The organism is Qipengyuania sp. ABI-127-1 (assembly GCA_022953095.1).
GTDB lineage: Bacteria > Pseudomonadota > Alphaproteobacteria > Sphingomonadales > Sphingomonadaceae > Qipengyuania.
Window position 1 is genome coordinate 1464351 of the sequence record JALJCR010000001.1, and the last position, 112980, is coordinate 1577330.

Here is a 112980-nt window from a genome sequence, read left to right on the forward strand (position 1 = left end):
CGCAGGGCGTCGAAGCCCAGACGCTCGCCAATGTCTACCAGTCGATCGAGCACGACCACGAGATCGTCCCCGTCATCAACAAGATCGACCTCCCCGCCGCCGAGCCCGAGCGCGTCGCGGAAGAAATCGAGGAAATCGTCGGCATCGAGGCCACCGGTCCGTGGGAGGAAGGCGGCGCCGTCCTCACATCCGCAAAATCCGGCATCGGCATCGAGGAAACCCTGGAAGCCCTCGTCAAGCGCATCCCGCCCCCCAAGGGCGACCGCGACGCGCCATTGAAGGCCATGCTCGTCGACTCATGGTACGACCCCTATCTCGGCGTCGTCATCCTCGTGCGCGTGATGGACGGGGTCATCAAGAAGGGCCTCAACGTCAAGTTCATGCAAGGGGGCACGCAGCACCTGATCGACCGCGTCGGCTGCTTCACCCCCAAGCGCACCGACCTGCCCGAACTCGGCCCGGGCGAAATCGGCTTCATCACCGCGCAGATCAAGGAAGTCGAACAGGCCCGCGTCGGCGACACCATCACCACGGTGAAGGGTGGGGCGGAGAAGGCGCTGGCGGGCTACAAGGAAGTCCAGCCCGTGGTTTTCTGCGGCCTCTTCCCGGTCGACGCGGCGGACTTCGAGAAGCTGCGCGAAAGCATCGGCAAGCTGCGCCTCAACGATGCGAGCTTCAGCTACGAGATGGAAAGCTCCGCCGCGCTGGGCTTCGGCTTCCGCGCCGGCTTCCTCGGCCTGCTGCACCTGGAGATCATCCAGGAACGCCTCTCCCGCGAATACGACCTCGACCTCATCACCACGGCCCCGTCCGTGGTCTACCGCGTCCACCTCGGCCATTCGAAGAATGAAGAGGCCAAGACGATCGAGATCCACAACCCCGCCGACTGGCCCGACGTCAACCGCATCGAGACGATCGAGGAGCCGTGGATCAAGGCGGTGATCTACACGCCCGACGAATATCTCGGCGCCATCCTCAAGCTGTGCCAGGACCGCCGCGGCATCCAGACCGACCTCACCTATGTCGGCGGCCGCGCGCAGGTGAGCTACGAGCTGCCGCTGAACGAGGTTGTGTTCGACTTCTACGACCGGTTGAAGAGCATCAGCCGCGGCTATGCCAGCTTCGATTACGAGCAGATCGGCCTGCGCGAAGGCGACCTCGTGAAGATGAACATCCTCGTCAACAACGAGCCGGTCGACGCGCTATCGCTGATCGTCCACCGCTCCGTGGCCGAAGAGCGCGGCCGCGGCATGTGCGAGCGCCTGAAAGACCTCATCCCGCGCCACCTGTTCAAGATCCCGATCCAGGCCGCGATCGGCGGCAAGATCATCGCCCGCGAAACCATCGCCGCCCTGCGCAAAGACGTGACCGCCAAATGCTACGGCGGCGACATTACGCGGAAGAAGAAGCTGCTGGAGAAGCAGAAGAAGGGCAAGGCCAGAATGAGGGAATACGGCAACGTCTCGATCCCGCAGGAAGCCTTCATCGCCGCGCTGCGGATGGGTGAAGAGTGACCTCATTCTGGGATGCGGGAGCGCCCGTAGGGCGGCCTGTCCCCGCAAAGGCGGGGAGGAACGTGAGCATTCCGCAGGAGCCGTTTATTGCGGCGCTGCGGATGGGGGAGGAGTAGGCGACGTTCTTACCGACCCAAATAATTGGGGCGGTAAACGAAGGTAAATTTGCCCCTAATACGTCTGTGGATTGCGACTCAGAGGCACTTGCCTGTGGGTCGCTTTGGATTCAATTATGGATGGCTGACTAGAATTGGGAGGTCGGGGTGGAGCCCGACCTCCCCTTCAACCACCAAAACCTGAGCGGTCGCGGTGGAGGCCGTTTCCGCTGTGGAAACATCGTGACTATGTTCTCGGTGCACATGGCCCGTCAAGCGACCGCTCTATTGAGCGAGAGGAGCTACGAACATGGCTATCTACAGCCTTATCCACAGCGGCGTCTCGTCGAGACAAATGAGATACCGCTATGGCATTGGAAAACATTCACTTACGTAAGCTTCTGAAGATACTTTTTCTGGAGCAGAAAATGCGGCAATCTGCTCTGCGAGCAGATATTCGCGAAGATATCCGCCGTGAGACTGGAGAAGTCGGAGGTGGTGGCGATTTCTACAGCCCCTTTTGGGCGGATGCCAAAGCGCATGTTTTCGGAGGTGCTGATCTTCGATATCTCACTGCTGCGCGGGTCAATGCGAATGCTCGAAGGGCCAACCTCTATCCGCAGCTTCGCGATGGTTTCCTTCGATGGTGGGAAGAAAAACGGCGTTGGACTAACATGCCTTTTAAGCCTGGTCGCAAACTAAAAGCCCGTATCAAATTTCCGAATTTGGACGCTACCGTTAAAGTTGATAATATTCTAACAGTCGTGGACGCGAATGATGATGAGCACATTGTCTATTCGTATTTTGCTCCTGAGCCGGCATTAAACCACGAATCTGCACGCCTTGGTCTTTGGTTGCTTTCACGAGCCTTTCCTACAGTTCCGGTGAACGAGCTACGCATTTTAGATATTATTCGAGGAAACGTCTTCTCATTAGATCGCAATCCTTTAGGCGGAGATGAGGAGTTTGAGTTTATAGCTAGATATGCTCGTTTGATTGAAGAGCGCGATAAGCTTCGGAAGGAATATGACTAGAATGGAAGGGGATCGCCACTTGGAAGATTTTTGGTCTTGTAGGCGTTCAGGGTGGACAAAACACCCTGAAGATGCACGCACGCCGGGTGATGTGGACTACGCGCGAGTGATCCATTCGGGTTCGTTCCGTCGCCTCCAAGGTAAAACTCAAATCCTGAATCTAGGTGATAGTGATTTTTACCGCACGAGACTGACTCATTCGCTAGAAGTTGCCCAAATTGCTGGCGGTTTGGGCGCTCAAATCCGCAAGAATTTTCCAAACGATGAGGCCACGCAATTTGTACCAGACCGCAGCATGCTGCAGGCCATTGCATCCACCCACGATCTTGGACATCCCCCCTTTGGCCATGGCGGAGAGGTGGCCCTAAATTATTGCATGCGGGAAAATGGAGGTTTCGAGGGGAATGGACAAACTCTACGGATTCTAGCCAAATTGGAAAAATTTTCGGATTCTGATGGCGCCGACCTTTCCCGAGAAGCGCTGCTAGGCGTTTTGAAGTATCCTGTTGCTTACAGTGCAGCCGTAAATCCCAAGATTATCCCAGACATGCTGCCTGACACTAGTGGCACCCCACTGCTTGATCGCGAGGTCTCAAAGCCTCCAAAGTGCTATTTGGACAGCGAGGCTGACGTCGTTGATTGGTTGCTAGAACCTCTGTCTGAGACCGACAGGAAACAATTCCAACAGTTCGATTTGAAGCAGGGCAAACATGCCAAGGCTCGGCACAAGTCGTTTGCTTGCAGCATAATGGACTTAGCCGATGATATTAGTTTCGGCATCCATGACATGGAGGATGCCTTAGCCCTTAGTCTCGTTAGTCAGTCTGGTTTCCGTCGGCACGTTTCGCCGGAAAAGTGCGAGGGACTGCTCGATTATTTAAACAGCAATTATGCTGGGCAGTATGGCAACGATGTCTACGGCGGTTGGGTTAAGCGAATCTTCGGGGATGGTTCTGAGCGGAAGCATCAAATCAATCGGATATTGAACTTTGTGATTACGAGCGTTGAGATTGATGAATTGACAGAATTTGCTGAACCGCGCTTACGATACCGTGCCAAACTACCGGAACCAGTTGCTCGCTTTGTCGAGGCGGTGAAAGAATTTATCCGAGAGGAAGTCATTTTTAACCCGAGCGTTCAGCATCTAGAATTCAAAGGTCAGATGATGGTTATCGCTGTTTTTGAAGTACTTAAATCTGATCCCAAGAGCTTTCTGCCTAAGGACATATACGCGAAATTTATTGAGAGCGGCGATCCGCTTAGGGATATTTGCGACTATGTAGCTGGAATGACTGATACGTATTTACTCCGTACTTACGAACGGCTGTTCGCACCCAGAGTTGGTTCCGTATTTGACAAGCTTTGATCAAAAATGACCTTCGGCGTTTTCATGCACAAGGATGGGTCGATCTACGACGACATCCCCGAGGTGCATTACCAGTTTCCGAAGAGCTATCTCAGCCGCGCACAACAAATGGTCGGCGATTGGATCGTCTATCGCGAGCCGGTCAAGATTCCCAACTCAAAGAGGTTGCCTGCTGGCAAATTGAACGACAACTGCCTTACTGAAGCACCTCTCCAACCAAGCTCGGCCGCTTTGCGATCATGGCCAGCAACACCTGCGCCGGGCCGCTCGGCTGGCGCCGTCCATGTTCCCAATTAAGCAAGGTCCCCTTTGCCACACCGATGCTACGGGCGAATTCTGCCTGTGACAGGCCAGTTTTCGCGCGGATGGCCACGACATCGACCTGCGGCACCTGGACCTGATGGACTCGTGCGCCGGTGTCCTTGCTTTCGGCGAAGGCGAGGGCTTCGGTTAGGCCCTGCTTGATGCTTTCATAAGCGCTCATGGTTTGTCTCCGTATCGCGCAATCAGCGCCTTGCTCAATGTGACCAGCTCGGCTTTTTCCGCCGGGGTCAGATTGTCTTTCTCGTTCTTCGCGAACACTGTCAGCAGGAACAGCGGCATGTGCCGTCCACCGAAAACATGCAGCGTTCGATAGCCTCCACTTTTTCCGCCGCCATCTCGCGCGATCCGCGCCTTCCGCAATCCTCCACCTAGCGAAACGCCGACTTCCGGGTTGGCAGCCAGGTAGTTCACTATGCCAATCCGTTCATCCTCGGACATGATGGCCTTGGCGCGGCGCAGAAACTCAGGCAATTCGACGACGGTCTGAAGCTGCGACATTGCGAGATATATATAATCCATTGACGTATGTGTCAATGAATCATGACGTCAGCGCCGTGACGGGCCGTCACGCGCCGTGTCGCGATGCGCTTGCTGCGCACCGGCTTCTAGCTTGTCGTTTGCTTCGCAAGCTCTGGCGCTAGGCGCCTTCGCTCAATCCCACCCATCATCCCTGATCGACCGCAAGCGCGGGGTGCCCGGTGGGGCGGGCTCCTCGTTCTCCGCCTCTTCCTCGGGCGGCGGTAGCATTGCTCCGTTGAAGACCATGCCTGCGGCGTCGGCTTCCTCCTGCGTGTCGTAGAGGGGGAAGGGGGCGCCTTTGGCGGTATCGGTTTGCGCATCGTCCGACACCGGGATGCGCGCGCCGCGGCTGGTGAGGGCGGGGTTGTAGAGTTCGTGGCGGGGATCGTGCCAGGGGCTGTAATCCTCCTCGCGGTCACGGGCCACCGCCGCGTCATAGGCCTCGCGCGCGGCGAGGACTTCGGGGCTGGCGAGCTTGTCCGATTTCTCCCGCATCTTGTCGATCTTGGCGTTGATCGAGGCGATGGTGATGCTTTCCTGCCCGAGCTGCTTGGCGCCCCATTCCTTCTCCCATTCCTTGCGCCACTGCTTTTTCAGCCGCGCGAGCTCCATTTTGTCGAGCGCGTTCATGCCCTTGGGGCGGCCTTCGGCGAAGCGCTCGGGCGCGCGGTTTCGCAGCATAAACATCAGCAGGCGATCATTGTGGACGGTGCGCGTGCCGACGAGCTTCCCGTAGGAGTAGACCGGCACCTCCACCCCGTTCAGCGCGCGGTCCATCGCGGTGTCCTCGATCCGTCGCATGCCGAGATCGACCGCGGCCTCCCACGCGGCGGCGAATTCCTCAGCGCCCGGCTGGCGGCGCAGATGGTAGGCGCCATGGGTGGAGCGGCGCACCCTGCGGCAGGCGGCGGCGACGCTGCCGGTATCGGCCAGCGCCTCGATAAAGGCACGCTGGACATGCTGCTTCCACCCATTGCTGCGGTCGACCTGCCGGGGGACCGGGGTGAAGCTGGGGAGGGTGGAAGGGGGTGAGGTGCGCGAGTCCGTGTCTTGCGCACCCGCCTCCGCAGGCGCGATATCCTCGCTCTCACGCCCTTCGGGCGGGTGGCCTTCGGCCATCTTCGCTGTCGCTTCGATTCCGCTGCGGGCGCGCGGTCGCGCTTGCCTCCCTGCGGTCGGATGCTTTCTCTTTTCGTCCATCCCCTAGCGTGGAGCAAAAAAGGCGCGAGTAGGAAAGTTTGGCGGTTGGCTTGGTCCTACGGCCCGCAGGGTCGCAAGGGCGACCGCCCGCCCGTAGCGGGTGCAGCTTGCTGCACGTCTAGCGAGGACGCAGCCACGGAGGTGGCTGCGAAAAGCAAACTAATCCCGCGTCTGCCCGTCGCCGTGGACGAGATATTTGAAGCTGCACAATTGTTCGAGGCCGACGGGCCCGCGGGCGTGCATCTTGCCCGTGGCGATGCCGATTTCGGCGCCCATGCCGAATTCCCCGCCATCGGCGAACTGGGTGCTGGCATTGTGCATCACGATGGCGCTGTCGATCGCGGTCATGAACCGGCGCGCGGCATCGTCGTCCTCGGTGAGGATGGCATCGGTGTGGTGGCTGGAATGTTCCTCGACCCAGGCGATGGCTTCCTCGAGCCCGCCGACCACTTTCACGCTGGCAATGGGGTCGAGATATTCGGTGTGCCAGTCCTCTTCGCTCGCGGGCTTGAGCCGGGCGTCGATCGCGACGGCATCGGTATCGCCGCGCAGTTCGCAATCGCCCGCCATGGCGTCGGCGAATTTGGGGATGAAGGCGTGGGCCACGGCGCGGTCGACCACCACGCTTTCGGTCGCCCCGCACACGCCGGTGCGGCGCAGCTTGGCATTGCGGATCACCTTGACCGCCTTGTCGAGATCGGCGGCCGCGTGAACATAGCTGTGACAATTGCCGTCGAGGTGGAGGAGCGTGGGGACACTTGCCTGGTCGCGCACCAGTTCGACGAGGCCGCGCCCGCCGCGCGGGATGACCAGATCGACGAATTCATCGGCCTTGAGCAAGGCGGCGACGGCATCGCGGTCGGTGGTCTGGACGGTCTGCACGGCATCTTCGGGCAACCCTGCGGCATCGAGCCCGGCGCGCATGCATTCGACGATCACGCGGGTCGAATGGCGGCTTTCGCTGCCACCGCGCAGGATCACCGCATTGCCGCTTTTCAGGCACAGTGCGCTGGCATCGGCGCCGACATTGGGGCGCGATTCGTAGATCATGCCGATCACGCCGATGGGCACGGCAACGCGCTCGATAGTCAGACCGTTGGGCCGCTCGAAACTGGCAAGCTGGCGGCCGACGGGATCGGGCAGCTCGGCGATTTCTTCCAGCGCACCCGCCATGCCCTCGATCCGGTCCTCGGTCAGGCGCAGGCGGTCGATGAAGCTTTCGGGCTTCTTCCCCTCGACACTCTCCACGTCCTGTTCATTAGCTTCGAGCAGTTCGCCGATTCGGCTGCGCAGCGCCTTGGCGGCTTCGCGCAGCGCGGTGTTCTTCGCTTCGGTACCGGCGGACAGCAGCCCGCGCGCGGCCTTGCGAGCGCGCTGGCCGAGATCGTGAATGTGAATTTGCGGGTCGAGTGTCTGGTCGGTCATATTCTCTCTCGTTCTGTTCGTTCGGGGGCGGGAGGGGCGGAGTGTCAGCGCAGCTCGACCGCCCGGTCATAGGCTGCCTGCAACGTATCATGCAGGCGGGTAGACAGGCCACCATCGCCATTGAGCGCATTCAGCCCGGCGGCGGTCGTGCCGCCCTTGCTGGTGACCGAATTGCGCAGTTCCTCAAGGCTCGGCGCGCCCGGTTCGCTGGCCATGGCAATCGCGCCGCCGATTGTGCCGAGCACCATTGCGCGGGCCTCCTCCTCGTCGAATCCCTGCGCCATGGCGGCCTCGGTATAGGCACGGGCGATCTCGAAGACATAGCCCGGACCCGATCCGGCCACTGCGGTCACCCGGTCGAGCTTGTCTTCGCTGTCGACGGTCACGGTCGTTCCGGCGCGCCCCATGAAGTCCTGCGCATGGGCGATATGTCCGTCACCGGCGTGGGGGCCGGCGCAGATGCCGCTGACGCCCCGCCCGATGGCGGCGGGCAGATTGGGCATGGTGCGGATGACCGGCGCATCGCCCATCAGGTGCGACAGACGGGCAGCCGAATAGCCCGCCGCGATCGACAGGACATACCCCCCCGGCGCGAGCATGCCGGCATAATCGGCAAGGATATCGTCGATCAGTTGCGGTTTCACCGCCGCGACGATGAGATCGAATTTCCGATCGGCGATTTCGGCGCGGTCGGCAATCAGCGCCACGTCCTCGGGGACATCGCTCCCGGCAGGATCGACGACCGTGATCGCCTCGGGACCTTGTGCCCATTGCGACAATAACGCGGAGCCCATTTTTCCGCAGCCGACAATGCAAATAGTTTTGATAATAACTAAATTCCGTTTCCGAGCGTGTGAGCTCTTATTGGTTCTTGTCCGTATTTTAATAGAATTAAGCGATCGTTATAATACTAGCGCTTGACTATATCCATTACATGACACTTCTGTATGTATCGATATTCTTGAATTTCTGGTTGTGCAGTGCACAAGGGGTATCTACATTGCCTTCAACAAATTTCAAGGTCGGGTAACATTTGCATAGCATGACTCAAAAGCGAACTATCGTTGTCAAAATCGGTTCGGCGCTACTCGCCAACCAGGAACTCCTCACTCCGCGTTACGGTTTCCTTCAGCGACTGCTGGAAGATATCGCCCAGCTACGCGCGGAGGGCACGAGTGTAATTCTTTGCTCCTCCGGCTCCGTGGCTTTAGGCCTGCGCATCATCGGCGAAACGCCCCAGAGCGCCGGGGTTTCCGACAAGCAAGCTGCCGCGGCCTGCGGCATGCCGCTTCTCCTCAACGCCTATAAACAGGTGGGGCACGAATTCGGCTTCGAGATCGCTCAGGTGTTGCTGACGCTAGGCGATTTCGAGGACCATCGCCGCTTCCTCAATACGCGCAATACGGTCCACCGCCTGCTCGAATCCAATGTCGTCCCGATCGTCAACGAGAACGATACGATCACCACCGAAGAGATTCGCGTCGGCGACAACGATCGGCTTGCGGCGAAAGTCGCCCAGATGGTCGGCGCGGACGATTTCGTCATCCTCACCGGCGTCGACGGACTCTATGATCGTAATCCCGACGATCCCGAGGCCCGGTTTGTCCCCGAAGTCGAGGATGTCGGCCTGTATATGGATGCCACCAAGGGCAAGAGCACACTTGGCACTGGCGGAATGGAAACCAAGCTGCTGGCCGCCAATATGGCGCAGGAAGCCGGTGTCACCACCTGGATCGCGCAGGGCGAGGCCGATCGCCCGGTATCGAATGTGCTCAACGGCATGCGGCGCTCCACCAAGATCCTGCCACACCCCAATCCGTTGTCGGGGTGGGATAGCTGGATCGCCAACCGCCTGCAGATGGCCGGTAGCATCGTGATTGCCGATGCCACCGCGTCCGCGCTTGGCGGTGACCGGCCGATCCGCCGGAGCGATGTGATCTCGATGACCGGCGATTTCACCCGCGGCGACGTGCTGCATATCTACGACAGCAAGGGTATCGAGCGTGCCCGCGGGCTGAGCGACTTCACGTCCGAGGAACTGCGCGTGCTGATCGGCAATCCCGACACGCAGGCCGAACAATTGCTCGGATACCGCACCAAGGGCGAGGTCATCCGCAGCGCGAACCTCGTAATGCTCGATAACCGCCATTTGCTGTGGGATGCGCCGGACGAGATCGCCAGCACCGAAGAGCCGCGTTCGGCGGCGGGGTGAGGGCGCGCCTGCGGGGCCGGGGACAGCGGCGCGAACTTCACTTGGCGTTCATCGGGACGCTGGCTATAGGCTGCTTCCCATGAAGACCCAGACCCGCTCATCCACCAAGCTTTTCCTCGGCGCCGCGCTTGCGGGCGCGACGCTCCTCACCGCCGGATGCGCGGGCCGCGACAACGGCCCCCGCGATACCGCCTATGTCGCGCGCGACGTGGAAACGCTTTACGGGGAGGCCAAGCGTAGGCTCGACATGGGCCAGGCCCAGCTCGCCGCCGCGCTGTTCGACGAAGTCGAACGCCAGCACCCTTATTCGCCCTGGGCTCGCCGCGCCCAGTTGATGGGTGCCTTCAGCTATTATGTGGCGCAGGATTACAACAAGACGATTCAAGCGGCGCAGCGCTTCCTGCAAATCCACCCGGGTAACAAGGACGCGCCCTACGCCTTCTATCTGATCGCGCTCAGCTATTACGAGCAGATCAGCGACGTACAGCGCGACCAGAAGATTACCGATCAGGCGCTAATCGCGCTCAACGAGATCAACCGCCGTTTTCCCAGCAGCGATTACGCGGCCGACGCCCGGCTCAAGATCGACCTCGTGCGCGATCACCTGGCCGGCAAGGAAATGGAAATCGGCCGCCATTACCAGCGCTCGGGCAAATGGATCGCGGCACAGATCCGCTTTCAGAACGTGGTCGATACTTACGAGACCACCAGCCACGCGCCCGAAGCGCTCTATCGCCTGACCGAGAGCAGCCTTGCTTTGGGTGTTCCCGAAGAGGCGGTGAAATACGCGGCCGTGCTGGGGGCGAACTACCCCGGCAATGAATGGTATGAAAAGGCTTATGAGCTGGTGCAGGACCACGCCGTGGGCGTCGTTCCCGACTGAGCGCGCGTTTCAGGCCGTGCGTGCCCGCGGTTCGGGGGCTGTTTTGTACTCCGTCAGATCGCCATCGTTTGAAGACATTGCCCGGTTGCGGCCTTCGTTCTTGGCCCGATAAAGGGCGCGATCCGCCTGTCCGTAGAGCACGGTCCAGTCCGCCAGTTCCGAGGCCGACCCTTCGGCCACTCCGATACTGGCGGTAATGGTCTCCCCGTGCGGCATGTAGGCTCCGCGAATTTCGACGAGCAATTGCAGTGCGATAGCCGAATCCAGTGCTTCGGCGGGGGCCAAAAGCGCAAATTCCTCGCCGCCAAGCCGCGCGGCGCAGATCTCGCCGCGGGCATGCAAGCGCAGCAATTGAGCGAAGGCGCGCAATACGTCGTCGCCGACATCGTGACCGAACCGATCGTTGATCTCCTTGAACCGGTCGATATCGATGACCATGAGGCGCAAGGTTCGCTTGCCGTCCGCCAGCTCAAGGAAGCGTTCGATCAAGGCCCTACGGTTGGCCAACCCGGTCAGGAAATCCATGCGTGCCTGCTTCGCCGACTGATGGCGTTCCTCGACCAGGCTCAAAAGCAGCCCCTGATGACGCTTCATCATCGTGATCTGGAAAGCACCGGCGATAATCATCGAAATCGCGAGAACGAGATCCATAGTTTTGCCAGTCGTGGTGAGTGCGATCGCGGCGGGCACCAGCGTAATGAGCAGTACGGTAGGACCAAGACCGCGCGCAGCCATCAGACAATACCCGACGGTCAATGCACCAAGCGACATGATCGCGGGATAATACACGCGTGTTTCCGCCGGGGCTGTCGCCCAGCTTCCCAGACACCAGATGCCGCCAAGCACCGAGGCCGTGAGGCTGAGCTTCCACACGAGGCTGATGACCCGTCGTGCCTCTTCACTACCCTTATCGCGGTTGGGCGGTGTGCGCAGCGCCACCAGGCCCGTGACGCAAAGCACGAAGATCAGCGCGGGAAGACCATAGGCGATGAACGGGCCTGCTCCGGGGCTTGCTCCGTAAACGCACATTGGCAGGCTGAAAATGAATCCGGCGAGCAGGAGACGCGCCTGGCCGTGCATATGCTGTGCGGTGAGCAGGGTGAAATCCTCCCGCAGATGCGTGGGAATTCTCGGCCCGAGGAGGCCAGTGCAAGAGCGATGCAGGTCCACCGGGGCACTATCCGGGCAATATGCTAATTCAGCGTTTACGCACCTGCACAAATCGACATGCAAATCGACCCACAGCCAAGCTTGTCGATTCCTGGTGATGACATGCTGACTCGGCTTTGCGCTTTGGCTAGGAAGCGGAAGCATGCTGACCCGGCTATCCATTCGTAACATCGTGCTGATCGAGGCGCTCGACCTGACTTTCGGGCGCGGTCTGGGCGTGCTGACCGGCGAAACCGGCGCGGGCAAGTCGATCCTGCTCGACGCGCTCGGTCTGGTGCTGGGCAACCGCGCCGATAGCGGGCTGGTGCGTGGCGACGAGGACAAGGCCAGTGTGACCGCAGCGTTCGAGTTCGCCCAATTGCCCGCCGATCTGGCCGATCTGCTCGACGATGCCGATATCGCAATCGAGGAGGGCGAGCCGCTGATCGTGCGGCGGCAATTGAAGGCCGATGGCAAGAGCAAGGCTTTCGTCAACGACCAGTCGGTCAGCGTCGGCCTGCTGCGTGAAATGGCGGGCTATCTCGTCGAACTGCATGGCCAGCACGACGATCGCGGGCTGGTCAATCCGCGCGGCCACCGCGCGCTGCTCGATCGGTTCGCCGGGGCCGACACGGCCCGGCTGGCGACGGCATGGGCTACCTGGCGCAAGGCCGAGGATGCGCTGGCCGAAGCGCGCGAGGCGGTGGAGACGGCCAAGGCCGATCAGGACCTGCTGCTCGCGCATCTGTCCGAACTGACCGCGCTCGAACCCAAGGCCGGCGAAGAAGCGCGGCTCGCCGAAACCAGGGCGGATATGCAGAAGGGCGAAAAGCTCTCCGGCGATCTCGAAGAGCTGCGCCATTTGTGGGAAGGTTCGGAATCGCCGCTCGCGGCTTTGCGGGTTGCGGCGCGGCGGCTTGACCGGATCGCGCCCGAACACCCGCTGCTCGCCGAAGCGCTCGCCAGCCTCGACCGGGCGGTGATCGAGGCGGGCGAGGCGGAAGACCGGCTTGCATCGGCGGCTGAGGCGCTGGTCCATGATCCGGCCGCGCTGGAAGCAGCCGAAACGCGGCTGTTCGAATTGCGCGCGCTGGCCCGCAAGCACCGCTGCGAAGTCGACGAATTGCCGCGCAAGATGCGCGAAATGCGCACGGCGCTCGAAAGCATCGAGGGGGGTGAGGCGCAGCTCGATGCGCTCGAGGCGGCGGCGAAGGATGCCGGCAAACGCTATCGCGCCGAGGCCGAGGCGCTGCATGGCGCGCGCGTGGCGGCGGCGCTGCGGCTCGACGAGGCGGTCGCGCGCGAACTTGCCCCGCTCAAGCTCGATGCCGCGCGATTCCGCACGGCGGTCACCCGGCTGCCCGAAGACAAATGGGGCGCGCAGGGGATGGACGGCGTCGAATTCCTCATCGCGACCAATCCGGGCGCCGCTTTCGCGCCGCTCGCCAAGATTGCGAGCGGGGGCGAATTGTCGCGCTTCATCCTCGCGCTGAAGGTCGCGCTGGCCGAACAGGGCGGGGCGGCGACGGTAATCTTCGACGAGATCGATCGCGGGGTCGGCGGCGCGGTGGCCAGCGCGATCGGCGAGCGGCTCGCACGGCTGTCGGCCGACGGGCAATTGCTCGCCGTCACCCACAGCCCCCAGGTCGCCGCGCGCGGGCGCACGCATTACATGATCGCCAAGTCGAGCGACGGGACGGTGACCAAGACCAGCGTCGCGCTGCTCGACGAGGCAGGACGTCAGGAAGAGATCGCACGGATGCTGAGCGGCGCCGAGGTCACGCCCGAAGCGCGCGCGCAGGCCGACCGGCTGCTGGAGGGGGTGTGATGGGCGCTCCCAAAGCCCCCTCTTCTTCAGAGGAGGGGGTTGGGGGTGGTGGCGTCTCGCCAGAAACGCTGCGGCGAAGGGCCGCCCGCATGCGGCAGGAAATGCCCGAGCCCGAGCGGCGCCTGTGGAAGGAGTTGCGCGGCAGCCGCCTGTCCGGTTTCAAATTTAGGCGGCAAGTGGTTATCGGACGCCGGATCGTGGATTTCTTCTGTCCAGCGAAAGGTCTGGTGATCGAAATCGACGGCGATACACATGATCCCGTGACCGATGCTGACCGTGATGCGGCGATGCTTCGGGACCATGGGTTCGTAACCGTGCGAGTCACCAATGATCAGATCATGCGCAACTCGGATGGGGTGCTGGAGAAGTTGATAAGCGTGCTCGACGAAACTGCGGATCGCTGGCCGAAGGGCGGCGAACACCACCCCCAAACCCCCGCCTCTGAAGAAGAGGGGGCTTTTTGATGGCGCTCGACGTCACCGAGGCCGATGCCGCCAACGAACTGATGCGGCTCGCGAAGCAAATCGCGAAGCACGACCGGCTCTATCATGCCGAGGACGCGCCCGAGATTTCGGACCCGGAATACGATGCGCTGGTGCGGCGCAATGCGGAGCTGGAGGCGGCGTTTCCGCATCTGGTGCGCGCGGATTCGCCCAGCCGGAAGGTCGGGCACACCGCATCCGCCTCGCCGCTTTCCAAGGTGACGCATGAGGTTCGCATGATGAGCCTCGACAATGCCTTCAACGGGGAGGAGGTCGAGGAATGGGTCGCGCGCGTGCGGCGGTTCCTTTCGCTTGCCGAGGAGGAGCCCGTCGCCTTCACCGCCGAAGACAAGATCGATGGCCTGTCCTGCAGCTTGCGCTACGAGAAGGGCGTGCTGGTAAGCGCCGCGACGCGCGGCGACGGGCAGGTGGGCGAGGATGTGACCGCCAATGTCGCGCATATCGCGGATATCCCGCAAACCCTCCTTTCGTCTCGAGCGAAGTCGAGACACGCAAGCGAGAGCGTCTCGACTTCGCTCGACGCGAACGGGGAATGGGATGGACCCGAAGTGTTCGAGATCCGCGGCGAGGTCTATATGGCCCGCGCCGATTTCGAGGCGCTCAACACGCGCCTGATGGACGAGGCGCGCGCCGCAGCGGAGGAGAAGGGCGAGGAATTCGATCCCGCAAAGGTCCGCCAGTTCGCCAATCCGCGCAACGCCGCTGCCGGCTCGCTGCGGCAGAAGGATGCCAGCGTCACCGCGCAGCGACCGCTCAAATTCTGGGCGCATGGATGGGGCGCGATTCACGGCGATCTGCCGGGAGAAACGCAAACCGAGGTCGTGCGCCAGATCGAGGGCTGGGGCGTTCCCGTCTCGCCGCTGTTCGCCCGTTTCGACAGTGCCAGCGAAATCCTCGCGCATTACGAGACGATCGCTGCGCAGCGCGCGACGCTGCCCTATGAAATCGATGGCGTCGTCTACAAGGTCGACCGGCTCGACTATCAGCAGCGCCTCGGCTTCGTCGCCAAGGCACCGCGCTGGGCGCTGGCGCATAAATTCCCGGCCGAGCGGGCGGAGACCACGCTGGAGAGCATCGATATCCAGGTCGGGCGCACGGGCAAGCTGACCCCCGTCGGCCGCCTCGCCCCGGTGCTGGTGGGCGGGGTGACGGTGACCAATGTCACGCTGCACAATCGCGACGAGATCGCGCGCCTCGGCGTGCGTCCGGGCGACCGCGTTGTCGTTCAGCGCGCGGGCGACGTTATTCCACAGCTTGTGGATAATCTGACCCGCGACGAGCCGAGACCCGAGGCGAAGATGCCGGACTTTTCCCGCTGCCCCGAATGCGGCAGCGAGGCCGTGGCGGAGGAAGGCGAGGTCGATGTGCGGTGCACAGGCGGTCTCATATGTCCCGCACAACGCACGGAAAGACTGAAGCATTTCGTCTCTCGCGGCGCGCTCGACATCGACGGACTGGGCGAGAAGACGATCGACCAGTTCTTTGCCCTCGGCTGGCTCGAAAGCCCCGCAGACATCTTCCGCCTCAAACAGCGCCGCGAGGACATTCTCGCGCTCGACGGGTGGAAGGAGCGGTCTGTGGACAACCTGTTGGCTTCTGTGGAAGCCCGGCGGCAACCCGATGCCGCGCGGCTGCTGTTCGGCCTTGGCATCCGCCATGTCGGCGCGGTGACGGCGCGCGATCTGATGAAGGGGCTGGGCGATATTCGCGTTCTGCCGCGCAAGGCCTTGGAATTCGCCGAATATCGCCGCGAAAACCCGCGCGGCGAGGACGAGAAGGAAAGCCCGTTCAACACCCGCATGGTCGAGGCGGTCAGGCGGATATTCGAAGTCCGCACGGACGGTATCGGAACCGCGGTCGGTCATGCGCTGGCGGATTTCTTCCACGAAGAGCACAATCGCGGCGTGTGGGACGAGTTGATCGGAGGCAAGCCCGGCGCGGGCGTTGTCGATCCCCCGCGCTACGAGGTGGAAACGAAGGAAAGCCCGGTCAGTGGCAAGACCGTGGTGTTCACCGGCAAGCTCGAGACGATGAGCCGCGACGAGGCCAAGGCGCAGGCCGAGCGCCTCGGCGCCAAGGCCAGCGGATCGGTCAGCGCGAAGACCGACCTGCTCGTCGCCGGACCGGGCGCGGGCAGTAAGCTGAAAAAGGCCGAGGAACTGGGCATCGAGGTGGTCGACGAGGCAGGCTGGGCGAAAATCGTCGCCGAGGCCGGATGAGCTGGCTCGAACAGACGCACCCCATCGCCACGCGGATCGCGGGCCTGTTGCGCGCGCGGGGCGAGACGATCGCGGTGGCCGACGGGGCCAGCGGCGGGCTGATCGCGGCATCGCTGCTGACCGTGCCGGGCGCGCTCGATTTCTTTGTCGGGGGCGGGGTGGTCTATTCGTTCAGGGCGCGCGACGTGCTGTTCGCCCAGCCGCGCGACGCCTGGCGCGGAATGCGCGGCGCGAGCGAGGAGTATGCCCTGCTGCAGGCGCGGTCCATTCGCGACAGTTTCGGCGCCGCATGGGGCCTGGCGGAAAGCGGATCGGTAGGCGGTTCGACCCATCCGAGCGGCGCACCGGCGGGCCAAAGCTGCGCCGCGCTGGTCGGGCCGGATGGCGAATGGACGCGTCTCACGCAGACCGGCAGCGACGCGCGCATCCCCAATATGGAGGCGTTTGCGCGCGCCGCGCTGGAATTTGCGGAAGAAACGCTGGCCGGTGCCAGGCCCTGAATTGCCCGATCCTAGTCGTTCGGCATGATGTGGATTTCGCGCACGCTGGCAGTGTCGGGCTGCTCCAGCGCGAAGACCACTGCATTGGCGACATCTTCGGGCTGAATCTTCTCGGGCTTGGGCTCGTCGAAAAAGGGTGTGTCGACCATGCCCGGTGTGATGACCGTACAGCGGCCGCCCCATTCGCGCATCTCTTCGGCCAGATTGCCGGCAAAGCCCTGCACGAACCATTTGGTCGCGCCATAGACCGATCCCTTGAGGTGATCGCGACCGGCTTTCGAGCCGGTGACGACGAAATGCCCCTTGGTCTTGCGGAGGTGAGGCAGCGTGGCGTGCGCGGTGGTCAGCACGGCGAGCACGTTGAGATGGATCATGTCGTGCCACTCCTCCGGGTCGCCCTTCTCGATGCCCGGACTGGATACGCCCGTACCCGCATTGGCATAAACCGCATCGAGCCCGCCAAAATGGCTCACCGCCTGTTCGACCGCCTTGTTTAGCTGTTCGCGATCGGTGATGTCGCACGGCAGGGCCAGCGCGGTGTCGCCGATCTCTTCGGCCAGGCGTTCGAGTGCGTCCTGCGAGCGCGCGAGCAAGGCGACATTCCATCCGGCATGGGCGGCCGCGCGGGCCGTGGCCGCGCCAATACCGGTGGACGCGCCGGTTATGAGTAGCGTCTTGGTCATAAGGTCTCCGGAAGAATTACTTTCCATCACAGTGTTCCGGCGCGGTAATCGTTCCGGCCCCCCTTGCCATGTCGTTCCTGTCCTCGCCAATGCGTGCAGGGCGGGTTATGGAGGGAAGACAGGGGCTTGGCAGGGGGGTGCCATGATTGGGAGCAATCTCAGCAGGAGCGAGCGACGCGCCGATGCGCGTGCGGTAGGGACGGAAGGGAAGCGCTGGATCCGTTCGTGGATAAACGTCTTCCGCTGCGAAACGGAAGCGCGTGTACCGGCGGACGAAGCGCGGCTTTCCGAATTGATCGGCGAGGGTGAATATACCTGCGTCGGCAAATCGCATTCCTATAACGGGGTGCAGGTCGTGCCCGGCGTCACTGCGATGATGATGCGCGAGGGCGGGCTGAAAACGCTGACCTACGATCCCGCGACCGAAACCGTGCGCGTGGGCGCTTCGGTATCCGTGCGCGATCTCAAGCTCTTTCTGCGCGACGAGCATGGCCGCGGTTTGCACAATTCGGGCAATTTCATGGAGCAGTCGGTCATCGGCGCCCTGGCAACCGGCACGCATGGCTTCGGCCCGCGTGCGGTGATGGCCGACAGCATCGTCGAGCTGAGCTTTCTCGACGGTGCGGGGCAGCGGGTGACGCTGAAACGCGGCGATCCCGATTTCGCCTATGTCGCGCTGTCTTTCGGCACGATCGCGCCTATCGTCGAACTGGTGCTCGAGACCAAGCCGCTTGAACCCTATGTGTCGGTCAGCTCGATGAGCCGTCTGTCGAAACTGGACGAGCTGAAGAAGGGCTCGATCGCGGCGAACTGGGCCGTATTACCTTACACCAATCCCGACGATCCGGTGATCATGCTCCACGCGCTGGCCGAATGCGACAAGGGGCAGGAACCGCTCGCCCACCCCGAGGCCAAGGGCGGCAGCGGCTGGTTCGCCAAGTGGTTCCTCAAACGCTATTACAAGTTCGACCGCTTCCTGCCAAAACTGCGCCGTCCGATGCAGCGGTTCATCGACTGGCTCGATCTCAAGCAGAGCGAGCGCGTGGTCACCGATCCGGACGATCTCGATTATCTCTACGATCCCAAGCCGGGGCTGAAGGAAAACCGCGCGCCGAGCATTACGCGCGGGCTCTTCTCGACCACGTACACAGGGTACAATCTCGCCTTTTTCGTACCGCTCGAAAAAGCGCCTGCCGTGGTGAAATTCATCATTCACGAGGCCGATGCGCTGCGCGATCTGGGCTTCTATCTCAAAGGTATCATCTCGGTACGCGAATTGCCGGGCGAGGCGGGGCCGCATTTCGCCGCCAATGCGCGCCAGCCGATGGCGGCGATCGACCTGTTCGCCGACCCGCGCGATTATGCTTGGCTCGAGCGGCTCCAGCGGCTGGTCATGCAATACGAACCCGATACGCGCCCGCATTTCGGCAAGAGCGCGCTGGGGCCGCATTTCCGCGATAGCCTCGGCCAGGTGCATCTCGATCGGCTGATGGCCATCCATCGCACCCACTACCCGCAGGGCAGGCTGATGTTTTCGGAGCGCGTGCGCACGATGCTCGATGTCGGCCGTCCGCTACCGGGCGAAGCGGCGGCGGATTCGGGGCTGGTCGGCTGAGATTTCGGCGGAACATGCACGGATTCCTGCGTTGAGACAGTGTGTCCGTCCCGCTCCGTTTCCTGCTGATAGTCATTCCGGTCATGCTGCTGGCCGTGCTGGTCGTGTGGCTGGCTCAGGCACAGACGGGTGTGGAAGATCCCGTCGTCGAGCAGGTCCAGGCCGAAATCGAACCGATCGCGCTTTCACCGGACCTAAAAGAGCTTGACCGCGAGATCAGCCGGATCGGCGGCACCTTCGCAGGCCATGTGGGTATCGCCGTGCACGATATCGAAGCGGGCGAAACGCTGCATTTCAACGGGCTGGAGCACTTCCCGCAACAAAGCGTCAGCAAGCTGTGGGTGGCGATGACCGCTCTGGACGAAGTCGATGCAGGCCGTATCGATTTGGCAGAAATGGTCGAAATCCGCAGTCGCGATCTCACGGTTTTCTATCAGCCGATCCGCAAGATCGTGCGGCGGAAGGGCCGCTTCTCTTCGGATTACGCCGATCTGATTGCCCGCGCGATCATCGAAAGCGACAATACTGCGAATGACCGTGTTTTAAGGCGCGTCGGCGGGCCGGAGGCGGTGCAGGATTTCCTCGACGGTCATGGCCTGTCGAGCATTCGTTTCGGCACCGACGAGCGGACCAAGCAGAGCGTGATCGCCGGGCTGGAATGGCGCCAGTCCTATTCGCAGGGACCGGCCTTTTTCGATGCGCGCGATGAGGTGCCTGAGGCACGCCGGCGCGAGGCCTTCGAAGCCTATCTTGCAGATCCGCTGGACGGCGCGCCGCCGGTGGCGATCGTCGAGGCGCTGGCCCGCCTCTATCGGGGTGATTTGCTTTCGCGGGAGTCGACCCGATTGCTGCTGGACACGCTGGAGCGGACCAAGAGCGGTCCGAGGCGATTGAAGGCGGGCGCACCTGAGGGCTGGATCGTGCGTCACAAGACGGGCACCGGACAATTCTTCGATGGCGAGCAGTCGGGCTATAACGATGTCGGCATCGTCACCTCTCCCGAGGGACGCAGCTACGCCATCGCCGTCATGATCGCTCGAACCCGCGAGCCGACCCCGGTGCGGATGGAGATGATGCAGGACGTCGTTCGGGCCGTGGTGCGCTACCACGCGGCGCAATATGGGCCTCAGCTTTCCAGAGATTTGCCTAGCGCGGCGGGCGGCGCTGCACCGGGCGCAATTCCGTAATCGACGTGGGACCAGATCCTCTCGTGGAAGAAATAGAGGATCAGCTTGGTCACCACTTCCAACCCGCCGATCGATGCAGCCGTGGCGATGTTCCCGGTGAAGAGCCATGCGAGCAGCATGGTGTCGAGCGAGGCAAGAACGCGCCAGGTTGCCGTCTTGCTGGTGCTGCGGGAATAGCTCTCGCGCCGCTTGTCGCTAGTGAGAAAGGTGCCCCAGCGGTTCCACTCCCAGAACCGTTCGTGGAGATAATAAAGCACCATTTTGGTGAGGACTTCCGCTGTCGCAATCAGCCCCGCAGTGCCGAGGGCTTCCTTCTTGCTGTGTTCGAGGCCGAAGACGGGGCCGAGATAGGCGATGAGCAGGTAGGACAGCAGCAGCGTGTCGAGCGAGCCGACCACACGCCAGGAAATTGCCTTGGCGAGCGAGCGGCGCCGCGTGACCAGCGGGTGGGCCGATGCCAGGTGAGCGCGGTTCTCGGGCTTGGGCCGCGAAAGCCCGTCAGCATCGTGCATGGCGGGCCTTTATTCAGAGTTCCGAGGATTTGTCGAGCGCCGCTTCGGGACCCAGCGCATGACCCCGCCGGCCAGCGGTGTCCACAGCCCGGTACGGATACCGGCCGCGGCGAGTGTGTCGCTGGTCCACTGGTTGCACGTGTTGCCAAGGTGATAGGTGCCGGGGGCATCGTAGAACACGTCGTTGTCGAAATAGCCGGGATGGATGACGCGGCCTTCGAGCGGTGGCATGATCCGTTCGATTGCCGTCACCAGCCGGGCGTATTCGCCAGGTGCGATCCGCAGCACGCGCAGCGTCGGACTTGGCGCAGGGCGGACATAATGCGCGACATGCAGCAGACCGTCGCCATTGGCGAGCGCGCCGATCGCCGTCGACAACGTGATATCCCCCCAGGTCGGCGTGTTTAGGAATACTTCGCGCTCGCCCCAGCTCACCGAGACATGCGTATAGGGGCGATAGGGCATCGACAGATCGCGTGCCGGGAACTCCGTCCGCCAGTCCTTTTGCGGGGAGGTCAGCGGCATGACGATGGCCGTGTGGACGCCATTGGTTTCCACCATGATGTCGATGCCGACGGCGGGCTCGGTCCAGCCTGCATTGCGCGGGATGGCGCTGCCGATCCATGCGGCGAGCAAGAACAGCGTCAGCAGCGTTGCGGGAACGGCCAGTGCCCAGGCAATCCACTTCGCCGCGCGTCTCACCGTATGCGGCTCTTGCGCAGCCACAGGATCGACCAGTCGCCATTGACCAGCTTGCGCGACAGACGGAAGCCGAGTGCGCGGTAGGCGCGGCGCACGCGGATCTCCTGCGTTTCGAGCAGGCCGGCAAGCAGCAGGTTGCCGCCCGGTGTGATCGATCCAGCGAAGGAAGGCGCAAGCTCAACCAGCGGCCCGGCAAGGATATTGGCGATGAACAGATCGTATGGGCCGCGCAGCGCGAGAAGCGGATCGTCCATCCCGTCGGCAATCACCATCGTCAGTTCGCCCGGTCGGTCGCCCTCGGCAATGGCATTGGTCGCCATATTGTCGCGCACCACGTCCGCGCAGACGGGATCGATATCCGATGCGGTGGCCGTGGCGCTCGGCCAGAGGTGCATGGCGGCAAAGGCCAGCAATCCGGTGCCCGTGCCGATATCGACGTGATTGCGCGCGACCACGCCCTCGCGCTTCATCAGATCGAGCATGGCGAGGCAGCCCGCCGTCGTCTCGTGCTGGCCGGTGCCGAAGGCCTGGCTGGCGGGTATGACGAAATCGACCATCGCCGGATCGGCTTCATGTTCTGGCGTGCGGACGTGAAAGCGGCCCGCGCGGATCGGATCGACGCCTCTCTGGCTTTCGGTCACCCAGTCGGTGTCGGGCAGTTTTTCGACCGAAAGGGCGGGAGGCGTGCCTTCGAACAGCGCGGCCACGCGCTCGAGATCGGCCGGTTTGGGCTTGCGGTCGAGATAGACTTCGAAAGTCCATTCGTCGGGCAGATGGTCGGCGACTTCCATGCCGGTGACCACCCATTCGGCGGGCCAGTCAAGCGCATCCTCATGCGCGACCAGCGCCGCCCTGGCGACCGATTTGGATACCTCGGCATGGATTTTCCAGGCGTCATCCACCGGCGCGTTCCTTGGCGAGGCGCTGGTCGAGACGGGCTTCGACGGCATCGGCATAGTGCGTGCAGCTCATCCCGCCGACCAGCGATCCGCGGGCCGCGCGCTCGACCATTTCGCTGGCGGAGGGATGCGGTGTGAGCAGCAGATCGCAGTCCACTTCGCGCAAGGTTTGCAGCCCGGCGCGATAGGCGGCGACATAGTCGGGATGGTCGGCGAAGCGGTAGTTATCGCTGCTGACCGGCGAGAGCGAGTCGGCATAGACGATATCGAGGCAGTCCCCTGCTGCATCGCAGGATTGCCATGTCCAGCTCAGCGCGCCGGGCGAATGTCCGGGGGTGGCGAGGGCGGTCAGCGTGGCCGTTTCGCTGCGGACCGTGTTGCCATCGTCGACCATTACGTCGACACCGACCGGTTCCATGGCATCATGCATGCCGAATTGCGGATCCTGCGGGTCGGATTCGCCCGTTCTCAGGACCTCGACCGCTCTGCGCGAGGCGACGACATGCGCGCCGCTGGCTTGTTTGATCAGCGCATGGCCGCCGGTGTGATCGAAATGCTCGTGGCTGTGCAACAGGCTGGCAATCTCGTTGGGGCGGAAGCCGAGCTTGCCGATATTGTCGAGCACGACTTTGGCACCTGCCTCGGTCCCGCTGTCTATCAGCACGTGGCCCTGCTCGCCTGCGATAAGGATCGCCGAAATACCGCAGGTGCCGACGTAATAGGTCGATCCATGGATACGATAGGGCGGGGCGGGCTTGTCCCACTCGTCCCATTGGGTGCAGCCGGCCGCCCATTGCTGCGGCGAGACGCGTTCGGGCTGGGGCAGTGGATCGGGGCGCTGGATCGGCGGGGCGCAGGCGGTAAGCAGCGCGGTCAGAGCCAGCGCGCAGTTCATTCTAGCGGACATAGCTGGCTCCATTGGCATCGAGCGTCGCGCCGGTCATGCTCGGCGGGGCATCGAGCGCGCAGAAGGTGATGATCCTGGCGATTTCCTCCGGCTGGGCAACGCGGCCGAGCGGGATGTCGGCCAGCAGGCCGGAACCGCCGCGGCTTTCGAGATAGTCGCCCGCCATCGACGTGTCGGTAAAGCCTGGGGTGATCGCGAAGCTCAATATGCCCTCGCTGGCATATTGGCGCGCGATGGTCTTGTGCATCGCCAGCATTCCGCCCTTGCTTGCGGCATAGTGCCAATGCGCGGGCGAATCGCCGCGATGGCCCGCCCGGCTGGCAACATGGACGATGCGCCCCGGTACGCCGCGCTCTTGCCAGTGCTTCACGGCGAAACGGCTGAGCTGCGCTGCGGCGGTCAGATTGATCCGCATCGTATCTTCCCAGGCATCGAGCCATTCGATGTCCGAGCGATCGATCGGATTGGGATCGAACAGGCCGGCATTGTTGATCAGCACGTCGATCGCACCGCCGAGACGGGCAAGGGCGGCTTCCCACAATTCATACGGGGCGCCCGGTTCGCAGAAATCGGCCGGAACCGTGTCGACCGAATTGCTATGCGTCGCTTGGCCAATGACCTCGGCGCCGCGCGCTTCGAGCGCTGTCTTGGCTGCCGCGCCGATCCCGCGGGAACTGCCGGTAAGGAGGATGTTCGTCATAAGGTGCGGTTACCGCCTCTCTACTCCCGCGTCACCCCCGCGCAGGCGAGGGTCCATACGACCGTTGCCAGTGGCAGGAGGGGCATCTGGATTCCCGCCTTCGCGGGAATGACGGGAAGGTTGGAAAGAGGAGGCTCTACGCCTTGCACCATGCGCCAGCTTCGCTAAGGGAAGGCCTCCAAATTATCCAACCGGACGAAACGCATGGCCAACCGCCCGATCGCACCGCACCTTCAGATATGGAAATGGGGACCGCATATGGCGGTTTCGATCCTCCACCGCATCACCGGCGATGGGCTCGCTCTTGTCGGCCTTGGCGTGCTGCTGTGGTGGCTGGGTGCGATGGCTGCGGGGCCGGCGGCCTATGCGACTTTCGAAGCGATAATGGGATCGCCGCTGGGCATGGTGGTGCTGGTTGGCCTGTCGTGGGCCTTCTTCACCCACATGATGAGCGGCCTTCGCCACTTCGTCCTCGACATCGGCGCCGGTTACGAACTCGACACGAACAAGACCTGGTCGATCCTCGCACCGGTCATCGGCATCCTTCTTACGGCGGGCTTCTGGGCCCTCGTCCTTCTCAAGTGAGCATCACCCATGGGTAACGGAACCTCCATCGGACGCGTGCGCGGGCTTGGCTCGGCGCATGAGGGCGCGCATCACTGGCTGGTGCAGCGCTTCACCGCCATCGGCAATCTGGTGCTGATGCTTTTCCTCGCGGTGAGCCTCGCGCTGCTGCCGGACTATTCCTACGCCACCGTGACCGGCTGGGCCTCGCAGACGCTGCCCGCCACCGCGCTGGCGCTGCTGATCGTTTCGGTCTTCTGGCACGCGCGGCTCGGCCTGCAGGTGTTGATTGAGGACTATGTCCATGACGCCGGAACCAAGTTCGGCACTCTCGCCCTTCTCAACCTTGCAACCATTGGCGGCGGCGCCTTCGGCCTCGTTTCGATCGCCCGCATCGCCCTCGGAGGAGCCGCCTGATGGCCCGTACCGACACTTTCAGCATCAACGGCCGCGAATATCCGATCACCGATCACACCTATGACGTGGTCGTCGTCGGCGCGGGCGGCTCGGGCCTGCGCGCCACCATGGGCGCCGCCGAAAGCGGTCTCAAGACCGCCAACATCACCAAGGTCTTCCCAACCCGTTCGCACACCGTCGCGGCGCAGGGCGGCATCGCCGCCAGCCTCGGCAATAATACGCCCGACCACTGGACGTGGCATATGTACGATACGGTCAAGGGTTCCGACTGGCTCGGCGACCAGGACGCGATCGAATATATGGTCCGCGAAGCCCCGCAGGCGGTGTACGAGCTGGAGCACGCCGGCGTGCCCTTCAGCCGCAACGACGACGGCACGATCTACCAGCGCCCCTTCGGCGGCCACATGCAGAATATGGGCGAAGGCCCGCCGGTGCAGCGCACCTGCGCCGCCGCCGACCGCACCGGCCACGCCATGCTCCACGCGCTCTACCAGCAGAGCCTGAAGTATGACGCGGACTTCTTCATCGAGTATTTCGCGCTCGACCTGATCATGAAGGACGGTCAATGCGTCGGCGTGATCGCCATGTGCCTCGACGATGGCACCATCCACCGCTTCCGGTCGAAGGCGGTCGTTCTGGCGACCGGCGGCTATGGTCGCTGCTACTTCACCGCGACATCGGCACACACCTGCACGGGCGACGGCGGCGGCATGGTGCTGCGTGCAGGCCTTCCGATGCAGGATATGGAATTCGTCCAGTTCCACCCGACCGGCATTTACGGCGCAGGCGTGCTCATCACCGAGGGTGCGCGCGGCGAGGGCGGTTACCTCACCAATTCCGAAGGCGAGCGTTTCATGGAGCGCTACGCGCCCAGCGCGAAGGATCTCGCCTCGCGCGACGTCGTGTCGCGTTCGATGGCGCTCGAAATGCGCGAAGGCCGCGGTGTGGGGCCGGAGAAGGACCACATCTACCTCCACCTCGACCACATCGACCCGAACGTACTCGCCCAGCGCCTTCCGGGCATCACCGAAAGCGGCAAGATCTTCGCCGGCGTCGACCTGACCCGCGAACCGCTGCCCGTCACCCCGACCGTCCACTACAACATGGGCGGCATTCCCTGTAACTATCACGGCGAAGTGATGGCGGGCGACACAAACGATCCCGAAAAGATCGTCCCCGGCCTGTTCGCGGTGGGCGAGGCGGCCTGCGTTTCGGTGCACGGTGCGAACCGTCTTGGCTCGAACTCGCTGATCGACCTCGTGGTGTTCGGCCGCGCGACCGGCCATCGCCTGAAAGAATTGATCAAGCCGGGTACGTCGCATGACGAGCTTCCGGCCGACAGCGCCGAATTGTCGCTCACCCGTCTCGACCACTTCCGCCATGCCGACGGCGGCACGCCCACTGCGGCGCTGCGCGCGGACATGCAGAAGACAATGACCCGCCACGCAGCCGTGTTCCGCGACAGCAAGCTGATGGCCGAGGGCGTCGAGAACCTGAAGCAGATCAACAAGCGTATGGAGGACATCAAGGTCCACGACCGCTCGCTGATCTGGAACAGCGACCTCATCGAGACGCTCGAGCTCGACAACCTCATGGCGCAGGCCAATGTCACCATGGCATCGGCCGAGAACCGCAAGGAAAGCCGCGGCGCCCACGCGCACGAGGATTTCCCCGACCGCAACGATGGCGAATGGATGAAGCACACCATCGCCTGGTTCGAAGGCTGGGGCGGAAACGGCGGCGGCGTGAAGATCGACTACCGCCCGGTCCACGAATACACGCTGACCGACGATGTGAAGTACATCGAGCCGAAGAAGCGGGTTTATTGATCGGGACAGGGCGCCCGCCGATTTGCGGCGGGCGGTCGTCCCGTTCCGGACAGATGCTGCGCTAGAGGCTTTTCTCTACATCCATGCGGTTGTGTAGGATGCGGACGACGTCGACCATTCGGCCTTCGACCATGTAGAAAATCAGATGCTCACCGCTCGGAGCCTTTCGAAAGGTATCCGACTGCCCCGCATATTCGGGGTAGCTTTCCGGATAGTCGCAAATGCGCGCAATGCGGGTTTCAATGCCCCGAACATAGTCGTCGGCTTGATCGACTCCCCAACTATCCGCCGTGGCAAGCCAGATGGTGGCCAGATCGACCTTCGCGGCATCGCGTAAGCGGAACGGCATCAGTCGGCCTTGTAGTTGGCACGCATCTCGCGGAGGAAATCGTCGAAATCGAATGGCCGGGCAGGCCCGCTGTCGAGCCCTTCCTTCAGCGCTCGGTCGAGCGCCTCGCGCTTGGTATCCTGCGCGATGTACTGCCGCATCGCTTCGCGAACCACTTCGCTGGTCGTTGCGAATTCGCCGCTTTCGACCTTTCTGCGAGCGAAATCGGTATAGGGCTTTCCGAGCGCAATAGAGGTATTCTTGGCGGCCATTCGCCGACGATACCAAAATTTGGTATTTGCGGCAAACGCATTGACTTGCGGGGATCGAGACCGTCAACTCGCGCGATGCGTTTCATTCTCCCCATGCTGGCAATCACAGCCTCCTTCGCTTCCCCCGCTGCCGCCCAGCTCACCACGCCCGAGCAGGCCATTGTCGAGACCGTCGAGAGCGGATTCGAGCGCGATGTGGCGCTGCTGGAACAGATTACTCTCATCAACTCTGGCACGCATAACCATGCGGGCGTGAAGGCGGTGGCCGATGTGTTGGTGCCCGAGTTCGAGGCTCTGGGCATGACCACCGAGTGGATCGACCAGTCGACCAACGGGCGCGCGGGGCATCTCTTTGCGACGCATGAGGGCGTTCCCGGTACCACCAGGATGCTGTTGATCGGCCATCTCGACACGGTGTTCGAACCCGATTCGCCCTTCACGGGCTTCGTCCGCGAGGGCGATACGGCGACAGGGCCGGGCGTGGTCGACGACAAGGGCGGGGTGGTGGTGATCCTCTCGGCTCTGCGCGCGATGAAGGTGGCGGGCACGCTCGAAGGCGCCAATATCGTGGTCGCGTTGACGGGTGACGAAGAGGATGCGGGCGAGCCTCTGGAGGCCGCGCGCGCGGATCTGATCGAGGCGGGCAAATGGGCCGATGTCGCGCTGGGGTTCGAGGGGCTGTCGGTCCTCGATGGCAAGGATGCGGGCGTGATCGCGCGGCGCTCTTCGGGGAGCTGGACGCTGACCACCAGCGCGAGGAGCGGGCACAGCTCGGGCATTTTCTCGCCGCATGCGGGCTACGGCGCGATTTACGAAATGGTCCGCATTCTCGACACCTTCCGCCGCGAGCTGCCGGAAGAGAATCTCACCTACAATGTCGGTTTCATGGCGGGCGGCACGCCTGCCGAAATTGGCGAAGATGGTCTTTCGGCGACCACCAGCGGAAAGACCAACATCATCCCGTCCAGCGCCATCGCCCGCGGGGACCTGCGCGCGCTGACGCCCGAACAGAACGAGCGCACGGCCGAGAAAATGCGCGCCATCGTCGCCGATCACCTGCCGGGCACCGAAGCCGAGATCGAGATCGAGTTCCGCTATCCGCCGATGGCCCCGACCGAGGGCAATCGCGCGCTCTTGGATCGGCTCAATGCCGTCAATGCCGATCTCGGGCACGAGGCAATGGCGCCTTATCCGCCTTCGCGCCGCGGGGCTGCCGACATCAGCTTCGTCGCGCCCTACACGCGCGGGCTCGCAGGGATGGGGCCTGCGGGCAGCGGTAGCCATGCCGAAGGGGAAACGGTCGATTTGCGCTCCATCCCGCGCCAGGCGCAGCGCACCGCCATCCTGTTGAGCCGCCTGGCGAAAGAGGCAGCGGCCGAATAGCTCCCGCCATGCGGTTTCTGTCGATCATCGCCTGCGCGGCATTGCTTGCGTCCTGCGCGACCACCGCCGGAACGCCGCCCGAAAGGCTGGGCACGCCGCCATTCTATCAGAAGCATGTCGATGCAATGGGCATTCCGATCCTCGCGTCCTCGCGCGTGCCCGACGAGGCGCTGTTCGCCGCGCGCGATATGATGCGCGGCATGCTTGCGCACCGGCCCGATCTGGCCGAATGGCTGGCCGCCAACGACTACCGTGTCGCCCTGATCGCGCGTGACGAGGCGCTGCTCGACCTTCCCGAGAACGCGCACTGGACCAAGCCCGCGCGAGACGACCCGCGCCTCACGCGCTGCGAGATCAAGCATTACGAGGCGCGCATCGGGTCGAAGAGCACCCGCGAATATTGGGACGAGCGGGCGCGCGGTATCGGGGGCGAGCGGATGGTCGGATCGGAAGAGGATGTGCTCGGCCTGCCGATCAGCCGCTATTTCGGCGAGACGATCTTCGTTCACGAATTCGCGCATAACGTGCTGTTCGCGATCGAGGGAGTAGACCCTGCGCTCTATCGCAAAGTCGAGGCGGCCTACGCCAATGCGCTGGCGAACGGCCTGTGGTTCGAGGAATATACGACCACCACGATACAGGAATACTGGGCCGAAGGGACGCAGTTCTGGTTCAATTCCAACCGTCTGCAGGCCTTCGACGGGCGGCAGATCCTGGGCCACACCGATCTGGCGTCCTACGATCCCCAGCTTTTCGCGGTGCTGGCCGAGGCTTACGGCGAGCGGCATGTGCTGAAGAGCGATCCCTTCCACATGCACCCCGCACGCACGCCGCCCGGACCGCCGCCGGAGAACACGGCCGAAATCTGCTGAGCGCGGTCAGGCCGGTTGCAGCGTCAGCCGGTCGAGCAGCCGGGTCCGGTCTGCGGCAATATCCGCCAGGGTGAAGCCGTCGAGATGGGTGAGGAACGCCTCGAGCGCGCCAGCCAGTGCCGGTTTCAATCCGCAGGCGCCGTCGATCATGCACTCCGCCTTGCCGCCCATGCAGGCGACGAAGCCGTCGAAATGCTCAAGCGAGCGCACGACGGCACCGACATTGATCTCCGCAGCCGGGCGGGCAAGCCTCAGTCCGCCACCACGGCCACGCTGCGTATCCACGAAGCCCGCTGCCGCCAGATCCTGCGCCACTTTGGCGAGATGGTTGCGGGAAATCGCATAGCGTTCGGCAATCCAGTCGATCGAGATGATCCGGTCGGTCGCCGCCAGGGCCATGAGCACGCGCAGGGCGTAATCGGTGCGAAGGTTCAACTGCATAAAAGCGGCATATTATATATTGCTTTTACCCGCAAGCGCTATAAAAGGTATATAACATACCTATTAACGAGTCGGAGCCCTCAATGTCGCAAGTCCAGGAACGAACCCGCGAGGAAGTGCGGGCCGCGCGAGCCGCAAAGCGCGCCGAGGCCGAAGCGCTCGGCGTGGATGAGGCATTCGTCTCGCGCATGGTCGAGCACTTCTATGCCGCGATCCGCGAGGACGATCTGCTCGGGCCGATCTTCGCCGAACGGATCGACGACTGGCCCGAACACCTCGTACGGATGAAAGCCTTCTGGCGCTCGATCCTGTTCAACAGCGGCGAATTCTCGGGCAACCCCATGCGCAAGCACATGGCCATTCCGGGCCTGGAAGAGCGCCACTTCGCGCACTGGCTGGAGCTGTTCTACGCCACCCTGCGCGCGCTGGAGGAGGACCCGGGCGGGACTTCGCTCGTCGCAATGCGTGCCCGCTCGATTGCCGATAGCCTGCTGACCGGGATCGCCGTCCGCCGCGACGGCGTGGTCGGCTCGCGCGCTGGAAAGGACCTTCCTCATGTATGACGATCACACATTTCTCGACTCCGAACGTTCCGATGCCGTCGTGGAACTCGAAGCGCTGGAATCTTCGCTCGCGCCGATCGCCGCCCCGCCTGTGGCACCCGCAAACCACGGCTTTCAGCTTCCGCGTCGGCTCTGGCTGGCGATGTTTGCGTGCTATGCGATCTTCTTCGGCCTCATTGCCCTTGCCACCGGGGGCAGCGGTGCCGCGCGGTTCGCAATCGTGGTGTCGGCGCTTTACACGCTCATTTACTTCGGCGTCGCGCGCATCGGTGCCCGGCAGGCGGGGCCGGAAGTGCCGTCTCCGCTCGAATGCGGGCGGGCGCTGATGACATGGACCGGCCCGATGGAGCCGCGCGCGGTTTATGCGCAGATCCTGATCGTACCGGCGGTGATCGCCTTGTTCGCAGTCGGTATCGCGATACTCGGTGCTTTCTCGGCATGAGCCAGGCGCGGCTGAAAACCTATCGCCAGATCGGCCCCTTCGACGAATCCAACCTGCCCGCCGGATTGCTCGCGGAACATCGCCTGAAGCCGGGGACATGGGGGCGGCTGGAAATGATCGCCGGGGCGGTCATGCTGGTATGGGACGATGAGGCAGGCGGGCGCGAACGGCTTTCCGCCGGCGCTATCGCTCGAATACCGCCGCAACGCCCGCATCATCTCGAGCCGGAAGGACCGTTCACGCTCGCTATCGCATTCCAGCGACCCGCCTAATCCCGGCTCAGTCCGGAGCCGCATCCACGCGCCGCATATCGACGATCTCGACCGGGTCCGCGAGCAACTGGCCTTTCATCCAGCCTTCGCCCTTGTCGGGATCGATCGGCGCGGCGTGGATCGCATGGACGACATCCATGCCATCGACCACATAGCCGAACACCGCGAAACCCAATTGCAAGTTGGGATCGGGGGAAGCCGGATTGGCATCGAGCCCGGTCTGGTCCTTGATCATGATCGAGAAATCGCCCGTCGCCGTGCCGGGATCGTACCGCGCCATCGACAGGGCCCCGTCGGTATGGCTGAGGCCGGTCCGGCTGGTCGGTTCATGCGCGATCGGATCGAGCACGCGGTCGGGGTGCATCTGTGTGCCGCCCTGCAACAGGCCGTTCGGCGGCTCGCCCCAGTCGAGATGCATGGCGCGGTAGAACTTCGTCCCGTCGAAGCGGTCCTCGTCGACATAGCGCAGGAAATTACCCGCCGTGATCGGAGCGCGTTCGGTCTCGATCGAAACGGTGATGTCGCCCATAGTGGTTTCAATCACGACCAGTTGCGTATCGTAGGTCGGCTGCGCGGCAGGGAGCTCCTCCTGCGCCAGCAGGGGCGAAGCGAGCATGGCGAGCGGGGCCAGTGTGGCAATGATCCGTGTCATTCATCCAGACTGATATGTCGTTGGTCGAGAAGCAAGCGTCTTTCCCGCCCATTCATCCACGCTTCAGATTTACAGGCGTAGTCGTTTCGGCTACAGACGTAATCGAAGAATTACGCGTGTCAGATCAGGAGTAGGGAATGGCCAAGCGCAAGAACGCCCTGGGCGAGCGGATCAGCGAAGCCGAGCACGCCGTCATGGAAGTGCTGTGGGACAAGAACCCCATTTCCGCTGCCGAGGTCTGCGACCAAGTCTGCGCGCAGCGTGACTGGTCGATCCCGACAGTGAAAACGCTGCTCAGCCGCCTGGTCCAGAAGGAAGTGGTCGGCACCGAGCCCGACGGTCGCAAATTTCTCTACCGCCCGCTGATCGCGCGGTCCGACTATGTCGGGGGTGAAAGCCGCCGCCTGGTCGATCGCCTGTTCGGCGGCCGCGCCGCGCCGCTATTCGCGCAGCTTGCCGAAAGCGAGGCGCTGACCGAGGACGATCTCGCCGAAATCGAAGCGCTCTTGAGGGAGATGCGCAAATGACCGAGCTTATTCGCGAATATTGGGACTGGTTCCTGTTCGATACGCTGGCGTGGACCGGCGCCCTGCTCGGCCTCGCGCTGTTGCTGCGCCGTCCGGTTGCGAAACATCTCGGTGCCGGGGCGGCCTATGCGCTGTGGTTCCTGCCGATGGCCCGCCTGCTCTTTCCGCCGGTCACGCTGCCCGCCTGGATGAAACCGGCATTTCTGGAGAGCGCGCCTGCCGCCGAGCCCGTCGTGACCGACCTCGCGCTCAGCCCGGTCGCCGAAAGCGGCTTTTCCTATGCCGAATTCGTCGCGCCGACGACGCCTGCGACGATCGCATCGCCAGTCGATTTCGTCGTGCCGCTGGTGATCCTGTGGCTTGTCGGCGCCGCGATCTTTATGGGGCGGCGCTTCTGGCTCTATGGCGAACTGCGCCGCGAATTGCTTGAGGATGCGCGCCCCGTGGGCGAGGTCGGCAATATCCGCCTGGTCGAGACGACTGCGATATCGGGTCCGATGGCCTTTGGCGTCATCGACAAGGTCGTGGCCTTGCCCGATGGCTTCATGGCCAGCCGCGAACGCCAGGTGCGCGATCTCGCCATCGCGCATGAGCTCGAACACCACTACGGCCACGACATTCTCGTCAACGTGTTGATCCAGCCGCTCTTCGCGGTGCACTGGTTCAATCCGCTGGGCTGGATGGGCTGGACCGCGATGCGCCGCGACCAGGAAGCGTTTTGCGATGCCCGGGTAGTCGCCAGCCGCAGCCGCGACGAGCGCGCCGCCTATGCCGCGATCATCGCCGATTTCGCCCGCCGCCCGCAGATCGCACCGCGACCCGCGCTGGCGGCGCCGATGGCCTGCCCGGTGCTGGGCGACAAGTCGATCATCCACCGTCTGCGCAGCTTGCCGATGACCGACCATTCCCGCCGCCGCCGGGTTGCCGCGCGCGGTGCAGTGGCCGCCGCCGTCCTCGCGCTGCCGATGACCGCCAGCATCTGTTATGTCGGTGCGAGCCCCGCGCTGGCGACCGCCGTTCCCGAGCTGACCGAAGTGGTTTCGCCGGTCGGTGACCCCGTGATTGCGAAACGTGCCGAACTGGCCTCTTTCGATGCCGATGGTTTCGCGAAGGATGTGCTGGCGAAGGTCGAAAAGCAGCTTGAGAAGGCCGAACGCGAGCTGGCGCTTGCCGAACGCGATATTCGGCGCGCCGAACGCCAGGTGGAGCGCAGCGGCAAGGCGCGCATCGTCTGGAACGGGCGCGACTGGGATGCGATGACCGAGGAGGAACGGCGGGAATTCAAGCGCGAGATGAAAGAGCTTCGCGAGCAACTTGCCGATGGCGGCGAATACCGGCGCGAGATGGAAAGGGTGCGCCGCGAACTCGTCGAGAACAACGAATGGCAGGTCGAAATGCGCAGTGCGATGGCCGAAGCGCGGGCCGAGGCTCTGGCCGAAGCGGCAGAAGCGCGTGCGGAAGCCCTGGCCGAAGCGGCGGAAGCCGTGGCAGAAGCAAAGTCTTCCATGCGGGCGGTCGAGGCCGACACGATGCGCGTGGTCTGCGGCGACAAGGATGTGCGTCAGGAGTTCAAATCGCGCAGCGGCGATGTGACCGTGATCTGTGACAGCAAGCTCCACCCCTCCGCCGTTGCGGGCCTGCGCGAGGCACGCGCGGATGTCGCCCGCGACGCGGCATTGCCCAGAAAGGTCAAGGCTGAAATCCTGCGTTCGATGGACAGCGAAATCGCCCGGCTCGAGCGCTGAGCCCCTGCAGCGCGCACAGGAAGGGCGCGGCCGACGGGACCGCGCCCTTTCTTGTTTTCGTGGTCAGCCTCAGCCGATTGCGGTGATCCGGTCGCAGGCCCGGTCGTCGCCTTGCAGCCCGAGCCTCAGCGCGTCGCTGCGCTGCTTGCTTGTCCCGTGGGTGAAGTTCTCGCTCGAAACGCGGCCACCGGTCAGTCGGTCGTCGCCGATCGCGGCGGCAGCTTCCATCCCTTCCTCGATATCGCCCGGCTCGATGAGATTGCGGTTCTTGCCCGCCCAGACCCCGGCATAGCAATCGGCCTGCAATTCCATCAGCACCTGCAACTGGTTGCGGCGGGCAGGGTTCTGCTGCTGCGCGCTGCGGATTTGTTCCGAAATCCCGGTGATGGTCTGGATGTGGTGGCCGTATTCATGCGCGAGGACATAATAGCGCGCGAAATCGCCCCCTGCGCCAAGCTGCCGTTCCAGCGTGTCGTAGAAACTGGTGTCGATATAGATCGTCTGGTCGGCCGGGCAGTAGAACGGCCCCATCGGGGAATTGCCCGTGCCGCACCCGGTACGCACCCCGCCGCCGCCGTACAGATCGAGCGTGGGCTGCTGGAACCGGTCGCCCAGGCCCTGCTGCTGGAAGGTCATCGCCCAGGTCTGGTTGAGCGACTGCAACCCGTTGCAGGCCTCGCGCGCATATTCGCTGCTGGTGCAGATTTCCTGTTCGTCGGTATTGGCCGGGCCGGATGCCACCTGGCCCTGCTGCACACCTTCTACCATGCCGGCGGTCTGCATTGGGTCCAGCCCGAAGACGAAATAGCCGATCGCGGCGATAACGATTGTGCCGCAGCCCAGGCCTCCCGCCTTGCCGCCGGGCATACCGCCGCCGCTCGATCGCACATTGATGTTTCCGGTATTGAACGGATTGAGTCGCACACGCATCCCCCATGGTTCTGGCCGCTTTACAGCGCACGTCATGTGCGCGATGGCCGCTATCGAATACAGACCTAACGCTTGGAGCCCCGAATGTTTCTCGAAGGAAAACGCGCACTCGTCACCGGATCGACCAGCGGCATCGGCCTCGCCATCGCGCGGGCACTGGCGGGCGAGGGGGCCGAGGTCGTCCTCAACGGCTTTGGCGACGAGGGCGAAATCGCGAAATTGTGCGAAGAGCTGGGCGCAAGCCACAGTGGCGCGGATCTGACCGATGCGGCACAGATCGAGACGATGATGGAAGAGGCCGGAGCCATCGACATCCTCGTGAACAATGCCGGGGTCCAGCATGTCAGCCCGGTGGAGGATTTCCCCGTCGACAAGTGGAACCTCATCATCGCGCTGAACCTCACCGCCGCCTTCCACACCACCCGCCTCGCGGTGTCGGCGATGAAGAAGAAGGGCTGGGGCCGGATCATCAACACCGCCAGCGCGCATTCCAAGGTCGCGAGCCCGTTCAAGAGCGCCTACAACGCATCCAAACACGGCATTGCGGGCTTTACCAAGACGATCGCGCTTGAACTCGCCGAGCACGGCGTGACCGCAAACTGCATCAGCCCCGGCTATGTCTGGACCCCGCTGATCGAGGGCCAGATCCCCGACACGATGAAGGCCCGCGGCCTGACCCGCGAAGAGGTCATCAACGACGTCCTGCTGGTGAAGCAGGCGACCAAGAAATTCGTCCAGCCCGAAGAAGTCGGCGCGCTCGCCGCCTTCCTGTGCCGCGACGAAGCGCAGAATGTGAACGGCGCGAACTGGAGCGTCGACGGCGGGTGGACGGCGGAATAGCTGTTGGTGACGCTAGTCCAGCCTGCCTTTCTCGCCGTTGCCACGCTGTGCCTGCTGATGAGCCTTGCTGCGTGTGTCGCGGTCCTGTGCGAACCGGGGCTGCGCTTTAAACCGGTCTGGGTGCCATTCTGTTTTGTCGGCATGGGCGGGGGCGCACTGGTGTGGGAGGCTCCGGACCAGATCTACTGGTTCTTCGGCATCGCATGGCCGACCGTGTCATTCTCTATGGTAGAGGGCGGCTGGCGACCCGAATTGATCCGCTTTCTCTTCCCGATTGGCGCAGCGGCTGCTGTCCTCCGCCTGTATTGGCACCGGCGACACGGCGCGCCCGCTGCCGATGATCCGCGAGCCACTAGCTAATCCCCCGAACCGTCGTTACATGGGCCGCCACATTTCTCCCCCCGGCAGGCGATTCTCTCAGTGGCACATCTCGACATTCCCCTCGGTCTTACTTTCGACGACGTTCTCCTCGTTCCGGCCGAGAGCGATATCCTGCCGGCGATGGCCAATACTGCCACCCAGCTGACGCGTGAGATCGCGCTCAACATCCCGGTGATTTCCAGCGCGATGGACACGGTGACCGAAGCCGATATGGCCATCGCCATGGCGCAGCTGGGCGGGATTGGCGTGCTCCACCGCAATTTCGAGGTTGAGGATCAGGCCGCCGCCGTGCGTGCGGTGAAGCGCTATGAAAGCGGCATGGTCGTGAACCCGATCACCATCCACCCCGACGCCATGCTGGGCGAAGCGCAGGAGATGATGGCGAAGAACCGCATCAGCGGTATCCCGGTGACCGATCGCGGCGGCAAGCTGGTCGGCATCCTGACCAACCGCGATGTCCGTTTCGCCGAGAACCCGCGTCAGCCGGTCAGCGAGCTGATGACCACCGAAAACCTTGCCACCGTGCCGCTCGGCACGAGCCAGGAAGAGGCGCGCAAGCTCCTGCACCAGCGCCGCATCGAGAAGCTGCTGGTGGTCGACGAAAGCGGGCGCTGCGTCGGCCTCATCACGGTCAAGGATATCGAGAAGGCCGTCGCCTATCCCGAGGCGACCAAGGACGAACAGGGCCGCCTTCGCGTGGCCGCTGCCAGCACCGTGGGCGACAAGGGTTTCGAACGCACCGAGGCGCTGATCGATGCGGGCGTCGACGTGGTGGTCATCGATACCGCGCACGGCCACAACAAGGATGTCGCGCGCTCGGTCGAGCGAGTGAAGAAGCTGTCCAACAGCGTGCAGGTCATCGCGGGCAATATCGCCACGGGCGAGGCGGCCAAGGTGCTGGCAGGCGCGGGTGCCGATGCGGTGAAGGTAGGCATCGGGCCGGGTTCGATCTGCACCACGCGTGTTGTCGCCGGTGTCGGCGTGCCGCAGCTCACTGCGATCATGGACTGCGTAGAGGAAGCGGAGAAGCTGGGCGTTCCGGCGATTGCCGATGGCGGCCTGCGCACCAGCGGCGATGCGGCCAAGGCGCTGGCCGCCGGGGCATCCTCGATCATGGTCGGATCGATGCTCGCGGGCACGGAAGAAGCGCCGGGCGAAACCTTCATCTATCAGGGCCGCAGCTACAAGGCCTATCGCGGCATGGGCAGCGTCGGCGCGATGGCACGCGGCAGCGCCGACCGCTATTTCCAGGCCGACGTCAGCCAGCAGAAGCTGGTTCCCGAAGGGATCGAGGGCCAGGTGCCCTATAAAGGCCCTGCAGCCGCCGTGGTTCACCAGCTTGTCGGCGGGATCAAGGCGGCGATGGGGTATACCGGTAGCGCCTCGATCGAAGATCTGCGCAAGCGCGCAAATTTCGTGCGCATCACCAATGCGGGTCTTGCCGAAAGCCATGTCCATGACGTGGCGATCACGCGCGAGGCGCCGAACTATCCGACGCGCTAGCCGCGCTTCCCCACCGTTCGTGTCGAGCGAAGTCGAGACACGGATGCGCAGCGGTTCTCGACTTCGCTCGAACCGAACGGACCACCATGACCCCCGCAGCCCGAGTCCAGACCTCGATTGAACTGCTCGATGCCATCATCCAGGCAACGCGTTCGAAAGGCGCGCCTGCCGACCGCATCCTTGCCGAATGGTTCAGGAACAACCGTTTCGCCGGATCGAAAGACCGCCGCGCCATCCGCGAACTGGTTTACAGCGCGATCCGCGCCTGCGGGCCGGTGCCGACCACAGGGCGCGCGGCAATGCTGCGTCTCGCCGAGCTGGACGAGAGCATTGCGCCGCTATTCGATGGGTCCAACTACGGCCCCGCTGCCATCGGCCAGAGCGAGCAGGCGGCACGGGGCGGTGTCGCTCCAGAGTGGCTCGAAAACCGCCTCGCCGCGTCCGACATTTCCGGCGAGGAGGCCGCGGCGCTGCTCGACCGCGCGCCGCTCGACCTGCGCGTCAACACGCTGAAGGCCGACCGTGCCACTCTCGACCTGTCGGTCGACGCCGAGCCTACCGCAGTGCCCAATGGCCTGCGGATTGCGACCGGCACATCGATCGAGCAATGGCCTGAGTATCGCGAGGGTAAGGTCGAGGTGCAGGATACCGGCTCGCAAGCGGCCTGCCTCGCGGTCGGTGCCCGCCCCGGCGAAACGGTGATCGACCTCTGCGCAGGCGGTGGCGGCAAGACGCTCGCGCTGGCCGCGGCGATGGACAATCTGGGCACGCTGGTCGCGTCGGACACCGACCGCAGCCGCCTTTCGCGCCTTGCCCCGCGCGCCGAACGGGCGGGGGCGAACAATATCGAGCCCGTGCTCCTCAACCCGCAACAGGAACTCGAAGCGCTCGAAGCGCATATCGGCAAGGCGGATGCGGTTCTGATCGATGCGCCATGTTCGGGTACGGGCACGTGGCGCCGTAATCCCGAAGCCCGCTGGCGGCTGGACGAAAAGGAACTGCGGCGCCTCACCGCCATCCAGTCGCATTTGCTCGACGTCGCGGCCAAGCTGGTGAAGCCCGGCGGACGGATCGTCTATGTCACCTGCTCGCTGCTGGACGAAGAAGGGGCGGGGCAATTCGAGGCCTTCCTTACGCGCAACCCGGGCCTTAAACCCCGGGAAATCGCTCTCCCGCTCGGGCGTGAACGCAGGGTCGGAACCCGCCTCACACCGTTTCATGACGGCACGGACGGATTTTTCATCGCCTGTGCAGGGTGAACATGGTAGCCGTGCCGATTATGGCTGATACGCCAAGCCCTGAACGGACTAATCTGCTGGAGACGATCATGCGTTTCGTACCCGCCGCCGCCGCCCTTTCGCTGGCCCTTGCCGTGACGTCGAGCGTGGGCTGGGCTGGCGACCGTGAACCGGCCCCGCGTGCGGGCGTATTGATTGCCGAAGGCCGGGCTGCGCTAGAGCAGGGCGATACGCAGGGCGCGATCGACGCCTTCGAGGCCGCCTTGGCGGTCGATCCGGGATACGCGCCGATCTTTCTCCGCCTCGCCGAAGCCGCGCGGGCGGACGAGCTTCAGGGCAAGGCGATCCGCTATTACCGCGAAGCGCTGACGCGCGACCCGCGTAATCTCGCCGCGATCGCGGGCGAGGGTGAAGCCCTGGTCGAAAAAGGCGCGGTCGAAAAGGCGAAGGGCAATCTCGCCAAGCTCCAATCGCTGTGCGGGGCGACCTGCCCGGAAACGCAAACCCTGTCGGCCCGCATCGCCGCCGGTCCGCCCGCGCGCATTCAGACCGCCGAAGCGGTGATGCCCGATGCCGCGGTGACGCAATCGAACTGAACCGTGCCCCCGCCAAGGCGGGGGTGCGCGTTCATACCAACTCGCGGAATGCCTCGACCACGGCGCGATAGACGCGTTTCTTGAACGGTACGATCAGTTCGGGAAGCTGGTCGGGCTCGGCCCATTTCCAGTCGCAGAATTCGGGCGGATCATGCGCCTCGAGGTCGATGTCCCCATCCGCGCCCGAAAAGCGCGCGAGATACCAGACCTGTTCCTGCCCGCGATACCTGCCGCCCCACAGCTTGCCGATCAGCTCCTCGGGCAGGTCGTAGCGCACCGGCTCGTCCATTGCCTTGAGGATCGTGACATGTTCGGGCCGGGCACCGGTTTCTTCGGCGAGTTCGCGCAAGGCCGCATCGCGCAGGTCTTCGCCCTCGTCGACGCCGCCCTGCGGCATCTGCCACCAATCGCCTTCCCTGTTGTCGATCCGGCGGCCGACGAAGACCTTGCCATCGCCATTCACCAGCATAACGCCCACGCAGGGACGGTAACCGAGCGTTTCGCTCACCTGTATCGCTCCACCATCAGCTTCGTTGCATCGAGGAAAGCCTCGAGATCGTTCTGACCGCTCGGTATCGCTTTTCTCAGCGTGGTAAAGCCATGAATGATGCCGGGAAACTCGAGATAGACCACTTCCGTGCCGAGTTGCACCAGATGCGCGGCATATTCCCGGCCCGAATCGCGCAACGGATCGAGCCCGGCGGTACAAACGACCGTCGGGGGGGTGTTCGAGCAGTCGCCGACCATCGGCGTATGGCGCGGGTCGCTCGAATCGCCGCCATACTGATCGGTGAACCATGCCATCGCGGCGCCGGTCAGCAGAAATCCCTCGGCGAACATCGCCAGGCTTGAATGCTGGGTGACGTCGGAAGCGACCGGATAGATCGGCGCCTGCACGATCACCGGCACTTCCGCCGGATCGTTCATGAGCTGGTTGGTGGTGACGATGGTGAGATTGCCGCCCGCGCTGTCGCCGGTGATGACGAGCCCGGTGATCTCGCGCCCCAGTTCCGCAGGCGACGAGGCGACCCAGCGCGCGGCGGCCTCGCAATCGTCGGGCGCGGCGGGAAAGGGATGTTCCGGCGCGAGGCGATAATCGACCGAAACCACCGGCAGGTCGAGATGGTGCGAAATTTCGGTGCACAGCGCGTTGTAGACTTCGAGATCGCCGATCACGAACCCGCCGCCATGGAGAAACAGCACGCAGGGGCTGGGGCCGCGTTCGGCCTTCACATCGTAGAAGCGGATCGGGATCGGGCCTGCCGGACCGGGACAGGTGAGATCCTTCTGCACGGCCATGGCGCGCGGCTCGGCTTCGGCGACCGCGCCGACCATTCGCATCTGCTGACGGCCTTCCTCTGCGCCGACTTCTTCCACTCCCTTGCCGCCCATGGCTTCGAGCATGTCGAGGAATCCGCGCACATCGTCGCGGACGTAATGTTCGGTATCGGCCATCGTGTCTCTCTCCAAATTCGTTGCTATTCGCTACTTAACCTGTTTGCAGTGCTTTTCCATGCGGCTTTTTTGGCCTAGCAGAGAAACTTCATTGCGAGAGGATGGGGCGCGGCTTAGGTGGCGTTTCCCATTGGAAACGGCGCCGAGAGAGACGGCGCAGACAAGGAATTCACGGATGGCAACAGCCGCCACCGCGCCGGAAAACGGCCTCCCCGCAACTCCCGAAAGCGTCGTCGTGCGCTTTGCCGGCGATTCCGGCGACGGGATGCAGCTCACCGGGGGGCAGTTCACCCTGTCGACCGCGCTGGCTGGCAACGATCTGGCGACCTTCCCCGATTTCCCTGCCGAAATTCGCGCGCCGCAGGGCACATTGTTCGGGGTATCGGCTTTCCAGATCAATTTCGGCAGTCGCGAGATCAACACTGCGGGCGACGCGCCAGACGTATTAGTGGCGATGAACCCGGCGGCGCTCAAGGTGAACCTTGCCGCATTGAAGCCCGGCGGCCTGATCATCGCCGACACGGGGGCCTTCACCAAGCGCAACCTCGACAAGGCAAAATACGATGCCAACCCGCTCGAGGATGACAGCCTCGCCCAGTTCGACGTGCTCGCGTTCGACATCAGCGAAAAGACGATCGAGGCGGTAAAGCCCTTCGGTCTCGGCAACAAGGATGCGCTGCGCTCGAAGAACATGTGGACGCTGGGCCTGGCGCTGTGGATGTTCGACCGTCCGCGTGAGCCGATCCACGACTGGCTCAAGGCCAAGTTCAAGTCCAAGCCCGATATCGCCGACGCCAATATCGCTGCGCTCGATGCGGGCCATGCCTATGGTGAAACCGCCGAACTGGCCGGGCCGCTCAAGCAGCTCCATGTCGATCCGGTGCCAAGCGCGCCGGGCCTTTATCGCACCGTCACCGGAGCCGAGGCGGTCAGCCTCGGCCTTGTCGCGGGCGCGCAACTGGCCGAATTGCCGATGTTCTTCGGCGGCTATCCGATTACGCCCGCCTCCGCGATCCTCCACCACCTCGCGCGATTGAAGGAATTCGGCGTCACCACCTTCCAGGCGGAAGACGAGATTGCCGCGGTCTGCGCCGCCATCGGGGCAAGCTATGCGGGCCAGTTGGGGGTCACGTCCTCATCCGGCCCTGGCATTGCGCTAAAGACCGAAGCCATCGGCCTCGGCATCATGACCGAGCTGCCGCTGGTGATCGTCAATTCGCAGCGCGGCGGCCCGTCGACCGGCCTGCCCACCAAGACCGAACAGAGCGATCTCTACCAGGCGGTTTATGGTCGCAATGGCGATGCGCCCATGCCGGTGATCGCGGCGAGCAGCCCGTCCGATGCCTTCGAAGTGGCGATTGAGGCATGCCGCATCGCGGTCGAATACATGACCCCGGTCATGCTGCTGACCGACGGCTATATCGCCAACGCGGCCGAACCTTGGAAGGTACCCGATCCTTCGACCTTCACCCCGTTCCCGGCGAAGTTCCTCGACAAGCCCAACGCCGTTGATGACGAAGGTGGCGAGACCTTCCTGCCCTACAAGCGCGACGAGAAGGGCGCGCGTCCCTGGGTGAAACCCGGCACGCCCGGCCTGATGCACCGCATCGGCGGGATCGAGAAGCACGAGCTGACCGGCAATATCGACTATTCGCCCGACAACCACCAGCGCATGACCGACCTGCGCAAGGGCAAGGTCGAGGGCATCGCGGTGCCCGATCAGGAGGTCTGCCTCGGAGAGACCTCGGGCAAGCTTGCGGTCGTGGGCTGGGGCTCGACTTTCGGCCCGATCCACCGCGCGGTCGACAATTGCCGCCGCGCCGGGCTGGACGTGAGCCACATCCACGTGCGCCACATCTGGCCGCTACCGGCCAACCTCGGTGAACTGCTCAGGGGCTTCGATCACGTGCTGGTGCCCGAAATGAACACCGGCCAGTTCAAGACCGTGCTGCGCGACCAGTTCCTCGTCGATGCCGAGCCGCTCACCAAGACCAGCGGCCAGCCCTTCCAGATCGCGGAACTGGAAGCGGCGATCGGCAAGTATTTCGATGGCATCGAAGGCAATGAGGGCGGGCAGGTCGCGGTCAATGATGACCAGCTGCCGAGCCCGCAGGGAGGCGCAGAATGAACGCTCCGGTAAAGATCGAAACCACGCTCAAGGACTGGGAAACCGACCAGGAGGTCCGCTGGTGCCCGGGTTGCGGGGACTATGCGATCCTCAAGGCGGTGCAGCGCACGCTGCCGCAGCTTGGCGCCGATCCGAAGAATACCGTCTTCATCTCCGGCATCGGCTGTTCGAGCCGCTTTCCCTATTACGTCGAAAGCTACGGCTTCCACACCATCCATGGCCGCGCGCCTGCCTTCGCGACCGGCGCGAAGCTGGCCAATCCCGATCTCGATATCTGGCTGGTGACCGGCGACGGGGATGGATTGTCGATTGGCGGCAACCACTTGATGCATGTTCTTCGACGGAATGTGAACATGCAGATCATGCTGTTCAACAACGAGATCTACGGCCTTACCAAGGGTCAGGCGTCGCCGACCAGCCGCGAGGGGACCAAGTCGCCTTCGACCCCGATCGGCAGCTACGATCATCCCGCACGCCCCGCCGCCTTTGCGCTGGGCGCGGGCGCGCGTTTCGTCGGCCGCGGTTTCGACGTGTCGAAGCATCTGCCCGACGTGCTCAAGGCCGCCCATGCCCATAAGGGCGCGGCCTTCATCGAAATCTTTCAGAACTGCATCGTCTACAACAAGGACGTGTTCCACGATTTCGCCGCGCCCAAGGGTGCGGAGGACCAGCAGCTCTGGCTGGAGAACGGCAAGCCGATGCTGTTCGCCAAGGACACGAAGGGCATCACGCTCAACCGCGAGAAGCTGTGCCTCGAAGTGGTCGATGTGGTCGATGGCGATTGGGAAAGCGCGGGCGTGATCGTCCACGACGTCACCAACCGCTCGATCGCCCATATGCTGGTCGAAATGCCTTTCGGCCCGTTCCCGATGGCGCTGGGCGTGCTCTACGACGATCCGCGCCCGACTTTCGAGGATGCGGTAATCGCCGAGCGCGCCAAGGCGAGCGAGGGCAAAGACGCCAACCTCGCCAAGCTGCTCGGCAAGGGGCAGACCTGGACGGTCAGCGGCACGGCGCAGGACCCGGTCTGATATCGGGGTTCACGCGAAGGCGCAAAGGCGCGAAGGGGACAGCGTGAAGATCGAAGAACTGGCAAGTATCGCTGTCGATTGCGGGTTCAAGTTGCACAAGGATCTTGGTCCGGGATTGTTGGAATCGGTTTACGAAGTCCTGCTGGCTGAAAGCTTGCGCGAGCGTGGGCTTTCGGTTGCGCGCCAAGTTCCACTTCCGATCAAATACAAGGGCGTTGTCGTCGACAACGCATTCAGGATCGATCTGCTTGTCGAGGACAGGCTGGTGATTGAGCTGAAATCAACCGAGCGCGACAGCGCTCTATATCCCAAGCAATTGCTCACCTACCTGCGCCTTTCGAACCGGTCCTTGGGCCTGCTGATGAACTTCGGCCAAGAGACGTTCAAGCAGGGCGTTCAACGCGTCGTGAACAATCACTATGCTTCTTAGCGCCTTAGCGCCTTTGCGTGAGAGAATTTGATGGATAACCTGACCCATTCTCTTGTGGGCGCATTGCTGGGGCAGGCGGGGCTGAAGAAGAAGACTGGGCTCGCCATGCCCGCGCTGATCATCGGGGCGAATCTGCCCGATGTGGATGCGGCGTGCTTCTTTTGGCTTGATGGCACGGAGCATCTCGGCTTCCGGCGCGGGATTACCCACGGGCCGCCCGCGCTGGTGCTTTTGCCGCTGATCCTTGCCGGATTGCTCTATGGCTACGATCGCTGGCAGGCGCGCCGCGGGAAACGGCCCCAGGACCGGCTGCCGGTCAATTTCAAATGGCTCTATTTGCTAAGCTTCATCGGCTGCCTGACACACCCGGCGCTCGACTGGCTCAACGTCTACGGCATCCGCTTGCTCGAGCCGTTCAGCAGCCGGTGGTTCTATGGCGATACGCTGTTCATCATCGATGTGTGGCTGTGGGCGCTGCTGGGCTTCGCAACCTGGTTCTCGCTGCGGCGCGAGAAGCGGGGCGGGGAGTGGCAGCGACCGGCGCGCGCGGCGATGGCGGTGGCGCTGGTGTATATCGGGCTGAATGGGGTGATTTCGGCTAGCCACGGATGGCATTCCGCAAGCCCACTACCTGGTGCAACGACTGCCATTAGTAGTCCACTTCCTGTGGCTTCGGTTTGGCGTGAAGAAATCACAGGGTCGAAGAACGACTGGTACTACCTGCATGACTCCGCAGACGTGTGGGTGCCATTTCTGGAGGCAGAAAAACGCTGTGCTTGGCCCTCCGCAAGTGAGTTGCACAATGTTGGCTCGCAGGCCGAAGCCTTCCTCTTCTGGTCTCGCGCGCCTTTTGCCGAGCGCGCGCCTGACGGATCGGTGATCCTCCGCGACGCCCGTTTCTACGATCCGCGTGCGCGCGACCGGTTCAGCGTCGCGCTGCCGGAGGTGGCGTGCGAGGAACTTCCGACGCCTTAAACCGTCATTGCGAGCGAAGCGAAGCAATCCAGAGCGATACGCATGCACCATGGATTGCCGCGGCGACTTCGTCGCCTCGCAATGACTGTATAGGGACGGAATTCGAGACTTGAGGGTATGACTTCACCCCAAATCGTCTGGCTGCGGCGCGATCTGCGTATGGCAGACCAGCCAGCCCTTCATGCGGCCGCCCAGGCCGGTCCGGTCGTTCCGGTATTCGTGCTCGATCAGGAGCGGGCAGGTGACCATGCCTATGGCGGCGCATCGCTGGTATGGCTGCACTATTCACTGGAAAGCCTTGGCAAGAGCCTTGGTGCGCGCCGCTCCAAGATCGTCCTTCGCAAGGGCGATGCCCCGCAAATTCTCGCCGCGATTGCCGAAGAGGTGGGTGCCACCTGCATCCATGCGATGCGGCATTACGAGCCGTGGTGGAAGGAGGCGGAGGACGAGCTTCGCGACGCGTTGGGCGAGGACCGCAAGCTGTGCCTCTACGATGGCAACTACCTGCTCCCTCCGGGCAGCGTGACCACCGGATCGGGCGATCCCTACAAGATCTACACCCCGTTTTCGAAGGCGATGCTCGAGGTCATGCCGCCGCGCGACCCGCTGCCCGAGCCTGAGACAATCCATTCGCCCGAAAGCTGGCCGGAAAGCGACGACCTGGAAGATTGGGAGTTGCTGCCGACCAAGCCCGACTGGGCCGGGGGCATTCGCGCATTCTGGGACTTCGGCGAGGCCGCCGCGCACGAGCGGCTCGACTGGTGGACCGATCGCGTCGCCCAGTACGATGAGGGGCGGAACCTTCCCTCGGACGACATCACCTCGCGCCTCTCGCCGCACCTGCACTGGGGCGAAATCAGCCCCGCGCAGGTCTGGCACAAGCTCAAGGACAAGCGTTCCGACGGCTGGAAGACCTTCGCCAAGGAGGTCATCTGGCGCGATTATGCGCAGAACGTGATCGACCAGTTCCCCGACTATCCTCGGGAAAGCTATCGCGATTACGACGAGCGGACACTGTGGCGGAACCCCAATGCGGGACACCTCATCCGCGAAGACCTAGAATGCTGGCAAAAGGGCATGACCGGCTACCCCATCGTCGATGCCGGGATGCGCCAGCTATGGCAGACCGGCTGGATACACAACCGCGTGCGGATGATCTGCGCGAGCTTCCTCGTAAAGCACTTGCTGATCGACTGGCGCTGCGGCGAGCAATGGTACTGGGACTGCCTCGTCGATGCCGATTACGGTAATAACGGCGTCAACTGGCAATGGATCAGCGGTACCGGCGTCGACAGCAATATGTTCAGCCGGATCATGGCGCCGCTAACGCAGAGCGCGAAGTTCGACGCGGCGGGATATATCCGCGAATATGTGTCCGAGCTCGCCGATCTGGACGACAGCGAGATCCACGATCCGCCCGACGAGAAGCGTGGCGACTATCCGGCCAAGATGATCGACCACAAGGAAGCGCGCGAACGGGCGCTGGAGGCTTACAGGGCCAGCAAACCCTAGCGGACTTGTCGCCTCTATCCCGGCGGGCCATAGGCAGGGGGATGGAGATGCGGACAGGGCAGCGCGGGCAGGACCTTCTCGCCGGGGCGAAGAGCTTCGCGCGCAAGCCCGGCATGTTCGCGCGGCTGATCGCACCCGGTTTCGACAAGATCCTCGACCGGATCGACGCGGCGCTGGCTACGGGCGCAATCCATGCCATTTTGCCCGATGGCGGTCGAAGAACGCTTGGCGGCCGTTCGCCGGGCTTCGAATGCACGGTGGAATTGCGAAGCTGGAGCGCGCTGCTCCGCCTCGCCACCAATGGATCGATCGGCTGGTATCAGGCCTGGGAGGCGGGCGAATGGGCCAGCCCCGACCCAGTCCCGCTCTTTGCCCTGTTCATGGCCAATGGCCGCGAGTTGGGAAATACCGGCCGTGCGCGCGGCCCCTTCCGCCTGGCGGCACGTTTTGCGCACTGGCTCAATCGCAACACCCATGCGGGCGCGCAAAAGAACATCGCCGCGCATTACGATCTCGGCAATGATTTCTACGCGGCGTGGCTCGATTCCACGATGACCTATTCGTCGGCCCTCGACGTCGCCGATGACGGCCTCGAAGCGGCGCAGCGGCGCAAATGGGATGCTCTGGCCGCGAGGCTCGGCAAGCCCGCCAATGTTCTGGAAATCGGCTGCGGCTGGGGCGGATTGGCCGCCATGCTGTCCTCGCGCGGGATAGCTGCCACGGCAATCAGCCTCTCCGACGCCCAGCTTGCCTGGGCGCGCGAACGCCATCCGGGGGTCGATTTCCGTAAGCAGGATTATCGCGACACGGCGGGCCAATACGATGCCATTGCCAGCGTCGAGATGGTCGAGGCGTTGGGGCGCGAATACTGGCCGACTTTCATGGACTGTATCGCGCGCAACCTCAAACCCGGTGGGCGCGCGGCGATTCAGTATATTTCCATGCGCGACGATCTGTTCGAAGCCTATGCCAAAAGCGCCGATTTCATCCAGGCCTATATCTTTCCGGGTGGGCTGCTGATCCGCACTAGCGAATTCCGCCGCCTGGCCGGGGAACGTGGGCTCGCCTGGCAGGACCAGTACGATTTCGGCCCCGACTATGCCGAAACGCTGAAATGCTGGCGCGCGAATTTCGACGCGGCGGAACGCGAAGGCCGCCTGCCGCAGGGTTTCGACGCGCGCTTCGGCGATCTGTGGCGCTATTATCTGATGTATTGCGAAGGCGGGTTCCGCGGCGGCGGGATCAACGTGCACCAGGTCACGCTGGTGAAACAGGGAGAGAGTGAATGAGGGGCCTTTGGATTTCGACTGCGGCACTGGTGCTGACGGGATGTGTTAGCGCTTACGATAGCGCACCTGTTGGCGAGGTTGCGGTCGCGCCGCCAGCGGTCACCCAATCGATGCCCGAGCAGATGGCGAGCATGGAGCCGGGCGATTCGATCCTGTTCTGGAGCGATGAACGCCGCTCGGCCGCGTTCCGCGACATGGAGGGGCTGTTTCCAGGCCTCGAAGTGGCACCCGCGACCAAGGCACGCGATTTGCCGCGCGGGGGCGAAAGCCTCCCCGCAGCCCTGCAGGCCGAAATCCGCGCCTATATGGCGCAAACGCAGGCCGCCGGCGTGATGGCGCTCAAGAATGGCGAGGTGGTGTTCGAGGATTACGGCCTCGGCTTCGGCCCGGGCGATCGCTGGACCAGCTTCTCGGTTGCCAAGAGCTTTACCTCGACGCTGCTCGGCGCGGCGATTGCAGACGGCGCGATTGCCAGCGTCGATACGCCCGTGACCGAGATCATCCCCGCGCTTGCCGGGACGGCCTATGACGGCGTCACCGTCGGCCAGATCGCCAGCATGACCTCGGGCGTTGCCTGGAACGAGGACTATACCGATCCCGATAGTGACGTGGCCAAAATGCTCGCCATCGCGCCGGTGGCCGGCGAATCGCAGGCGGTGACCTATGCGCGCACGCTGAAGCGCGAGGCGCCTGCGGGCCAGAAATGGGTCTACAAGACGCTCGAAACAAATCTCCTCGGCCTGATCGTCGAACAGGCGACCGGCCAGTCGTTGGCGGCCTATGCGGCGCAGAAGATCGTCGAACCCGCCGGCTTCGAAGGCGGGATGTTCTGGATGCAGGACCTCACCGGCGGCAATATCGGCGGCTGCTGCCTGTCGCTGCGTCTCGCCGACTATGCCCGCATGGGCCAGTTCGCGCTGGAAGGTGGCAAGGACGTGGTGCCTGCAGGCTGGTTCGCCACCGCCGGATCGCCGCTGGTCGATTTCGGCGCGCAGGCCCCTGGCTTCGGCTATGGCTATCAATGGTGGACCTATCCCGGCGACACCTATGGCGCGCAGGGCATTTTCGGGCAGGCGATCACCATCGTTCCGGAAGAAGAGCTGGTCGTCGCCATTGTCAGCAACTGGCCGACAGCCACGAGCAGCGACCATCGCGCCGGTTTCCGCGACCTGGTCGGCAAGATCGCCGAGGCACTCGACGACTGAGCGGGCGGGGCTGCGCCCCCGTCAGAAGGCGCGATAGGCATCCTCTCCGCTATAGCGGGCGAGGATGCTGTCATGCACGATCGGGTTGAGCAGCTCGCTGAAAGCGCAGCCGACGATGCAGTTTTCCCACCAGATCACCTGGGCCTGAAGCGATTCGAGACCTGCCAGGGTAAGCCAGCAGAGCTGGCCTTCGTGCATGCGGTTGAGCGCGGCTGCTGAAAAGCCCGAGATCGAGAGGTCGTGAACCACGGTCTGGAACGCCCGCCCGCCGCTTGGTCGCAATTGTCCGGGAATGGTCAGCCTGGTGCGCGGGGCGCAGCGATCCTCCTGCGCGGCTAGCGTATAGGGATCCTTCGACTGGTGGACCATGGCGGGCGCCCTTTCCGGGTTCGGTGCGACTCACATCGCCCGGAGGCAGCCGGGGCGATTCGCCATGTCTCACCCAATCGGAGTTGAGAAGTCCTGACCGCGCTTGGTTAACCTACCCCTCGACGCGTTCGCGATGGAAGCCCTCGAAACCGTCAACCAGCAGTTCCACCAACCGATCGGCAACAACCGACGGTTCCTTCACCGTCTGCGGGTCTTCGCCGGGATAGGCCTTGGCGCGCATGGCGGTGCGGGTGGCCCCCGGATCGATCAGCGCGACGCGGACCTTGGAGATCTTTTCGACTTCCTGCGCATAGCTTGCCAGGAGGTTGTCGAAGGCGGCCTTGGTGGCGCCATAGGCGGACCAATAGGCGCGCGGCGTCGCCCCCACGCTGCTGGTCAGGCCGATCACGCGGCCCGCATCGGCACGTTTGAGCAGCGGGTCGAAATTGGCCAGCAAGGCCTGCGTAGCGAGGAAATTGACCGTCAGGGCCTGGCTGAGCTGCTTGCCGTCGATTTGGGTTACCGGCGTGAGCGCGGGCAGATAGGCACCCGAAATGACGAGGAAATCGAGCTTGTCCCAGCGCCCGGCGATGGCCGAGGCGAGGCGGGCGATGCCATCGCTCTCGTTGAGATCGACCGGCGCAATCGTCGAGGCTCCGCCAGCTTCGTGAATTGTATCCTCGACCGATTCGAGCGCGCGGACATCGCGCCCGGTCAGTACGACATGGGCACCGGCGGCCGCCAGTGCCCGCGCGGTAGCCGCACCGATCCCCTTGCTCGCCCCGGTGACAAGGGCGAGGCGATTTTCGAGTGGTTTCGTCATCAGGCGACCTGTTCGGATGGAAATGCGAGTTTGTGCTGCTTGTCTTCGCGCCGCGCCATGTCGGTCAGCGAGGTCGGATAGTCGCCGGTGAAGCACGCGTCGCAGAATTGCGGGCAGGCCGAATTGCGGGGCTTCTCGCCCACGGCGCGATAGAGACCGTCGATCGAAACGAAGGCGAGGCTGTCGGCCCTGATGAATTCGCGCATCGGTTCGACATCCATGCGCGCGGCGAGCAGTTTGGAGCGTTCGGGCGTGTCGACGCCGTAAAAGCAGCTATGCGCGGTCGGCGGACTGGCGACGCGGAAGTGAACTTCGGTCGCGCCCGCATCGCGCATCATTTCGACGATCTGTAACGAGGTTGTGCCGCGCACGATGCTGTCGTCGATCAGGACGATGCGCTTGCCCTCTACCAGGGCGCGGTTGGCATTGTGCTTGCGCTTGACGCCCGCGTGGCGAATGCCGTCGCTGGGCTGAATGAAAGTGCGCCCGACATAGTGCGAGCGGATAATGCCAAGCTCGAACGGAATGCCCGATTCCTGCGCATAGCCGATGGCCGCCGGAACGCCGCTATCGGGCACGGGGACCACGAGATCGGCTTCGACCGGTTTCTCGCGCGCGAGTTCGGCGCCGATCGCCTTGCGTGCTTCGTAGATGCTGCGCCCGTCGAACACCGAATCCGGGCGGCTGAAATAGACATGCTCGAAAATGCAGGGACGCGGGGCGTGATCGCCGAAGGGATGGAGCGAATCGATATTCCCCTCGAAATCGACCTTGATCACTTCGCCCGGCTCGACCTGGCGGACGAATTGCGCGCCGACCACGTCGAAGGCGACGGTTTCGGACGCGAACACGGTAGCATCGCCGATCCGGCCCATCTGCAACGGGCGGATGCCCAGCGGATCGCGGCAGGCGATCATGCCTTCGGGCGTCATCACGATCAGCGCATAGGCCCCTTCGAGCAGGCGCAGCGCATCGATCAACCGGTCCATGATTGTGGGATAGCGGCTGGTCGCGACGAGATGGATGATAACTTCGGTATCGCTGGTCGACTGGAAGATCGAACCGCGCCGGACGAGATCGTCGCGCAACACCCTCGCATTCGAGATATTGCCATTATGCGCCACCGCGAACCCGCCACTGGCTAGGTCGGCGTAAAGCGGCTGGACGTTGCGCAGGCCTGCGCCTCCGGTGGTCGAATAGCGCACATGGCCCGCCGCCATCATGCCGGGCAGTTCGGCAATCGCTTCCTGACTGGAAAAATTTTCCGCCACATGGCCAAGCCCGCGGCGGGTAAAGAATTCGGCGCCGTCGAAACTGGTGATGCCGGCGGCTTCCTGGCCGCGATGCTGGAGAGCGTGGAGGCCGAGAGCTGTCGCGGCTGCCGCATCGGTCGCATTGATTGCGCCGAACACGCCGCATTCCTCGCGCAGCTTGTCGCCATCCTCGTCGAGAAACGGGTGGGTGAGGTTCATCGAAAGGCCTGTCTGCCGCGACTGATCGGGATGGGGGTCCCAATGGCGATGTTACGGCCCGATTACAAGGCCGGTGCGATGGATGGCCCAAGGAAAGACACGATTTCATTGCGCAGCAAGGCGCGGCTGCCTAAACGCCCTTACAACGCACCGCCAGATACAAGGGCTGTCTTGATCCTCTCTCCTTTCGAATGGACCATCGCCAAGCGCTATTTGCTTCCGGGCAAGGGCGAGGCTTTCATTGCGTTGGTCGCCAGCATCTCGATCGGCGTTGTCATGCTCTCCGTCGCCATGCTGGTCGTGGTGATGAGCGTGATGAACGGCTTTCGCGCCGAATTGCTCGACAAGATCGTCGGGTTGAACGGCCATGCCATCGTGCAGGCTTACGGGGGTCGGCTCGACGATTGGGAGAACGTTCTCGCGAGGGTCGAGGAAACGCCGGGTGTGGTCAGCGCGTCGCCCTTGATCGAACAGCCCCTGCTGACGAGTTTCAATGGGCGGGTCGAGGCGATCCTCGTGCGCGGCCATACACCGCAGGATTTGCGGGAATTGTCGACCAAGGCGATCAGCGGGAATTTCGATGCGTTGCAGCCAGGTGCGAGCAAGGTGGCGATCGGGGTGCGTCTGGCGGAAAATATCGGCGCGCGGGTGGGCGATACGATCACCATCATCAATCCTCAGGGCCGCTCCACTCCCTTCGGCACCGTCCCGCGCCAGGTGGGCTACGAAGTCGCCGCCATTTTCGAGGTCGGGGTTTACGACTACGACGGCGCCTTCGTGGTCATGCCGATGCAGGATGCGCAGACCCTGCTGCTGATCGGCGATACGGTCGGCATGATCGAGGTGACGGTAGAGGATGCCGACCGCGTCGGCGAAATCCTCGAGCCGGTCCAGAGGGCGGTTCAGGGCAGGGCGGTCGTGTCAGACTGGAAGACGATCAATTCGACCCTGTTCGAGGCGCTTCAGGTCGAACGCGTGGCGATGGCTTTCGCCTTGAGTTTCATGGTTCTGGTGGCCGCATTCAACATTCTTTCGAGCCTGGTCATGCTGGTTCGCGCCAAGACGCGCGACATTGCCATCATGCGCACCATGGGTGCGACTAGAAAAAGCCTGATGAAGATCTTCGTGACCACCGGTTTTACGGTCGGGGCGATCGGAACGGTGGCAGGTCTTCTGCTTGGTTTCATTATCCTGACCTTCCGGCAGCAGATCGTGACCGGCATCGGCTTTCTCACGGGGGTTGAACTGTGGGACCCTCAGGTCCGTTTCCTGACCATGCTGCCGTCCAAGACCGATCCGGTCGAGGTCGGGATGATCGTGCTGCTGGCGCTGGCCCTCAGTTTCCTCGCCACGCTCTATCCCGCCTGGAAGGCGGCAAGCACGGACCCGGTACAGGTGCTGCGCTATGAATAAGCCGGTCGTCGAACTGAAGCGGTTGACCCGCAGCTTCGAACAGGGAGGCGTGCGTATCGACGTGCTGCGCGGGGTTGATCTTGCGATCCAGCCGGGCGAGATCGTCGCGCTGCTGGGGCCTTCGGGATCGGGCAAATCGACCTTGTTGCAGGCGGTCGGCCTGCTCGAAGGCGGGTTCGGGGGCGAGATCGTCATCGCGGGCCATTCCGCGGAAAAATCGGATTCGCGCGCCCGCACCGTGCTGCGCCGCGAACATCTCGGCTTCGTTTACCAGTTCCACCACTTGCTGCCCGATTTCGATGCACGCGAGAATGTCGTGCTGCCGCAGCTGGTCGCGGGTAGACCGCGAGCCGAGGCCGAGGCACGTGCCGAGCAATTGCTGGTCGCGCTGGGGCTCGAACACCGGCTCGACCACCGGCCCAGCCAGCTTTCGGGCGGCGAACAGCAGCGCGTTGCCGTGGCGCGCGGGCTCGCCAACAAGCCCGATCTCGTCCTGGCCGACGAGCCCACCGGCAATCTCGACGAGGCGACATCGGACAAGGTGCTCGCGCAATTCCTCGATCTCGTCCGGGGCGAGGGCAGTGCCGCGCTGATCGCAACCCATAACGAGCGGCTGGCGCAGAAAATGGACCGTATCGTCCGCCTTCACGAAGGCGTGCTCGAATAGAGGACCCGCAAGCGCCGTCGCTCGTTCGTTTGCCAAAGGAGAAAACTGCATGACCGACCATCCGAGTACTTTCAAAGGCGACCCGAGCCATAGCGAAGGCATTGAGTGGGACGATCGCGCCAGCCTCCATCGCACCGGCGATGGCGACGGCGTGCTGGATGGCGCCAAGGGCCTGCGGAGCGGCACCTTCGCCGACCTGATCCGCCACGTGATGCTGATGCCTGCCGAAGAACGTGGGGATTACTACATCGAGAAAGCGGGGGACCGCGAATACCATGTCGACGAGATCGTGAGCCTTTCGAAGCGCGACGATTTCCCGCGCTCGTAGGAACGGGTTGGTCCTCGGTCGATAGCCGCTCGCCGGACGGCACAGCCCGGCATAACTTGGCACTATCAGGGGAGAATTGACCATGCTGACCGCCGCGCTCGCGCTTGCCTTCGCACAGGCCGCCGCACCTGCCGTCACGCCACCAGCGCAACCGCAATGCGAAGGTGTGAACCACGAGGCTTTCGATTTCTGGGTTGGCGAATGGGAGGTTTTTCCCAATGGCGGTGACGAGCGGGTGGCGGACAGCCTGATCGAGAAAGTCAGCGTCGGCTGCGCGATTCGCGAAACCTGGATGCCTGTGCAGGGGCGCGGTGGAACCAGCCTGAGCGCTTATGATCCGGCCACCGGCGGATGGCACCAATTATGGGTAGGCGGCGTGCCCGGGCGCGTCTTCTTCGACGGCGGCGCAGTCGACGGCGCCATGGTACTAACCGGCTATTGGGGCAGGAATGCACAGGGCAATCCTATGCTCGTGCGGATGACCTATACGCTTGAAGAGGATGGCAGCGTGCGACAATACGGGCAGGCAAGCGCGGATCACGGGCGGACGTGGTCGGATGCCTTTGACTATATCTATCGCCGCAAGGAATAGCCCCGTGACCAGTATCGCCGATTTTACCGTCGCCACCAACACGGGCGACCAGCTCGACCTGAAAGAGAAACTCGGCAAGGTGCTGTTGGTGGTGAACACCGCCAGTAAGTGCGGCTTCACCCCGCAATATGACGGGTTGGAGGAGCTGTTTCAGGATTACAAGGACAAGGGCTTCGAAGTCCTCGCCTTTCCCTGCAACCAGTTCGGCAATCAGGAACCGGGAGACGCGGACGAGATTGCCGAATTCTGCAAGGTCAATTTCGGCCTCACCTTCCCGCTGATGGCCAAGGTCGACGTCAATGGCGACGACGCCAGCCCGCTGTTCGACTGGATGAAAGCCGAAAAGCCCGGACTGATGGGGTCGCGCGCGATCAAGTGGAACTTCACCAAATTCCTGATCGACCGCGAAGGCAATGTCGTGAAGCGTTACGGCCCGGCCGATGCGCCCAAGACGATCGCCAAGGATATCGAAAAGCTTCTCTGAGGTCTCGATAGTCATTGGGAGAAACCGCAGGCGGAGCCGACGTCGGCCTCCGGCCACCCGGCAATCCAGATAGGGAAGACCTGGATTGCTTCGCTACGCTCGCAATGACTGTGTGCGCTGAAATTCCTGTGGATGCAGCCCTTGGCCGACGGAGGCGCAATCCGCATATTGCAGCCATGTCCTTCAAGCCCTTCGTCCCGTTTCGTATCCTGTCGGCATATACGATGCTGGAGGGCGCGATCGATCCCAAGGCGATGGCCAAGCTGGCGAAAGAGCGCGGCTTTCCCGCCATGGCGATCGCCGACCGCAACGGGCTCTATGGTGCCGTGATGTTCGCCAATGCCTGCAAGGCCGAAGGCATCCAACCGATCATCGGCACGCTGCTGGGCGTCGCGCGCGATGCCGAGGGCAAGCAGGTCGACTACCTGCCGCTCTATGCGCAGGACGAAGCGGGATACGACAATCTCTGCCATCTCGTCTCGAAGGCGCATCTCGACCGCCCGCTGGAATTCGATCCGCATGTACGGATGGAGGATCTCGAGGGGCATACGGACGGGCTGATTGCCTTTACCGGGGCGAGCGAGGGCGGAGTGACGCGCCTGCTCGCCGAGGGGCAGCAGAGCCATGCCGAGGCCCTGCTTGACCGCTTGCAGGGCCTTTTCCCGGATCGGCTCTATATCGAACTCGCCCGGCGCGGGAACGAGGTGGAGGAACGCGCCGAGGCTGCCTTGGTCGAGCTTGCCTATGCGCGCGACTTGCCGCTCGTCGCGACCAACCCCGCCAATTTTGCCGAGCCGCATATGCACAAGGCGCATGACGCCATGCTCTGTATCGCCGGTTCGACCCATGTCGATGCGGAGGAGCGCGCGCGGTCCAACCCCGAAAGTTTTGTGAAGACCTATCACATGATGGACGAGGCCTTCGCCGACCTGCCCGAAGCGGTGCAGAACACGCTCGTCGTGGCGCAGCGCTGCGCCTACGCGCCGCCCTATCGCAAGCCGATCCTGCCCAGCCTCGCCGGCGACCTCGAGGGCGAGGCGCGCATGCTGGAAGAAGACGCGCGCAAGGGCCTCGAAGCGAGGCTCGAACCCTATGGCGAAATGAGCGAGGACGACCGCAAGGTCTATTTCGACCGGCTGAAATTCGAAGTCGACATCATCAACCAGATGGGTTTTCCCGGCTACTTCCTGATCGTTGCCGACTTCATCAAATGGGCTAAGGACCATGATATTCCGGTGGGGCCGGGCCGTGGGTCGGGTGCGGGCAGCCTCGTCGCCTGGGCGCTGACGATTACCGATCTCGACCCGATCCAGCTGGGCCTGCTGTTCGAACGCTTTCTCAACCCGGAACGCGTCTCGATGCCCGACTTCGATATCGACTTCTGCGAAACGCGGCGGGGCGAGGTGATCCGTTACGTCCAGCAGAAATACGGGCACGACCACGTCGCGCAGATCATCACCTTCGGCAAGCTGAAAGCGCGCGCCGTGCTGCGCGATACGGGCCGCATCCTGCAGATGAGCTACGGCCATGTCGATCGGCTGTGCAAGATGGTGCCCAACCACCCGACCGACCCGTGGACGCTGCCGCGCGCCCTGAACGGCGCGGCCGATTTCAAGCGCGAATACGACAATGACAACGAGGTGAAACGTCTCGTCGATCTGGCGATGCAGCTCGAGGGCTTCCCGCGCAACAGCTCGACGCACGCCGCCGGCGTGGTGATTGGCGACCGTCCGCTGGCCAAGCTGGTCCCACTTTACCGCGATCCGCGTTCGGACATGCCGGTCACGCAATACGACATGAAGAATGTCGAGAGCTCCGGCCTCGTCAAATTCGACTTTCTCGGGTTGAAGACGCTGTCGGTGCTCAAGAAGGCGGTCGACCTGCTCAAGCGGCGTGAGATCGATATCGACCTGTCGCAGCTCCCACTCGACGATCCCAAGGTCTACGAGCTGATGAAGGCGGGTAACACGGTCGGCGTGTTCCAGCTTGAATCGGAAGGCATGCGGCGCACGCTGACCGCGGTGAAGCCGACCAATTTCGGTGACATCATCGCGCTCGTCTCGCTCTATCGTCCCGGCCCGATGGACAACATCCCGCTGTTCGGCAAGCGCAAGGCTGGCGAGGTGGCGATCGAGTATCCGCATGCCAAGCTCGAAGGCATCCTCGCGGAGACCTACGGCATCTTCGTCTACCAGGAACAGGTCATGCAGGCGGCGCAGATCCTCGCCGGATATTCGCTCGGCGATGCGGACCTGCTGCGCCGTGCGATGGGCAAGAAGGTCCAGGCGGAAATGGACGCGCAGCGCATCCGCTTCGTCGAGGGCTGCAAGGAAGTCTCCGGGATCGAGAAGGCCGAGGCCAACGCGTTGTTCGACTTGATCGACAAGTTCGCCGGCTACGGCTTCAACAAGTCGCACGCTGCCGCCTATGCGCTGCTCGCCTACCAGACCGCGTGGCTCAAGGCGCATTACCCGGAAGAATTCTACGCCGCATCGATGTGCTTCGACATGCACCAGTCGGAAAAGCTGGCGATTTTCGTCGACGATGCCCGGCGCGGCGGGATCACAGTGCTGCCGCCTTCGCTCAACCACTCGGAGGCAGAATATACGGTCGAGCAAACCGACGACGGATATGCCGTGCGCTACGCGCTGGCAGGCATTCGCAATGTCGGCGAGCGCGCGATGGAAGCGATCGTGGAAGAGCGCGAGGCGGCGGGCAAGTTCGAGAGCCTGAAGGATTTGTTCGAGCGCCTCCCCAAGGGCTCGATGAATTCACGCCAGCTCGAAGCGCTGATCAGCGCGGGCGCCTTGGACGAATTCGAACCCAATCGCGCCAAGCTGATGGCCAATACCGACATGCTGCTGGCGGTCGCCGATGCGGCCGAGCGCGAACGGTCGAGCGGGCAGGCGGGCCTGTTCGGCGGCGAGGATGCTGCGGTCGACGACACGTTGCGGCTGAAGGATGCCGAAGACTGGTCGCTCAGCGAGGCGCGCAGCCGCGAGAAGGAGAATATGGGCTTTTCGTTCAAGGAACATGCGACGGCCGCCTATCGCGAAATCGCCAGTGCGCAGGGCGCTCGCTCGCACGCTTCGCTGATCGCGGGCGGTGTGCCGGGAGGCGGGCGCATGGGCGCGGTGATGGCGGTGCAGGTCGAAGGCGCGAACAAGGGCACTACGAAGCGCGGCAAACCTTTCATCCGTGCCGATTTTTCCGACAGTTCGGGCCAGTTCAGCGCTGCCTGCTTCGAGGAAGGGCTGGTCGATAAATTCCTCGAATGGGCCGAGAACGGGACCTGCGTGAAACTCGATGTCGAACTCGACAGTCCGAGCCCAGACGAACCGCCGCGGATCACCGTGCGCGGCGCGGTGCCGCTTGAGGCGGTGAAGGGCAGCATGGCGATGCTGCTCACGCTCGAGGTAGAGAGCGTCGATGCGCTCACCCAGCTTGCGCTGGAATTGGGCGAGGAAGGCGGCGGCGGCGACGAGGTGCTCGCCACATTGCTCACCGGAGACGCGACCCCGCCCGTAATGCGACTGGGGCGAACATTTTCTATCGACGGAGACGTCGCCGAACGCTTGGCAAGCGTGCCCGGTCTTGCCAAGGTGCAGTTGACCGCGCGACGGGGGAAGGCAAACTTGCGCCTCGTTGCCTGAAAACACAGTCATTGCGAGCAGAAGGCGCCGCAATCCATCACCCGCCGTCGCTCGCGACTGCGATGTTTGAAGCTGGATTGCCGCGTCGCCTTCGGCTCTTCGCGATGACCAAATTGGAGAGGAGAGAGTATGCCGCTTGGCGCGATGCAGGACTGGAACATGCGGATTTCGCATGTGATCGATCACGCAGCCCGGGAAGCCCCCACCCGTGAAATCGTTACCCGCTGGGCCGATGGTAGCGAAACCCGCACCGACTGGGCGGGCATTCATCGCGATGCGCGGAAAATGAGCCAGGCGCTTCAGGCGCTCGGCCTGGAGAAGGGCGATAAGGTTGCCAGCCTGGCGATGAACCATGCGCGCCACCTCGTCAGCTGGTTCGGCGTCGCGGGGATGGGCGGCGTGCTGCACACCTGCAACCCGCGCCTGTTCGAGGACCAGCTCGAATACATCGTCAACCACGCCGAAGACAAAGTCATGCTCTACGATGCGGCCTTCCAGCCGATCGTCGACAAGATGCGCGACAAATGGCCGACGGTCGAACACTATATCTGCTTCGATTCGAGCGAGCACACGACCAGTTTCGAAGACTGGATCGGCGCGCAGGACGGCGATTTCGCATGGGTCGATGGCGACGAGCGCGACCCGTGCATGATCTGCTACACCAGCGGAACCACGGGCCATCCCAAAGGCGTCCAGTACGAACACCGCTCGACCATGCTGCACGCGATTGCCGGGCTGCAGCCCGCGGCGTTCAATTTCAGCTCCTCCAGCGTGATGCTGCCGGTCGTGCCGATGTTCCACGCGGCGAGCTGGGGCCTGCCCTATGCCGGGGCCATGGCAGGGATCAAATTCGTCTTCAGCGCGGTGAACGATCCCGCCGTGCTCGACGAGGTCATGAAGACCGAAGGCGTCACCGATTCCGCCGGTGTACCAACCGTATGGCTGGCGCATTTCCAGTATTGCGATGCCAACGGTCTCGATCTGCCCAAGCTCAAGGCGGCGACTATCGGCGGCAGCGCCGCGCCGCGTTTCATGATCGAGCGGCTGATGAAGAACGGCACCCGCGTCCAGCATGCCTGGGGGATGACCGAAACCAGCCCCATCGGCACGGTTGGCGGGCCGACCGGCAATTGGGACGAACTTACTTTCGACGAGAAGGTCGAGAAGACGATGAAGCAGGGGCGCCCGATCTTCGGCGTCGAACTGCGAACGGTCGATCTCGACGATCCGACCAAGGTGTTGCCGCGCGATGGCAAGACCTCGGGCGCGCTGCACATTCGCGGGCCGTGGGTGGTGAAGCGCTATTTCAAGGCCGAGGAAGATGCGATCGACGCCGAAGGCTGGTTCAATACCGGGGACGTGGCGGTCCTCCACCCCGATGGGACGATGCAGATCACGGACCGGACCAAGGATGTGATCAAGTCGGGCGGCGAATGGATCAGCTCGGTCGAGCTGGAAAATGCCGCCGTCGGCCATCCCGCCGTGGCCGAGGCCGCCGCCATCGGCATGCCGCATCCCAAGTGGGACGAACGGCCCGTGCTGTTTGTCGTCCGCAAGGAAGGGCAGGATGTCGGCGCCGAGGATCTCACCAGTTTCCTTGCCGACAAGGTCGCCAAATGGTGGTTGCCCGATGCGGTCGAATTCGTCGACGACATCCCCCACACCGCTACCGGCAAGATCAGCAAGAAAGACCTGCGCAAGCGGTTCAGCGATTATACGCTGGGATGACGGAAATTCCTCCCCGAGCCGGGGAGGTCGGGAGGAACTTATGACCGACAGCTATATCGATCCGAGCCCGGCCAATTTCCAGGCATTCAAGGACCTGCCGCGCGACGAGCCAATCCACATGCTCAACCTGCTGCTCTACCGCGACCTCGCGGAATATCCCGAAGGGCATGAGCATCACGGCAATGGCTGGAACGGACGCCGCGCCTATGAGGAATACGGCAAGACCAGCGGCCCGATCTTTCGCCGCGTGGGCGGCGAGATCGTCTGGCGCGGGGCGTTCCAGACGGTGGTGACCGGCCCCGACACAATGCGCTGGCACGATGGCTTCGTGGCGCAATATCCGAATGCGGGAGCCTTCTTCGAGATGATCAAGGATGCCGATTACCAAGAGGCGGTGGTGAACCGCACTGCGGCGTTGGTGGACAGCAGGCTGGTGCGGTTCAAGCCGGGCGCGGCGGGCGAGGGGTTCTAGCCTCCCCGGAACGGGGAGGGGGACCACATAGTGGTGGAGGGGCACCCTCAGCACTTCGAAAGGTCAGCCGCGCGTATACGACATATGTGGGTGAGCCGCGTAATCACGGCCTCAACATCAGTAAGCACAGCCCTCGCAGGAATTCGAGTTGTTGCGATGCCCTGTGACCGCAGAAAAGCCGACCGGTTCCTGTCGCGCGCAATCGTCTCGACGCTGTCATGCGCCCAGCCATCGACCTCGACGGCCAATCGCAGCCGCGCGCAGTAGAAGTCGAGAACGTAAAGGCCTGCCGGATGCTGGCGTCGAAACTTGAAGCCGCAGGGTCGCTTGCGGAGATGCTGCCACAAGAGGCGCTCGGGCATGCTCATGTCTCTGCGTAGTTGGCGTGCTCGCTTGATCGTTTCTCTCGGCCCATTGATCATGGCATGTACCCCTCCACCGCCTTCGGCGGTCCCCCTCCCCGGAACGGGGAGGCATTCATAGCAACCGGAACTGTCCGCCTACCGCTGGCGGCCTGAACTGCGTGCAGTCGAGTTCGAACTTCGCCTTGCCGAGCCCCGCGCGCTTGCAGACCACGCGGAAGCGTGCGCGGAACAGGTCGGCCCAGACGCCGCTCGGTTTCATGCGGGTGTGGAAGTCGGGATCGTTGTCACGGCCCTGTCCATTTTTGGCGCGGATCGAGCGGACGATGCTCATCACCTTGTCGCCGCGCTCGGGATAGTGGACCGATAGCCATTCGCGGAACAGCGGGGCGACCTCGTGCGGCAGGCGCAGCGGGATCCAGCCCACGCTACTCACGCCGATGGCGGCCACGCGCTGCACAATCTCCTCCATGAACTCGTCGGTGATCGCCGGGATGATCGGGGAGACCGAGCAATGGGTGGGCACACCCGCATCAACCAATTTCTGCAAGGCCTGTAGCCGTTTGGCGGGTGCCGCCGCGCGCGGTTCGAGCTTGCCCGACAGCTTCGGGTCCAGCGTTGTCACCGATATCGCCACCGCGACCAGCCGTCTTTCCGCCATCTCGGCGAGCAGATCGAGATCGGCCAGCACACGGTCGGATTTGGTCGTGATCGTCACCGGATGGCGCGCATCGAGGCACACCTCCAGCACGCTGCGGGTGATGCGATACCGCGCCTCGATCGGCTGGTAGGGATCGGTATTGGTCCCCATCGAAATCGGTTTGGGGCGGTATTTGGGTTTGGCCAGCGTCGCGCGCAGCAAATCCGCCGCATTGGGTTTGGCGAACAGCTTCGTCTCGAAATCGAGCCCGGGAGAGAGATCGTGATAGGCATGTGTTGGCCGCGCGAAGCAATAGACGCAACCATGCTCGCAGCCGCGATAGGCATTGACCGAGCGGTCGAAGGGCACGTCGGGCGACTGGTTGAAGCTGAGGATCGTCTTCGGGTGTTCCTCGGTCACGGTGGTGCGCAGCCTAACCGGCGGCCCCCCTTCGAGAGCGGTCAGTTGCTCCACATAGTCGCGCCAGTCGCCATCCTCCTCGCGCGTGGCGAGGCCGAAGCGCGTCGGCACCCGCGCACCCTGCGCGCCGCGTCCGGATATTGCTGGAGCGAGTCGGCGATCCATGTTCTGGAACATACATGGAACACCGGTGTTCTCATACCGTCATTGCGAGGAGCCGGAGGCGGAGTCGAAAACGGCCTGCGGCCACCCGGCAATCCATCTTCGAACCTTGAAGCTGTAGGAGACGGCCGGTGATGGATTGCTTCGCCTCCGGCTCCTCGCAATGACGGCGAATGGAGCTTACCGCTCGCGCAATCTCGGCATCAACTCGACGAAATTACAGGGGCGGTAGCGGCTGTCGAGCTGATGGATCAGGATCTTGTCCCACCCATCCCTCACCGCGCCGTTCGAGCCGGGCAGGGCGAAGATATAGGTTCCGCGCGCCACCACCGCGCAGGCGCGGGACTGGATCGTACTCGTCCCGATGGTTTCGTAGCTGAGCCAGCGAAACAGCTCTCCGAAACCGGGAACGTCCTTGCTCTTCACCCGGTCTAGCGCTTCGGGCGTCACATCGCGACCGGTCAGGCCAGTCCCGCCGGTGCAAACGATGCAATCGATGCTTTCATCTTCGATCCACCGATGAAGATGCGCGTCGATTTCGTTGACATCGTCGTGGCTGATTTCCCGAACCACCAGCTCGTGGCCGGCATTGGCGATACGCTGGGCCAGTATGTCGCCAGACGTGTCCTCGGCAAGCGTGCGCGTGTCGGACACAGTCAGCAGCGCAATGCGGACCGGCTTGAAGGCAAGGCTTTCGTCGACGGCCATCAGCGTTTCCTTCCTACCGCACCCGGGGGAACATCGGCCAATCGTTCTCGGCCAGATCGATCCGGCTGGGGGCCATGGCATCGGCTTGCCGCAGATACATCCAGTAATTGCGCATGACGATGGCGACATAGCCCCGCGTTTCCCAATAAGGGATGCTCTCCATATATAGCAGCGGATCGTCCTGATCGCGAATTTCGCTTTCCCATCGCATGACCGGGCTCGGCCCTGCATTGTAGGCAGCCATGATCTTGGGAAGCTTGCCCTGAGTGTAGCCGGACGCGCTGAGAGATTCGAGCGTGCGCTGGCCGAAGGCCAGATTGACGGCCGGGTCCTTCAGATCGGCATTGGAACTCATATTGATGGACGCGGCATATTCGCGCCGAGTGATCGGCATGATCTGCATCAACCCGATCGCCCCCGCCGGGCTGACGACCCGCTCGCGAAAGTTCGATTCCTGCAGGGCGTGCGCGAAAGCGAGCGCGGGATCGACCCGCCACCCACCAATCGGCGTGCGGAAGGTGACCGGATAGCGCAGGCTTGGATGGGAGGCCTCTCCGCGCGGAGCGTTGTAGGCCATGAAGTTCTGCGCGCCGGTCAGCCCCAATGCGCGGGCAAGCCGGGCAAGCGCGCCGAAATCGTCGGGATTGCCGGTTCGTACCAACCACAGAATATCGGCCTCGGCTTCTTCGCGTCGCCCGATTTCCGCCAGCATCACCGCCTGACGCGCGGCTTCCTTGTCCTGAAGGGCGCGCCAGTCGGCTTCGGTGAGGTCGGGCTCGGCATGGGTCTGGGGGAGTTCGCTGCCCAATTGCTCATGGGCAAGCATGCCGTACAGCGTTTCGGGGAAGCGCGCCGCGCCGCGCAGTTGTTCGTCGGCCTGTTCGGGAAAGCGGCAGCGGATCAGGGCGCGGCTTGCCCAGTAATGCGCGGCGGCGCCGAGTTCGGGATTGACCGCGCCGGCGGCCGAACGTTGGAAGGCCTCCGCCGCGCGGTCGCAATCGCCCAGCCGCCAGGCGGCAAGTCCCGCCGCCCAGTCGCCTTCCGCCACCCATGCGCCGCTGCCGCCGTCGCGCACCGTATCGGCGAGCGCCCAGGCCTGCGCATCCTTGCTTTCGATGTAATAGCTCCACGCGACGCGATAGCGCCATTCGGCGCGCGCTTCGCTCGAGAGCGTGGCATCGACCCCGTCGAGCAGTATGCGGGCACCGTCGGGATCGTCATTGGTGATCCGTTCGAGAATCGCCGATTTCACCTCGCCGGGCATCGTCCCGTCATCGATCGAGCGCGGGCGTATCCGCTTGGTCATGCCCGGTTGACGGACGAGGCTGCGAGCGGTTGGCAGCGAGGGAGAATTCACCAGACCGCGCGTTTCTCCGAGCCGGACGATCGCTTCCGCTTCGGGCAGGTGTGCATAGCGCGCGAGCCAGCTTTCGATCCGAGGTAACTCGATCCGCGGGCTTTCGGGATGGAGATAGTAGCTCGCCAGGGCAGCGCCATGCAGCGGGCCGTCATCGCGGCTGGTGAGCAAGACTTCGACGCGGCTCCAGTTGCGGCTGTCGATTGCCTCGAAGAGCGAACCGTAATAGGCGCGATCCTCGCTCGACAGGAGCTGAGGCAGGGCGGAGGCATGCGAGCGCGTGAAATAATCTACGCTGTCGCCCTGGGCCGAAACCTGCGTGGCCATAGGCAAGGTGGCGGCAGCTAGCGCGGCAACGGCGAGTGTTCGAAAAGTCATCGGGTCCAGTCCAGCCATCGGTTCCAGAAATGTTCGCGCCGCGCAGCCGAGCGGGCGAGGTTGCGCAGATCGGGGGCAGCAAGCAGCGCGAAGGACCTGTCGCCGCATTCGAGGGAAAGTGGATCGCGCGCGGCTTCGGGCGGGATGTCGAAGAGAGCCAGTTGCGCGCGCCCGAATAGCACCACCCGCTGCGGCGCGGCGAGCGAGATATGCGTCCTCGCGACCTCGCCGAGGCCGGTCGTCGCCAGTTCCCGCCAATCGGGCATCGCCATCGATGCGGGCAGCGCGCTTGCGAAATAGGCCTCGTGTTCCGCGATACCCATCGCCGCGAGCATGGCTCCGGCGAACCCGCCCGCGCCGCCGGTCAGCAGGCCCTGCGCATCGTCGTCGAAGGGCTGCGGCAAAAGCAGCATCAGTTTCGCGCCCGCAACGCCGCGCGGCGGTACGCGGCGGTCGAGCGCTCCGGAGGCAAGCGAAGGTTCGCTCATCCACCACTCGCGAAATTTTTCGAGGCTGGCAGGCAAACTTGCGCGATCGATGCCACCAGCCGCGCCTTTGGCAGGATCGAGCGCCCGCTGAAGCGCCGTCTTGCGCTGGATAGGGGGCGGGGCAGGCGGCGGCGGGGCCGTTACGGCATTCTCGGGCTCGGGCTCGGCCAGCCAGCCGCCGGCTTCGTCCGAAAAATCGGCGTCCACCCCGGCTTCGCGCCACCATTCGAAGGCCGCCTCGAGGCTTTCGAGCGCTGTGAAATCGCGCGTTTGCGGGGGATCGGCGTGCATCATTCCTCGGTTCCGGGTCTTGACCTCTATAGCGCCACCAATCAAGGCATTCGCAACAGTTACGCGACGAAAAGAGAGAGACATGAGCGAACGCGAATCGATGCCTTGCGACGTCGTCATCATTGGCGGGGGCGTGGCCGGCCTGGCAGCGGCCATCCGGCTGAAGCAAATCAACGAGGATCTCGAGGTCGTCGTGCTTGAAAAGGGCAGCGAAATCGGCGCGCACATTCTCTCGGGCGCGGTGGTCGATCCCAAGGCGCTGAACGAGCTGCTGCCCGATTGGCGCAACATGGATTGTCCGATGGCGGAAACGCCGGTGACCGAAAACCACCACTGGATACTGACCGAGGCCGGGCATTCGGATTTCCCCGAATTCCTTTTGCCGCCCTTCATGACCAATGACGGCAATTATACCGGCTCGCTGGGAAATCTCGCCCGCTGGCTTGGCGAGCAGGCCGAGGGTCTGGGCGTGATGGTCTTCCCCGGCTTCCCCGCCGCCGAAGTGCTGTTCAACGATGCTGGCGCCGTCACCGGCGTGGTCACGCAGGACATGGGCATTGCCGAGGATGGATCGCAGAAGGGCGATTATCAGCCGGGGATGGAAATCCATGCGAAATACACGCTCTTCGCTGAGGGGGCGCGCGGCAATCTGACCAAGAAGATGAAGGCCAAATACGATCTCGAGGCCGATTGCGAGCCGCAGGTCTATGGTCTTGGCATCAAGGAATTGTGGGACATCGAGCCCGACAAGCACGAGCCGGGCCGCGTGATCCACACGCAGGGCTGGCCGCTCAGCGAGTCCGGCACTTGGGGAGGTGGCTTCCTCTATCACCAGGCGAACGGTCAGGTCGCACTCGGTTTCGTGACCGCGCTCGATTACGCCAATCCCTATGTTTCGCCCTACCAGGAATTCCAGCGCTGGAAGCACCATCCGGCGATCGCCGCGATTCTCGAAGGCGGCAAGCGCGTTGCCTATGGCGCGCGCGTCATCAACGAAGGTGGCTGGCAGTCCGTCCCCAAGCTCGCTTTCCCGGGCGGCGCGCTGATCGGCTGCGCGGCGGGCTTCGTCAACGTGCCGCGCATCAAGGGCAGCCATACCGCGATGAAGAGCGGGATGCTGGCGGCCGAAAGCATCGCCAATGCGATTGCTGCGGGCAGCGAACACAGCGAACTGATGGATTACGATGCGGCTGTGCGCGATAGCTGGATCGCCACCGAGCTCAAGAAGGTGAAAAATGCGCAGCCCGCGGTTGCCAAATGGGGCGAAGATCTGGGCACTGTGCTCGCGGGCATCGATATGTGGATGCGCACGCTGAAGATCGGTCTGCCGATCACGATGAAACACCATCGCGATCACGAGATGCTGCAACGTGCCGATCTTTTCCAGCCGATCGCTTACCCCAAACCCGATGGCAAGCTGAGCTTCGACAAGCTCACCAATGTCAGCTTCAGCTACACCAATCATGCCGAAGACCAGCCGGTCCACCTCAAGGTGCAGGATATGGAGCTGCAGAAGGCGAGCGAGCTGGGCGTCTTTGCCGGGCCATCGAACCGCTATTGTCCGGCAGGCGTCTACGAATGGCTGACCGACGAGGATACCGGCGAGCCCAAGTTCCAGATCAACGCGCAGAACTGCGTCCACTGCAAGACCTGCGACATCAAGGACCCCAACCAGAACATCGAGTGGACCACCCCCGAAGGCGGCGGCGGCCCGAACTATCCGAATATGTAAGATCGCGGCGTCGCTTCGACCGTTATTGCGAGGAGCGAAGCGACGCGGCAATCCAGTGAAGACGCCTTTCGCCCTGGATTGCTTCGCTTCGCTCGCAATGACGAGGGGATGGAGTGACGATCTCCGAAACCGCTTACGCCAAGATCAACCTTGCGCTGCACGTCCGCAGGCGGCGCGAGGACGGCTATCACGAGCTTGAGACGCTGTTCGCCTTCGTCGATGCGGGCGATGTGCTGACGGCTACCAGCGCCGCGCAGGACAGTGTGCAGGTTCTTGGCGAATTCGCTGGCGGGCTTGACGATCCGTTCGACAATCTCGTCGCCAAGGCGTTGGGCAAGCTGCCGCGCGCCGATGGCCTGGCGATTACGCTGGAAAAGAACCTTCCCGTCGCAGCGGGCCTCGGCGGAGGATCGGCCGATGCGGGGGCGGTGTTCCGCATCGTCAGGGATCGCCACGGCCTGCCCGAGGACTGGCACGAGCGGGCCACCGCGCTCGGCGCGGATGTTCCCGCCTGCGTCGAAAGCCGCACCTGTATCGGGCGCGGCACGGGAACCGAACTCGCCCCCGCCGACGATAGCCTCGCGGGAACGCCGGTCCTTCTCGTCAATCCGCGCGTTCCTCTCTCCACCGGGCCGGTGTTCAAACATTGGGACGGTGAAGATCGCGGCGCCCTGCCAAAAGGTGATGCCCGCACGATCGCGCTCGAGGGGCGCAACGATCTCGAGGCGCCCGCCCTTTCGCTCTGCCCCCAGATTGCTGGGGTTCTGGAAGCGCTGCGCGGAACTTCGCCTTTTCTCGCCCGTATGTCCGGTTCGGGGGCGACGTGTTTCGCGCTCTACGACAGTGCGTCCGCTCGCGACGTGGCTGCCCAGCAAATCGAAGAGCGCCACCCGGGCTGGTGGCGGATGAAAGGGTTCCTGCGATGATGATCGACAACCTTCCCTATCGCCAGGTCGGCACCGAAGACCTGCGTCCGGGAGGGCTGCTGTGCATAGTGGACCACGCTTCGAACTTCGTGCCCGAGGGTATCGAACTCGGCATCGACAGCAGGCTGATGGACCAGCATATCGCGCTCGATATCGGGGTGGAGGGCATCGCCGAGCGACTGGCCCGGCGCCACAACATACCCGCCCATATCGCTTGCGTCAGCCGGTTGGTGTGCGACTTTCACCGGCGCGAGGACGAGCCCGCCGTGGTCCCGACCGAGAGCGATGGCAAGCTGATCCCCGGCAATATCGGCGCCGATGTCGAGGCTCGTCTCGCACGCTATCACCGGCCCTATCACGATGCGCTGGCCAAGCTGATTGCCGAGGCCAAGCCCAAGATGCTGGTCGCGCTGCACAGCTTCACGCCGGCGCTCGATACCAGCGACGAGGAACGTCCGTGGGAAGTCGCCCTGCTGTATAATCATGACGATACCGCTGCCCGCCATGCGATCCGGCTGTTCGGCGAGCAGGGGCTGACGGTCGGCGACAACCAGCCCTATTCGGGCAAGCAATTGAACGCGACGATGGACCGGCATGCGGAAGCCCACGGCATTCCCTATTGCACCGTCGAGATCCGGCAGGACCAGATCGAGACCGAGGCGGGCCAGTCGCGCTGGGCCGTGATGCTTGCCGATGTCATGGGCCGCGTCGCGCTCGAGGTGTAAAGCCAGGCTTGGCCCGGCTGGCAGCAAACTTCCGTTAGCGTGCGGCTGTCTCTCTGCTAGACTTCTGCCGAAGTTGAGAGAGACCTGCCATGCCCGCATACCGTTCCCGCACCACCACCCACGGCCGCAACATGGCCGGCGCGCGCGGATTGTGGCGCGCCACGGGGATGAAAGACGGCGATTTCGGCAAGCCGATCATTGCGGTTGTGAACAGCTTTACACAGTTTGTCCCCGGACACGTCCACCTGAAGGACCTCGGCCAGCTGGTCGCGCGGCAGATCGAGGCTGCGGGCGGCGTGGCCAAGGAATTCAACACCATCGCGGTCGATGACGGGATCGCCATGGGGCATGACGGGATGCTCTATTCGCTCCCCAGTCGCGACCTCATCGCCGACAGCGTCGAATATATGGTCAACGCCCACTGCGCCGATGCGATGGTGTGCATTTCCAATTGCGACAAGATCACGCCGGGCATGCTGATGGCGGCGATGCGGCTCAATATTCCGGCCGTGTTCGTGTCGGGCGGGCCAATGGAAGCGGGCAAGGTGGTGGTGAAGGGCAAGGAGATCGCGCTCGACCTCGTCGATGCCATGGTCGCCGCGGCGGACGAAAGCTACACCGACGAGGAAGTCACCGCGATCGAACAGAATGCCTGCCCGACCTGCGGTTCGTGCAGTGGCATGTTCACGGCCAATTCGATGAACTGCCTGACCGAGGCGCTGGGCCTGTCGCTGCCAGGGAATGGCTCGACGCTGGCGACGCACGCCGACCGCAAGAGCCTGTTCGAACGGGCAGGGCGCCTCGTGGTGACGCTGGCCAAACGCTATTACGAGGAGGACGACACCAGCGTTCTGCCGCGTTCCATCGCCAGTTTCGAGGCGTTCGAGAACGCGATGAGCCTCGATATCGCCATGGGCGGATCGACCAACACCGTGCTCCACCTGCTCGCCGCCGCGCATGAGGCGGAGGTGGATTTCACCATGAAGGATATCGACCGGCTTTCCCGCAAGGTTCCGTGTCTGTCGAAAGTCGCTCCAGCCAAAAACGACGTCCATATGGAAGACGTCCACCGAGCAGGCGGGATCATGGCGATCCTTGGCGAACTGGAGAAGGCGGATCTGCTCCACACCGCGCTGCCGACGGTGCACAGCCCGACGATGGGCGACGCGCTAGACGATTGGGACATCGGCCGCACACAGAACAGCAAGGTGCGCGAATTCTATTCCGCCGCGCCGGGCGGGGTGCCGACGCAGACCGCTTTCAGCCAGTCTGCCCGGTGGGAAAGTCTCGACCTCGACCGCGAAAACGGTGTGATCCGCAGCGCCGAACACGCTTTCAGCCAGGATGGCGGGCTCGCCGTGCTCTACGGCAATATCGCGCGTGACGGCTGCATCGTGAAGACGGCCGGAGTGGATGAGAGCATCCTCACTTTCTCCGGTCCCGCCAGGGTCTATGAGAGCCAGGACGATGCGGTGACCGCGATCCTCGCCGGCCAGGTGGTCGAGGGCGATGTCGTGGTGATCCGTTACGAAGGCCCACGCGGCGGGCCGGGCATGCAGGAAATGCTCTATCCGACCAGCTATCTCAAATCGAAGGGGCTCGGCGCAGCTTGCGCGTTGCTCACCGACGGGCGCTTCTCTGGCGGCACTTCGGGCCTTTCGATCGGACACGTCTCGCCCGAGGCGGCGCAGGGCGGCGCCATCGCCTTGGTCGAGGAAGGCGACAGGATCGAGATTTCTATTCCCGAGCGTACCATCAACCTTGCGGTTTCCGAGGAAGTGCTTGTCGAGCGGCGCGCGGCGCAAGAAGCAAAGGGCTTCGCGCCGGCAGCCCCGCGCGAACGCCGCGTGTCGCCAGCGCTCGAAGCCTATGCCGCGATGACCACATCGGCCGCGCGGGGCGCCATCCGCGACGTATCGCAGGTCAAACGCCGCTGAGGCTTGCCCCGGCGCGCCGCGCGTGGCAGCGCCGTGGGATGGTGATTGCGCAACGTTTCCTCCCGACGCCTCTTCTGGCCCTGTCTGTCCTGGCCGCATGCGAGGGCGCGCCCGATATCGCATCGGAGGGTGGCACGCCTGTCCGCTGTGCGCTGCAGGGCGCGAGCGATTTTGCCAGTGAGTGCCGTCTGGTCGAAATCGGCGACGGTGGCGAAACCTATTTCGTCATGCGGCACCCCGATGGCGGTTTCCGCAAGCTCGCCCCTGCCGATACGCCCGCGGGTCTCGTTGAGTTCGACGGGTCTCAGGAAGCCGAAAGCGTGCGCGAAGGCTCCACGGTCACGCTGACCATCGGCACCGATCGCTATCGCTGGGAAGTGCCCGGCGATGAATGATGCCGTCCTCACCGTCGACCAGATGCGCGCTGCCGAACAGGCGGCCATGGCCGGCGGAACCAGTGAATGGGAATTGATGCAGCGCGCGGGCGCAGGCGCGGCGCAATGGGTCATGCGGGTTGCGGCGGACAGGCCCGTCACGGTGCTGTGCGGTCCCGGCAATAATGGGGGCGATGGTTATGTGATCGCCGATACCCTCCAGCGGAAAGGGTATGACGTTCAGGTCGTCGCACCGGTGGAACCGAAAAGCGAAACCTCGCTTCATGCCCGGGCGCAGTTTTCGGGCGACATTGCGAGTGACAATTGGCTGCGGAACCCGGTCATCGTCGACTGCCTGTTCGGCTACGGCCTCGATCGCGAAGTTGGCGGGGCGTTTGCCGAATTGCTTGAAAATCTATCCGCAAGCAATTGCTATAAAATAGCAATCGACGTGCCGAGCGCGGTGCATAGCGACAGCGGCAAGGTGTTGGGACCGCTACCGCAATACGATCTGACGCTCGCCCTTGGCGCGTGGAAACAGGCGCATTTCCTCATGCCCGCCATGCGATCGACGGGGGCCAGACGGCTTGTCCGGATCGGCCTCGAACTCGCGGATATGCCTGCATGTTTATCCGCGCGGCCGCATTTCTCCGCCCCGGCTCACGATACGCACAAATACCGCCGCGGGTTGCTGGCCGTCGTCGCGGGTGCCATGCCCGGTGCGCCGCTACTGGCGGCGGAGGGGGCAATGCGCGCCGGGGCGGGCTACGTAAAACTGCTCAGCGAGCATTCGCACCCCGATGCGCCCGCCGAACTGGTTATAGAGCAGGGCCGCTTCGCCGAACGGATCGCCGACGACCGGATTTCCGCTTTCCTCGTCGGTCCGGGCCTTGGCCGCGACGATTCCGCGCGCGAGCGGCTCGAGCGCGTACTGGCGCGAAAGGTGCCGACCGTCCTCGACGCCGATGCGCTGCATCTGATCGACCAGACGATGCTTGACGGCGCCAACCCGGCAAAACTGTGCATCACTCCGCACGAAGGCGAGCTCGCCCAGCTATGCGCAACCTTCGGCGTCAGCGCCGAGCATAAGCTCGAGCGCACGCGCGCATTGCACGAGGCCACGGGCCTGACCGTGCTGGCCAAGGGGCCGGACACAGTTCTGCAAAGTGACGTCATGACATCGTTCTTCCCGCGCGGTTCGAGCTGGCTATCGGCCGCAGGTACGGGCGACGTACTCGCCGGGATTGCCGCCTCGCGCCTCGCAACCCATGGCGATCCGGCCCGTGCCTGCGATGAGGCCGTATGGCTGCATCATGAAGCCGCACGGTTGGCATCGCCCGCTTTTTCGGCCGGTGATCTCGCCCGTGCGGTCAAACCGGCCATGGCGGCATTCCTGTGAGCGAAACCGAGATCATTCAGCGAATTGCGGCGCGCGGCGATGGCGTCACGCCTTCCGGCCGGCATGTTGCGCGCGGCGTGCCCGGCGATGCGGTCGGCGCGGATGGCGCGCTGACGCCGGGACCGCATCATGTCATCCCGCCGTGCCGACACGTTCCCGCATGCGGCGGCTGCCAGCTTCAGCACGCCGATGAGACGGCACTGCGCCAATTCGTGACCGATCGTGTCGTCTACGCGGCGGAAGCGCAGGATATTGCCGTGGGCGAGGTGCTGCCCACGCATCTCTCGCCGCCCAAGTCACGCCGCCGTGCGACGCTGCATGCTCTGCGAACCGCGAAAGGCGCGGTGCTGGGCTTTCACGAAGGAGGCTCGCACCGCATCGTCGATATGCGCGAATGCCATATCCTCGTACCCGAGCTGTTCGCTCTGGTGGAGCCTCTGCGCAAGCTGGTGGCCGCGCATGGCGAACGCCAGGCTGTCGATATCGAGTTGACGCTGGCCGATCAGGGGGTCGACTGTATCGTCAAAGGCATATCGGCGGAGGGGCTTGCGGCGACCGAAGCGATGCTCGATTTCGCGCGCGATCATACGCTCGCGCGGTTATCGCTCGATCGCGGCTACGGACCCGAAACGGTGTGGGAGCCCGAACCCCTGACGGTCAGCTTGAGCGGCTTCGCGGTGCCATTCCCGCATGGCAGCTTCCTCCAGCCAACGCGTGATGGCGAAAGCGTCCTTGTCGAGGATGCAGTGGACTTCCTGCAAGGTGCGTCGACCGTGGCCGACCTGTTCTCAGGCCTCGGGACCTTCGCCTTCGCACTGGCCGGGCCGCGCAAGGTGCTTGCGGTAGAGGCGGCGCGCGACGCGCATCTCGCCTGCAAGGCCGCGGCCAATGCCCGGCAGGCGCCCGTTCTGACGCTTCACCGCGATCTGTTCCGCAATCCGCTGCAGGCCGAAGAGGCAAGCCGCTTCGGCGCCATTGTGCTCGACCCGCCGCGTGCGGGAGCGCGCGAGCAGATCGCGCAGATTGCCGGGAGCACGGCGACACGCGTCGCTTATGTGAGCTGCAATCCCGCAAGTTGGGCGCGCGATGCGAAGGTGCTGGTCGATGCAGGATTTCGGCTTCGGAAGCTGCGCCCGGTGGGCCAGTTCCGTTGGTCCACGCATGTCGAACTGACGAGCTATTTCACTCGCTGAGAGCGTAGCGTAGCGAGGATCTGCTGGCGGAGCCAGAGCTGCGCCTCTGCGCTCGAATAGGCATGATCGGCGCCCGGGCAGCGCGCCATGCGGGCGTCGTCCGCGTCCCAGCGCTCGGTAAAGATCTGCGCGGTCCGATCCGCCTCGGCAAGCAGGATGGCCGACCGACCGTCGAAGCTCTCCAGGCCCTGTCGCATCTCCTCGGCGAGCGAGGAAGGGGTGCTCTGTGTCCGACCGGCCTTCAGCAATCCCCGCGCAAGCTTCTTGAGATCGACTTGCCCTGAGATAAGCCGGATAAGCTCGCGTGGGTCCTTGAGTTTTTCCAAGTAGCGTGACCGAATGGCGGCGGGCGGCGGGCTGTCATCCTCGTCATCTTCGATGGTCCAGGGATTGCTCAGGATCAGCGCATCGCAGCCCGCACCACCGGCCAGCATAAGGGCGGAAGAGGCATCGCAATTGCCGAAACCGACCACCCGTTGGACCTGCGGTGCGATGGCGCGGAATGCGAGCAATGCGGCGGCGATATCGCTGCGCGATTTACGAAACCCGCGGTTTTCTCCCTCGCTGTCTCCGATTCCGCGGCGATCGAAGCGGAACACGGGGAAACCCGCCGTCGCGATTTGCGCTGCGAGATGGGCCTGCCCGTTGAAGGCTCCAGCGCGGATTTCATTGCCTCCGCTGACCACCAGCAGGCCGGTGGTGCCGGGCGCATTGTCGAGCGTCGCCCCGCAGCGTGCGCCCTGGCATTCGAAAGTCAGATGCAACCGCGCCATCAGTCGGCCAGTCCGCCAAGGATGATCCCCGCCAGGGTATCGGCCTGGGCAGGGTCGTGATCGTTTTCCGCGCGCAGCCACAGCGGTTTGCCGCCGACCTCGCCCTGTTCGATGGTCACCGCGTCGGCAGGCGGTGCAAATTCACCTTCGTCCAGCTCGCGGATCAAGGCGCCTCCGAGGTCCCATCCCGCGAGAGTGAGGCCCTCTTGCCGACCGCTGGCCAGCAGATCTTCGGAGCTTTCGCTGACACCGGCTTCGCGCGCCGCGAGGCTGCGTGCCCGCAGCATCCCGCGCAAAACCTGCCTGGGCTTGACCGGGGCGTAGATCCAGCTCGGCAAGGTATCGGGCATCAGCCACCCGCCCGACCGCACGGCGAAGACGTGCGTCACCGCGAAATGCGCCGCGGCCGCGACGGTGGCGGTCCGCCAGCCGGCAATGGACTGGTCCGCGAGCGGAGCGGTGCTTTCGTTGCAGCCCGGCAGGTCGGGCAGAACGCAGTCGACGCCGTTTGCATCGAACCGTCGCATGATTTCAGTTACTTGATGGCGGAACTTGTTGGCTTCATCGAACATTGGCGGGATCATCAGCAGGCGCCGGGGGCGATCCTTGTCGAAGCGAAGCGCCATTTCCTCACCCGTACTGCCATCCGGCAGCGGGCAAGGCCATGTAGCGTACATTGTCGAGGTCAGCCTTCGACGACCTTGGCTTCGGTGAAGGCGAGCAGACCGCCGTAGCTTTCGAGCATTTCGCCGTCGACGTCCTCATCCTCGATGACGATATCGAGGCGGTCCTCGATCTCGGTCAGCAGCCCGGCAACCGCCATGGAATCGAGTTCGGGCAAATGGCCGAAAAGCCCGGTCTCGCCATCGAAGCCATCGACCTGCGCCTGGTCGAGGCCCAGAACATCGCGCAGGATCGCGCGCAGCGTCTGGTCGATTTCGCTGCGGCTCGGCCCGGTCTTCGCGGCACTGGCAGTATCGGCGGTCATTGCTCGAACTTCCCCTATTCCTTGAGGCGACGCCCTTAGCTGGGCCTATTGTGCGGTGCAAGGTGGCGGATCAGCGCCCGTCCTATGGCGGGCCAAGCGCGGAGCTGGCGCCAGTCGAGGCATGTCAGGCGATAACGCGGTCGGTTCAGTTCCATCCAGTCGCGCTTGTAAGGATCGGAGCCGGTCCCGAAGTCGACCAGTTCGACCCGGTCGGTATCGATCACGCGCTCGAACAGGGCCGCGCTCAGCGTCGTGCCCGCCGAAAGCGGTTTGGCCGCCTCGATATGGGCGAGCTTGTGGATATAGGCCGTCCCGTCCTCGACCGTCCAGAGCTGCGCCGCGACCGGACGCCCCTCGGCGCGCGCGATACCCAGCCGGATACGCCCCGCTTCCCCTTCGGTGCGCACAAAGCCTTCCAGAATGTCGGCGCGTTCTTCATCGGGCTTCCAGCTTTCAGCATAGACGGCCCGATAATCGGCCCAGGCGGCCTCGTCGAAGCGGTCGAGGATTTCGACGTCGACCTTCTTCGCCTTGCGCTTGAGGGTAGTGCGCATTTTGCCGGGGCGCATCGCCCAGTATTCGGCGAAACTGCGCCCTTCGACCCGGAGGACATGGTTTTCATCGCATTGCTGGCGGACGACCAGCCAGCCAGCCTTGCGGAACGCGGTTTCCAGTCGCGAGGCGCTGCCATCTTCTTCGGGGATGGGCGCCAGATCGAGGAGATACGCCCGGCGGCGCAAATCCCTCGCGATCACCCGAAGCAGAAAATCGGAGCTGCCGAGAGGCCGCCAGGTGAAAGAGAACCAGTTGGTCAGGCTGGAGAGGCCCGACGGCCCGACCTGCAATGGCAGGATCACCTGTTCGCCACCACGTTCCGCCTGAACGAAAAGCGGGTTGTCGAGCAGAGCGAACCAATCCAGCCTGTCGAAAGGCCCCTTGCCGGGCAGATCGAGCCCTTGCAGTTTGGTAACCGTCTCGTGATAGCTGACCGCAATGTCCAACGGATTTCCTTCGCTGAGGAGCGTTAATGCCTGATCCCACGCCCTATCCGCTCGATCAACTGATCGAGCGCGGGAGTGCACAGGCGCCTGCATTGGCGCTGCGCGACCGCACGCTTACCTATGAGGAGTTGAGGAATGGTGTCGCCAGGCTGGCGGGATGGCTGGCGAGCAAGCTCGACAAGGGAGACAGGGTTGCCAGCTGGGCCGCCAAGGGCGAACTGACCTGCCTGCTTCCACTCGCCGCGGCGCGGGCCGGGCTGGTTCATGTTCCGATCAACCCCCTGCTCAAACGCGCGCAAGTGGCGCATATCCTGAGCGATAGCGGTGCAGCGCTCCTGATAGGGACCAAGGCGCGCCTGGGCTCGCTGGAACACGGAGATGTACCGCCGGGCTGCGTGGCCATCGATGAGGCGGAGACTTCCAGTCTGGCCGAAACCGAAAATACGATACTTCCCCTCTCCAGCCACGACCCGGAAGAACTCGCCGCGATCCTCTATACCAGCGGCTCGACCGGCAAGCCGAAGGGCGTGATGCTGAGCCACGCGAATATGTGGCTGGGTGCGGTCAGCGTGGCGCATTATCTCGGCATGGAAAGCGACGATGTCACTCTGGCCGTGCTGCCGCTGAGCTTCGATTACGGCCAGAACCAGTTGCTTTCGACCTGGTATGCAGGTGGCTGCGTCGTACCGCTCGACTATCTCTTCCCGCGCGATGTCGCCAAGGCTTGCGGCAAGCATGGCGTGACCACGCTCGCCGCAGTACCGCCGCTCTGGGCGCAGCTTACCGATCTGGCCTGGCCTGCGGAGGCGGTGTCCTCAATGCGTCGGCTGACCAATTCGGGCGGCGCGCTCACATTGGAACTCGTGCGTGATATGCAGTCCATCTTCCCGAAAACACGCATTTTTCCTATGTATGGTCTGACCGAGGCATTCCGGTCCACCTATCTCGATCCGACGCTCGTCGACACGCATCCGACATCGATGGGCTGGGCCATTCCCTTCGCCGAGATCCTCGTGATCGCCGATGACGGATCGCTGGCCGAACCCGGCCAGGAAGGAGAGCTGGTACATTGCGGGCCGCTGGTGGCGCATGGCTATTGGCAGGACGGGAAGCGCACGCGCGAGCGGTTCAAAGCCGCGCCCGCTATGTCCGAATATGGCGGAACCGCCGTCTGGTCGGGCGACCGCGTGACGCGCGATGCGGATGGCCTGCTCTACTTCGTCGGCAGACGCGATGCGATGATCAAGAGTTCGGGCAATCGCATAAGTCCGCAAGAGCTCGAGAGCGCGGCGCTGGGCACCGGACTCGTCGCGGAAGCGGTCGCGCTCGGCGTCGAGGACGAGCGGCTCGGCCATGCCATCCATCTCGTGGTGCGTCCGGCGCGAGATGCCGCCGAACCCGAAGCGGCACTGCCCAGGGCACTGCAGAAGGAGCTTCCCAATTTCATGCAACCGCATGTGATCCACTGGCGCGATGCGTTGCCGCTCAACCCCAATGGCAAGATCGATCGCACCGCGATTGCGGCGGAGATCGGCGCATGAAGCCGCTCGGCCCCATTCCCGCCGGTTTCGAGGCGATCGACGGAGAGCTGGCCATTGGCGATACGCCTGTGAGCGACCTTGTAGGGCGGGCCGGGCGCACGCCGCTTTTCGTCTACTCACGCGAGCGGATCGCGCGTCGCTTCGCCGAATTACGCGCCGCAATTCCGGATCGCTTGAAGATAAATTATGCAATTAAAGCCAATAGCTTCGCACCACTTCTTGAATATGTTTCCAGTTTCGCGGACGGTCTCGATATCGCCTCGGGAGGAGAGCTGGAGATGGTACGGGCGACCGGCTTCGATCTGTCGCGGGTGAGTTTCGCCGGACCGGGCAAGCGTGACGAAGAACTCGAAGCCGCTATCGCTGCCGGTGTCACACTCAATCTCGAAAGCGAGAACGAAGCTGAACGCGCGCTGGCGATTGCCGAGCGGCTTGGTGAAACCCCGCGGTTCGCCGTTCGCGTCAATCCCGATTTCGAACTCAAGGGCTCGGGCATGAAGATGGGCGGGGGGGCCAAGCCTTTCGGGGTCGATGCGGAGCGTGTTCCGACACTCATCCGATCCATCACTGCCGCCGGTTGCGATTTTCGCGGACTGCATATTTTCACCGGCAGTCAGGCGCTCTCTGCCGACGCAGTCATCGACATGCAGGCGAAGGTGCTCGATTGCGCCGACCGCCTGGCGCGCGAGGCGGGCGTTATGCTACCCAAGCTCAATATGGGCGGGGGTTTCGGCATTCCCTATTTTCCGGGCGACGAGCCGCTCGATATCGGAGCTGTGGGCGCCGCGCTCGAGGATCGCTTCGAGACCTTGCCGGAAACCCTTTCGCAAGCGGACCTTTTTGTCGAACTCGGCCGATATCTCGTTGGCGAGGCGGGAGTTTACCTGACACGCATCGTCGACCGCAAGGATAGTTATGGCGAGACCTATCTGGTTACCGATGGCGGGCTGCATCATCAGCTCGCCGCGTCGGGGAATTTCGGAACCGTGGTGCGGCGCAACTATCCCGTTGCCATCGCCAGCCGCTTCGATGCCGAGCCAGACGAGATCGTCAACGTGGTCGGCTGCCTGTGTACGCCGCTCGACCGGCTCGCCGACAAGGCGCATCTGCCCCGCGCGGCGGCAGGCGACATCGTCGCGGTGTTCTGCGCCGGCGCATATGGCGCGAGCGCCTCGCCGAGTGCCTTTTTGGGACAGGGTCCGGCAATCGAAATGCTTGTCTGAACTGCCCGTGGTAAGACCCGCCAAATCCGGGATTTCCGCGGGTTTGGCGCGGTATGACTAACGGTATGTTCACCTTTTCCGGGCAATAGTCGTTCCAAACCTCGGGAATAGCGGGCGCATTCTGCGTGCCGCACACCCCCGACCATGCCAGGGAAACGATCGATGCGCTTCACTCGAACTGCCATGCTTCTCGCCGGAGGCGCCGCTTCCACGCTTGTGCTTGGCGGCTGCGCGAGCGGGGGCGGTACGGAGCTTCCCCCGGCAACCTTCGTGGCGATGCAGGAAGGCCCGGGCGAGGAATATGTCATCGGCCCGCTCGACGAGTTGACGATCCATGTCTGGCGCAACCCCGAACTGGGCGCGGAAAAGATTCAGGTTCGGCCCGATGGCCGGATCACGATCCCGCTCGTCAAGGACATGCCTGCCGTCGGCAAAACGCCTTCGATGCTCGAAGAGGATATTCGCCTCCAGCTCAGCCAGTATATCGAGGATCCGCTGGTTTCGGTCATCGTCAACGAATTTGCCGGCACGTTCAGCCAGCAAGTCCGTATCGTGGGCGCGACGGCCCAGCCTGCATCACTGCCATATCGTGCGAACATGACGGTCCTCGACGCGATGATCGCGGTTGGGGGCCTTTCGGAATTCGCTGCGGGCAACCGCGCCAAGCTCATCCGGTTCGACAAGCAGCTCGGCCGCCAGCGGGAATACGCGCTGCGCCTGACCGACCTGCTGAAACGCGGTGACAGCAAGGCAAATGTGCTTCTCCAGCCGGGCGATGTTATCATCATCCCGGAAAGCACGTTCTAACGGGATCGCGGGGGCATGCAGGAAGTCTTGGACGAGATTCGCAGCGCGCTGCATACGGTGTGGAACCGGCGCTGGGTTGCGCTTGCCGTGGCCTGGGCCGTTTGCATTCTCGGCTGGCTCGCGGTCGCTTTCATTCCCAACAGCTACGAGAGCCGCGCGAGGATCTATGTCGAGCTGGAGGATGTGTTGTCCGAACAGCTCGATATTTCGGGCGACGGCAAGCAGGCGATCACCAAGGTTCGGCAGACGCTGATCAGCGCTGTCAATCTCGAACGCGTGGTGCACGATACCAAGCTGGGCGACAAGGTGGCGACCGACGCCGAAATGCAAAGCGCGGTGCAGGACCTGACCGAGACTATCGTCGTGGAAAGCGAGCAGGACAATCTGTTCGAAATTACCGCGACGATCGGCAAATCCAGCTTGAGCGACGCCGAAAACGCGGCTCTTGCGCGTGATGTCGTTCAGAGCCTGATAGATATCTTCCGCGAATCCAACATCGCCGGCAATCGCGGCGATGTGGCGGATACCATCGCCTTCCTCGACGAGCAGTTGGACGATCGCAAACGCGAACTCGAGGCCGCCGAGCAGCGCCGCCTTGCCTTCGAAGCGCAGTACCCCGACCTGATCGGCGGCAGCGGGACCGTGACCGGTCGACTGCAAGGCATGCGGACGGAAATGCGCGGCATCGACGCCGATATCGCCGCAGCGCAGAGCGCCCTGGCAGCGATCAACGGCCAGATCGCCAGCACGCCGCGTACCATTATGACGGCCAACAGTGGCGGTGCGCGCGGTGCTTTGATGCAGGCGCAATCTCAACTGGCGGCCATGCGTGCCCGCGGGCTCACCGACAGCCATCCTGACATCCAGGCGATCCAGCGCCAGATTTCCGCGCTGCGGGACCAGGCGGCGAGCGAGCCGGCCGGTGCCGGAGGATCGCCTAATCCGGCCTATACCTCGCTGCAATCGATCCGCGCGGAGCGGCAGGCCAATGTCCAGGCGCTACAGGCGCGCAAGGCCGCGCTTCAGTCCGACATTTCCGCCCTTATCGCAGCTCAGGCCGATGAGCCGGCCGTGGCCGCCGAAGCCAATCGTATCAGCCGCGATTACGAGGTGCTGAAAGACAAATATGACGAGCTGCTGAAAGATCGTGAGGAAATGCGCCTGCGCGGCCAGGTGGAAACCGAACGCAGCGCTTTCCAGTTCGAGGTGATCGACCCGCCGACCGCACCGCGCAATCCGGCGGCGCCCAATCGGCCCTTGCTGCTGCTGGGCGTCCTGATCGTCGGGTTCGGTGCCGGGGCAGGGGTGGCGTTCGTGATGGGGCAACTCAATTCGAGCTTCACCACGGCGGACAAGCTCGAGCGCACGCTCGACCTGCCGGTCATCGGAACGATCTCGCGGTCGATGACGCGAGCTGCGCGCCAGCACGAAAAATTGCGTTTGAAGCAGTTTCTCGCGGGTGTCGGGGGGCTGGCGGGGATTTGTTTTCTGTTGCTGGTCGTTGAAATCGTCCAGGTCGGATCGGTGGCCTGAGGGGGAACGTGCCAGTGAACAAGCCCAGCAATATCGTTCCGTCCGATAAAGACGATAAGAAGGCCAAGCGTGGGTCGCTCCTCGAGCGCGCCAGCGGTCTGTTCGGATTGGACAAGCTGTCGCCGGCATCGGTTCCGGACAAGCTTGAGGACGAAAAGGCGAAGAAGTTCGCGCCGAAGCGGCGATCCGCCGACTCGGCGACCTCCCGCGAAACGCCGCGACGCCGCGCATCGGACTGGATCGGCGAGGCCGCATCGGCGGCGCCATCTGCGGACGCGACGCCGGCGGAGCCCCCCGAGCCGAAAACCCCAGATGTGACCTTTTCCGGGCCGAAGCGGGAAGTCGTTCGGTCGCTCTTGCGTGAACAAGGGCTGATCGATCCCGATGGCGGCGCTTCGACTCTGCTTGAGGAATTCCGCATCGTGAAGCGGCAGGTTCTCGCATCCGCGAAAACCGAAGGCACGCCACTGGCCCGCCGAGTGCTGGTCTGCTCCCCCCATCCGAACGAGGGCAAGACCTTCTGTTCACTCAACCTCGCAATTGCCCTGGCCGGCGAGCGCGATCTGGAAGTGCTTCTGGTGGATGCCGATTTCGGCAAGCCGTCGATCATGAACAAGCTGGGGCTTAGCGCGGGCAAGGGTTTCATGGACGTGATCGCCGACCCGGCCAGCCGGATCGAGGATGTCGTGGTCGGGACGGATATTCCGGGCCTGTGGGTTCTACCGGCGGGTCAACGCACGGGCCGGGATAGCGAGTATCTCGCCAGCGAGCGGACCTGGACCGTCCTGAACAGCCTGACGCGCGGCGCTCGCAACCGGATCGTCGTATTCGACAGCCCGCCGGCTCTGGCGGCGACACCAGCCGCGGAACTGGCCAAGCATGTCGGACAGGCTCTGCTGGTCGCACGGGCCGACATGACCGGCAGAGCGGCGCTGGACGATGCGATCGATCTCCTATCCGCCTGCCCGGACATCAAGCTGCTGCTCAACGATGTGACTTTCAGCCCCAGTGGGCGGAAGTTCGGCAGCTATTACGGATATGGGGAGTAAGCCCGTGGCCCGCCCTGCACAGTTCCATCATTTGGCTGCAACCGTTCTGGTGGCAGCGCTGTTCCATGCCACGCCTTCGCACGCGCAATCCTATCGGGGAGCGGATAACGACGAGGGCGAGGCCGGAGATACCTCCTTCGCCAGCGAGCGGACGAGCATCGATCCCTATATCGAGGCGAACTCGATCGCGAGCTGGCAGATTTCGCCGGGCAGCGACATCGTAACCTACACTCAGCTTGCCGCCGGCGTCGACGCCTCGATCGTCGGGCGCAACAATGGCGGCAGTGTCTCGCTGCGCTACGAACGCAACTTCGCGCACCAGTCGGACGGTGCGGACTCGGATACTCTGACCGGTATCGCGCGGGGGTATGCCTCCATCGTGCCGCGCGTCCTGACGGTCGAGGCCGGGGGGCTGGCCAGCAGCACACGTGTCGATGCCCAGGGGCGCTCGGTCATCAATCCCACGGTGGATGACGATTTTTCGACGCAGACCTATTCGGTCTATGCGGGTCCCAATCTGCAAACCCGGGCGGGCGATGTCGATATCAGCGCCAATTACCGTATCGGCTATACCCGCGTCGACGGCCCCGATTTCGTCACCGCTGGCGGAACCCAGGCGGATCTGTTCGATGAAAGCGTGACGCACAGCGCAACGGTGCGCGCGGGTACGCGGCCGGGGCAACCCCTTCCTGTCGGCGTTGGCGTCGGCGCGGGGTATTATCAGGAGGACGTTTCCAACCTCGACCAGCGCGTGCGCGATGCCTATGTCCGCGGCGATGTGACCGTCCCGATCAGCCCGACTCTGGCAATCGTGGCGGGGGCCGGGGTCGAGGATGTCGAAGTGTCGAGCCGCGATGCCGTGCGCGACGCGGCAGGCGACCCTGTCATCGGCAGCGACGGTCGTTTCATCACCGACGAATCGAGCCCGCGCATCATCGCCTATGAGGCCAGCGGGTTGATCTGGGATGTCGGCGTGGTCTGGACCCCCAGTCGCCGGACCCGGCTCGAGGCGCATTTCGGCCATCGCTACGACAGCGAGACTTTCTACGGCAACTTCAGCTGGCGACCGAGCAGTCGCAGCAATCTGCAAATCGGCGTTTACGATGGCATTCAGGGCTTCGGCGGACGTCTCAACAACGCGCTGGCGCAGCTACCGACCGATTTCACCGTCACACGCGACCCCGTGACCGGGGAGATCACCGGCTGCGTGGCTACGCTCGACGGTAGCGGCTGTCTCGACGGTCTGCTCGGGTCGGTGCGATCATCCGTGTTTCGCGGACGCGGCGTCACCGCCAGCTATTCCCGGCAAATCGGTCGGATGACTGCCGGTATCGGAGCGGGCTACGACCGCCGCAAATTCATCGGGGCGCCGGGCACGGTGCTGGCCCTTGCCGACGGTATCGTCGATGAAAGCTACTACGTCACCGCCGGTCTTTCCGGGCCGGTGGGCCAACGGGGTTCCTTCTCGATCAACACTTTCGCCAACTGGTTCGACAGCGGGACGACGGGAGTGGGCGATGTCCGGTCTATCGGCAGTTCGGCTAGCTATACCGAACAGGTCATGCGCAATCTTTCGGCCCGCGCCGCCGTGGCGATCTCGACGCTCGACAGCGATATCGCTCCCGACAATTTCACGACAGCATCGGCCCTGCTCGGCCTGCGTTACGATTTCTGATAGGACCTGTTCGATGTACGAGGAATTCTATGGCTTCAGCGAGCGGCCCTTCCAGCTCACGCCCGATCCGGCGTTCTACTTCGAAAGCCTGACGCATAAGAAGGCGCTGAGCTATCTCGGCTACGGCCTTAATCAGGGCGAGGGCTTCATCGTCATCACCGGCGAGGTCGGGTCGGGTAAATCGACTCTGGTGGCGCATCTCAAGCAGAAGCTCGACGATGAACGCATGACGGTGGGCGAGGTGGTCACCAGCGCGCTGGACGGAGAAGAGATGATCCATGTCGCGGCGCGCAGCTTCGGTCTGGATGTCACCGGACGCGACAAGGCGGCGGACTTGGCGGCCATCGAACTGTTCCTGCACGAGGAGGCGCGCAATGGCCGCCGTGTGCTGCTGATCGTGGACGAGGCGCAGAATCTGTCGATCGGAGCGCTCGAAGAACTGCGCATGCTGTCGAATTTCCAACTGGGTTCGCACCCGCTGCTGCAAACGCTTCTTCTGGGGCAGCCCGAGTTCAAGCAGCTTCTCGCCCAATCGGACGAACTCGAACAATTGCGTCAGCGTGTGATCGCGGCGCACCACCTGGAAGCGATGCAGCCGGGCGAGATCGAGCCCTATGTCATACACCGGCTCACCCATGTCGGCTGGCAAGGCAATCCCGAGATCGAAAACGGTATCTGGGTCGCTCTGCACAAGGCCACAGGCGGGATTCCCCGCAAAGTCAATCAGGTCATGACCCGCTTGCTGTTGCTGGGGGCTGTCGAAGAACGCTCCTTGCTCGATGGCGAAATGCTCGACGCCGTCATCGAGGAGATGAGCGGCGATGCGGCGCCGGTCGATACCCATGCCGCCAAGCCGCGCCCGGACCGCGATCTCCCGGCCGCCGAAGCGATCGCGCGGGCACGCGACGAAGCCCAGCATTCGCGAATGGAGCGGGAACTCACCCCTGTAACGAGCGGGGAAGATGATGTCCGGGCGAAGGGTCTTCTCGACCATCAGATAGAAGCGATCGAAGCCGCATTCGCCGAGCGCGACAAGCATATGGCCGGTCTTCGCCGCGAGGTCGAAAAGCTCCGTGCGAGCCATGCTTCGGACGATCTGCCCGAAGATGTGGGCCAGCGGCTCGCGTCGATAGAAGCCAGGCTGGAGGAGCAGGAGCGCTCGCTCCGCCACGTCCTGACCATGATGATCGACTATTTCGAATCGCAAGGTTCGCGCGTGGCGGCTTGAAGCCGGGGGAGGGGGCGTTGAGCGACAACACGATCGTCAACGGTCTTTCGGTCGACGTTGAAGACTGGTTTCAGGTCGGCGCGTTCGAAAACACCATTTCGCGCGAAGACTGGGATGGTCTCGAACTGCGCGTGGGAGACAATGTCGCACGGATCCTGGACCTGTTCGATGAAGCGGGCGTCAAGGCGACGTTCTTCACGCTTGGATGGGTGGCCGAGCGTAACAAGGCCGCCATGCACGCGATTGTCGATCGTGGTCACGAACTGGCGAGCCATGGCTATGACCACACGCGCGTCTTCACCTTCTCGCCTGCCGAGTTTGCCGAGGATCTCGCCAAAGCCCGCGCCATTCTCGAGGATGCAGGCGGTCAGCCGATCACGGGCTATCGCGCACCCAGTTTCTCGATCGACGCGCGCAATCGCTGGGCACACGATATTCTGACCGAACAAGGTTACGTCTACTCATCCAGCGTGGCGCCAGTGGTGCACGATCATTATGGCTGGCGAGAGGCTCCGCGCTTCGCATTCCGCCCTGTCGTGGGCAGCGAGCTGGTCGAAATCCCGGTGACCACGGCGCTGCTGAAGGGAAAGCGCCTGGCTGCGGGCGGCGGTGGTTTCTTCCGCGTCTTGCCCTATGGTTTCAGCCGCTGGGCGATCGGACAGGTCAACCGCGAGGGCCATCCGGCCGTGTTCTACTTCCATCCCTGGGAGGTCGATCCCGACCAACCGCGGGTTGGCGGAGCACCGCTGCGCTCGCGCGTGCGGCACTACACCAACCTCTCAAAGATGGAGGGCAAGCTTTCCAGGTTACTTGGTGATTTCGCCTGGGGCCGGATGGACGAGCTCGCCCAGCGCGAGAAGGCGCGTAGCCGGGAATGGTCGGCATGAATGCGCCGATCTCTCATGTGGCCTCCATACGGCAGGCCGAGCTTGGCGATGCGGACGAAATCGCGCGGATCGAGCGCTTCGTCGCCCGGCACCATGGCAACGCCTTCCAGCGTCCGCTGTGGCTGCTCGCGATTGAGCGAGGGACGGGAAACGACGCGCTCGGGCTCGTGATCGAGCGGGGAGGGGAGCTGACGGGCTGGCTGCCGCTTTCCGATGTTCACTCCCCATTATTCGGCCGGGCTCTGGTTTCGAGCGGGTTTGGCGTCGGAGGAGGAGTGCTGGCCGAGACCGAAAAGGACGTTGATGGGCTGTGCCGCGCTGCGGAAGAACTGGCCATTCGCCGTGCGGCAGCCAGTGTCGAGCTACGCGGCGGACCCGCGCCTCGCGCATGGCACCCGATTGCTGGCAAGCATGCAGGCTTCGCCGCCGATCTCGCCGCGGATGACGAGGCACAGTTGCTGGCCATCCCGCGAAAGGCGCGAGCCGAGGTGCGCAAGGGCCTGAAGAATGACCTGGAGGTCAGCATCGGTCAGAGTTCTGAGGACCGTGCAGACCATTATGCGGTCTATGCGGAAAGCGTGCGCAATCTGGGAACGCCGGTTTTTCCGCGCGCGCTCTTCGATGCGGTGCTGGATATGTTCGGGCAGGATGCGGATATCCTGACGATCAGCCACCATGGCACGCCTGTCGCCAGCGTCCTGTCGCTTTACCATGATGGGGCAGTGATGCCTTTTTGGGGCGGGGGCAAGTGGGCCGCGCGGAGCCTGCGTGCCAATGAGCGGATGTATTATGAGCTGATGTGCCACGCGCGGCGCAAAGGCTGCACGCGGTTCGACTTCGGGCGTTCGAAAACCGGCAGTGGCCCCTATGCGTTCAAGAAGAACTGGGGTTTCGATCCCGAACCACTGACCTATCACACGTGGACACCTCCGGGTGCAGAGCCGCGCAATGTCGACCCGACCGACGAAGGCTATTCCGCGAAAATTGCGCTGTGGAAGCGTCTGCCGCTCCCGATCGCCAATCGGCTGGGGCCGTGGATCGCGCGCGGGCTGGGCTGAGATGAGCGAATTCCTGTTTCTGGCGCATAGGGTTCCGTTTCCTCCGGACAGGGGGGACAAGATTCGTTCGCATCATTTACTCAAGGGGCTGGCCAAGCTCGGGCCGGTTCATGTGGGGGCCTTCGCGGAAACGCCGCAGGACATGGCGCAGAAGGGCGAACTGGCTGCGATCGCGAAGACCCATGCGCTGATTCAGCGCAAAAAACCGCTTCCCTTTGCGGGGGTGGAGGCCCTGATACAGCACAGGCCTGTCAGCCTGACCGCTTTCGATCACGAATCCATGCACCGCTACGTCGCCAAGACGCTGGGCAATCACAAGATCGATACGGTCTTCGTCTTCTCCGGCCAGATGGGGCAGTACATCCCCGGCGACTATGCCGGTCGCGTCATTATCGACCTGTGCGATGTCGATAGCGCCAAATTCGAAGCCTATGCCGCAGCCGGACAGCGTAGCTGGCTGAACCGGCGCGAGGGAAGGCTGCTCGCGCGCGAGGAGGAAAGGCTGGCCCAACGCGCCGACAGGACGCTGTTGATCAGCGATAGCGAAGTCGCGCTGTTCCGTTCCAGGCTATCGGATACGCGGCAGGTCGCATTGCAGACCTTGGGCAACGGGATTGATGCGGATTTTTTCGATCCCGCTCGGGTGGGCCTTCACCCGGATCTTGAAGAATGCGAAGACCCGCAACTCGTTTTTACGGGCCAGATGGATTACGCTCCCAATGTGGCAGCCGCTGAGTGGATGATCGAGAACATCATGCCTGCACTGCGCCGTACCTATGCGCGGGCGCGGTTCCACATAGTCGGGCGGGCTCCGACGGCAGCCCTTAGAGAAAGGCATGGCGAGAACGGGGTTCGCGTGTGGGGTGAAGTGCCGGATGTCAGACCCTACCTGAAATCGGCCGATCTCGTTGCAGCACCGCTCCTTATCGCGCGCGGAATTCAGAATAAGGTTTTGGAAGCGATGGCGATGGCGAAACCCGTTGTCGTGACCCCAGGCGCGGCTACCGGCATCGCTGCCGAGAATGACCGGCACTTCGCCATCGCACCACCCGATCCCCCACAGATGATCGAGCGGATAGAGGCCCTTCTTCGCGACCGGGACAAACGGCTGGAGATGGGGCAAGCGGCGCGTCAGTTCGTGATCGACCGCATGAGTTGGGACAGTATCCACAAACAGCTTGCGCAAGTGATCGCCCCGCAAGACAGTGCAACCCATGCCGCCTGAAGCCGCTTTGGAGCGCCGTGCTAGCTCGAGCTGGGGCCGGCCCCTCGCCTTGCTTGCCGTTGCATGGGCCACCCTTTTCTGGGTCGCGTTCCCGGAATGGTCGGAAATGGCGCATCAATGGTGGGATATCGATACCTACAGCCACATTCTGCTGATCCCGCCGATTATTGTGTGGTTGGTCTGGATCAGGGGAGACGAGCTGCGGCGCGTGGAGCCTTCGGGCTGGTTGCCGGGCCTTGCCTGGTTTTTCATGGGCATGACCCTCTGGCTCGCGGGTCGGATCGCAGACATCAATCTGATCGCGCAAGCCGGAGTCGTCGCGGCGTTCCAGGGGGCGGCGCTCGGTATTCTCGGCTTGCGCGCGGGCCTCTTACTGGCGTTTCCTCTCGCCTATATGGCGTTTCTCGTCCCCTTCGGTGACGAGATCATTCCGCCATTGCAGTATGTCACGGCGGAAATTGCAACCGCGCTCACCCGATGGAGCGGGATTGAGACAGTTGCCGACGGAATTCACATCGATACGCCCGCCGGGCTGTTCATCGTGGCCGAGGAATGTTCGGGTGTGAAGTTTCTGATCGCCATGATCGCCCTGGGCGTATTGGTGGCCTATACCTGCTTTGCGAGCTGGCGCCGTCGGCTGTGGTTCATGCTCGCCTGCGTGGTGGTGCCGATCATCGCAAACGGGATCCGCGCATGGGGGACGATTTTCCTTGCCCAATATGTCGGCGCCGAGGCCGCAGGCAGTTTCGACCATATCATTTATGGCTGGGTCTTCTTCGGCATTGTCATCGCGCTGGTGCTCGGCGTGGCCTGGCGCTGGTTCGAGCGCGAGCCTGAAGAAGCGGGCTGGAGCGCGGATGCGATCGCCGCCATGTCGCTTGTTCGGCGGCTAGAGGGCACGCCTGCCCGCCCGCCGCTCGTCCTTGGCGCGGTGCTGGCGACCGCATTGGTCTTTGCCGTGCTCGGCCGACTCGTCTAGGTCCTCGCGCATATGTGCGGGATCGCGGGGATTTTCCATTACGAAACGGTGAAGCCGGTCGATCCCAAACGGGTCGAGCGGATGACCGAGGCGCTTACCCATCGCGGCCCCGATGGCAGCGGAGTGTGGACCGCGCCCGGCGTGGGGCTGGGCCATCGCCGCTTGTCGATCATCGACCTCGAAGGCTCCCCGCAACCGATGCATTCGGCCGACGGGCGCGCAGTGATCGTCTTCAACGGCGAAATCTACAATTACCGCGAATTGCGTCGCGACCTGGAGCGGGGCGGGGCGCAGTTCTGCACCGACGGCGATACGGAGACGATCCTGGCCGCCTGGCAGAAGTGGGGCCCCGATTGCCTATCGCGCCTCGACGGCATGTTCGCCTTCGCGCTCTACGATCTCGACAAGCGGCAGCTATTTCTCGCTCGCGATCGGTTGGGCGTAAAGCCGCTCTACATGGCGCGGCTCGAAGGCGGAGCGCTCGCCTTTGCCAGCGAGATGAAGGGTCTGCTCGCCAATCCCCTCCTGCGGCGCGAAATCGACCCGCTGGCGATCGAGGACTATATGACGTGGGGCTATGTTCCCGATCACCGCGCGATGCTGAAAGGCGTCGAGAAGCTTCCGGCCGGCCACTTCCTCCTGCTCGAGCATGGCCGCGAGCCGGGGCCGCCGCGACAGTGGTGGGATGTGAGTTTCGCCGACCGCGAGAAGGGACGGACCGAGGACCTGTCGGCCCAGCTCCTGCACCTGATGCGCGAGGGCGTGACAAGCCGCATGATTGCCGACGTTCCGCTGGGCGCGTTTCTCTCCGGCGGGGTCGACAGCTCTTCGGTCGTCGCGCTGATGAGCGAGGCGAGCGCAACACCGGTGACGAGCTGTTCGATCGGCTTCGACGTCGAAAGCGTCGATGAAACGAAATATGCGCGGCAAGTGGCGGAACTCTTCGCCACCGACCATCACGAGCGCATCGTATCGGCCGATCAATTCGGCGAGATCGATCGGATCGCCGCAATCTTCGACGAACCCTTTGCCGATGCCAGCGCGCTGCCCACTCTGCGTGTCTGCGAACTGGCGCGCGAGCATGTCACCGTCGCCTTGTCGGGAGATGGGGCGGACGAGGCTTTCGCCGGCTACCGCCGTCAACTGTTCCACGCGCGCGAGGAACAGGCGCGTTCGGTGCTTCCGCGCCCGATCCGCCAACCGCTGTTCGGCACGCTCGGTCGGCTCTGGCCCAAGGCCGACTGGGCGCCGCGTCCGCTGCGCGCCAAGACGACGCTGCTGTCACTCGCCGCGAGCGGGGAAGCGGGCTATGCGCGTGCCCTGTCGATCCTCGCGCCCGAGCAACGCGACCGGCTCTATGGCGAGACTCTGCTGCGCGAGCGCGGCGAGTACCGTGCGGAGCAGCCGTTCGAGAAGCTGATGCGCGATGCTCCTGCGCGCAGCGGGCTCGACCGGGCGCAATATGCCGATCTCAAGTTCTGGCTGCCCGGCGACATCCTGACCAAGACCGACCGCACCAGCATGGCCGTGGGGCTCGAAGCGCGCGAGCCGCTGCTCGACCATCGGCTGATCGAATTCGGCGCGCGCCTGCCGCATCGCCAGCGTGTTCGCGGAGCAACCGGCAAATGGCTGATGAAGCGCACGATGGAACGCTATCTGCCCGAGGACATCCTCTATCGCCAGAAACAGGGTTTCGTGACTCCGCTGGCCGAATGGTTTCGCGGTCCGCTGGCCGCAGAAGCCAGGGCGGTCGCATCGAGCGAGCTTCTGACGGGCAGCGGGTGGTTCGCCCGCAAGGCGCTTGCACGCCTTGCGGACGATCACATCTCGGGCCGTTCGGATCACGGCCGGGTGCTGTGGCAATTGCTCATGCTGGAGCGCTCGCTCCGGCATCTGGGACCCACGGGATAATCAAGAACCACCGTCATCCCGGCCTCTGAGCCGCGGTCCCGCTTCCTTGTGGCGGAGCGCTAGGCCGCTAAGAAGAGCGGGACCCCGGATCAAGTCTGGGGCGACGAAGGGAAATAGGTGGAACGGGCTAACGCGCGTCAACCAGCACGATTTCAGCGTCTTCGAGAGCCTCGACCACGATCTCGGTCTCGCCGGTCACGGCAATCCCGTCACGCGGCTGCGCTTCGTGCCCGTTGATCTTCACGCGGCCCTTGGGAGCGACAAGATACTGGTGCCGCTCGCCCGAAGTGGTCCAGGTCGCGCTCTGGCCGACGGAAAGCGTGGCCGCTGCCACCTTGGCATCGGTACGGATCGGCAGGGCATCGTCGGCTTCGGGCATCCCGCTGGCGAGAACTTCGAAGCCGCCCTCACGCGTGGCCTTGGGAAATTCGCGCTGACCCCAGCTCGGCTTCTCGCCCGCGCGATCCGGAATGATCCAGATCTGGAACAGCGTCGTGTCTTCGACCTCGAGATTGTATTCGGCATGGGTGATACCGGTGCCCGCGCTCATCACCTGCACATCGCCAGCGGCCGTGCGGCCTTCATTGCCCAGGCTGTCGCGGTGGCTGATCGCGCCTTTGCGCACGAAGGTGACGATTTCCATGTCGCGATGCGGATGCGGGGGGAAGCCGGTCTGCGCCTGGATCGTGTCGTCGTTCCACACGCGGATGCTGCCCCAGCCCATTCGGTCGGGATCGTGATAACTGGCGAAGCTGAAATGGTGCCGCGCGTCGAGCCAGCCGTGCTCGGCATGGCCCAGCGAAGCGAAGGGACGAATATCTATCATGATTCTGGTCTCGCATCGGCGGGGTGTTTACGCCGGAATGCATCCGATGTGGGGACCGCGAGAAAGCCGTCAAGTATCCCGCGTGGCACCGCCCTCTCGCCAGACTAGGCGAGGCTAGGCGAGGCCGTGGCCCCGCGCCATATAGTCCGCGCTCTGCATTTCCTTGAGACGGCTGACGGTGCGTTCGAATTCGAAGGCACCATCGCCTGCGGTGTAAAGGTCTTCCGGCTCTGCGGCAGCGGTGACGAACAGCTTCACGCTGTTTTCATACAGCGCATCGATCAGTTTGGTGAAGCGGATCGCTTCATTGCGGTTGTCGGGAGACAGGGTGGGAATGCCGACGACGATCACCGTGTGATAGGCATGCGCGATGGCAAGGTAATCGGCCGCGCCTCGGTTCTCGCCGCACAGCCGCTTGAAGCTGAACACGCCGACGCCCTTGAGGCTCTTGGGCACATGGATCGTGCGCCCCCCGCCAAGCTCCAGCTCCGCACTCGGCACGTGCTCGGCATCCTCGGGCTTATAATCGGTCAGGCGGAAGAAAGCCTCGCGCACCTGCGCGGTCGCTTCATCACCCAGCGGGGAGTGCCAGGTCGCCATGTCGCCCAGCCGGTCGAGCCGATAATCGGTCGGCCCGTTGAGAGGCAATACGTCCAGTTCGGCTTCGACCAGATCGATAAAGGGCAGAAACAGCGAGCGGTTGAGCCCGTCCTTGTAGAGATCGCGCGGCGGGCGGTTGCTGGTGGTGACGATGGTCACCCCCTGATCGCGGATCAGCGCGATGAAAAGGCGGGCCATGATCGCCGCATCGGCGGTGTTGGTGACGACCATTTCGTCGAAGGCGAGACACCGGACATCGGCTGCGATGTCGCGCGCGATCTTGCCCGTGGGATCGCCGGGATCGCTCTCACGCCGGGCGCGCATACGGCGGTCGACTTCGAGCATGAATTCGTGGAAATGCGCGCGGCGTTTCTCGTCAATGCCCAGCGTCTCGACGAAAAGGTCCATCAGCATCGATTTGCCGCGACCGACACCACCCCACATGTAGACGCCCTGGGGTCGTGCTTTCTTGGGCCGGAAGAGCTGCGCCAGCAGCCCGCCGCTGGTTTCCGCCTCCAATTCCTTCTGCAGCCGGTCGAGCCGTTCGGCGGCGCGCCGCTGGTCGGGATCGGCCTGTAGTTCGCCCGCGGCGACGAGGCGCTCGTAGCGGGCGAGCATTCCGGTCATGTGGCGATGCGGCGCTTCATCTTCTTCACGATACCGGAGAAGCTGGCGACCGTATGATCCTTCTGCACGACCGTCCCGCGCACGAATACCATGCTGCCGGTTTCGCGAACGATTTCGCATACCGCATCGAGCGGTTCGGCGGGTTTGCCACCGCCGACGAACTGGGTCGACAGCTCGACCGTCACCGATGGCCCCGCATTGCCGGTGCCGATAGTGTGCATGGTGGTGAACAGGCTGATGTCGATCAGCGAGAGCGTGACCGCGCCGTGGATGATGCCCTGCAGGTTCTCGTGGCGCCGTTCGGGAAACATGCGCAGCCGCGCCTTCCCGTCATCGTCGATACGGGTGATGAGCTTGCCCATCACCGCGCCGTTGAACAGCGTCTGGTCTTTCAGGTTCCAGTGACGCCAGCCCGGGTTCTCCGGGTCTGGGCCATGTTCGAAGACCTCGTCCGGGAGCCTGGTCATCAGATCGCGCGTTCGGCGATCATCTTCTTGGTTTCGGCGATCGCCTTGGCCGGGCTGAGGCCCTTGGGGCAGACATTCGCGCAGTTCATGATCGTGTGGCAGCGATAGAGGCGGAAGGGATCCTCGAGCTGGTCGAGCCGCTCGCCGGTCATCTCGTCGCGGCTATCGGCCAGCCAGCGATAGGCCTGCAACAGGATCGCCGGGCCGAGGAACTTGTCGCTGTTCCACCAATAGCTGGGGCACGCGGTCGAGCAGCAGGCGCACAGGATGCACTCATAGAGGCCGTCGAGCTTTTCCCGCTGTTCGGGCGACTGCAGGCGTTCCTTACCGCTCGGCGTGGTCGATACTGTCTGCAGCCAGGGGCGGATGCTGGCATATTGCGCGTAGAAATGGGTGAAGTCGGGCACGAGGTCCTTGATCACGTCCATGCTCGGCAGCGGGGTTATGCGTACCTCGCCCTTTATGTCTTCGATCGCGGTGGTGCAGGCGAGACCGTTCTTCCCGTTCATGTTCATCGAACACGAACCGCAAATGCCTTCGCGGCACGACCGGCGGAACGTCAGCGTCGGGTCGATCTCGTTCTTGATCTTGAACAGCGCATCGAGGACCATCGGGCCGCATTCATCGAGATCGAGCTCGAACGTGTCGTAGCGCGGATTTTCGCCGCTGTCGGGATCGTAGCGGTAAATCTTGAATTTGCGGATGCGCGAACCGCCATCTGCCTTGTGGGCGCGGCTCTTGCCGGTGATCTTCGAATTCTTCGGAAGGGTGAAGGTCGCCATTACGCTTTCGGTCCTGTTTCTCTGCGCACCCCATCTAGCGGTTCACGCGAGGGGCGCAAGGCCATCTATGACGCGATTGCGGCAATGCCGTTGCTGCGGGATCGAAGGCGGCAAGCCCGCTTGAGGCGAAAGGGCCGCCGGGCATGGCAATCGCTGGAAATCCTCTGCGCGGAGAGGAACCCGCAGACCATCCCATGGGTCTATGTCGATGAGATGGATGCACAAACAACATTTCGGCGCGCTGCCGTCTTCGGCGCGAGCGGCGGTATCGGCGCGGCACTGGCCGGAACACTGGCGGATCGGGGGGTGGAGGTATGGGCGGGCAGTCGCTCCGGCTTTTTCCGCGACAAGCGGATGCGCGGTTTCACCTTCGACCTGACCGACGAAGTCTCGATCGCGGCAATGGCTTCGGAGCTGGCGGCAACGCCGCCCGATCTCGTTATAGTGGCCAGCGGCGTTTTGACATTGGACAATGGGAAAGGGCCGGAACGCTCTTTCAAGCAAATCGATGCTGAGGCGATGGAAGCCGTCTTTCGGCTCAACATTATCGGGCCGGCCCTGATCGCCAAACATTTCCTGCCCCTGCTGCCGCGCCGGGACCGTGCCGTATTCGCCGCCTTATCGGCGCGGGTCGGCTCGATTTCGGACAATCGGCTCGGGGGCTGGCACAGCTACCGGGCAAGCAAGGCGGCTCTCAACATGCTCTTGAAGAACTTCGCGATCGAGCTGGGCCGGACGCATCAGCAGGCGGTGGTCGCGGGATTGCATCCCGGCACTGTCGACACGTGCCTGTCCGAACCGTTCCAATCCAACCTGCCGGATGGACAACTGATAGCTCCAAACGCCGCGGCCGCGAACTTGCTCAAGGTGCTCGACGGATTGGCGCCGAGAGACAGCGGCGGTGTTTTCGACTGGAAGGGCGAGGAGGTACCAGCCTAGCCCGGATTCTCTTTGAGTTTATGGGCGCGAAATTCGGGAATGCGTTCGGCCGTGCACATATCGAGGGTATCTCGGTTCTCACATACGGCCGGGTCCACCGGTTCAGGCCTCGGTTAAAAAACGTCGTCCTGCCGCGGTGCGATTTTCGAGATGGTGGCGGATCAGTTCACCATGGCGCGTTGCGCCGATGCCCATGCCGGTGGCGCGTTGGGGTACGCGGACATTCGGCCGTGCATTCGCTTCGATGAGCATAGGGCCTCGGTTACTCGGCGCAACGTCCCAGCCAATCTGAACATGCGCAGGAAAGTGATCGCCATGCGCATCAAGGGCAAGCCGCCTGAGTACCTGCCAATCCGGGATCCGCCTGCCGGTAATGGGACGATCGTTCGCGGGATGCCGGTCGAATTCGCCCGGTGCCGTGGCGTATTTCGCCAGTCCCAATTCGCCCGTTTCGAAGTTTATGGCGGCAAAGATACCGCCGGCATGCGCATTGTCGACGATGACGCCGGGCTGTGCCGCGAGACGGAGAACCGCGGTAACCAGTTCGGGTTCGCCGTGCTCGTCGAGAATTGTGGTTATGCGCGCTGTGGGCAGGGCGTCGAGCGCGATGTCCGCAATATCGGGATGAGGCCGAAGCAGTTCCTGCGCTACCCACCCGCCGGTTTCTTTCGCTTCTTCGAGCATCCGCAGGATGGCGGCGGGGTCCCCGTCGCTGGGGCAGGAGGCCAATATCTCGATTCCCGCACCCCCTGATCCTCTGATCGGCTTGAGCAGGATTGGCCCGGCACCGGGCTGCTGAACGAGCTTCCAGCCGTCGCGCTTGGAGCGCTCGGCAAGGACGCGGGGGTGGGGCAGGCAAGCCCGCGTACAGACGCGATAGAATTCTCGCTTGTCGGTAATCGCGCGATCGTGATCGGTCGCCGGATTGGCAATCGCGCGGCTCACCCCGACATGTTCGAACCGGCGCATGACCGTATCGAAGCCGCTTTCGTCGCGAATGTCGTACAGGGCGACATCGCCGGGGTCGGCAAACCGGGTAAGGCAGATCCGCACCGCCTCGGCACGGCGAAGCTTGCTCCATCCCCATCGACGCGCAACCTTGCGCGCCCGCAGGATGATGACCAGCCGGAAGACCGTATAAGACACAGCGTTGAGGGCAATCCGCAATGGCCCCTGGCGCTGCTGCATCCGGGCGTAATACGGATCGAGGAAAGCGGCAGAGCGATAGTTTACGATGCCCGGAAAAAGGGTGAGGTTCAGCCGGACGAGATCGTATAGCCGTTTCATCGATCGTCAGTTTCCGACTGAAACGAGCCCCTCGCGCCGCCAGCTTTCCGCCAGCAGAGTTTCCAGAAGATCGGCGTGGCTGAAGCCGGCATGCGATGCTGCCTTGGCCATGACTTTCTCCGACCACAGGTTGCAGTTCAGATTGATCTCGATGAAATTTATGTCGCCGGTCTTGAGATCGAGGCGGAATTCGATCCGGCCGTAATCGAACGGGACGAATTCGCGCGCGACCTTCTTTGCCATCGCTTCGATCTTGGGGGCGATTTCCGGATCATCGAAGCGCTTGAGGGCGGCTTTCTCGGTGTTCCGCACGAGATCGCGCTTTTCGTAATAGGTCCACAGCCGCTGCGTGTCCTCGCGCTCGTACCACAGCATCGGAAGCGCAATCGGTTCGTCGTCGATCGTAATGAAGGCGCACTGGACGTCGTAGCCGTCGAGATAGGGTTCGACGATGGCATCGTGCCCTTCGGTGTGGATGTGCCACACGGCATTGGCAACTTCGGTCCAGTCGTGGGCATCGGTGATCCCCCAGCTAGCCGAAGACGCGTTGGGCTTGATAACCCACCTTCCGGCATCTTTGGCGGGAAGGTTCTTTTCCAGAACCGGTGCTCCGCGGCGATAGCAGAACCACGGTGCGGTCGACACTCCGGCATGGTCGCAGACGAGCTTCGATACCGATTTGTCGTCGCCCAGGCCGCGCAGGAAGGGCATTGCGCCGAGATAGGGAATGCCGTGTTTGTTGCACAGGATCGGGATCAGCATTTCGCTGTTCACGAAGCCCCCTCGATTGAGCAACGGGAACACGAAATCGACGTCCGGCTTTTCGAAGAGTACTTCATACTGGTTGGCAAGCTCGAGATTGAGCCCCAGACCTTCCAGTGTCCTGCGTACTTCGTGGTGATATATCGCGTGATTGCCGTCTTCGGGGTGCATCCCGCCGCCGAACAGGGCGTGCTTGGCCATGAACAGCGTGCGGATGCGCTGCTTGGCTTCTTCGGGAATGCGCAAAGGTTCGATGCGAGTGTTCATGTGGGCCCGTTGGTGGTGGTTTTGGCGCGCCTTTAGTCCCACGGTCCCGGCTCCACCAGAACTTTGTAGCGGACAAGTTAGCACTTGCTGTGCGCGCAAATGTCGATAGCGTCGGATTGTCGCGCAATCGGAGGGACTTGCTCGGTGGGCTTGAGAAAATGGTACGATCGCCACGTGATGCCCCGCCTCGTGACGGCTGCTTGTGGGCAGGAAGGGATCGAGAAACGCCGCCGTGAAGTTGTTCCGCTGGCACAGGGAAGGGTTTTCGAAATCGGCTGTGGCGGCGGGTTCAACCAGGCGCTCTACGACAGTGACAAGGTGACCAGCTTTGCGGGGATCGATCCGCATGCGAAGCTGCTTGACGGTGCGCGCGCAAGGGCACTGGCGAAGGGTTGGGAAACCGACTTTCGTCAAGGGGTAGGCGAAGATATCCCGTTCGCCGACGGGTCTTTCGACACGGTTGTCTGTACCTATACGCTGTGTTCGGTCGATGATCCCGCGCGTGTGCTATCGGAAATCCGCCGAATTCTCGCACCGAGCGGGCAGTTGCTGTTCCTCGAGCACGGGCGTGCTCCAGATGCCGCAGTGGCGCGCTGGCAGGAACGGATAGAGCCGGTGTGGAGCCCGCTGGCCGGGGGATGCCACCTTAGCAGACCGATCGGCGCGTCGCTGCGCGGGGCGGGATTCGCGGTGGAGCCGCTGGGTCAGGCCTATCTGAAGAAAGCCCCCAGGATCATGGGCTGGATGGAATGGGGCGTGGCGCGGAAAGCCTGAGGGTCGGCGAACGGTTCGGTCCACCAACCCTCTAATCGACCTATTCGTCGCCAAAAGTGCGCTGCCACCAGCCGCGCTTGGGTTTGGCAGGTTTGCTTGGTTCGGGGCTTTCCTCGGCCACAGACTCTGCCGCTGCCGCTGCCGCGTCGGGCTGGGGCGCCGGTTCGGGCTCGGGTTCCGGCTGCGGCGCCGGTTCGGATGATGTCTGCGCCGGAGATTCGGCTACGGACTTCTTTTTGCGCGGTGCGCGCTTCTTCGGTGCGGGCTTGGCTTCGTCTTCGGCTTTTGCCTCGTCCGTAGCTTCCGTCACGCTTTCCGGCTCTACCTCCACCTTCTTTTTGCGCGGTGCGCGCTTTTTCGGTTTCGGTTTCTCGGTTTCCTCGCCCTCCGCGCTGGCGGTCTCGTCGGCTTTGGCCTTGGCTGCGGTGTCCGCCTTCTTCTTGCGCGGTGCGCGCTTCCTGGGCTTGGGCTTTCCGTCCGTTTCGTCTGCGTCGGCCACGGCTTCCGCAGTTTCCGGCGAATCCTCCGGACCGGCAACCACCGCCATATCCTTGACGACGGCTTCGGAAACCTCTTCCAGCTTTTCGGCGTCTTGCGAGGTTATTTCGTCCGAACTTTTGCCCCGTCCGCGGCCACCCCGGCGGCGGCCACCCCGGCGACGGCGCTTCTTGGGCTTGTCATCGCCGCTTTCCTCATCATCGCCCTCGTCGCCTTCCATGTCGTCGGCGAGATCGTCGGCATCGTCCTGATCGCCCTCATCGTCCCGCTGGCGGTTCTTGCTGCGACCCCGGCCACCGCGACGCCGCCGACGTTTCTTGCGCGGACGGTCATCGTCGCCGTCGTCCTCGTCGGTTTCATCGAAAACATCGTCCTCGCCATCGTCATCGACGATGGGTTCGAACCTGGGCGCATCCTTCGGCTTGGGGCCATGGCTCGAAACGGTCATCTTCGCGCCTTCGTCCTCGCCTTCGGGAACGACCTCGACGGTTACGCGATAGCGCTGCTCGATCTCCATCAGATCGGCGCGTTTCTCGTTGAGGAGGTAAACCGCCGCTTCGGTGCTGGCGGCAAGACGGATGGTCGAACCCTTGCCCTTGGCCGCCTCGTCCTCGATCAGGCGCAGCGCCGAAAGTCCTGCGCTCGACGCGGTGCGCACGAGGCCGGTGCCGTCGCAATGCGGACAGTCGCGGGTGGTCGCTTCGAGTACGCCGGTGCGTAGGCGCTGGCGGCTCATTTCCATCAGGCCGAAGCTCGAGATGCGGCCGACCTGAATGCGCGCGCGATCGTTCTTGAGCGCTTCCTTCATCGCCTTCTCGACCTTGCGGGTGTTGGAGTGATGCTCCTGGTCGATGAAGTCGATGACGATGAGGCCGGCCATGTCGCGCAGGCGCAGTTGGCGGGCGATCTCGCGCGCGGCTTCGAGATTGGTGTGCAGCGCGGTCTGCTCGATATTGTGCTCCTTGGTGGAGCGGCCCGAGTTGATATCGATCGACACCAGCGCCTCGGTCGGATTGATGACCAGATAGCCGCCCGATTTGAGCTGGACCACCGGATCGTACATCGCCTTGAGCTGATCTTCCGCACCATAGCGCTGGAACAGCGGCACGGGGTCCGAATATTGCTTCACGCGCCGGGCATGGCTCGGCATCAGCAGCTTCATGAACTGCTTGGCCGATTTATAGCCATCCTCGCCCTCGACGATGACTTCCTCGATCTCGCGATTGTAGATGTCGCGGATGGCCCGCTTGATCAGGTCGCTGTCCGAGTGGATCAAGGCAGGTGCCGAGGATGAGAGGGTTCGTTCGCGGATTTCGTCCCACAGCCGGGCGAGATAATCGAAGTCGCGCTTGATTTCGGTCTTGGTGCGGCTGAGGCCGGCAGTGCGCACGATCAAACCCATGGTGCGCGGAAGGCTGAGGGCGGAGACGACCTGTTTCAGTCGTTTACGGTCCGAAGCGCTTGAAATTTTGCGCGAAATGCCGCCGCCATGGCTGCTGTTCGGCATCAGGACCGTATAGCGGCCGGCAAGGCTGAGATAGGTCGTCAGCGCGGCGCCCTTGTTCCCGCGCTCTTCCTTGACGACCTGCACGAGCAGGACCTGGCGGCGCTGGATTACATCCTGGATCTTGTAGCGGCGACGCAGCGCCATGCGCTTGGCGCGCGCTTCGTCCACTTCCTTGGCCCGCGCGCGGCCACCCTTGCCCTGGCGACGACCACGGCCACGACCGCGGCGAGCGCGGTCGTTGCGCCGATTGTCGGTGTCTTCTTCGTCTTCGTCCGAATCCTCGTCATCCGAGTCGTCTTCTTCGTCCTCGCGGTCGAGATGACCTTCCTCGATGGTAGCGACGTCGTCCTTATCGGACGTATCGACTTCCTCCAGCCCGTTTTCGGCCAGATCTTCGGCCAGCGCCTCGGCGCTTTCGTCATCGGCGTCGTATTCCTCGCCCGGCATTTCGCCGCGCTGCTCTTCCTCGTCGCGCAGGCGCTGCTCTTCCTCGGCAGCCTCGGCCTCTGCGGCCAGCAAGGCTTCGCGATCTTCCTTGGGAATCTGATAATAGTCGGGATGGATTTCACTGAAGGCGAGGAAACCGTGGCGATTACCGCCGAAATCGACGAAAGCGGCTTGCAGCGAGGGTTCGACCCGCGTGACTTTCGCCAGATAGATATTGCCTTTTATCTGCTTGTGATCGGCAGATTCGAAATCGAACTCCTCAATCCGATTGCCTTTGAGTACCGCCACCCGGGTTTCTTCCTGGTGGCGCGCATCGATAAGCATGCGCGTTGCCATTGATATTTCTCCAGCCGCGTCGGGGCAGGGCGAACCCTGCGTTTGCGCGGCGCATTACGTTGGAAATTCCGCGGCCCTGTCTGGGCATCGCGGTGTTTGCTAACCGGCCGTGTTCGCTCTGTAGGAAAGGCCGGGTATTCGTGACTGCGGGAGTAGCCCTGCGCATATTGGGCGCTGTCCGGCCCGACACGGCGGCATAGGCGGGAGCCTTTGCTGCTGTTGTCGGGGAAAAACGGGCCATGTCCGGCATCAACCTGTATTGTCTTGGGCCGAGGCGGCTCTTGCCGCTATAGCCTGAAAAAAAACGGTTTTTCACGGTGACCCTCTTCGTCGCGGAATATTCGCGCCGATCGGAGGCATCGGAAAACCGGTACGATGTCGCTAGCACCGTGGGTTTCGCACGGCAACCATATTGCGTGATTGGATAACAAGGTCATAACCATGCGGGCGATGTCGATCCGTGCGCAAATCCTTTTGCTGCTGCTGTTGCCAGTGGTCTTGTGCGCAGCGCTTATTGCCACGGCCCAGCGGATTCCCGTGCCAGCAATCGGCAGGGAATATGTGCTGCGGGCCGAACTTCCGCAGGCGGATGTTCCTGCGGCCCTCCCTCAAATCGCGGGCCGGGAGGGTCTTCCCCTGGTGGTCATCGACCCCGGCCACGGGGGGCACGATCCAGGCGCATCGGGCCAGGGTTACCGCGAAAAGACCGTGGTGCTCGGCCTTGCCCGGGCCTTGCGCGACGAGCTCGAGCGGGAAGGAACCGTTCGCGTGGCACTGACCCGCGACGACGATCGTTATCTCCTTCACGCCGAAAGGATCGATATCGCGCGCCGCCTCGACGCCGATCTGTTTCTGTCCATCCATGCCGACAGCGCGGGCGATGCGGCCGAAGTAACCGGAGCGAGCATTTATACCCTGTCCAATGCGGCATCCAGCGAAGCGGCGGCGCGGTTTGCCGCGCGCGAGAATGCATCCGACCGCCTGAACGGCATCGACCTGGGGGGGCAGAGCGACACCGTGAGCACTATCCTCGTGGAGCTGTCGCAACGGCGCACGCAGGAACAATCGGATGAGTTCGCGCGGCTGATCCGCCGTGAGGGGGAGGGCGCGATCCGCTTCCATCCCAGATCGCGCCACTCCGCAGCGCTCAAGGTGCTGCGCGCACCCGACGTGCCTTCGGTTCTGTTCGAGAGCGGTTTCATAACCAACGAGGCCGATGCCCAGCGGCTTGCATCCCCCGAAGGCCGGGCGCGTTTCGCCAAGGTGATGGCGCGCGCGATCCGCGCCTATTTCGCGCGACAGGAAGAAAGCTGACACCAGAACACTGTTCGTTCTGGCGATTTGCAGAAACGGCGTGCTAGAGGCTCCTCCAAGATCATGTCCGACGAACCTTCTCTGACCTATTACCGTTACCGCATCAGCCGCGATCCGAAGCGTCTGGTGGCGTGGTTCGTCGATAATTGGGCGCATAGTCGGAAACTGCGCGCCGCTAGCTATATCGGGGGCTTCGCGGTTGTCACGCTGGTGCTGGCCTGGGCCACGCTCGGCCGCAACCTGCCCGATGCCGAATCGCTGCTCGAATACGAAACTCCGCTACCCACCGTGGTACGCGGCATCGATGGCGAGATCGTCCATACCTATGCCCGCGAACGCCGGGTGCAGTTGCAATATGTGGATTTCCCGCAGCGCCTCATCGAGGCCTATCTTTCGGCCGAAGACAAGACCTTCTTCAGCCATGGCGGTGTCGATATAACCGGCACTGCCAATGCGGTGATCGATTACGCCACCAAATTCGGATCGGGCGAACGCGCGGTCGGCGGCTCGACCATTACCCAGCAGGTCGCCAAGAACCTGCTGCTGGGCGACGAATATTCGGTGACGCGCAAGCTGAAGGAAATGATCCTTGCCACGCGCATCGAAAGCGTGCTGACCAAGCAGGAGATCCTGGAGCTTTACCTCAACGAAATTCCGCTCGGTCGTCGCAGCTTCGGCGTACAGGCGGCCGCGCGCGCCTATTTCGACAAGGATGTCGGTGATCTCGACCTGCACGAGATGGCCTTCCTTGCGATTCTGCCCAAGGCCCCCGAACGCTATGGCCGCGAACGCTATCGCGACATGGCGATAGTGCGGCGCAATTTCGTGCTCGACCAGATGGTCGCCAATGATTTCATCAGCGCCGCGGAAGGCGCGGCGGCGAAGCAGTTGGACCTCGGGCTCGTCCGGCAGCGGAGCGTACGCTCCGCCGATGCGGGCTATTTTCTCGAAGAGGTACGCCGACAGCTCATCGAAAAATTTGGAGAAACCGCCGACGATGGTCGCAACAGCGTCTATTCGGGGGGGCTATGGGTACGTACCTCGCTCGACACCGGGCTGCAGGATGCGGCCCGCGATGCGCTGCGCGCGCAGCTCATCAGCTATCATGGCAACCGAGGTTTCACCGGCCCGATCGCCACGCTCAATCCGGACAATGGCAATCTGACAGCGCAGCTTGCGTCATCCAATATCTCGATAAACTACGAGGATTGGCGTATCGGTGTGGTGACAGCGCCCGGCCGTGTCGGTTTCACCGACGGCGAGGAACATACCTTGTCGGGAGGGCCGTCGACACTCAAGGCGGGCGATGTGGTCGCTGCCGTGAAATCGGGCAATGGCTACGCGATCCGCGGTGTTCCCGAGGTGTCGGGCGCTTTCCTGGCGGAAGCGCCGCAGACGGGGCGGATCCTTGCCATGCAGGGCGGATTCGATAGTCGCCTGGGCAGCTTCAACCGGGCCACACAGGCGCTGCGGCAGCCCGGTTCGACGATCAAGCCCTTCGTCTATGCCGCGGCGTTGGATCAGGGGATGACTCCGGCGACCCAGGTGCCCGACCAGACCTTCTGCGTCTGGCAAGGGGCAAATCTCGGCGAGAAATGCTTCCGCAACTTCGGTGGCGGTGGTGGCGGAGTGCATACCATGCGCTGGGGTCTGGAGCAGAGCCGCAATCTGATGACCGTTCACATCGCCGATGATGCCGGCATGAACAATGTTATCGAAACCATGGCCCGCCTCGGGATCGGCGAATACGAGCCTTACTATTCCTTTGCCTTGGGTGCCGGGGACACAACCGTTGCGCGCATGGTCAATGCCTATGCCGCGCTGGCCAATTGGGGTCGCCAGAACGAAGGATCGGTGATCGATTATGTCCAGGATCGCGATGGGAAAGTGATCTTCCGCACCGACACCCGCGATTGTTCGGGCTGCAATATGGAAGAGTGGGACGGTCAGCCGATGCCGCGCTTCGATGTCTCGGGCCGGCAGGTGATGGACCCGCGTACCGCGTTTCAGATGGTTCACATGCTACAGGGCGTGGTGACGCGGGGTACGGCGGTGCGCCTGCGCAGCCTCGATCTGCCGCTGTTCGGGAAGACCGGGACGACCAATGGCCCGACCAATGCCTGGTTCGTGGGCGGTTCGCCCGACATTATCGCGGGGATGTATGTCGGTTTCGACCAGCCGCGCAATCTGGGCGGATGGGTGCAGGGCGGCAATACCGCCGCAACCATCATGAAGCGGTTCGTCGAAGCGACGAAGGATCGCTGGACGGCAGAGGATTTCATCGCTCCGCCAGGCATTCGTATGGTCAAGATCGACCGCCGCACCGGCAAACGTGTATTCGATGGTACGCCCTCCGACGAACCGACCGCCGCGATCATCTGGGAAGCCTTCAAGCCGGACACGGAACCGCCGCGCTCTACCCGCTCGGACGCTATTGCGGCCAAACGCAACGAAATCCTCGAACTGATCCGGCGTGGCAGACAAGGTGCCACCAGCGCCGCCAATAGCGGCCGAGATGACGAGCCGAGCGACTTCGTCGAGGATCAGGGCGGAATTTACTGACGCGCGCGCCTGGCGGGCGCTGCACTTTACAATCCGCCCGCGCGCATTAGGGGCAGGATCAATCCCAAGCGAAGGAATTTTCTATGCGTGCCGAAGGGCAGGCCCACATCGAACGGATCGAAGCAGCGCTTTCGCTTGTGCGGCAGTCGCTCGACTGGGAACGCGCGCTGCGCCGCCTGGAAGAGCTCGATGCGCGTGTTCAGGATCCGACCTTGTGGGACGATCCCAAGCAGGCTCAGGCGATTACGCAAGAGCAGAAACGGCTCGAAACCGCGATCAACACTGTCCGCGAGATCGAAAGCGAGATGGCCGATGCCATCGAATTCGTCGAGATGGGCGAAGCCGAGGGCGACGCCGATATCGAGCGCGAGGGGTTAGATACGCTGGCCCGTCTCGCCGAGCGGGCCGACCGCGATAAGGTCCAGGCGCTGCTGTCTGGCGAAGCGGACAGCTACGACACCTATCTTCAGATCAATGCCGGTGCAGGCGGAACGGAGAGTCAGGATTGGGCCGAGATGCTGCTGCGCATGTATGCCCGGTGGGCGGAACGGCGCGGCTTCAAAGTCGAAACGGTGGAATATGCCGCCGGAGACCAGGCCGGCATCAAGAGCGCGACGCTGCTGATCAAGGGCGAAAACGCCTATGGCTATGCGAAGACCGAAAGCGGCGTGCACCGACTGGTGCGGATCAGCCCCTACGATAGCTCCGCGCGCCGCCACACCAGCTTCAGCTCGGTCTGGGTGTATCCAGTGATCGACGACGATATCGATATCGAAATCAATCCTTCCGATCTGAAAATCGATACATACCGCGCAAGCGGGGCGGGCGGACAGCACGTCAACACCACCGATTCCGCCGTGCGTATTACGCACCAGCCGACCGGCATCGTGGTCGCCAGCCAGAACGATCGCAGTCAGCATAAAAACCGCGCCACTGCCATGAACATGCTGAAGGCGCGTCTGTTCGAGCGCGAGATGGCTGAGCGCGAGGCCGCGGCTTCGGGTGAATATCAGGAAAAGAGCGAGATCGGGTGGGGCCACCAGATCCGCTCTTACGTCCTCCAGCCATACCAGATGGTGAAGGACCTGCGCACGGGTGTACAGTCGCCGACGCCCGATGACGTGCTCGATGGTGCGCTCGACCCTTTCATTTCGGCGGCGCTCGCACAGCGCGTAACGGGCGAGACCGTCGAGGTGGAGGACGAGGATTGAGGCGCTGGTTCGCCTTGATTTCCACCTTGGCACTGCTCGCGGCATGTAATGGCGAGGTAATCGGCGGTGACGAAACACCGCGCTTTCCGGAACCCGATCGCCCGGTTTCCAAGGTGGGTTCCAACCAGTTTTCAACCGAAGACCAGCGCGACAGCCGGGGCGAGGCGAAAACGGTTATGGATCTCGCGCAAATCGCCGAAGGCATGACGGTGGCCGATATCGGCGCGGGCAATGGATACTACACCGTGCGCCTCGCCGAGCGAGTGGGCGATACCGGGCGCGTGCTCGCGCAGGACATCGACAGCGAGGCGCTTAGTCGGCTCGGCCGCAGGATCGAACGGTATCGACTGGAAAATGTTTCGATTCGGCTCGGCGAATTGGCCGATCCCAAACTGCCGGCCAACAGCTTCGATCGCATCTTCATGGTCCATATGTATCACGAGATCGAGCAGCCTTACGAATTTCTCTGGCGAATGTGGCCGGCCTTGCGTGATGGAGGGCAGGTGGTGGTGGTCGATATCGACCGCCCGACCGACCGCCATGGGATCGATCCCCTTCTACTGAGCTGCGAATTCGAGGCGGCGGGGTACGAGCTGGTCGCCTTCAAGGATGCGCCCGAACTGGCCGGGTACTATGCACAGTTCAAGGCAGCCGCTACGAGGCCGGCACCTGGAGAGATTGAGCCCTGCCGCGGCGATCGTGCCGCGCTGGGCGAAGGGGCCGAGCGCCCTGCCAAAAGAGAGAAAGCGTAACACATGAGTTTCAAGGGTCTCGAGCCGATTACCTATGGCGGCAAGGAAGTCTGGCCGCTTGTCGAAGGCGGCAAGGGCGTTTCGGCCACCAACCATATGAGCTCGGGTGCCTGGGCGGCCGCAGGCGGGATCGGCACGGTCAGCGCGGTCAATGCCGACAGCTATGACGAGGACGGCAGCCCGATCCCGCAGGTCTATACGCAGGCCACCCGCAAGGAGCGGTTCGAACAGCTCGTGCGCTACGGAATCGATGGCGGCACCGAACAGGTCAAGCGCGCGCATGATATCGCGGGCGGCAAGGGCGCGATCAACATCAACGTGCTGTGGGAAATGGGTGGCGCGCAGCAGGTGCTGGAGGGCATCCTTGAAAACTGCCCCGGCCTCGTGACGGGGGTCACCTGCGGCGCGGGCATGCCCTATAAGCTCGCCGAAATCGCGGCGCGGCACAATGTTCATTACCTGCCGATCATCTCCTCCGCCCGCGCCTTTCGCGCGCTGTGGAAGCGCAGCTATTCGAAGGTGCCCGACCTGATGGCCGCCGTGGTCTATGAAGATCCCTGGCTGGCGGGCGGCCACAACGGTCTGTCCAACGCCGAGGATCCCACCAAGCCGGAAGATCCCTATCCGCGTGTGAAGGCGCTGCGCGAGACGATGCGCAAGGAAGGCGTTTCGGAGGAAACCGGCATCGTCATGGCCGGCGGTGTGTGGTTCCTGCGCGAATGGGAAAACTGGATCGACAATCCCGAGCTCGGCAAGGTGCTTTTCCAGTTCGGCACCCGCCCGCTGCTGACGCAGGAAAGCCCGATCCCGCAGGTCTGGAAGGATATGCTGCGCACGGTCGAACCGGGCGATGTCCTGCTGCACAAATTCAGCCCGACCGGGTTCTATTCGAGCGCGGTAAAAACGCCGTTCCTCTATGACCTGATGCACCGCAGCGAGCGTCAGATTCCGATCTTCAAGCGCGATGAGGAAGAAGGCACCATCCCGCTGATGGATCACGGCAAGGCGAAATACTATTTCGTCCACCCCGGCGATCAGCGCAAAGCGCAGGCCTGGATGCATGAAGGCTTTACCGAAGCGCTCAAGACCCCCGATAATACCGTGGTCTTCGTCACTCCCGAAAGCGCCGAGCAGATCCGCGCCGACCAGCAGGGCTGCATGGGCTGCCTGTCGCATTGCCAGTTCTCGAGCTGGAAGGATCACGACGATCACACCACCGGCCGCCTTGCCGACCCGCGCAGTTTCTGTATCCAGAAGACCCTTCAGGACATCGCCCATGGCGGCGACCCGGACGAAAATCTGGCTTTCGCCGGCCACGCGGCCTACCGCTTCAAGCAGGACCCGTTCTATTCGAACAACTTCACCCCGACGGTGAAGGAACTGGTCGAGCGCATCCTGACAGGCGACTGAGCATGGACATCGGCATCGCCAGCCTTGCCGATGCCGATGTGAGGGAACTTGTCACGCGCCACCAGCGGCTGATGTATCAGGCATCGCCGCCGGGGACTTCCTTCGCGCTCGATTTGTCCGGCTTGGACCGGACCGATGTCACCGTGTTCGAGGCGCGTGAGGGCGATTCGCTGATGGGAATCGGTGCGCTGATGGAGCTTTCTGCCGATGTCGGCGAGATCAAGTCGATGCGCACCGAAGGCAGCGCTCTGCGCAGAGGCGTAGGGCAGGCACTGCTCGATCGGATCGATGCGACTGCGAGGGAGCGCGGCTACTCGCGCCTTCTGCTAGAGACAGGGACCGGCGAGGCCTTCGAACCCGCCAATCGCCTTTATCTGCGTAACGGTTTCACGCGCTGCGGCGCGTTCGGCGATTACACCGAGACCGAATTCAATATCTTCTACGAAAAGGCTCTCTGAGCCTTAGCCGAGGCCGGAGAGTACCTGATCCGGCGGCCTGTGCCCGTCGGCCCACATCCGGATATTGGCGATAACCTTGAGGCCGCTCTCCTCGCGGCCCTCGCGCGTCGCGCTGCCGATGTGGGGCAGGGTCATCACGTTGGGATGGCGGATCAGGCGGCGGTCGACATTGGGTTCGTCGGGATAGACGTCGAGCCCCGCCCCGGCGAGCTTGCCGCTCTCCAGCGCCGCGATCAGCGCCTCCTGGTCGACAAGGTCGCCGCGCGCGGTGTTGATGAGGCTCGCGCCGTCCTTCATCAGGTCGATCCGCCGCGCATCGATCATATGGTGCGTATTTGGCCCTGCAGGACAATGAAGGGTGAGAATGTCGGCCGTTCCCATCAATTCGTCGAGGCTTTCGACCCAGCGGGCGTGGAACATGCGCTCCACCGCTTCGGGCAGGCGCTTGCGGTTGTGATAGGCGATTTCGAGCCCGAAGGCGCGTGCGCGGTGTGCCACCGCCTGGCCGATGCGCCCCATACCGACGATACCCAGCACCTTGCCCGCCAGCTTGGTGCCCAGCAGCGCAGTCGGCGTCCATCCGGTCCACCTCCCGCTGCGGATCAGTTCGACGCCCTCGCGCACGCGGCGCGGCACGCCGATGATCCCGGCCATGGTGAGATCGGCGGTATCGTCGGTGAACACGCCCGGCGTATTGGATACGATGATGTGCCGGTCGGCAGCGGCATTCAGATCGATGTGCTCGGTCCCGGCACCGAAATTGGCGATCAGACCGAGATTTTCACCCGCACTTGCAATCATCTCCGCATCGATCAGGTCGGTGACGGTAGGGACAAGCACGTCGCAATCCTGCATCGCCTCGATCAGCTGCTCGCGCTCGAGCGGCACATCCTCCGGGTTGAGGCGCACGTCGAATAGCTCGCCCATTCGGTCCTCGACATTTGGCATCAGGTGGCGTGTGACGAACACGCGCGGGGTGCGGTCGAGGCGTTTGGCGGGGCGGGTATCGGAACGTTCCATGCGGGAACGATCGCTAGGACGCGGGGAGGGGAGCGGTCAAGGATTCGGATGCGCGAAGAGCGTTGACTGTTCACGGTCTATAGTCGACTCAGATGACCATGTTTGCGCGCCTTTTCATACTTTTCCTTCTGTTTGTGGGCCTGGCTGGGCCGGGCCACGCACAGGATCGCGAAGTGCCCTATTGGGCGAGTATCCGGGCCAGCGTGCTCAACATGCGCGTGGGGCCGAGCGCCGATTACAAGATAGACTGGGTTTATCGCCGCCCCGGCCTGCCGGTAAAAGTCCTGCGCCTGATGGAAGGCTGGCGACTGATCGAAGACCCGGATGGCGCGCGGGGCTGGGTGGTTGCCCGGCTGCTGAGTCCGGAGCGCGCGGCGATCGTTACCGGCGAGGGCCTGGCGGATATGCGCGCGGATGGGAACGACGGCGCACCGCTCAAATGGCGAGTCGAGCCCGGCGTGGTCGGGGCATTGGGCGAGTGCGCCGATGAATGGTGCGAGTTTGCTGTCGGAAACCGCCAGGGCTTTGTTCGCGAATCGCGCCTGTGGGGTGCCGGCGAGCCGTAGCGCTGCTTTTACTGGCTATTCCGCCGCCGGAGCCGCCTCGGTAGCTGCTGGCGGGGCGGTGGCGACGGCGTCCGGATCGAGCTTGCGCACGGTCGACTGGACCGTGCCGTCCGCGTCTTGCATTTCGAAGGCTCCGTCTTCACCCGGTTCTCCGCCCGAATAGCATTCCTCGCTGGGTTCGCCTTCGGGATCGAAGCACATCCGGCCATTCTCGCCGATGCGCCATGCTCCGCCGCCGGTGCGCGCACCCTCGGGGGTGGTTTCGACATAAGTGCCATCGGCATTGATCGTCTGCAGGACAACGGTCCCATCGGCCATGGCAATTTCGTAAGTGCCCGAGATATCGCCCATAGCGGTACTGTCGAGCTCCGCTTCGACCGGTTTGATCGCTTCGTCCGTGTCCTCGGCGCCCCCGCAGGCGACCAGTGCCGCACTGGCCGCTGCGAGGAAAAATTTGGTCTTCATGGCAAACTCCCTGTCCCTGTAGCTGGCGCGTTCGGGCAGGGAGGCTGCCCGCCGCATCAAACGAGTTCGACCGCCACGGCGGTTGCCTCGCCGCCGCCAATGCACAGCGACGCAATACCACGTTTCTTCCCCTGGCTCTTGAGCGCGTTGAGCAGTGTCACGATGATACGCGTACCGCTGGCACCGATCGGGTGGCCGAGCGCGGTGCCGCCGCCGTTCACGTTGATCTTTTCATGCGGGATGCCGATATCGCGCATGGCGAACATCGCCACGCAGGCGAAGGCCTCGTTCACTTCCCACAGGTCGACCTCGTCGGCAGACCAACCCGCCTTGTCG

The 112980-nt window shown here is 63.4% G+C and carries 110 protein-coding genes (2 of these 110 running past the window's edge); 69 read left to right on the top strand and 41 right to left on the bottom strand.

Annotated elements, in window-relative coordinates; genetic code table 11:
• The 3 genes from lepA to MUY37_RS07225 all read left to right on the top strand — a co-directional run.
• On the top strand, positions 1–1514 hold the 3' portion of the coding sequence (gene lepA / locus MUY37_RS07215; protein WP_499194674.1) for a translation elongation factor 4. Its footprint begins 322 nt before the window's first position; the window shows 1514 of its 1836 coding nt (coding positions 323–1836); the start codon falls outside the window, past its left edge; the stop codon is at positions 1512–1514.
• A 463-nt stretch (positions 1515–1977) separates the two neighbouring features.
• On the top strand, positions 1978–2643 hold the full coding sequence (locus MUY37_RS07220) for a hypothetical protein (protein WP_499194675.1): 666 nt from the start codon (positions 1978–1980) through the stop codon (positions 2641–2643).
• Between the two features lies 1 nt (position 2644).
• Positions 2645–4009, top strand: coding sequence for an anti-phage deoxyguanosine triphosphatase (locus tag MUY37_RS07225; protein WP_499194676.1), 1365 nt, complete (start codon positions 2645–2647; stop codon positions 4007–4009).
• Between the two features lie 196 nt (positions 4010–4205).
• Here MUY37_RS07225 and MUY37_RS07230 read toward each other — a convergent pair whose 3' ends face one another.
• The 5 genes from MUY37_RS07230 to MUY37_RS07250 all read right to left on the bottom strand — a co-directional run bounded on the left by MUY37_RS07230 (position 4206) and on the right by MUY37_RS07250 (position 8364).
• Entirely contained in the window at positions 4206–4493 is a 288-nt protein-coding gene (locus MUY37_RS07230; RefSeq protein ID WP_499194677.1) for a helix-turn-helix domain-containing protein, read from the bottom strand.
• Positions 4490–4852 (bottom strand): type II toxin-antitoxin system RelE/ParE family toxin, encoded by a 363-nt coding sequence (locus tag MUY37_RS07235; protein WP_499194678.1) that lies wholly within the window; start codon positions 4850–4852, stop codon positions 4490–4492. Before MUY37_RS07235 ends, MUY37_RS07230 begins: the two co-directional genes overlap by 4 nt.
• Before the next feature lie 132 nt (positions 4853–4984).
• The gene (locus MUY37_RS07240) at positions 4985–5971 is read right to left on the bottom strand and encodes a hypothetical protein (protein ID WP_499194679.1); all 987 of its coding nucleotides are present in this window, start codon (positions 5969–5971) and stop codon (positions 4985–4987) included.
• 240 nt (positions 5972–6211) lie between these two features.
• Complete coding sequence (locus tag MUY37_RS07245; RefSeq protein ID WP_499194680.1) at positions 6212–7477, bottom strand: glutamate-5-semialdehyde dehydrogenase; 1266 nt, start codon at positions 7475–7477, stop codon at positions 6212–6214.
• 44 nt (positions 7478–7521) lie between these two features.
• The gene (locus MUY37_RS07250) at positions 7522–8364 is read right to left on the bottom strand and encodes a pyrroline-5-carboxylate reductase family protein (protein ID WP_499195125.1); all 843 of its coding nucleotides are present in this window, start codon (positions 8362–8364) and stop codon (positions 7522–7524) included.
• Between the two features lie 155 nt (positions 8365–8519).
• Here MUY37_RS07250 and proB point away from each other — a divergent pair, with 155 nt between their 5' ends.
• Both proB and MUY37_RS07260 read left to right on the top strand, forming a co-directional pair.
• Positions 8520–9689: a glutamate 5-kinase gene (proB, locus tag MUY37_RS07255; protein WP_499194681.1), complete on the top strand. Its 1170-nt coding sequence runs from the start codon at positions 8520–8522 to the stop codon at positions 9687–9689.
• A gap of 79 nt (positions 9690–9768) precedes the next feature.
• Positions 9769–10572 (top strand): outer membrane protein assembly factor BamD, encoded by an 804-nt coding sequence (locus MUY37_RS07260; RefSeq protein WP_499194682.1) that lies wholly within the window; start codon positions 9769–9771, stop codon positions 10570–10572.
• Between the two features lie 9 nt (positions 10573–10581).
• Here MUY37_RS07260 and MUY37_RS07265 read toward each other — a convergent pair whose 3' ends face one another.
• The gene (locus MUY37_RS07265; RefSeq protein ID WP_499194683.1) at positions 10582–11652 is read right to left on the bottom strand and encodes a GGDEF domain-containing protein; all 1071 of its coding nucleotides are present in this window, start codon (positions 11650–11652) and stop codon (positions 10582–10584) included.
• Positions 11653–11884: 232 nt separating this feature from the next.
• Here MUY37_RS07265 and recN point away from each other — a divergent pair, with 232 nt between their 5' ends.
• The 4 genes from recN (at position 11885) to MUY37_RS07285 (ending at position 16771) form a co-directional block, all read left to right on the top strand.
• Positions 11885–13549 (top strand): DNA repair protein RecN, encoded by a 1665-nt coding sequence (gene recN / locus MUY37_RS07270; protein ID WP_499194684.1) that lies wholly within the window; start codon positions 11885–11887, stop codon positions 13547–13549.
• Between the two features lie 89 nt (positions 13550–13638).
• Entirely contained in the window at positions 13639–14013 is a 375-nt protein-coding gene (locus MUY37_RS07275; protein ID WP_499194685.1) for an endonuclease domain-containing protein, read from the top strand.
• Positions 14013–16271 (top strand): NAD-dependent DNA ligase LigA, encoded by a 2259-nt coding sequence (gene ligA, locus MUY37_RS07280; protein WP_499194686.1) that lies wholly within the window; start codon positions 14013–14015, stop codon positions 16269–16271. Before MUY37_RS07275 ends, ligA begins: the two co-directional genes overlap by 1 nt.
• A complete protein-coding gene (locus MUY37_RS07285) occupies positions 16268–16771 on the top strand; it encodes a CinA family protein (protein WP_499194687.1) in 504 nt (167 codons plus the stop codon). The genes ligA and MUY37_RS07285 overlap by 4 nt, the downstream gene beginning before the upstream one ends.
• An 11-nt stretch (positions 16772–16782) precedes the next feature.
• Here the strand turns inward: MUY37_RS07285 and MUY37_RS07290 are convergent, their stop codons facing one another.
• A complete protein-coding gene (locus MUY37_RS07290) occupies positions 16783–17454 on the bottom strand; it encodes an SDR family oxidoreductase (protein WP_499194688.1) in 672 nt (223 codons plus the stop codon).
• A gap of 142 nt (positions 17455–17596) precedes the next feature.
• Here MUY37_RS07290 and MUY37_RS07295 point away from each other — a divergent pair, with 142 nt between their 5' ends.
• Positions 17597–19069 (top strand): FAD-binding protein, encoded by a 1473-nt coding sequence (locus MUY37_RS07295; protein ID WP_499194689.1) that lies wholly within the window; start codon positions 17597–17599, stop codon positions 19067–19069.
• Between the two features lie 41 nt (positions 19070–19110).
• Positions 19111–20256 carry a class A beta-lactamase gene (gene bla / locus MUY37_RS07300; RefSeq protein ID WP_499194690.1) on the top strand — a complete coding sequence of 382 codons (1146 nt, stop codon included), beginning with the start codon at positions 19111–19113 and terminating at the stop codon, positions 20254–20256.
• On the opposite strand, the gene MUY37_RS07305 is transcribed toward bla (MUY37_RS07300), so the two are convergent.
• From MUY37_RS07305 to MUY37_RS07325, 5 genes are read right to left on the bottom strand one after another with little or no spacing between them, the layout of a single operon-like run.
• Positions 20196–20768, bottom strand: a complete 573-nt coding sequence (locus MUY37_RS07305) for a DUF2061 domain-containing protein (RefSeq protein WP_499194691.1) — start codon at positions 20766–20768, stop codon at positions 20196–20198. The genes bla (MUY37_RS07300) and MUY37_RS07305 overlap by 61 nt on opposite strands.
• A 9-nt stretch (positions 20769–20777) precedes the next feature.
• Positions 20778–21470, bottom strand: coding sequence for a DUF2459 domain-containing protein (locus MUY37_RS07310; protein ID WP_499194692.1), 693 nt, complete (start codon positions 21468–21470; stop codon positions 20778–20780).
• Complete coding sequence (locus MUY37_RS07315; RefSeq protein ID WP_499194693.1) at positions 21467–22420, bottom strand: 50S ribosomal protein L11 methyltransferase; 954 nt, start codon at positions 22418–22420, stop codon at positions 21467–21469. Before MUY37_RS07315 ends, MUY37_RS07310 begins: the two co-directional genes overlap by 4 nt.
• Entirely contained in the window at positions 22365–23276 is a 912-nt protein-coding gene (gene bla, locus MUY37_RS07320) for a subclass B3 metallo-beta-lactamase (RefSeq protein WP_499194694.1), read from the bottom strand. Before bla (MUY37_RS07320) ends, MUY37_RS07315 begins: the two co-directional genes overlap by 56 nt.
• Positions 23266–23976 (bottom strand): SDR family NAD(P)-dependent oxidoreductase, encoded by a 711-nt coding sequence (locus MUY37_RS07325; RefSeq protein ID WP_499194695.1) that lies wholly within the window; start codon positions 23974–23976, stop codon positions 23266–23268. The genes bla (MUY37_RS07320) and MUY37_RS07325 overlap by 11 nt, the downstream gene beginning before the upstream one ends.
• Before the next feature lie 204 nt (positions 23977–24180).
• On the opposite strand from MUY37_RS07325, the gene sdhC reads away from it, so the two are divergent.
• The 3 genes from sdhC to sdhA are packed head-to-tail and all read left to right on the top strand — an operon-like array spanning position 24181 to position 26786.
• On the top strand, positions 24181–24561 hold the full coding sequence (gene sdhC / locus MUY37_RS07330; RefSeq protein ID WP_499194696.1) for a succinate dehydrogenase, cytochrome b556 subunit: 381 nt from the start codon (positions 24181–24183) through the stop codon (positions 24559–24561).
• A gap of 9 nt (positions 24562–24570) precedes the next feature.
• Positions 24571–24957, top strand: coding sequence for a succinate dehydrogenase, hydrophobic membrane anchor protein (sdhD, locus tag MUY37_RS07335; RefSeq protein ID WP_499194697.1), 387 nt, complete (start codon positions 24571–24573; stop codon positions 24955–24957).
• On the top strand, positions 24957–26786 hold the full coding sequence (sdhA, locus tag MUY37_RS07340) for a succinate dehydrogenase flavoprotein subunit (protein WP_499194698.1): 1830 nt from the start codon (positions 24957–24959) through the stop codon (positions 26784–26786). Before sdhD ends, sdhA begins: the two co-directional genes overlap by 1 nt.
• Before the next feature lie 61 nt (positions 26787–26847).
• Here sdhA and MUY37_RS07345 read toward each other — a convergent pair whose 3' ends face one another.
• Both MUY37_RS07345 and MUY37_RS07350 read right to left on the bottom strand, forming a co-directional pair.
• Positions 26848–27135, bottom strand: coding sequence for a type II toxin-antitoxin system RelE/ParE family toxin (locus tag MUY37_RS07345; RefSeq protein WP_499194699.1), 288 nt, complete (start codon positions 27133–27135; stop codon positions 26848–26850).
• Entirely contained in the window at positions 27135–27386 is a 252-nt protein-coding gene (locus MUY37_RS07350; RefSeq protein WP_499194700.1) for a type II toxin-antitoxin system ParD family antitoxin, read from the bottom strand. The genes MUY37_RS07345 and MUY37_RS07350 overlap by 1 nt, the downstream gene beginning before the upstream one ends.
• A gap of 75 nt (positions 27387–27461) precedes the next feature.
• Here MUY37_RS07350 and MUY37_RS07355 point away from each other — a divergent pair, with 75 nt between their 5' ends.
• The gene (locus MUY37_RS07355; RefSeq protein WP_499194701.1) at positions 27462–28769 is read left to right on the top strand and encodes a M20/M25/M40 family metallo-hydrolase; all 1308 of its coding nucleotides are present in this window, start codon (positions 27462–27464) and stop codon (positions 28767–28769) included.
• Between the two features lie 8 nt (positions 28770–28777).
• Complete coding sequence (locus MUY37_RS07360; protein WP_499194702.1) at positions 28778–29641, top strand: glycoside hydrolase; 864 nt, start codon at positions 28778–28780, stop codon at positions 29639–29641.
• 6 nt (positions 29642–29647) lie between these two features.
• On the opposite strand, the gene MUY37_RS07365 is transcribed toward MUY37_RS07360, so the two are convergent.
• Entirely contained in the window at positions 29648–30082 is a 435-nt protein-coding gene (locus MUY37_RS07365; protein ID WP_499194703.1) for an RrF2 family transcriptional regulator, read from the bottom strand.
• 83 nt (positions 30083–30165) lie between these two features.
• On the opposite strand from MUY37_RS07365, the gene MUY37_RS07370 reads away from it, so the two are divergent.
• The 3 genes from MUY37_RS07370 to MUY37_RS07380 are packed head-to-tail and all read left to right on the top strand — an operon-like array spanning position 30166 to position 31359.
• Positions 30166–30645, top strand: coding sequence for a group III truncated hemoglobin (locus MUY37_RS07370; protein ID WP_499194704.1), 480 nt, complete (start codon positions 30166–30168; stop codon positions 30643–30645).
• Positions 30638–31087 carry a hypothetical protein gene (locus MUY37_RS07375; RefSeq protein WP_499194705.1) on the top strand — a complete coding sequence of 150 codons (450 nt, stop codon included), beginning with the start codon at positions 30638–30640 and terminating at the stop codon, positions 31085–31087. The genes MUY37_RS07370 and MUY37_RS07375 overlap by 8 nt, the downstream gene beginning before the upstream one ends.
• Complete coding sequence (locus MUY37_RS07380; protein ID WP_499194706.1) at positions 31084–31359, top strand: TehB-like domain-containing protein; 276 nt, start codon at positions 31084–31086, stop codon at positions 31357–31359. Before MUY37_RS07375 ends, MUY37_RS07380 begins: the two co-directional genes overlap by 4 nt.
• 7 nt (positions 31360–31366) lie before the next feature.
• On the opposite strand, the gene MUY37_RS07385 is transcribed toward MUY37_RS07380, so the two are convergent.
• Entirely contained in the window at positions 31367–32011 is a 645-nt protein-coding gene (locus MUY37_RS07385; protein WP_499194707.1) for a peptidylprolyl isomerase, read from the bottom strand.
• A gap of 137 nt (positions 32012–32148) precedes the next feature.
• Between MUY37_RS07385 and MUY37_RS07390 the strand changes: the two genes are divergently transcribed.
• Both MUY37_RS07390 and MUY37_RS07395 read left to right on the top strand, forming a co-directional pair.
• Positions 32149–32538 carry a BlaI/MecI/CopY family transcriptional regulator gene (locus MUY37_RS07390; RefSeq protein WP_499194708.1) on the top strand — a complete coding sequence of 130 codons (390 nt, stop codon included), beginning with the start codon at positions 32149–32151 and terminating at the stop codon, positions 32536–32538.
• Complete coding sequence (locus tag MUY37_RS07395) at positions 32535–34283, top strand: M56 family metallopeptidase (RefSeq protein WP_499194709.1); 1749 nt, start codon at positions 32535–32537, stop codon at positions 34281–34283. Before MUY37_RS07390 ends, MUY37_RS07395 begins: the two co-directional genes overlap by 4 nt.
• Before the next feature lie 69 nt (positions 34284–34352).
• Here the strand turns inward: MUY37_RS07395 and ypfJ are convergent, their stop codons facing one another.
• Positions 34353–35207 (bottom strand): KPN_02809 family neutral zinc metallopeptidase, encoded by an 855-nt coding sequence (gene ypfJ, locus MUY37_RS07400; RefSeq protein ID WP_499195126.1) that lies wholly within the window; start codon positions 35205–35207, stop codon positions 34353–34355.
• Positions 35208–35297: 90 nt separating this feature from the next.
• Here ypfJ and MUY37_RS07405 point away from each other — a divergent pair, with 90 nt between their 5' ends.
• From MUY37_RS07405 to MUY37_RS07425, 5 genes are all read left to right on the top strand, one after another.
• The gene (locus MUY37_RS07405) at positions 35298–36053 is read left to right on the top strand and encodes a 3-hydroxybutyrate dehydrogenase (protein ID WP_499194710.1); all 756 of its coding nucleotides are present in this window, start codon (positions 35298–35300) and stop codon (positions 36051–36053) included.
• Positions 36054–36056: 3 nt separating this feature from the next.
• On the top strand, positions 36057–36413 hold the full coding sequence (locus MUY37_RS07410) for a hypothetical protein (RefSeq protein ID WP_499194711.1): 357 nt from the start codon (positions 36057–36059) through the stop codon (positions 36411–36413).
• 60 nt (positions 36414–36473) lie between these two features.
• Positions 36474–37937, top strand: coding sequence for an IMP dehydrogenase (guaB, locus tag MUY37_RS07415; protein WP_499194712.1), 1464 nt, complete (start codon positions 36474–36476; stop codon positions 37935–37937).
• A gap of 86 nt (positions 37938–38023) precedes the next feature.
• Complete coding sequence (locus MUY37_RS07420) at positions 38024–39196, top strand: RsmB/NOP family class I SAM-dependent RNA methyltransferase (RefSeq protein WP_499194713.1); 1173 nt, start codon at positions 38024–38026, stop codon at positions 39194–39196.
• 68 nt (positions 39197–39264) lie between these two features.
• Positions 39265–39771: a tetratricopeptide repeat protein gene (locus MUY37_RS07425; RefSeq protein WP_499194714.1), complete on the top strand. Its 507-nt coding sequence runs from the start codon at positions 39265–39267 to the stop codon at positions 39769–39771.
• 31 nt (positions 39772–39802) lie between these two features.
• Here MUY37_RS07425 and MUY37_RS07430 read toward each other — a convergent pair whose 3' ends face one another.
• Together MUY37_RS07430 and MUY37_RS07435 are read right to left on the bottom strand one after the other, a co-directional pair.
• A complete protein-coding gene (locus MUY37_RS07430) occupies positions 39803–40279 on the bottom strand; it encodes an RNA pyrophosphohydrolase (protein ID WP_499194715.1) in 477 nt (158 codons plus the stop codon).
• The gene (locus MUY37_RS07435) at positions 40276–41226 is read right to left on the bottom strand and encodes an alpha/beta hydrolase (protein ID WP_499194716.1); all 951 of its coding nucleotides are present in this window, start codon (positions 41224–41226) and stop codon (positions 40276–40278) included. The genes MUY37_RS07430 and MUY37_RS07435 overlap by 4 nt, the downstream gene beginning before the upstream one ends.
• 175 nt (positions 41227–41401) lie before the next feature.
• On the opposite strand from MUY37_RS07435, the gene MUY37_RS07440 reads away from it, so the two are divergent.
• The 7 genes from MUY37_RS07440 (at position 41402) to MUY37_RS07470 (ending at position 49796) form a co-directional block, all read left to right on the top strand.
• Complete coding sequence (locus tag MUY37_RS07440) at positions 41402–43354, top strand: 2-oxoacid:acceptor oxidoreductase subunit alpha (RefSeq protein WP_499194717.1); 1953 nt, start codon at positions 41402–41404, stop codon at positions 43352–43354.
• Positions 43351–44385, top strand: a complete 1035-nt coding sequence (locus MUY37_RS07445) for a 2-oxoacid:ferredoxin oxidoreductase subunit beta (protein WP_499194718.1) — start codon at positions 43351–43353, stop codon at positions 44383–44385. The genes MUY37_RS07440 and MUY37_RS07445 overlap by 4 nt, the downstream gene beginning before the upstream one ends.
• A gap of 43 nt (positions 44386–44428) precedes the next feature.
• Positions 44429–44815, top strand: a complete 387-nt coding sequence (locus MUY37_RS07450; RefSeq protein WP_499194719.1) for a GxxExxY protein — start codon at positions 44429–44431, stop codon at positions 44813–44815.
• A 30-nt stretch (positions 44816–44845) separates the two neighbouring features.
• Complete coding sequence (locus MUY37_RS07455; RefSeq protein ID WP_499194720.1) at positions 44846–45790, top strand: metal-dependent hydrolase; 945 nt, start codon at positions 44846–44848, stop codon at positions 45788–45790.
• Between the two features lie 117 nt (positions 45791–45907).
• Positions 45908–47302 (top strand): cryptochrome/photolyase family protein, encoded by a 1395-nt coding sequence (locus MUY37_RS07460; RefSeq protein WP_499194721.1) that lies wholly within the window; start codon positions 45908–45910, stop codon positions 47300–47302.
• A gap of 41 nt (positions 47303–47343) precedes the next feature.
• On the top strand, positions 47344–48591 hold the full coding sequence (locus MUY37_RS07465; RefSeq protein ID WP_499194722.1) for a class I SAM-dependent methyltransferase: 1248 nt from the start codon (positions 47344–47346) through the stop codon (positions 48589–48591).
• Positions 48588–49796 carry a serine hydrolase domain-containing protein gene (locus MUY37_RS07470; RefSeq protein ID WP_499194723.1) on the top strand — a complete coding sequence of 403 codons (1209 nt, stop codon included), beginning with the start codon at positions 48588–48590 and terminating at the stop codon, positions 49794–49796. The genes MUY37_RS07465 and MUY37_RS07470 overlap by 4 nt, the downstream gene beginning before the upstream one ends.
• A gap of 21 nt (positions 49797–49817) precedes the next feature.
• On the opposite strand, the gene MUY37_RS07475 is transcribed toward MUY37_RS07470, so the two are convergent.
• The 3 genes from MUY37_RS07475 to purF all read right to left on the bottom strand — a co-directional run bounded on the left by MUY37_RS07475 (position 49818) and on the right by purF (position 52460).
• On the bottom strand, positions 49818–50165 hold the full coding sequence (locus MUY37_RS07475; protein ID WP_499194724.1) for a PilZ domain-containing protein: 348 nt from the start codon (positions 50163–50165) through the stop codon (positions 49818–49820).
• A gap of 112 nt (positions 50166–50277) precedes the next feature.
• Positions 50278–50988 carry an SDR family NAD(P)-dependent oxidoreductase gene (locus MUY37_RS07480; RefSeq protein ID WP_499194725.1) on the bottom strand — a complete coding sequence of 237 codons (711 nt, stop codon included), beginning with the start codon at positions 50986–50988 and terminating at the stop codon, positions 50278–50280.
• Positions 50988–52460 carry an amidophosphoribosyltransferase gene (purF, locus tag MUY37_RS07485; protein WP_499194726.1) on the bottom strand — a complete coding sequence of 491 codons (1473 nt, stop codon included), beginning with the start codon at positions 52458–52460 and terminating at the stop codon, positions 50988–50990. The genes MUY37_RS07480 and purF overlap by 1 nt, the downstream gene beginning before the upstream one ends.
• 171 nt (positions 52461–52631) lie before the next feature.
• Between purF and MUY37_RS07490 the strand changes: the two genes are divergently transcribed.
• The 8 genes from MUY37_RS07490 (at position 52632) to MUY37_RS07525 (ending at position 61797) form a co-directional block, all read left to right on the top strand.
• Positions 52632–53873 (top strand): lipoprotein-releasing ABC transporter permease subunit, encoded by a 1242-nt coding sequence (locus tag MUY37_RS07490; protein WP_499195127.1) that lies wholly within the window; start codon positions 52632–52634, stop codon positions 53871–53873.
• Positions 53866–54540, top strand: coding sequence for an ABC transporter ATP-binding protein (locus tag MUY37_RS07495; RefSeq protein WP_499194727.1), 675 nt, complete (start codon positions 53866–53868; stop codon positions 54538–54540). The genes MUY37_RS07490 and MUY37_RS07495 overlap by 8 nt, the downstream gene beginning before the upstream one ends.
• 49 nt (positions 54541–54589) lie before the next feature.
• Positions 54590–54868, top strand: coding sequence for a hypothetical protein (locus MUY37_RS07500; RefSeq protein ID WP_499194728.1), 279 nt, complete (start codon positions 54590–54592; stop codon positions 54866–54868).
• A gap of 82 nt (positions 54869–54950) precedes the next feature.
• Positions 54951–55460, top strand: a complete 510-nt coding sequence (locus MUY37_RS07505; RefSeq protein WP_499194729.1) for a hypothetical protein — start codon at positions 54951–54953, stop codon at positions 55458–55460.
• Positions 55461–55464: 4 nt separating this feature from the next.
• The gene (locus MUY37_RS07510; RefSeq protein WP_499194730.1) at positions 55465–55944 is read left to right on the top strand and encodes a glutathione peroxidase; all 480 of its coding nucleotides are present in this window, start codon (positions 55465–55467) and stop codon (positions 55942–55944) included.
• A gap of 176 nt (positions 55945–56120) precedes the next feature.
• Positions 56121–59597: a DNA polymerase III subunit alpha gene (dnaE, locus tag MUY37_RS07515; RefSeq protein ID WP_499194731.1), complete on the top strand. Its 3477-nt coding sequence runs from the start codon at positions 56121–56123 to the stop codon at positions 59595–59597.
• Positions 59598–59726: 129 nt separating this feature from the next.
• The gene (locus tag MUY37_RS07520) at positions 59727–61325 is read left to right on the top strand and encodes a long-chain fatty acid--CoA ligase (protein WP_499194732.1); all 1599 of its coding nucleotides are present in this window, start codon (positions 59727–59729) and stop codon (positions 61323–61325) included.
• A 40-nt stretch (positions 61326–61365) separates the two neighbouring features.
• Positions 61366–61797, top strand: a complete 432-nt coding sequence (locus tag MUY37_RS07525; protein WP_499194733.1) for a DUF1330 domain-containing protein — start codon at positions 61366–61368, stop codon at positions 61795–61797.
• Positions 61798–61844: 47 nt separating this feature from the next.
• On the opposite strand, the gene MUY37_RS07530 is transcribed toward MUY37_RS07525, so the two are convergent.
• The 5 genes from MUY37_RS07530 to MUY37_RS07550 all read right to left on the bottom strand — a co-directional run bounded on the left by MUY37_RS07530 (position 61845) and on the right by MUY37_RS07550 (position 66606).
• The gene (locus MUY37_RS07530) at positions 61845–62219 is read right to left on the bottom strand and encodes an endonuclease domain-containing protein (RefSeq protein ID WP_499194734.1); all 375 of its coding nucleotides are present in this window, start codon (positions 62217–62219) and stop codon (positions 61845–61847) included.
• A 55-nt stretch (positions 62220–62274) separates the two neighbouring features.
• Positions 62275–63384 carry a PA0069 family radical SAM protein gene (locus tag MUY37_RS07535; RefSeq protein ID WP_499194735.1) on the bottom strand — a complete coding sequence of 370 codons (1110 nt, stop codon included), beginning with the start codon at positions 63382–63384 and terminating at the stop codon, positions 62275–62277.
• A gap of 177 nt (positions 63385–63561) precedes the next feature.
• A complete protein-coding gene (gene moaB, locus MUY37_RS07540) occupies positions 63562–64089 on the bottom strand; it encodes a molybdenum cofactor biosynthesis protein B (RefSeq protein ID WP_499194736.1) in 528 nt (175 codons plus the stop codon).
• Between the two features lie 13 nt (positions 64090–64102).
• Positions 64103–65824, bottom strand: a complete 1722-nt coding sequence (locus tag MUY37_RS07545; protein ID WP_499194737.1) for a lytic transglycosylase domain-containing protein — start codon at positions 65822–65824, stop codon at positions 64103–64105.
• Positions 65821–66606 (bottom strand): uracil-DNA glycosylase family protein, encoded by a 786-nt coding sequence (locus tag MUY37_RS07550; RefSeq protein WP_499194738.1) that lies wholly within the window; start codon positions 66604–66606, stop codon positions 65821–65823. The genes MUY37_RS07545 and MUY37_RS07550 overlap by 4 nt, the downstream gene beginning before the upstream one ends.
• Before the next feature lie 79 nt (positions 66607–66685).
• Here MUY37_RS07550 and MUY37_RS07555 point away from each other — a divergent pair, with 79 nt between their 5' ends.
• The 7 genes from MUY37_RS07555 to MUY37_RS07585 all read left to right on the top strand — a co-directional run bounded on the left by MUY37_RS07555 (position 66686) and on the right by MUY37_RS07585 (position 74889).
• Complete coding sequence (locus tag MUY37_RS07555) at positions 66686–68335, top strand: electron transfer flavoprotein-ubiquinone oxidoreductase (RefSeq protein WP_499194739.1); 1650 nt, start codon at positions 66686–66688, stop codon at positions 68333–68335.
• Positions 68336–68448: 113 nt separating this feature from the next.
• Positions 68449–69261: a 4-(cytidine 5'-diphospho)-2-C-methyl-D-erythritol kinase gene (locus MUY37_RS07560; protein WP_499194740.1), complete on the top strand. Its 813-nt coding sequence runs from the start codon at positions 68449–68451 to the stop codon at positions 69259–69261.
• Positions 69261–69986, top strand: coding sequence for an N-formylglutamate amidohydrolase (locus MUY37_RS07565; RefSeq protein WP_499195128.1), 726 nt, complete (start codon positions 69261–69263; stop codon positions 69984–69986). Before MUY37_RS07560 ends, MUY37_RS07565 begins: the two co-directional genes overlap by 1 nt.
• 89 nt (positions 69987–70075) lie before the next feature.
• Positions 70076–71923 (top strand): dihydroxy-acid dehydratase, encoded by a 1848-nt coding sequence (ilvD, locus tag MUY37_RS07570; RefSeq protein WP_499194741.1) that lies wholly within the window; start codon positions 70076–70078, stop codon positions 71921–71923.
• Between the two features lie 38 nt (positions 71924–71961).
• A complete protein-coding gene (locus MUY37_RS07575; RefSeq protein WP_499194742.1) occupies positions 71962–72318 on the top strand; it encodes a hypothetical protein in 357 nt (118 codons plus the stop codon).
• A complete protein-coding gene (locus tag MUY37_RS07580) occupies positions 72311–73696 on the top strand; it encodes an NAD(P)H-hydrate dehydratase (RefSeq protein WP_499194743.1) in 1386 nt (461 codons plus the stop codon). Before MUY37_RS07575 ends, MUY37_RS07580 begins: the two co-directional genes overlap by 8 nt.
• Complete coding sequence (locus MUY37_RS07585; RefSeq protein WP_499194744.1) at positions 73693–74889, top strand: class I SAM-dependent RNA methyltransferase; 1197 nt, start codon at positions 73693–73695, stop codon at positions 74887–74889. The genes MUY37_RS07580 and MUY37_RS07585 overlap by 4 nt, the downstream gene beginning before the upstream one ends.
• On the opposite strand, the gene MUY37_RS07590 is transcribed toward MUY37_RS07585, so the two are convergent.
• From MUY37_RS07590 to MUY37_RS07605, 4 genes are read right to left on the bottom strand one after another with little or no spacing between them, the layout of a single operon-like run.
• Positions 74874–75662, bottom strand: a complete 789-nt coding sequence (locus tag MUY37_RS07590; protein ID WP_499194745.1) for a hydrolase 1, exosortase A system-associated — start codon at positions 75660–75662, stop codon at positions 74874–74876. The genes MUY37_RS07585 and MUY37_RS07590 overlap by 16 nt on opposite strands.
• The gene (locus MUY37_RS07595; RefSeq protein ID WP_499194746.1) at positions 75662–76288 is read right to left on the bottom strand and encodes an alpha/beta hydrolase family protein; all 627 of its coding nucleotides are present in this window, start codon (positions 76286–76288) and stop codon (positions 75662–75664) included. The genes MUY37_RS07590 and MUY37_RS07595 overlap by 1 nt, the downstream gene beginning before the upstream one ends.
• Before the next feature lie 59 nt (positions 76289–76347).
• Positions 76348–76650: an acyl carrier protein gene (locus MUY37_RS07600; protein ID WP_115416878.1), complete on the bottom strand. Its 303-nt coding sequence runs from the start codon at positions 76648–76650 to the stop codon at positions 76348–76350.
• 35 nt (positions 76651–76685) lie between these two features.
• On the bottom strand, positions 76686–77651 hold the full coding sequence (locus MUY37_RS07605) for a GNAT family N-acetyltransferase (protein WP_499194747.1): 966 nt from the start codon (positions 77649–77651) through the stop codon (positions 76686–76688).
• 26 nt (positions 77652–77677) lie between these two features.
• On the opposite strand from MUY37_RS07605, the gene MUY37_RS07610 reads away from it, so the two are divergent.
• From MUY37_RS07610 to MUY37_RS07665, 12 genes are all read left to right on the top strand, one after another.
• Complete coding sequence (locus MUY37_RS07610) at positions 77678–79192, top strand: acyl-CoA ligase (AMP-forming), exosortase A system-associated (RefSeq protein ID WP_499194748.1); 1515 nt, start codon at positions 77678–77680, stop codon at positions 79190–79192.
• Positions 79189–80415, top strand: a complete 1227-nt coding sequence (locus MUY37_RS07615) for a pyridoxal-dependent decarboxylase, exosortase A system-associated (RefSeq protein WP_499194749.1) — start codon at positions 79189–79191, stop codon at positions 80413–80415. The genes MUY37_RS07610 and MUY37_RS07615 overlap by 4 nt, the downstream gene beginning before the upstream one ends.
• A 162-nt stretch (positions 80416–80577) precedes the next feature.
• Positions 80578–81222 carry an XrtA/PEP-CTERM system exopolysaccharide export protein gene (locus MUY37_RS07620; RefSeq protein WP_499194750.1) on the top strand — a complete coding sequence of 215 codons (645 nt, stop codon included), beginning with the start codon at positions 80578–80580 and terminating at the stop codon, positions 81220–81222.
• A 15-nt stretch (positions 81223–81237) separates the two neighbouring features.
• On the top strand, positions 81238–82755 hold the full coding sequence (locus tag MUY37_RS07625; protein WP_499194751.1) for an XrtA system polysaccharide chain length determinant: 1518 nt from the start codon (positions 81238–81240) through the stop codon (positions 82753–82755).
• 14 nt (positions 82756–82769) lie between these two features.
• Positions 82770–83804, top strand: a complete 1035-nt coding sequence (locus MUY37_RS07630; RefSeq protein ID WP_499194752.1) for a P-loop NTPase family protein — start codon at positions 82770–82772, stop codon at positions 83802–83804.
• Between the two features lie 4 nt (positions 83805–83808).
• A complete protein-coding gene (locus MUY37_RS07635; RefSeq protein ID WP_499194753.1) occupies positions 83809–85479 on the top strand; it encodes a preprotein translocase subunit YajC in 1671 nt (556 codons plus the stop codon).
• Positions 85480–85492: 13 nt separating this feature from the next.
• The gene (locus MUY37_RS07640) at positions 85493–86707 is read left to right on the top strand and encodes an XrtA/PEP-CTERM system-associated ATPase (RefSeq protein WP_499194754.1); all 1215 of its coding nucleotides are present in this window, start codon (positions 85493–85495) and stop codon (positions 86705–86707) included.
• A gap of 32 nt (positions 86708–86739) precedes the next feature.
• Entirely contained in the window at positions 86740–87594 is an 855-nt protein-coding gene (locus MUY37_RS07645) for an XrtA system polysaccharide deacetylase (RefSeq protein WP_499195129.1), read from the top strand.
• Positions 87591–88652: a FemAB family XrtA/PEP-CTERM system-associated protein gene (locus tag MUY37_RS07650; protein WP_499194755.1), complete on the top strand. Its 1062-nt coding sequence runs from the start codon at positions 87591–87593 to the stop codon at positions 88650–88652. The genes MUY37_RS07645 and MUY37_RS07650 overlap by 4 nt, the downstream gene beginning before the upstream one ends.
• A gap of 1 nt (position 88653) precedes the next feature.
• On the top strand, positions 88654–89877 hold the full coding sequence (locus MUY37_RS07655) for a TIGR03087 family PEP-CTERM/XrtA system glycosyltransferase (RefSeq protein WP_499194756.1): 1224 nt from the start codon (positions 88654–88656) through the stop codon (positions 89875–89877).
• Positions 89867–90856: an exosortase A gene (gene xrtA, locus MUY37_RS07660; RefSeq protein ID WP_499194757.1), complete on the top strand. Its 990-nt coding sequence runs from the start codon at positions 89867–89869 to the stop codon at positions 90854–90856. The genes MUY37_RS07655 and xrtA overlap by 11 nt, the downstream gene beginning before the upstream one ends.
• 12 nt (positions 90857–90868) lie before the next feature.
• On the top strand, positions 90869–92767 hold the full coding sequence (locus MUY37_RS07665; RefSeq protein WP_499194758.1) for an XrtA/PEP-CTERM system amidotransferase: 1899 nt from the start codon (positions 90869–90871) through the stop codon (positions 92765–92767).
• A gap of 127 nt (positions 92768–92894) precedes the next feature.
• Here MUY37_RS07665 and MUY37_RS07670 read toward each other — a convergent pair whose 3' ends face one another.
• The 4 genes from MUY37_RS07670 to MUY37_RS07685 form a co-directional block, all read right to left on the bottom strand.
• A complete protein-coding gene (locus tag MUY37_RS07670; protein ID WP_499194759.1) occupies positions 92895–93593 on the bottom strand; it encodes a pirin family protein in 699 nt (232 codons plus the stop codon).
• Between the two features lie 114 nt (positions 93594–93707).
• Positions 93708–94820, bottom strand: coding sequence for a cell division protein ZapE (zapE, locus tag MUY37_RS07675; protein ID WP_499194760.1), 1113 nt, complete (start codon positions 94818–94820; stop codon positions 93708–93710).
• Entirely contained in the window at positions 94817–95287 is a 471-nt protein-coding gene (locus tag MUY37_RS07680) for a PaaI family thioesterase (protein ID WP_499194761.1), read from the bottom strand. The genes zapE and MUY37_RS07680 overlap by 4 nt, the downstream gene beginning before the upstream one ends.
• On the bottom strand, positions 95287–96069 hold the full coding sequence (locus MUY37_RS07685; protein ID WP_499194762.1) for a succinate dehydrogenase iron-sulfur subunit: 783 nt from the start codon (positions 96067–96069) through the stop codon (positions 95287–95289). The genes MUY37_RS07680 and MUY37_RS07685 overlap by 1 nt, the downstream gene beginning before the upstream one ends.
• 213 nt (positions 96070–96282) lie before the next feature.
• Here MUY37_RS07685 and MUY37_RS07690 point away from each other — a divergent pair, with 213 nt between their 5' ends.
• Positions 96283–97008, top strand: a complete 726-nt coding sequence (locus tag MUY37_RS07690; RefSeq protein WP_499195130.1) for an SDR family NAD(P)-dependent oxidoreductase — start codon at positions 96283–96285, stop codon at positions 97006–97008.
• 102 nt (positions 97009–97110) lie between these two features.
• Here MUY37_RS07690 and MUY37_RS07695 read toward each other — a convergent pair whose 3' ends face one another.
• Positions 97111–98295, bottom strand: a complete 1185-nt coding sequence (locus tag MUY37_RS07695) for a sugar-transfer associated ATP-grasp domain-containing protein (RefSeq protein ID WP_499194763.1) — start codon at positions 98293–98295, stop codon at positions 97111–97113.
• A gap of 6 nt (positions 98296–98301) precedes the next feature.
• Entirely contained in the window at positions 98302–99324 is a 1023-nt protein-coding gene (locus tag MUY37_RS07700; RefSeq protein ID WP_499194764.1) for a D-alanine--D-alanine ligase family protein, read from the bottom strand.
• 144 nt (positions 99325–99468) lie between these two features.
• On the opposite strand from MUY37_RS07700, the gene MUY37_RS07705 reads away from it, so the two are divergent.
• Entirely contained in the window at positions 99469–100098 is a 630-nt protein-coding gene (locus MUY37_RS07705; protein WP_499194765.1) for a class I SAM-dependent methyltransferase, read from the top strand.
• 40 nt (positions 100099–100138) lie between these two features.
• On the opposite strand, the gene MUY37_RS07710 is transcribed toward MUY37_RS07705, so the two are convergent.
• Positions 100139–102886, bottom strand: a complete 2748-nt coding sequence (locus tag MUY37_RS07710) for an Rne/Rng family ribonuclease (RefSeq protein ID WP_499194766.1) — start codon at positions 102884–102886, stop codon at positions 100139–100141.
• A 441-nt stretch (positions 102887–103327) separates the two neighbouring features.
• On the opposite strand from MUY37_RS07710, the gene MUY37_RS07715 reads away from it, so the two are divergent.
• The 6 genes from MUY37_RS07715 (at position 103328) to MUY37_RS07740 (ending at position 110593) form a co-directional block, all read left to right on the top strand.
• Entirely contained in the window at positions 103328–104200 is an 873-nt protein-coding gene (locus tag MUY37_RS07715; RefSeq protein WP_499194767.1) for an N-acetylmuramoyl-L-alanine amidase family protein, read from the top strand.
• Between the two features lie 63 nt (positions 104201–104263).
• A complete protein-coding gene (locus MUY37_RS07720) occupies positions 104264–106762 on the top strand; it encodes a penicillin-binding protein 1A (RefSeq protein ID WP_499194768.1) in 2499 nt (832 codons plus the stop codon).
• Positions 106763–106845: 83 nt separating this feature from the next.
• On the top strand, positions 106846–107973 hold the full coding sequence (gene prfB / locus MUY37_RS07725) for a peptide chain release factor 2 (protein ID WP_499194769.1): 1128 nt from the start codon (positions 106846–106848) through the stop codon (positions 107971–107973).
• Positions 107970–108725 carry a class I SAM-dependent methyltransferase gene (locus MUY37_RS07730; RefSeq protein WP_499194770.1) on the top strand — a complete coding sequence of 252 codons (756 nt, stop codon included), beginning with the start codon at positions 107970–107972 and terminating at the stop codon, positions 108723–108725. The genes prfB and MUY37_RS07730 overlap by 4 nt, the downstream gene beginning before the upstream one ends.
• Before the next feature lie 3 nt (positions 108726–108728).
• A complete protein-coding gene (locus MUY37_RS07735; RefSeq protein WP_499194771.1) occupies positions 108729–110135 on the top strand; it encodes an NAD(P)H-dependent flavin oxidoreductase in 1407 nt (468 codons plus the stop codon).
• Positions 110136–110137: 2 nt separating this feature from the next.
• Positions 110138–110593, top strand: a complete 456-nt coding sequence (locus tag MUY37_RS07740) for a GNAT family N-acetyltransferase (RefSeq protein WP_499194772.1) — start codon at positions 110138–110140, stop codon at positions 110591–110593.
• 3 nt (positions 110594–110596) lie between these two features.
• Here the strand turns inward: MUY37_RS07740 and MUY37_RS07745 are convergent, their stop codons facing one another.
• Positions 110597–111613 (bottom strand): 2-hydroxyacid dehydrogenase, encoded by a 1017-nt coding sequence (locus MUY37_RS07745; RefSeq protein WP_499194773.1) that lies wholly within the window; start codon positions 111611–111613, stop codon positions 110597–110599.
• A gap of 92 nt (positions 111614–111705) precedes the next feature.
• On the opposite strand from MUY37_RS07745, the gene MUY37_RS07750 reads away from it, so the two are divergent.
• Positions 111706–112179 carry an SH3 domain-containing protein gene (locus MUY37_RS07750; RefSeq protein ID WP_499194774.1) on the top strand — a complete coding sequence of 158 codons (474 nt, stop codon included), beginning with the start codon at positions 111706–111708 and terminating at the stop codon, positions 112177–112179.
• Between the two features lie 15 nt (positions 112180–112194).
• Here MUY37_RS07750 and MUY37_RS07755 read toward each other — a convergent pair whose 3' ends face one another.
• Positions 112195–112644, bottom strand: a complete 450-nt coding sequence (locus MUY37_RS07755; RefSeq protein WP_499194775.1) for a hypothetical protein — start codon at positions 112642–112644, stop codon at positions 112195–112197.
• Between the two features lie 56 nt (positions 112645–112700).
• Positions 112701–112980, bottom strand: partial view of a thiolase family protein gene (locus MUY37_RS07760; RefSeq protein WP_499194776.1) — the 3' portion only. Its footprint extends 917 nt past the window's final position; 280 of the gene's 1197 nt are visible here — the last part of the coding sequence; the start codon falls outside the window, past its right edge — the gene reads right to left on this strand; it ends in the stop codon at positions 112701–112703.

What these genes read in the sequence shown, in the direction of transcription:
- MUY37_RS07220 (WP_499194675.1), top strand. Translation starts at nt 1,978, where the DNA reads ATGGCATTGGAAAACATTCACTTACGTAAGCTTCTGAAGATACTTTTT.
- MUY37_RS07225 (WP_499194676.1), top strand. Translation starts at nt 2,645, where the DNA reads ATGGAAGGGGATCGCCACTTGGAAGATTTTTGGTCTTGTAGGCGTTCA.
- MUY37_RS07230 (WP_499194677.1), bottom strand. Translation starts at nt 4,493, where the DNA reads ATGAGCGCTTATGAAAGCATCAAGCAGGGCCTAACCGAAGCCCTCGCC.
- MUY37_RS07235 (WP_499194678.1), bottom strand. Translation starts at nt 4,852, where the DNA reads ATGGATTATATATATCTCGCAATGTCGCAGCTTCAGACCGTCGTCGAA.
- MUY37_RS07240 (WP_499194679.1), bottom strand. Translation starts at nt 5,971, where the DNA reads ATGGCCGAAGGCCACCCGCCCGAAGGGCGTGAGAGCGAGGATATCGCG.
- MUY37_RS07245 (WP_499194680.1), bottom strand. Translation starts at nt 7,477, where the DNA reads ATGACCGACCAGACACTCGACCCGCAAATTCACATTCACGATCTCGGC.
- proB (WP_499194681.1), top strand. Translation starts at nt 8,520, where the DNA reads ATGACTCAAAAGCGAACTATCGTTGTCAAAATCGGTTCGGCGCTACTC.
- MUY37_RS07260 (WP_499194682.1), top strand. Translation starts at nt 9,769, where the DNA reads ATGAAGACCCAGACCCGCTCATCCACCAAGCTTTTCCTCGGCGCCGCG.
- MUY37_RS07265 (WP_499194683.1), bottom strand. Translation starts at nt 11,652, where the DNA reads ATGCACGGCCAGGCGCGTCTCCTGCTCGCCGGATTCATTTTCAGCCTG.
- recN (WP_499194684.1), top strand. Translation starts at nt 11,885, where the DNA reads ATGCTGACCCGGCTATCCATTCGTAACATCGTGCTGATCGAGGCGCTC.
- MUY37_RS07275 (WP_499194685.1), top strand. Translation starts at nt 13,639, where the DNA reads ATGCGGCAGGAAATGCCCGAGCCCGAGCGGCGCCTGTGGAAGGAGTTG.
- ligA (WP_499194686.1), top strand. Translation starts at nt 14,013, where the DNA reads ATGGCGCTCGACGTCACCGAGGCCGATGCCGCCAACGAACTGATGCGG.
- MUY37_RS07285 (WP_499194687.1), top strand. Translation starts at nt 16,268, where the DNA reads ATGAGCTGGCTCGAACAGACGCACCCCATCGCCACGCGGATCGCGGGC.
- MUY37_RS07290 (WP_499194688.1), bottom strand. Translation starts at nt 17,454, where the DNA reads ATGACCAAGACGCTACTCATAACCGGCGCGTCCACCGGTATTGGCGCG.
- MUY37_RS07295 (WP_499194689.1), top strand. Translation starts at nt 17,597, where the DNA reads ATGATTGGGAGCAATCTCAGCAGGAGCGAGCGACGCGCCGATGCGCGT.
- MUY37_RS07305 (WP_499194691.1), bottom strand. Translation starts at nt 20,768, where the DNA reads ATGCACGATGCTGACGGGCTTTCGCGGCCCAAGCCCGAGAACCGCGCT.
- MUY37_RS07315 (WP_499194693.1), bottom strand. Translation starts at nt 22,420, where the DNA reads ATGCCGTCGAAGCCCGTCTCGACCAGCGCCTCGCCAAGGAACGCGCCG.
- bla (WP_499194694.1), bottom strand. Translation starts at nt 23,276, where the DNA reads ATGTCCGCTAGAATGAACTGCGCGCTGGCTCTGACCGCGCTGCTTACC.
- MUY37_RS07325 (WP_499194695.1), bottom strand. Translation starts at nt 23,976, where the DNA reads ATGACGAACATCCTCCTTACCGGCAGTTCCCGCGGGATCGGCGCGGCA.
- sdhC (WP_499194696.1), top strand. Translation starts at nt 24,181, where the DNA reads ATGGCCAACCGCCCGATCGCACCGCACCTTCAGATATGGAAATGGGGA.
- sdhD (WP_499194697.1), top strand. Translation starts at nt 24,571, where the DNA reads ATGGGTAACGGAACCTCCATCGGACGCGTGCGCGGGCTTGGCTCGGCG.
- sdhA (WP_499194698.1), top strand. Translation starts at nt 24,957, where the DNA reads ATGGCCCGTACCGACACTTTCAGCATCAACGGCCGCGAATATCCGATC.
- MUY37_RS07345 (WP_499194699.1), bottom strand. Translation starts at nt 27,135, where the DNA reads ATGCCGTTCCGCTTACGCGATGCCGCGAAGGTCGATCTGGCCACCATC.
- MUY37_RS07350 (WP_499194700.1), bottom strand. Translation starts at nt 27,386, where the DNA reads ATGGCCGCCAAGAATACCTCTATTGCGCTCGGAAAGCCCTATACCGAT.
- MUY37_RS07355 (WP_499194701.1), top strand. Translation starts at nt 27,462, where the DNA reads ATGCGTTTCATTCTCCCCATGCTGGCAATCACAGCCTCCTTCGCTTCC.
- MUY37_RS07360 (WP_499194702.1), top strand. Translation starts at nt 28,778, where the DNA reads ATGCGGTTTCTGTCGATCATCGCCTGCGCGGCATTGCTTGCGTCCTGC.
- MUY37_RS07365 (WP_499194703.1), bottom strand. Translation starts at nt 30,082, where the DNA reads ATGCAGTTGAACCTTCGCACCGATTACGCCCTGCGCGTGCTCATGGCC.
- MUY37_RS07370 (WP_499194704.1), top strand. Translation starts at nt 30,166, where the DNA reads ATGTCGCAAGTCCAGGAACGAACCCGCGAGGAAGTGCGGGCCGCGCGA.
- MUY37_RS07375 (WP_499194705.1), top strand. Translation starts at nt 30,638, where the DNA reads ATGTATGACGATCACACATTTCTCGACTCCGAACGTTCCGATGCCGTC.
- MUY37_RS07380 (WP_499194706.1), top strand. Translation starts at nt 31,084, where the DNA reads ATGAGCCAGGCGCGGCTGAAAACCTATCGCCAGATCGGCCCCTTCGAC.
- MUY37_RS07385 (WP_499194707.1), bottom strand. Translation starts at nt 32,011, where the DNA reads ATGACACGGATCATTGCCACACTGGCCCCGCTCGCCATGCTCGCTTCG.
- MUY37_RS07390 (WP_499194708.1), top strand. Translation starts at nt 32,149, where the DNA reads ATGGCCAAGCGCAAGAACGCCCTGGGCGAGCGGATCAGCGAAGCCGAG.
- MUY37_RS07395 (WP_499194709.1), top strand. Translation starts at nt 32,535, where the DNA reads ATGACCGAGCTTATTCGCGAATATTGGGACTGGTTCCTGTTCGATACG.
- MUY37_RS07405 (WP_499194710.1), top strand. Translation starts at nt 35,298, where the DNA reads ATGTTTCTCGAAGGAAAACGCGCACTCGTCACCGGATCGACCAGCGGC.
- MUY37_RS07420 (WP_499194713.1), top strand. Translation starts at nt 38,024, where the DNA reads ATGACCCCCGCAGCCCGAGTCCAGACCTCGATTGAACTGCTCGATGCC.
- MUY37_RS07425 (WP_499194714.1), top strand. Translation starts at nt 39,265, where the DNA reads ATGCGTTTCGTACCCGCCGCCGCCGCCCTTTCGCTGGCCCTTGCCGTG.
- MUY37_RS07435 (WP_499194716.1), bottom strand. Translation starts at nt 41,226, where the DNA reads ATGGCCGATACCGAACATTACGTCCGCGACGATGTGCGCGGATTCCTC.
- MUY37_RS07440 (WP_499194717.1), top strand. Translation starts at nt 41,402, where the DNA reads ATGGCAACAGCCGCCACCGCGCCGGAAAACGGCCTCCCCGCAACTCCC.
- MUY37_RS07445 (WP_499194718.1), top strand. Translation starts at nt 43,351, where the DNA reads ATGAACGCTCCGGTAAAGATCGAAACCACGCTCAAGGACTGGGAAACC.
- MUY37_RS07455 (WP_499194720.1), top strand. Translation starts at nt 44,846, where the DNA reads ATGGATAACCTGACCCATTCTCTTGTGGGCGCATTGCTGGGGCAGGCG.
- MUY37_RS07460 (WP_499194721.1), top strand. Translation starts at nt 45,908, where the DNA reads ATGACTTCACCCCAAATCGTCTGGCTGCGGCGCGATCTGCGTATGGCA.
- MUY37_RS07465 (WP_499194722.1), top strand. Translation starts at nt 47,344, where the DNA reads ATGGAGATGCGGACAGGGCAGCGCGGGCAGGACCTTCTCGCCGGGGCG.
- MUY37_RS07470 (WP_499194723.1), top strand. Translation starts at nt 48,588, where the DNA reads ATGAGGGGCCTTTGGATTTCGACTGCGGCACTGGTGCTGACGGGATGT.
- MUY37_RS07475 (WP_499194724.1), bottom strand. Translation starts at nt 50,165, where the DNA reads ATGGTCCACCAGTCGAAGGATCCCTATACGCTAGCCGCGCAGGAGGAT.
- MUY37_RS07480 (WP_499194725.1), bottom strand. Translation starts at nt 50,988, where the DNA reads ATGACGAAACCACTCGAAAATCGCCTCGCCCTTGTCACCGGGGCGAGC.
- purF (WP_499194726.1), bottom strand. Translation starts at nt 52,460, where the DNA reads ATGAACCTCACCCACCCGTTTCTCGACGAGGATGGCGACAAGCTGCGC.
- MUY37_RS07495 (WP_499194727.1), top strand. Translation starts at nt 53,866, where the DNA reads ATGAATAAGCCGGTCGTCGAACTGAAGCGGTTGACCCGCAGCTTCGAA.
- MUY37_RS07500 (WP_499194728.1), top strand. Translation starts at nt 54,590, where the DNA reads ATGACCGACCATCCGAGTACTTTCAAAGGCGACCCGAGCCATAGCGAA.
- MUY37_RS07505 (WP_499194729.1), top strand. Translation starts at nt 54,951, where the DNA reads ATGCTGACCGCCGCGCTCGCGCTTGCCTTCGCACAGGCCGCCGCACCT.
- dnaE (WP_499194731.1), top strand. Translation starts at nt 56,121, where the DNA reads ATGTCCTTCAAGCCCTTCGTCCCGTTTCGTATCCTGTCGGCATATACG.
- MUY37_RS07520 (WP_499194732.1), top strand. Translation starts at nt 59,727, where the DNA reads ATGCCGCTTGGCGCGATGCAGGACTGGAACATGCGGATTTCGCATGTG.
- MUY37_RS07525 (WP_499194733.1), top strand. Translation starts at nt 61,366, where the DNA reads ATGACCGACAGCTATATCGATCCGAGCCCGGCCAATTTCCAGGCATTC.
- MUY37_RS07530 (WP_499194734.1), bottom strand. Translation starts at nt 62,219, where the DNA reads ATGATCAATGGGCCGAGAGAAACGATCAAGCGAGCACGCCAACTACGC.
- MUY37_RS07535 (WP_499194735.1), bottom strand. Translation starts at nt 63,384, where the DNA reads ATGGATCGCCGACTCGCTCCAGCAATATCCGGACGCGGCGCGCAGGGT.
- moaB (WP_499194736.1), bottom strand. Translation starts at nt 64,089, where the DNA reads ATGGCCGTCGACGAAAGCCTTGCCTTCAAGCCGGTCCGCATTGCGCTG.
- MUY37_RS07545 (WP_499194737.1), bottom strand. Translation starts at nt 65,824, where the DNA reads ATGACTTTTCGAACACTCGCCGTTGCCGCGCTAGCTGCCGCCACCTTG.
- MUY37_RS07550 (WP_499194738.1), bottom strand. Translation starts at nt 66,606, where the DNA reads ATGATGCACGCCGATCCCCCGCAAACGCGCGATTTCACAGCGCTCGAA.
- MUY37_RS07555 (WP_499194739.1), top strand. Translation starts at nt 66,686, where the DNA reads ATGAGCGAACGCGAATCGATGCCTTGCGACGTCGTCATCATTGGCGGG.
- MUY37_RS07565 (WP_499195128.1), top strand. Translation starts at nt 69,261, where the DNA reads ATGATCGACAACCTTCCCTATCGCCAGGTCGGCACCGAAGACCTGCGT.
- ilvD (WP_499194741.1), top strand. Translation starts at nt 70,076, where the DNA reads ATGCCCGCATACCGTTCCCGCACCACCACCCACGGCCGCAACATGGCC.
- MUY37_RS07575 (WP_499194742.1), top strand. Translation starts at nt 71,962, where the DNA reads ATGGTGATTGCGCAACGTTTCCTCCCGACGCCTCTTCTGGCCCTGTCT.
- MUY37_RS07580 (WP_499194743.1), top strand. Translation starts at nt 72,311, where the DNA reads ATGAATGATGCCGTCCTCACCGTCGACCAGATGCGCGCTGCCGAACAG.
- MUY37_RS07590 (WP_499194745.1), bottom strand. Translation starts at nt 75,662, where the DNA reads ATGGCGCGGTTGCATCTGACTTTCGAATGCCAGGGCGCACGCTGCGGG.
- MUY37_RS07595 (WP_499194746.1), bottom strand. Translation starts at nt 76,288, where the DNA reads ATGGCGCTTCGCTTCGACAAGGATCGCCCCCGGCGCCTGCTGATGATC.
- MUY37_RS07600 (WP_115416878.1), bottom strand. Translation starts at nt 76,650, where the DNA reads ATGACCGCCGATACTGCCAGTGCCGCGAAGACCGGGCCGAGCCGCAGC.
- MUY37_RS07610 (WP_499194748.1), top strand. Translation starts at nt 77,678, where the DNA reads ATGCCTGATCCCACGCCCTATCCGCTCGATCAACTGATCGAGCGCGGG.
- MUY37_RS07615 (WP_499194749.1), top strand. Translation starts at nt 79,189, where the DNA reads ATGAAGCCGCTCGGCCCCATTCCCGCCGGTTTCGAGGCGATCGACGGA.
- MUY37_RS07620 (WP_499194750.1), top strand. Translation starts at nt 80,578, where the DNA reads ATGCGCTTCACTCGAACTGCCATGCTTCTCGCCGGAGGCGCCGCTTCC.
- MUY37_RS07625 (WP_499194751.1), top strand. Translation starts at nt 81,238, where the DNA reads ATGCAGGAAGTCTTGGACGAGATTCGCAGCGCGCTGCATACGGTGTGG.
- MUY37_RS07640 (WP_499194754.1), top strand. Translation starts at nt 85,493, where the DNA reads ATGTACGAGGAATTCTATGGCTTCAGCGAGCGGCCCTTCCAGCTCACG.
- MUY37_RS07650 (WP_499194755.1), top strand. Translation starts at nt 87,591, where the DNA reads ATGAATGCGCCGATCTCTCATGTGGCCTCCATACGGCAGGCCGAGCTT.
- MUY37_RS07655 (WP_499194756.1), top strand. Translation starts at nt 88,654, where the DNA reads ATGAGCGAATTCCTGTTTCTGGCGCATAGGGTTCCGTTTCCTCCGGAC.
- xrtA (WP_499194757.1), top strand. Translation starts at nt 89,867, where the DNA reads ATGCCGCCTGAAGCCGCTTTGGAGCGCCGTGCTAGCTCGAGCTGGGGC.
- MUY37_RS07665 (WP_499194758.1), top strand. Translation starts at nt 90,869, where the DNA reads ATGTGCGGGATCGCGGGGATTTTCCATTACGAAACGGTGAAGCCGGTC.
- MUY37_RS07670 (WP_499194759.1), bottom strand. Translation starts at nt 93,593, where the DNA reads ATGATAGATATTCGTCCCTTCGCTTCGCTGGGCCATGCCGAGCACGGC.
- zapE (WP_499194760.1), bottom strand. Translation starts at nt 94,820, where the DNA reads ATGACCGGAATGCTCGCCCGCTACGAGCGCCTCGTCGCCGCGGGCGAA.
- MUY37_RS07680 (WP_499194761.1), bottom strand. Translation starts at nt 95,287, where the DNA reads ATGACCAGGCTCCCGGACGAGGTCTTCGAACATGGCCCAGACCCGGAG.
- MUY37_RS07685 (WP_499194762.1), bottom strand. Translation starts at nt 96,069, where the DNA reads ATGGCGACCTTCACCCTTCCGAAGAATTCGAAGATCACCGGCAAGAGC.
- MUY37_RS07690 (WP_499195130.1), top strand. Translation starts at nt 96,283, where the DNA reads ATGGATGCACAAACAACATTTCGGCGCGCTGCCGTCTTCGGCGCGAGC.
- MUY37_RS07695 (WP_499194763.1), bottom strand. Translation starts at nt 98,295, where the DNA reads ATGAAACGGCTATACGATCTCGTCCGGCTGAACCTCACCCTTTTTCCG.
- MUY37_RS07700 (WP_499194764.1), bottom strand. Translation starts at nt 99,324, where the DNA reads ATGAACACTCGCATCGAACCTTTGCGCATTCCCGAAGAAGCCAAGCAG.
- MUY37_RS07710 (WP_499194766.1), bottom strand. Translation starts at nt 102,886, where the DNA reads ATGGCAACGCGCATGCTTATCGATGCGCGCCACCAGGAAGAAACCCGG.
- MUY37_RS07715 (WP_499194767.1), top strand. Translation starts at nt 103,328, where the DNA reads ATGCGGGCGATGTCGATCCGTGCGCAAATCCTTTTGCTGCTGCTGTTG.
- MUY37_RS07720 (WP_499194768.1), top strand. Translation starts at nt 104,264, where the DNA reads ATGTCCGACGAACCTTCTCTGACCTATTACCGTTACCGCATCAGCCGC.
- prfB (WP_499194769.1), top strand. Translation starts at nt 106,846, where the DNA reads ATGCGTGCCGAAGGGCAGGCCCACATCGAACGGATCGAAGCAGCGCTT.
- MUY37_RS07735 (WP_499194771.1), top strand. Translation starts at nt 108,729, where the DNA reads ATGAGTTTCAAGGGTCTCGAGCCGATTACCTATGGCGGCAAGGAAGTC.
- MUY37_RS07740 (WP_499194772.1), top strand. Translation starts at nt 110,138, where the DNA reads ATGGACATCGGCATCGCCAGCCTTGCCGATGCCGATGTGAGGGAACTT.
- MUY37_RS07745 (WP_499194773.1), bottom strand. Translation starts at nt 111,613, where the DNA reads ATGGAACGTTCCGATACCCGCCCCGCCAAACGCCTCGACCGCACCCCG.
- MUY37_RS07750 (WP_499194774.1), top strand. Translation starts at nt 111,706, where the DNA reads ATGACCATGTTTGCGCGCCTTTTCATACTTTTCCTTCTGTTTGTGGGC.
- MUY37_RS07755 (WP_499194775.1), bottom strand. Translation starts at nt 112,644, where the DNA reads ATGAAGACCAAATTTTTCCTCGCAGCGGCCAGTGCGGCACTGGTCGCC.